Below are 115,343 nucleotides of genomic sequence, written 5' to 3' on the forward strand. Positions count from 1 at the left end.
GATGTCCGTGCCGGCGCCGAGCCTCGACAGGAGCACGGCCAGCGCCGCCTGCAAAAGCATGAACACCGTCACGCCCTCACGACGAGCCACCTCCACCAACGCCTCATGCACGTCCGCTGGAACCGAGAACTCCACGGCGTGGCCAGTGTGCGACGCCACCGCCGGACGAGGACGATCGAAAACCAGGTTCAGCTCCGGCGGGACGCCCTCCAGCACCCTGCGCCAGAACTCCACCTGGACCGACACCACAGATGCCGGGTCGGACTCCTCCCCCAGCAATGCTCGCTGCCACATCGCGAAGTCCGCGTACTGCACCGGTAGCGGCGCCCATGCGGGCGCTTCACCGGCGAGCCGCGCCGAATACGCCGACGACAGGTCCCGGCTCAGCGGTCCCCGCGACCACCCGTCCGCCGCCGCGTGATGGACCACCACCACCAGGACATGACGATCCGGGGCCACCTGGAAGAGGCGGGCACGAAGCGGAAGGTCGGCACCGATGTCGAAGGGCCGCGTCATGTAGTGCCGGATGACCGTCGGCAGGTCGCCTTCGGCGACGTTCTCCCGGGCGAGCGACCAGTCCGGGGCCGGCCGTACCTGTGGACGAGGCTCGCCGTCCTCGGCCGGGATCACGGTGCGGAGCACCTCGTGCCGGTCGAGCACGTCCCGGAAGGCAACCTCGAGTGCGGCAACGTCGAGGGCACCGTCGAGCCGCAGGACGAGCGGAATGTTGTAGACGGCACCGGGTCCTTCGAGCTGGTCGAGGAACCACAGCCGACGCTGCCCGAACGACAACGGCAGGTCTTCTGGACGGGCCAGCGGTTTCAACGGCGGACGGGCTGTGGGCGCCGAACTCGCAGCGGCCAGCTTCGCCGGGGTCGGCATCTCGAACAGCGAGCGCACGCTCACCTCGATGCCGAGCACCGAACTGATGCGCGAGGTGAGGCGGGTGGCGAGGAGAGAGTGGCCGCCGAGGGCGAAGAAGTCGTCGTCCGGTCCCACCGTGTCGCGCTCAAGGACGTCGGCGAACAGGTGCGCGAGGATCTCCTCGCGGGCGCCCGCCTGCCAGGGGCGGGTCCGGGCAGTGACCTCAGGGGCGGGCAGGGCAGCGCGATCGACCTTGCCGTGTGCGCTGAGGGGGAGCTCGGGCAGCATCACGATGGCGGCGGGCAGCATGTAGTCCGGCAGATGCCGTCCGGCATATTCGCGGACCGCCTGCCCGAGAGCGACCGCCGCGTCGCCGGACCCTTCGTCCGGCTCCACCGGCACCAGGTACGCGACCAGCCGCAGGGCACCCGGCCCGTCGGCTCGCGCCACGACCGCCGCGGCCGCGATCCGCGGGTGCGCGGACAGCACGGACTGGACCTCGCCCGGTTCGATCCGGAAACCACGGATCTTGACCTGGTCGTCGCCCCGGCCCTCGAAGACCAAGTCGCCGGCCGGCGTCCAATGGGCGCGGTCACCTGTCGCATACATCCGCTGGCCGGCGCCCTCGCCCGGATCGGCGAACGGGAGGGCCACGAACCGCGACGCCGTCAGCCAGGGCCGGCCGAGGTATCCGCGCGCGAGCTGGACGCCGGCGACGTAGAGGTCGCCGGTCACACCCGCTGGGACCGGTCGAAGCCGCGAGTCCAGTACGAACACCCGGAGGTTCGCGACCGGGCGTCCAATGGGCGCGGAGCCGGTCAGCCCGGCCGTAAGGGGTGCCGAAATCGAGGCGCAGACGGTGGTCTCGGTGGGGCCGTAGGCATTGACCAGGCGACGCCCGGGTGCCCATCGCCGCGCAAGGTCCGCGGTCAGGTTCTCGCCGGCCGACACCAGGGTCGCGACTGACTCCAGGTCGCCCGGGTCGAGCACGCTCAGAACGGACGGCGGAAGCGTCGCGTGGGTCACGTGGTGCCGACGAGCCAGCTCGGCCACTCCGGCGGCGCTCAACCCTCCACCCGCGGTACGGCCGTCCGGCGGCTCGGTTCCCTCCGGCCCCGGCAGCACGAGCGTCGCCCCCGAACACAGGGCCATGAGCCATTCCCAGGTGGCCGCGTCGAAGCCGGGAGACGCGAACTGCAGTACCCGGTCACCCGGGCGAACGGCCAAGGCGTCCGCCTGCGCGACCGCCAGGTTCAGCGCACCGGCCTGGGTCAGCGCCACGCCCTTCGGCCTCCCGGTCGAACCCGAGGTGTAGATCACGTAGGCCAGGCTGCCGGGCGGTCCTTCGGCGATCGATGCGACGTTCGAGAGGGCTCTGACCCGTGCGATGGTGTCGTCGTCGTCAACGGCGACCGTGAGGCAGGAGCGCGACGACACCTGCTCGATCAGGTCGGACTCCCCGATCAGGACCGACGTCTTGCTGTCGGCGATCATGAAGTCGATGCGCTCGGCCGGGTAGGCCGGATCGATCGGGAGGTAGGCCCCACCGGCCCGGACGACCGCCAGCAAGGTGACCATCAGGTCGATACCTCGGTGCATCAGGACGGCGACGACCGTCTCCGAGCCGACGCCCGTACGGGCCAGGTGGTTCGCCAGCTGCGACGAGCGCCGGTCCAGCTCCGCGTAGGAGATCTCGACGTCACCGCTGGCCAGCGCGACTGCGGTGGGGTGGTCGCGGGCCTGCCGCTTGAAGCGGCCGGCCACCGACCGGTCGTCCGCCAAGTCCGGGACCGTGCGGGTCCCCATGCCAGCGGCGAGTCGGGCTCGGTGATCCGGCCGCAACGTGTCGACCTGCCCGAGGGTGACCACAGGGCCGTCGCCCAGGGCCGTCTCCAGCGCCTCCACCAGGTGCTCGGCCGTGACGTGCAGGAGGTCGCCGACGGCCCGAGGGTCCGCGGGTGCGACCGCGTCAACGGTGATGGCGAACGCCTGACTGGCCATCTCGTCGACCGACACGGTCAGCGGGTAGTTGTTCCGGTCCCAGGTGCGGAGAACGCGGACGCCTTCCAGCCCGCTGGCGGTCTCGTTCTCCTGGTCGGCCGGAAGGCTGTGCCGGTAGTTGAGGAGGGAGGTGAAGAGCGGCACGTCCGGGGCGAGGGCACTGGAGCGCTGGGCGAGCGCGAGCGGTGCGTGTTCGTGCTCGAGCAGGTCGGCGAGCTGTGCCTGCATGGCGTTGACGGCGTCCAGGACACCGACGCCCTCGACCGGCACCCGGACGGGGAGCGTGTTCATGAACAGCCCCAGGGCACGGTCGGCGCCCAGGCCTGCGTTCATCCGGCCGAAGAGCACGGTGCCGAAGACGACCTCATTCCGCCCGCTGAGCGTGGCGAGCAGGCGGGCCCAGGCAACGTGCCAGACGGTGGCCGGGCTGACTCCCAGGTTCCGGGCCAGCACACGGAGACGGTCGTTGAGCGATGTCGTCACCGGCAGCCGGACGCGCGCGGCGCCGCTTCCGTCGCGGTGGGCGTCGAGAAGGCCGAACGGTGCGGTCGGCTCGTCGACATCGCCGAGAAGGCCGGCGAAGTACTGTTCGTGGGCCGCCGTGGTGGTGCTTCCTCCTCGCGACTCCACGACGAAGTCCCGGAACGGCAGGGACGGTGGCAGGTCGTTCCCCTTGCCGGTGAGGAAAGCCCGCACCTCCGCGAGCAGCATCTCCTTGCCGGTGTGATCCTGCGTGAAGTGGTGCCGGCGGATGAGCGCGACCCAGGTTTCGGGCCCCCCGTTCGGCGCCGCCATCGGTGCGACATGGACGTCGATGAGCGGGGCGCGGCCAAGGTCCATGGTGAGACCGACGTGGTGCATGAGGTCCGCGACTGGGTCCGCAGCGTCGATGTCCAGATGCACTGATGTGACGGGCACCTGCGCTTCCCGCCAGACGACCTGCACGGGCTCCCTGACATCGCGCCAGGCGACGGCGGTCCGGAGGATGTCGTGTCGGGCCACCACCTGCTGCAGGGCGGCCAGGAAGGTGTCCAGCTGCTCCCGGGAGTCGAACTCCAGCGCGGCCGGCGACACGTAAGGGTCCGCGGACTCGTCGGCGAGCAGGGAGTGGAAGAGAATGCCCTCCTGCAGTGGTGCCAGCGGGTAGATGTCGGCGACGTTGGCGGCCCCGCCGTCCACGCCCGCCACGATGTCGGCGATCTCGTCCTGGGTGAGGTCGGCCAGGGGCAGCATGGCCGGCGTGATCTCGATTGCATCGGCCGGGATGAGATTGGACGGAACCGCGGCCGGTTCGGGAGCGGTCGCCGCCGCGAGCCCGGCGGCCGTCGGGGTCCCGAAGATCGCCCGGACCGAGACGGCGATGCCTGCCGTGCGGAGTCTCTCGACAAGCGAAATGGCCAGCAGGGAGTGACCGCCGAGGGCGAAGAAGTCGTCGTCCGGGCCGACCGAGGGCAGGCCGAGGGTTTCGGCGAGAGCCCGGCAGATGACCTCCTCGCGATGGTCAGCCGGACCGCGTGCCCGGCGCCCGCCGCCCGCGCGGTCCGGGACGGGGAGCGCCGTACGGTCGAGCTTTCCGTTGCCCGTCAGGGGCAGCCGGTCGAGCACCACGACCGCGGAGGGCACGAGGTGGGCCGGTAGCCGCCGCCCGGCGAAGGCGGTCAGTTCCCCGGCCAGCTCGGCGCACACGTCCTCATCGACGACAAGCTCGGCCTCATATGGGACGGCGTAGGCGACGAGACGGAGGTCACCGTGCCCGTCGTCCCTCGCCACCACGGCGACGCCGGCCAAGGCCGGGTGCCCGGCCAGCACGGCCTGGACCTCACCCGGCTCCACGCGGTACCCGCGGATCTTGACCTGGTCGTCGACGCGGCCGTGGAAACGGAGCCTGCCGTCGGCACCCCAGCGGGCCAGGTCACCCGTCCGGTACATGCGCTCACCGGCATCCCCACCGGCGTAGGGGCAGGCGACGAACCTCTCGGCGGTGGACGTGGGCCGGTGGAGGTAGCCGCGAGCCAGCCCCTCACCGGCGAGATACAACTCGCCGACGACCCCGGGCGGGACCGGCCGAAGCCGATGGTCGAGCACGAAGGCACGAAGGTTTCCGATCGGGCGGCCGATCGGGGGGTCGGTGTCGGCGCCGGGCCGGCCGTTCAGCCGTTCGACGACGGCGCCCACGGTGGTCTCGGTGGGGCCGTAGTGGTTGAACACCTTGACCTGGGCCTGCTCGGCCGCGGGAAGAAGCCGGGACAGGAACGCGGGCGCGGCCGCCTCTCCCCCCAGCACCAGTGACCCGGACGGCAGAACGGCGGCTGTTCCGCCCGGCCCTCCGGCGAGCGCTTGCAGATGCGACGGCACGGCCTTGAGATGCCGGATCCTGTGGGTCTTCAGGTAGCTGCCGAAGATCGCCGGGTCGGTCACCGCCTCGTCGTCGAGCACATGGAGGACGCCCCCCGTGGTGAGGCTGCTGAGGAGCATGGTGTTGCCGAGGTCGGTGACCTGTGGCTGGAGAAGAGCGTAGGTCTCCCCGGCGCGGCCGAGGCCGAGCCGTTCTCTGGTGGCGGCGACGTAGTTGGCGAGCGAGGCGTGGCTGACGGCGACGCCCTTGGGACGTCCGGTCGAGCCGGAGGTGTAGATCACGTAGGCGAGGTGGCTGCGGTAGGTGTCGCGGGCCGGCCGATCCGAGGGCTGGTTCGCGATCTGCGCGGACATCGCCGGATCGTCAACCGACAGCACGGGGACGCGTCCTGCGGGCAGGTCTTCGAGCACTTCCTCGATGGTCACGAGCAGGGCCGCGCGCGAGTCGTTGATCTGATGGGCGATCCGCTCCGGCGGATGGGTGGGGTCGAGCGGCAGGTAGGCCGCGCCGGCCTTCCATACCGCCAAGATCGCGGTGATCATGTCGCCGCCGCGAGGCAGAGCCAGACCGACGACGGACTCCGGGCCCACTCCCAGATGCAGCAGCTGGTGGGCCAGCCGGTTGGCCCTGCCGTCCAGCTCCTGATAATCGGCCGTGCCGGCCGAGGTGACGACGGCGATCGCCTCGGGGTGCGCGGCCGCCGCAGCCTCGAAGGCGTCCGGGACCAAGGCGGCCTCGGGCGAGTCAGTGGCGTTCCACTCGGTGATGACGGCCTGGCGCTCCAGCGGCCGGAGCACCTCGATGTCGTGCACCCGGAGCGACGGATCGGCGAGAACGGCGTCCAGGAGCCGGGAGAACCGGTCGGCGAGGTCGACCGCGCTCGCCTCGTCGAAGAGGTCGGCGGCAACGGTGAGTGCGCCGCGGATCCCGGCCGGTGCACGGCTCGCGTCGAAGGTCTCGCCGATCAGCACGTCGAGATCGAACTTCACGCCGGGCCGGGGCAGCTGTACAAGCTCAGTCCGCACCTCCGGAAGATCCAGGTCGCCGTCGGTCGTGGTGAGCATCGTCAGGACGACCTGGAACAGCGGGTGCCGGGCCAGCGACCGGGCGGGAGCCAGTTCCTCCACCAGTCGTTCGAAGGGAACGTCTTGGTGCGCGTAGGCGTCGAGGTCGGCCGATCGGACCCGGGCGAGGACCTCCGCGAAGGTCGGGTCACCGGCCAGGTCGGTCCGCAGGACAAGCGTGTTCACGAAGAAGCCCACGAGGTCGTTCAGGGCCTCGTCCGTGCGCCCGGCCACCGCCGAACCGATCGGTATGTCGTCGCCCGCGCCGAGACGAGACAGCAGAGTGGCCAGGGCGGCCTGCATGACCATGAAGACGGTGACGCCGTGGTCGCGGGCGAGCTCCACGATCCGCCGGTGGCAGGTGGCCGTCAACCGGAGGTCCACCGTGTGACCGCGGTGCGATGCGGCGGTCGGCCGCCGCCGGTCGACCGGCAGGGCCAGCTCCTCCGGTACGTCCCTGAGTGCCTCGCGCCAGAAGGCGATCTGACGGCTCAATCGCGACTTGGGATCTCCGTCCGCGCCGAGCAGTTCACGCTGCCAGAGGGCGTAGTCGGCGTACTGGATCGGCAGCGCGGACCAGGCGGGCCCATGCCCGGCGACCCGGGCCCGGTAGGCCGCCGACAGATCACGCCCGAGGGGTGCCCACGACCAGCCGTCGCCCGCGACGTGGTGCACGACCAGGAGCAGCAGGTGCTGGTCGGCGCCCAAGTGAAAGAGGCTCGCCCGGATGGGCACATCGCGAGCGAGGTCGAACGGCGACCGTGCGGCCCGTTCGAGCGTCGGCATCAGATCCGCCTCGGCGACATCCTCGACGGCGAGGGTCCAGTCGAGCTCCGCCATCGGCCGGATCGACTGATGGGGCTCGCCGTCCGGAGCCGGGAAGCTCGTGCGGAGCACCTCGTGCCGCTCGAGGACGTCGCGCAACGCAGCCTCGAGTGCACCGACGTCAAGTCCTCCGGTGATGCGGACGGCGATCGGAGTGGTGTAGGTGGTGTCGTCGTCCTCGAGCTGGGCGAGGAACCACAGCCGGCGTTGTCCGAACGACAGCGGGATCATGAGGATTCCTCCGGTGGACGCATGCGCCGCAACGTGGGCCGGGCCGTGTCGGCCTCGTCGAGCGCGACCGCGAGGGCGGCAACGGTCGGGGTTCGGAACACGGTGCGGATCTCCAGCTCGAGGCCGAGCAGGACCCGAATCCGGGAAACGAGCCGTGTCGCGAGCAGAGAATGCCCGCCGAGGGCGAAGAAGTCGTCGTCCACGCCTACGGTGTCGAGACCGAGCACCTCGGCGAAGGCTCGGCACAGCGCTTCCTCTCGCGGGTCGCCCGGCGGGCGGGCCGCGACTCGTTGGGGCGGTCGCTGCGCCAGCAGTGCGGCCCGGTCGAGCTTGCCGTTGCCGGTGAGCGGGAGTTGGTCGAGGACGGTGAAGACCGAGGGGACAAGGTGGCCGGGCAGCCGTTCGACGGCGTGGTCGCGCACGAGCGTCGTCAGGTGCTCGACTGTCTCGTCCGCGCTTCCGGGGGCCGGCACGAGGTATGCCTCCAGGCGAAGGTCACCGGCCGGGTCCGGCCGGGCCGTGACGACGCTGCGGGCGACCGCCGGATGCATCGATAGAACGGCTTCGACCTCTCCCGGTTCCACACGGTGCCCGCGGATCTTGATCTGGTCGTCGGCTCGGCCGGCGAAGACGAGGTTCCCGTCCGGCGTCCAGCGGACCCTGTCACCGGTGCGGTACATCCGTTCCCCGGCGGCGCCGTCCGGTCCGGCGAAGGGACAGGCGACGAAGCGCTCGGCCGTCGCCCCCGGCCGACCGGCGTATCCTCGGGCGAGTCCGGCGCCGACCGTGTACAGCTCGCCGGTGACCCCGGCGGGAACCGGATTCAGATAGTCGTCCAGCACGTAGGCCGCCAGCCCGTCGAGCGGGGTACCGATGGGCGCCGCCCCGCCGGGCAGCCATTCGGTCGTGAGCCGACCGGCGACCGTGCCGATCGTCGTCTCGGTGGGTCCGTAGTGGTTGTGGACGGCGACGCCGCGCTCCGCCGCCGCGGCCAGGAGGCCGCGGAGCCAGGGCACCGACGCCGCCTCGCCGCCGAGGACCAACGATCGGCCCGGCAGCACGGACGCGGGGCCGGCGGCGGCGCTGAGGGCGGCCAGATGGGACGGAACGGCCTTGAGATGGTCGATTCCGTGGTCACGCACGTAGCCGGTGACCGCGGCCGGATCGGCCGCGCGGTCGGCCGGCATGATGTGCAGTACTCCCCCCGTGGCCAGGCTCCCGAACAGGGTCGTGTTCCCGAGGTCGGTCGCCGGGGGCTGCAGGAGCAGATGACGGGCGCCGGAACCGCCGAAACCAAGGCGAGCGGGTGCGGCGGCCAGATAGTTCGCGAGACCGCCATGGGTCACGATCACGCCCTTCGGCCGCCCGGTCGACCCCGACGTGTAGATGAGGTAGGCGGCGGCATCCGGCGCCGGTAGGCGTTCGGGCGGCGAGTCCGGGGCTGCGGCGATCGCGGCCCGCACCCTGGCTTCGGCGAAGTCCAGCATCGGCAGGTGCCCCGCAGGCAGGTTGTCGACGACATCGCCGTCACCCAGCAACAGGAGCGCACGAGAATCCGCCAGCTGGAGGGCGATCCGATCCACCGGGTGCGCCGGATCGACGGCCATGTAGGCGGCGCCCGCCTTCAGCACGGCCAGCAGGGCGACGATCAGGTCGAGCCCGCGCCCCATGGCGAGCGCGACCACGCTCTCCGCACCGACGCCCTGCGACATGAGGTACCGGGCACAACGATTCGCCCGCGAGTCGAGCTCCGCGTAGGTCACACGATCGCTGCCGGCCACCACCGCGATTCGGGTCGGGCCGGCGGCGACCTGCTGCGCGAAGCGCTCGACGATCGACTCCCGCCCCCGGGCGGCCGGCCCGGCCGCCCCGCTCCAGCGGTTCAGACGGCCCTGCTCCTCGTCGTCGACGACGGGAAGCGCGCTCACCCGAAGATCGGGGTCCGCGACCACCTGCTCGAGCACCCGGGTCAACCGGGCGGTCATCACCGAGGCGGCCTCCTCGTCGAAGAGGTCCGCCGCCAGGCTGATCGTGCCCCGCAGTCCGGCCGGCCAGCCTTCGTCGTCGAAGACCTCGCCGACCATGACGTCGACGTCGAACTTCGCGCTCGGACGGACCAGCATCAGCGGTTCGCAGTCGAGCCCGGGCAGCCGAAGCGGCGCATCGAGCGTGTTCTGCATGGTCAGCACCACTTGGAACAGGGGATGGCGAGCCGGGGTCCGCACCGGGGCGAGCTCCTCCACCAGGCGCTCGAACGGCACGTCCTGGTGGGCGTAGGCGTCCAGGTCGGTCTCCCGGACCCGGCCGAGGAGCTCGCCGAACGTCGGATCGCCGGACAGGTCGATGCGCAGCACGAGGGTGTTCACGAAGAACCCGATCAGCTCGTCCAGCGCGGCGTCCGCACGACCTATGACGGCCGATCCGATGGGGACGTCGGTACCGGCTCCCAGGCGGGTGAGCAACGCGGCGAGGGCGGCCTGAAGGATCATGAAGACGGTGACGCCCCGGGCCTTCGCCAGGAGAACGACCTGCTCGTGCACGGCGGCAGGGAGCTCGAACCCGGCCGTGTGTCCCGCGTGCGTCGCCGTCTCGCCGCGAACCCGGTCGGCAGGGAGCGCCAGTTCGTCGGGTGCACCGGCCAGCGCCCGCCGCCAGTAGTCCAGCTGACGGGCCCCGAGTGCGCCCGGATCGTCGTCGTCACCGACCAGCGCCCGCTGCCAGAGGGCGAAGTCCGCGTACTGCAGAGGTAGCGGCGACCACGGCGGAGCCGTGCCCCCTTGACGGGCCTCGTAGGCGACGGCGAGGTCGGCCATCAGCGGGGCTCTCGACCAGCCGTCGCCGGCGATGTGATGCACGACGAGCACGAGGACGTGCTCGTGCTCGGAGAGACGGAAGAGCCACGCTCGCATGGGAATCTCGGCGACGAGATCGAACGAGTGCCAGGCTGCTCCCTGCACGGCGGAGTCGAGGTCCGACGGCTGGACGGTCTCGACTGTGAGCCGGGAGCCGACGTCCTCGGGCGCGAGCACCTGTTGCCAGGGCTCCCCGTCGGTGGCCGGGAACACGGTTCGCAGCACCTCGTGGCGGGTGATGACGTCGCTCAGTGCGAGGTCGAGAGCCCGCTCGTCCAGGACACCGGTCAGCCGGACGACCAGGGGGCTGTTGTAGGTGGGTCCTGCGCCTTCGAATTGAGTCAGGAACCACAGCCTGCGCTGGCCGAAGGACAGCGGGACCCGCGCCGGCCGTGGAGCGGCGCTCAGTCCGGGCCGCGCGAGTTCGCCCGCGCTCAGACCGGCCGAACGCGAGCCTCCTGGCAGGCGCGCCACCAGCCCGGCGACGGTCGGCGTTTCGAACAGCGCCCGGATGCCCACTTCGACCCCCAGCACCGACCGGAGCCGGGAGATCACGCGGATGGCGAGCAGTGAGTGCCCACCGAGCGCGAAAAAGTCGTCGTCACGATCGACGAAGTCACGGCCGAGGACGTCGGCGAAGATCCGGGAGAGGATCTCCTCCCGCGGGTCGGCGGCTTCCCGGTGCGGGCCGCGGAAGGAGCGGGCCCTCGGCGAGGGAAGCGCCTTGCGGTCCAGCTTGCCGCTGACAGTCAGGGGAAGTTCGGAGAGCTCCACGAAGGCCGTGGGCACCAGCGGGCCGGGAAGCCCTGCGACCGCGAAGGCTCGCAGATCACCGCACAGGTCGGTCTCCGGCTGGGCCTGTGCGTCGCCGGGAACGACGTAGGCCACCAGTTCGGGCCCGACACCCTCATCGTCTCGGGCCACGACGGCCACGCGACCGACACCCGGATGCGTCGCGAGGAGTGCCTCGGCCTCGGCCGGCTCGACCCGGAACCCTCGGATCTTGACCTGGTCGTCGGCTCGGCCCGCGAACAGCAGCCGACCGTCGCGGGACCAGCGACCCCGGTCGCCCGTGCGGTACATGCGCCGGCCTGCTTCCACACCGTACGGGTCGGCGACGAATCGCTCGGCGGTCAGCGCGCTCTGCCGGACGTAACCCCTGGCGAGACCCGCACCGGCGAGATAGATCTCGCCGTCGACGCCCGGCGGCACGGGAGTGAGGGCGTCGTCCAGCACATAGGCGCGCAGGCCTGGGATCGGCGTCCCGATCGGTGCGGTTTCGTCGACCAGCCCCGCCGGGGTGAGCGGGCCGGTGACCGCCCCGATGGTGGCCTCGGTCGGTCCGTAGTGGTCGAACACGTCGACGCCGTGCTCGGCGGCGGCCGCGAGCAGGGACCCCAGGAAGGACCGGGCCGGCGCCTCGCCCCCCAGCACGAGAGACCCGGCGGGGAGCACTGCGGCGGGGTCGCCCGAGCCGTCGGCGAGCGCGGCCAGATGCGACGGCACCGCCTTCACGTGGTCGATCCGGTGTCCGGAGAGATAGCCGGCCACGAAGGCCGGGTCGGTGACCTCCTCGGCCGGCAGCACGTACAGCGTGCCTCCCGTGGCCAGGCTGGTGAAGACGGTGGTGTTGCCGAGGTCGGTGGTCTGTGGCTGGAGCAGCGCGTACCGGGAACCCGGGCGGCCCCACCCGACCCGGTCCGGAACCGCGGCAACGTAGTTGGCAAGCGCGGACTGGGTGACGATGACGCCCTTGGGCCGACCCGTCGACCCGGATGTGTAGATGACGTAGGCGGCGTTCTCAGGGCGTGCTCGGGCGTCCTCCAGACGAGTGGTCGGCCTGCGCCGGAGAGCTGCCTCGATGAGAGGGTCGTCCAGTTCCAGCGCCGGGAGCCGACCGGCGGGCAGGTCGTCGAGGAGAACCCCCGACGTCACTACCAGAAGAGCGCCCGAGTCGCCGAACTGATGAGCGATGCGTTGGACGGGCTGGAAGCCGTCGACCGGCAGGTAGGCGCCGCCGGCCTTCCAGACGGCGAGGATCGCGGTGATCGTATCCACCCCGGATGGCAGGCAGAGCGCGACGACCGACTCGGCGGTCACGCCCTGCGCCGCCAAGTGATGGGCCAGCCGGTTCGCCCGCTCGTCGAGTTCCCGGTAGGTCCAGCGGTCCGTGCCCGAGACGAGCGCGATCGCATCGGGTGCACGATCGGCCGCCTCCTCGAACCGGCGGATGACGCTCAGGGCACCGGCGGGCGCCGGGGTCCCGTTCCAGGTCTCCAGGACCTGTTCACGTTCCCCGGGGTCGAGGATCTCGATCTCACTCAACGTTGCCGCCGGTGAACTCGCTACCGCCGTCAGAACCCTGACCAGCCGTGAGGCGAGGGCGGCGGCAGCGGGCTCGTCGAACAGATCGGCGGCCACGGTCACGGTCCCCCGGATGCCGAGGGGCCGGCCGGATTCGTCGCTCTCCTTGCCCAGGAGGACGTCGAGGTCGAACTTCACGCCCGGGCGCTGGGGCGGCATCGGCTCGACCACGAGGCCGGGGAAGGACCGGGCGATCCCGGCGGCGTCGACGGTCTCCAGGTCGACCATGGTGAGCACGACCTGGAACAAGGGATGCCGGGCGAGCGACCGGGCCGGTGCGAGCTCCTCCACCAGACGCTCGAAAGGCAGGTCCTGGTGGGCGTACGCGTCGAGGTCGACGGCCCGGACCCGCGCGAGCAGTTCGGTGAACGTGGGGTCGCCGGAGACGTCGGTCCGCAGGACCAGGGTGTTGACGAAGAACCCGACCAGATCGTCCAGCGTCTGGTCGTGGCGTCCGGCCACTGCGGTGCCGATCGGAATGTCCGGGCCTGCGCCGAGCCGAGTGAGCAGGGTCGCGAGCGCTGCCTGGAGCACCATGAAGACCGTGACGCCCTCGGCCCTGGCCAGGGCGACGATACGCTCGTGCACGTCCGTCGGCACTCTGACCTCGGCGGTGTGTCCGCGGTGGGAGGCGACTTTGGGACGTACCCGGTCGGTCGGCAGGGCCAGTTGCTCGGGGACCTCGGCCAGCCTCTCGCGCCAGTAGGCGAGCTGACGTGCCGCGACCGAGGCGTCGTCGGTGGCTGCCGCGAGCAGTTCCTGTTGCCACAGGGCATAGTCGGCGTACTGAAGCGGCAGCGGCGCCCAGCCGGGTGCCCGGCCGGAACACCGGGCGGTGTAGGCGGTCGACAGATCCCTCAGGAGCCGCTCCATCGACCATCCGTCGCCGGCGATGTGGTGCAGGACCACCACCAGTACCGCGTCCTCTGGGTGGACCCGCAGAAGTGCGACGCGGACGGGGAGGTCCGACGTCAGGTCGAAGGGCTGCTCCACGATGTTCGTGATCGTGGAGGGAAGGATGTCCTCATCGACCTGTTGGACGCCCAGGACCGTTCCCACGGCCGGCAGGTCCTGAACGCGCTGGAAGGGCTCGCCGTTGTCGGCGGCGAACACGGTGCGCAGTACCGCGTGGCGTTCCACGACGTCGTCCACGGCGCTGCTGAGGGCGTCCACGTCGATCAGACCCTTCAGCCGCAGCGCGAGGGGGCCGTGATAGGTCGGCGTCGCGTTTTCCAGCCCGGCGAGGAACCAGAGCCTGCGCTGGCCGGAGGACAGGGGCAGCGGACCGGGATGCCGGTTGGGCAAGAGCGGCGGGCGGGCCTGCGGATCGTGCGGGCCTGGTGTGGCCCACTGGTCGAGCTTCCCGTGGAGAGCGGTGACGGTCGGCGCGTCGAAGAGCGCCCGCACCGGAATCTCGACGCCGAGGGTGTCGCGAATGCGAGCGGTAAGGCGGGTGGCGAGGAGGGAGTGGCCGCCCAAGGCGAAGAAGTCGTCGAAGTCACCGATGCCCGGTCTGCCGAGGACTTCGGCGAACAGATGGCGGAGGATCTCCTGTCGTGGCTCGACCAGAGGCTGGGGGCCGGTGCCCGACGCTGACACCGGTGCCGGCAGCGCCCGTCGGTCGATCTTGCCGTTGACGGTCAACGGTACGGTGGCCAGGACCACGATCACGCCGGGGACCAAGGCTTCTGGCAGCAAGCGGGCCGCGTGCGACCGGAGGGTGGCCGGCAGACCGCTCTCATCGTCTGGCCCGGGAGCCGCCACGACGTAGCCCACCAGCCTGCGCTCCCCCGGAACGTCTTCACGTAGGGTCACCACGGCTTGGGCGACCGAGGGGTGGGCGGTGAGGACGGCCTCGACCTCACCGGGCTCGATCCGCACGCCACGGAGCTTGACCTGGTCGTCGGCCCTGCCATCGAAGACCAGGTCGCCCTCGGCCGTCCAGTGGGCCCGGTCACCTGTGCGGTACATCCGCTCTCCGCCGCCGGTGGAGTACGGGCAGGCCACGAAGCGCTCGGCCGTCGTCGCGGGTTGCCCGAGGTAACCGCGGGCCAGCTGCGGACCGGCGACGTACAGGTCGCCCACCTCGCCCGGCGCGACGGGCCGCAGAACGTCGTCCAGCACGTAGGTGCGCAGGTCGGGCAGCGGGCGGCCGATGGGCACGGCGCCTCCGCCCGCCGCCGTGGCATCGAGCGGAGCGGAAATCGTGGCGCAGACCGTCGTCTCGGTCGGACCGTAGGCATTGAACATCCGGCGGCCGCGTGCTCCGGCGTGGACCAGGGACGCCGGCAGTTCTTCACCGGCGCAGACCAGCGTCTTCAGGCGCGGCAGCTCTTCCACGTCGAGGAGCGCGAGGACGGCCGGTGGGAGGGTGGCGTGGGTGATGCCGGACAGCACCCGGGTGAGTGCCGGGCCCGGGTTCAGCGCGTCGGCCGGGGCGAGTACGAGCGTGGCCCCGGCCGTGAGGGCCATCACCCACTCCCAGGTGGCCGCGTCGAAGCCGATCGAGGCGAACTGCAGCACCCGATCCCCCGGGCCGACCGCGAAGTGTTCGGCCTGGGCCGCCGCGAGGTGAGCGACACCGCGGTGGGTGAGCCCGACGGCCTTGGGCCGACCCGTTGAGCCTGAGGTGTGGATGACATACGCCAAGCTGCCCGGGGCGATCGTGACGTCGACGGGGCCGGGGGCGAGGGCGGCCACAGCTCGCGCGGTGGCGGGGGCGTCGAGCGCGATCGCGGCGATGCCGCGCAGCGGCAGTTCGTCCGCCAGGTCGGCCGTCGTGAGCACCAGCGGCGATCGGCTGTCGCCCAGGAGGGCGGCGATCCGCTCGGCCGGGGTGCCGGCGTCCACGGGCAGGTAGGCGGCCCCGGCCTTCAGCACCGCGAGCAGCGCCACGACCAGGTCTGGGCCGCGTTCCAGGACGACCCCGACGAGAGTCTCGGGCCGGGCGCCCCTGTTCCGGAGGTGGCGGGCCAGACGGTTGGCCCGCGCGTCCAGGTCCGCGTAGGTGATGTCGGCGTCGCCGAAGGTCAGGGCCGCGGCGGTGGGTGTCAGCGTGACCTGGCGTTCGAACCGGGCGACGACCGACATCGCCTTTTCGCCGTCGGGCGAGAACGTGTCGTTCCAGGCCTCGACGACCAGCTGCCGCTCGGTCGCATCGAGCAGATCCGCGCGGGCGACGGCCGTCTCCGCGTCCGCGGTCGCGACCCAGTCCAGAACCCGCTGGAACGTCACCAGGAGTCTCTCGGCCGAGGCGGCGTCGCCATGGTCCTCGTGAACGTCGACGTCGAGCTGCAGACCCGCACCGTCCATCCGGTCGTAGATGTCGATACGGCTCGCTCCCATCCAGCCGTTGGCCAGGTTGTGAGCGCTCACTCGGCACGCGCCGAACTGTCCTGCGTAGTCGAAACGCATGACATTGACGACGATGTCGTACAGCGACCGGCCACCGGGAAGCTCGAGATCGCGGACCATGTCCTCGTAGCGATAACGCTGATGGCGCAATATCTCCCGCAGTCCCGCCGCCACCTGGCGGGCAAGGTCACCCACCGTCGTTCCTGGTCGGACCTCGACCCGCAGCGGCAGGACGTTGGACGTCATCCCGGGCACGGCGACTGGTCCGGCCCCCACCTTGCCCGGCACGGGCACTCCCAGGACGATGTCCCGTGAGCCCCGGCGGCGGAACTCGTGAACGGCGGCCGCGGTGATCGCCACGACCGCCAGCGGCATGCGCAGCTGCCGGCCGGTCTTCCGCAACCTCTCGGTGCGTTCACCGTCAAGGGTCCGACGCGCCCGGTGCAGGCGGCCGTGTCCTGATCCGATGCGGCGGCGGTCGCCCTCATCGAGCCCAGCGAGCCGCGTGGTCCAGAACTCCCGGTCGGCCGGGAACACCTCGCCGGCGCGATAGTCCCGGTCCGCGGAAAGCAGCTCCGTGACCGGGGGGAAGGCGCGCCCCGAACCGGGCTCGCCCGTCGCGGCCGCCGAGTACAGCGCGGCCACGCGAGACACGATGCGGGCACCCCCCTGCCCGTCGAGCACCAGGTGGTGGGCCCGGTGGTACCAGCGGTGGTGATCGTCACCGAGATGGAGAAGCGCACCGACGTACAGCGGGCCGTCCACCGGGTCCATCGGCTGCTTCAGGTCGGCTCCCATCCAGGCGTCCGCGGCCGCCGGAGGATCGGAGGCGTCGCTGAGGTCCACGAGACGGAACCAGGACGGGTCCGCGTCGGCCGGATAGGTGAGGTGCTGCCGGGGACCGTCCGGCGTCTCGGCGAAACGAAGCCACAGCGACTCCGCCTCTCCAGCGGCCTGAGCGACCGCGGCGGTGAACGCCTTCACGTCCAGGGCGCCGCGGAGCTCGACGTACTCCGCGATGTTGAACATCGGGTGACCCGGCTCAAGTCGCTGCGCGTTCCAGATGCCGAGCTGACCCGCCATCAGCTCCCAGGAGTCGCCCACCGGGCTACTTCCGCTCCATGGCCTCGATCAGGCTCTTCGGCCGCAGGTCGGTCCAGTTGGCCTCGACATAGTCGAGGCACTCCTGCCGTCCCGCCTCGCCGAAGACGGTCGTCCAGCCGGCCGGCACGTCGGCGAAAACCGGCCAGAGCGAGTGTTGACCCTCCTCGTTCACGAGAACGAGGTAACTGGCGTCGGGATCTTCAAACGGGTTGGGCATGAAAGGACCTCTTCCGATGAATGTCCGGTGAATGTCCAGGGCAACGAAGCCAGGCAGACAGAATGGTTTTCGATTCGATCGAAAGCTTGTCTCCCGTGCCTCAGCCGGGTCCATCCTCGGCGCGGGTGGCTGGGACGTCAACGGACCGTCCACGTGCCCGACCGCACATCGTCCACACGTCGTCAGGCGCTCGACGCGGCGGTCCACAACCGGTGTTCAACCTATGCCGGCACCTCAGTTGGACGCAGAGAATGAGCATCGCTCGCAGCATGGCGAGGAGATTGCGGCGGGCCAACGCGAGCAATTGATGTAGAGCACCGGCGATGTTAAGTTTCGGCTGGCGCGCAGGGCTGGTCTCCACCCCATCTATCTTCGTCTGGTCGCAGCGTATTCCTCGCGCGAATCGTGCCGCCGATCAGCGGAGCCGATAAAGATGCCTCAGATAGAAACGAACGGCATAAAGCTTGAGTACCAGCGATCCGGGAGCGGGCTCGGCGTCCTACTGATCATGGGGTCGGGCGCCTCCGGCCGGGTCTGGACCATGCACCAGACACCGGCCCTCAACGCCGCCGGCTACGAGTCGATCACCTTCGACAACCGTGGCATCGCACCGTCGGCCTGCCCTCAGGGGCCTTACGCTCTGGAGGACCTCGTCGCCGACACGGCCGGGCTGATCACCGCCCTCGACCTCGCGCCCTGCCGCATCGTCGGCAGCTCGCTGGGGGCGAGCATCGCCCAGATCCTGGCGGCCACCCGCCCGGAACTGGTCCGATGCGCCGTGCTGATGGCCACACGCGCCCGCTCGGACGTCCTTCGCCGGGCTCAGTCCTCCGCCGATCGAGCCCTGATCGAGGCCGGGATCACTCTGCCATCGGCGTATCGCGCCATCGTCAGCGTGCACGACATGCTCTCCCCCACCACGCTGAACGACGACCGTGCGGTCTCGACCTGGCTCGAGCTCTTCGAGCTGTCCGGCGCATCGGCCGGGAGCTCGTCCGGCCAGGCATGGATCGATCTCGACTCCGACCGGCGCGGTCACCTGGCCGGGATCCTCGCGCCCTGCCGAGTGATCGCGTTCGAGGACGATCTGATCTGCCCGCCGCACTTGGCCGCCGAGGTCGCCGACGCCATCCCGGACTGCGATCTCGTGAAGATCTCAGACTGCGGGCATCTCGGCAATCTCGAACGCCCCGAGGAGGTCAACGCCGCGGTGATCGACTTCCTCGACCGCACCTGACGCACCCGCTCACCGAGGGGGTCCAGAATCCGGCACGAAGGAGTCACTTGACATGGCAGTCGGCCGCCCGAACCTGTCCCCCAGTCTGGACGATCCAGAAGCGGACGACGGCCGGGCGGTCCGTCCCGGCACGGTCCGCCGCATCCTGCCCTATGCCCGCCGCTTTCGCGGGCTCATCGCGCTGGTCCTGCTCGCGACCGTGACCGACGCGGTGATCACCGCGACGAGTCCTCTCATTCTCAAGGCCTTGATCGACGAAGGAATTCGCCCCGGCCGCCTGTCGGTCGTGGTCGCGCTCGCGTTGACGATCGCGGGGCTCGCCCTGCTGGACGCCCTCATCGTGTTCGCCCAGTCATGGTTCTCAGGCCGCGTAGGCGAAGGTCTCGTCTTCGACCTGCGGACCTCGGTCTTCGACCACGTGCAGAGTCAGCCGCTCGCGTTCTTCATGCGCGCTCAGACCGGAGCCATCGTCAGCCGGCTCAACCTGGACATCATCGGCGCACAGCAGGCAGTGACGACGATCCTCTCCCAGACCGTCTCCACCGTGCTCACCCTTGTGATCGTGCTGATAGCGATGTTCTACCTGTCCTGGCAGATCTCGATCGCGGCACTGATCATGATCCCGCTGTTCCTGTACCCGGCCAAGGTCTTCGGCAAGAAGATGCAGGGCCTGGTCCGCCAGGAGATGCAGTACGACTCCGACATGAACTCCATGATGACCGAGCGGTTCAACGTCGCCGGCGCCATGCTCGCCAAGCTCTACGGGCGCCCGGCCGAGGAGTCGGCGACCTTCGCCGACCGGGCCGGCAGGATGCGCGACATCGGCATCCAGACCACGGTCTACAGCCGGATCTTCTTCATCCTGGCCACCCTCCTCACCTCCCTGACGACCGCCCTGGTGTACGGGATCGGCGGAAAGCTGGCGGTCGACGGAACCCTGGGCATCGGCACCCTTGTCGCGATGGTCACGCTCCTGATGCGCCTTTATGGTCCGGTGAACCAGCTCTCTGGAGTCCAGAGCAGTCTGATGACCGCCCTCGTGAGCTTCGACCGGGTCTTCGAGGTTCTGGACCTGCGCCCCCTTGTGGTCGACGAGCCCGGTGCCCGAGCCATGCCGGTCGACGGCCCCCGCGAACTCACCGTGCAGTTCGACCGGGTCTGCTTCAACTACCCCCGGCGGGAACAGGTGTCCATCGCGTCACTCGAGCCGGAGGTCGGTCACGGGACCGAGGGGGCCGACACCGGATGGACTCTCGAGAACGTGAGCTTCACCGTTCCCTCCGGCACCCTCACCGCCCTGGTCGGACCTTCGGGCGCCGGAAAGACGACCATCACCCAGCTCGTCCCACGGCTGTACGACGCCGACGAGGGCAGCGTCCGCATCGGCGGGTGCGACGTCCGTGCACTCACGCTCCGCTCGCTGCGGGAGAACATCGGCGTCGTCACCCAGGACGCCCACCTCTTCCATGACACCATCCGAGCCAACCTGGTCTTCGCTCGCCCCTCCGCGACCGACGCCGACCTCGCCGAAGCGTGCAGAGCGGCCAGGATCTGGGAGACCATCACCGACCTGCCCGACGGCCTCGAAACGGTCGTCGGCGAGCAGGGTTATCGGCTGTCCGGTGGCGAGAAGCAGCGTCTCGCCCTGGCACGCCTCTTGCTGAAGTCGCCGCCGGTCGTCGTGCTGGACGAGGCGACGGCGCACCTCGATTCTGAAGCCGAGGCCGCCATCCAGGCCGCTCTGGACACGGCCCTGGCCGGTCGCACCTCGATCGTCATCGCCCACCGGCTTTCGACTGTCCGGCACGCCGACCAGATCCTGGTGGTCGATCAGGGCCGGATCGTCGAGCGCGGCACTCACGAAAGCCTTCTGGCCGACGACGGCCTGTACGCCCAGCTCTACCTCACGCAGTTCGCCGCCCACGCCAGTGCCGACAGCGCCGCGGAGCTGGACGGTGTGGCATCCGGGGAGGCTGTCGACACCACCGCGGCTGATCCCGCCTGAGCGTAGGTTCCGGCAGAGTTTTACCTCGGACTTCCTCCAGGGAGTCTCGCCTCCAACATCGCCCATGCTGGGCGCACAACGGCGCACACACGCAAGCGGCCCGGGACTCTCGCCCCGGGCCGCTCCGCTACGCGCTCAACTACTTCATCGCCAGCGCCATTCCTGCTGCCCGAAGAGATGGCCGGCGGGGATGTTCCGGTCCTTGCACCATTCGAGGAACTCATCGATCTGCTTCAGCTGATAGGTGTCCTCGTTGTACGTCGTGGCCATGACGTGGCCGAGCCAGGGCTCCTCGCCCATCGCGTAGATGTAGGCCTCCGCCGCACCCAGCTCGGTCATGATGGCGGCGGCCTGTTCGGCGTTCGAGCCGGACAGTTTCCGGGAGTTGCTCATCTTCTTGGTCACGGGCTTGGTGAGCAGCGCCTGGTAGAGCCAGGTGAGCGGGGCACCGTCGCACTCCATGCCCAGGAAGGCGTAGTCGGCGGTGCCGAGATGGCCACGCACGAAGCGGTACAGCTGGGGGTCGATCCCCGAGGAGTCGGCTCCGACGAACACCTTCTTGCCCGCGAGTTCCACCCAGTAGGTCGACTTTCCGCGGATATCGAGGTCGCAGTGCTCGCCCAGGAACGGCGTCGCGACGATCTTTCCGCCGGGAATGGGAACCTCGTCGAAGATGTCGACCTCGGTAACGGAGAAACCGAACTGGCGCAGGAGCAGCCCCATCGCTGGATCCTCCAGGTTTCCGCGCGACGAGCGCGGCACGACGACCGTGCCGATCCGGCCGCGAAGCTGCAACAACGTCTCCAACACGATGTGGTCCTGGTGAGCATGGGTGATCACCACGACATCGATGAAGTCGGGCAGGTCGTCAAGGGTGTAACGGTCCCCCGCGTCGCTGTCGGCGCTGATGAACGGGTCGGTGACAACAGACGCTTCCGGCGACTGCAGCACCAGGCAGGCGTGGCCGAAGTAGCGGATGCGCCCGCCGGCGTCGATGTGACGATCGGCGGCCATGCTGGGGCGTTCGGAGAGCAGGCCGAGCAAATGGCGGAACTGCGCGTCGTCGGAGATCTCCAGGGCCTCGCGTAGAGATCCCGGAGTCGTCGGCCGGATGCGCGCCAGGAACAGCTGTTCCAACCCGGAATGACGGAACGGGATGTCCAGTTCAAGGACGTCCGCGGAGGCCAGGCGCGGCGTGCTGAGGATGAAGGGGCGCTCGACACCGGGCTCCAAGGACAGCTGGACCGACTGCCGGGACTCGTCGTAGATCGGGCTCTTGTAGACGACCGGCTCCATGAACCTCATCGAGGGCTGGTTCTCGGTGTCGTACACCAGTTCCACCAAGCCGTTGAGTTCCGTCGGCAGCTTGGGGTAGAGAGGTGTGAGATCGAAGCCGGTCGCACTGGAGCGGAGGAGCTCCTGCCCCTCGGCGACGGCGGCCGCGAAGCGGAGCATGTCCGCACGGTCGCGCTTGATGCCGTTCAGAAGGTCCTGGATCCGGGACGCCTTGTCTTCCGCGATGTTCACGAAGTAGCCACCACGCAGTTCAGGATTGCTGCTGGCGGAGACGTGCAGTTGCGGCGCCTGTATATACGACTCGAGCATCGGGACCTGCAGAAAAGCGAGATTCATGGCGCCCTGCACGGGCGCCACAGTGTGGGGCCACGCATAGAACCGGTCCACCAGCGGTTCCACGATCGCCTTCGACCGCAGATACATGGGCGTTTCAGTCATGGCGAATTCCCTTTCGTCCAGGGTCGAGGGAACGAAAATCTTCCGCGACGGCGCGGCGATGACGGGAATAGCGTGTTGCATGCCACAGAAGATTCCCCGCGCGGAAACGTGTTCTCGATGTACAGTATCCGTGGCAGCCTGGGATAAATACAAATAAATATAGGTGACCAAAGTCGATACAAAAGTGTCAGCCTCGACCGCGGTCAAGGTCGCGGACGTCAACTGCCGGGCACGTGTTCCGGCCGAGTCCGCTCGTCGAGTTCCTCGGCGAAGCCGTGCCACATATCGGAGTACTGGCGGGCGAGTTCGGCCACCGCCGTCCCCCAGTGGGCCGGGACGGCCTCGAGCAGGTTCGTCCATTTGGAGAGGTCCAGAGTGTTCTGCCGCAGGAGCCGCAGCAGCTGCCGCCCCTCCTCCTTCTGGCGGATCGAAGGGTCACGCCAGAGCTTCTCGAGGACCATGGTGGGATCGACGGCCTCAATCCGACCGCTCGGCTTCAAGCGTGCGTGAGGCAGTTCCTCTGCCCCGTATTCCCGCTCGTCGTCGGAGAGCAGGTCGTCGGCCGGGTCCATTTTCCGGCCGGCGGGCGAGCCCGGCTCCGGAGGGTCCGCCGGAGGGGGCGGAGTCGCCGCGGAGACCGGCTTGCGGTTGGGGAGCACCGCGGACTCGCCGGCGGCCAGCCGTTTGCGGACGTCACTGACGGTCGCGGGCGAGATTCCAGCGATCCGGGCCACTTCCCTGAGCGACGCGTCAGGACGCTGCGTCAGCACCTCGACGGCCCGCAGCCGGCCCTCGTCGCCATTGACCGGCCGGACCCGTCCGTCACGACCGACCCGCGCGTTCAACTGCTGTCCGGCCTCCGTTGAACGGCGGATCTTCGCGATGGAACGCGTCCCCATTCCGACGGCCAGAGCGATCGCCCGGTCCGACATGTGCGGGTGCGAGTCAATGATCTTCTCGGCCGCGGCCAGGCGGTCGGCCGCGCTCAGGGGAAGCCCGTGGACGGCGTTCGCCTCCACCGCCCGCAGGAAGGCGTCCTCCGGCTTCCCGTCGAAGAACTCCACCGCGATCGTCGACTGACCGCGCAGCAGAGCGGCCAGCAGTCGGTGAGTTCCGTCAACGACTCGCATCGTGCGCCGGTCGACGAGGATCGGCGGCAGCGGTGTGCTCAACTCGGCGAGCCGCGTGACGTGGGCGCTGTCGATGCCGCCCGAGCGCGGCGACTCACCCTTGTGGAGCTCGTCGATGGCGACCATGGTCACCTCACGGTCCGGCTTCTCGCCCACCCTCTCGATCTGACGCGAGCGCGGATCCGCGGGCCGCACCCTCGGCTCCCCCTCGACCGAGGAGAACTCAGCGTTCTTTCCCATCGTTCATGCGCCTCCGAAAGCCGAATCGAACAAATCCACCCTCCTGAGACTCTGTTGGGCTCGTCCGCGCAGCTGCTGCGACGTGCTCTCACCAAATCCTCATGTAGTACGCGTTCCCGTCTGTCAAGTCATCGGCTCGACGGCAAGCGACTTCAGGCGACCTTCCCCCGATCGTTCAGAACGAGAGAAGCCATGAAGACGTGCCGAGCGACCGCGCCCAACGAAGATCCCACAATTCCACAAGTTATGGTTCAATCACATTTGTGTCTAGAGTTACGATTTGTAAGCTTGCGTGTACAAATCCCACCCCGGGTGCGCTCCCGCCCCCGCCGTCCAACTGACGTCGCCTTTCTGGACCTCGGCGGAGTAATGGCCGAGAATCCCGTGGGGCGCCGTTCGTGATCGACTGGGTCTGTTGCCTATCCTGACAGCGGCGTTAAAGGATGACCTGGGCTGCCATCCCTTCGCATGCTGCCCCTCGAAGGCGACCTCCAGGGTTACTGCCTGATTCGACCATGCCGCTGCGAAGAAGGTGCCATGAGCATTGATCTGACCTCTTTCTCCTCTCTGGTGGCCGCGGTCCGCGATCAGGTCCACACACAGCCGGACGGCACGGCGCTCACTTTCCTGCATGATCCTGATCGGCCACGTGATGGAGGCACCACGGACTGGTCGTATGCGCGCCTCGATCAGGAGGCTCGGGCTAGGGCGGCCTGGCTTCAGGACCGGCTGGCTCCGGGCTCACGCGTCCTGCTGCTGCACCCCAACGGCACCGAGTTCGCGGCCGCCTTCTACGGCTGCCTCTATGCGAACATGATCGCCGTCCCGGCCCCGTTGCCCGGGCGCCACCGCGGTCGGGAGCGCGTCGCGCGGATCTCGGGCCAATGCGAGGCCAGTGCGGCCCTGACCACGGCGGCGAATCTCGGGAGCCTGCGCGCGTGGGCCGTCGAGACCGGGATCGACATCCCGATCGTGGCCGGCGACGCGGAGCCGCTGGCCGACCCGGCCGACTGGCGCCCGATCGACACCGACCGGTCGGCGATCGCTTTCCTGCAGTACACGTCAGGTTCGACCGGCGACCCCAAGGGGGTGAAGGTCAGCCACGAGAATGCCCTGTGGAACGGCCAGGCGACCGCGCGGTCGGTCGGATGGCCGGACTGGATGCGTATGGGCGGCTGGCTTCCGCTTTACCACGACATGGGGCTGGTCCAGCTGCTCTATTCGACTGCCCTCGGTGGCGGTTGCGCCCTGATGGAGCCCTCGGCGTTCATCGGCAGGCCGGCACGCTGGCTCCAGGCCATCGACGCACTCGACATCCACGTCGGCTTCTCTCCCAGCTTCGGCTATGACCTGTGCGTACGGAAGGTCGCCGACGAGGAGGTGTCCGGCCTGGACCTGTCCCGCTGGCACGTGGCCGGCAACGGATCGGAACCCGTGGATCCGGCGGTCATGCGGGCGTTCAGCAAGAAGTTCGCCCCCGCGGGATTCAGGCCGGAGAACTTCGCACCCGTCTACGGCCTTGCCGAATGCACGGTGTACGTCTCCGGACGGCGCGACCGGCCTCCAGTGGTGCGAACGCTCGATCTGGACGCGCTGACGCAGGGCGAATTCGTCCCGGCCGAGAACGATCGCCCGGGTCGGGAGGCGGTCAGTGTCGGACCACCCACCGACGCGTGCGAAGTCCTCATCGTGGAGCCCGAAACATGTGAGGTGCTGCCCGAGGGGCGGCTGGGTGAGATCTGGTTGCGCGGGACGAGCGTGAGTCTCGGCTACTGGCAGCGCCCCGACCCGGAGGGGCGGGTGTTCGGGGCCACCACGGCGGACGGCCGGACGGGCTTCCTGCGGACCGGCGACCTCGGCGCGCTCCAGCAGGACGAGCTGTTCGTCCAGGGACGGATCAAGGACCTGCTGATCGTCCGCGGGCGGAACGTGTTTCCTTCTGACATCGAGCACGAACTGCGCGCCCGCTTCTCGGATCTAGGCCGCGTAGGGGCGGTGTTCGCAGCGATACACGAGGATGATCCAAGCGCGGACGACGCAGGCTCGATCGTCGTCACGCATGAGGTCGACGGCATCCCGCCCGACCGGCTGCCCAAGCTGGCCGCCGAGTTGCGGCACTTCGTGATCCGAGAGTTCGGCGTGGACGTCGCCTCCATCCTTCTGCTACCGGCCGGCACGGTCGCCCGTACCACCAGCGGAAAGGTGCGGCGCTCGGAGATGCGGGAGCGCTTCCGCGAGGGCCGGCTCCAGGCGCTGTACCCGCCGACGCCGGCCGCCTGAATGGTCCGTCCGATGATTCGAGAGCACGAGGTGCCGTCCATGACCGCCCTGCCGACCACCAGTCAGACCGACATCGAGACCTGGATGGCCGACTTCCTGGCCGATCGGCTGGGGCTGCCCGCCGCCGAAGTCGACCGGCATGCACTGATGACCGACTATGGGATGGATTCAGTGACCGCCATCAGCATGCTGGAGGAGCTGACGGCCGTCGTCGGTCTCGAGATCGACCCCGACGTCATCTGGGACTTTCCGACCATTTCAGCCCTGGCCGGGTACGCCCATGAGAGATCGTCTCAGACCTCCGAGCCCGGCGTCATGAGACCCACCTCGTAGGCCAGGACGATCGCCTGGGCACGGTCGCGCAGATCCAGCTTGCCCAGAATTCGGGTGACGTGCGTCTTCACGGTGGTTTCGCTGAGCTGAAGGGTCTGTGCGATCTCGGCGTTGTTCTGGCCCCGGGCCAGGACCGTCAAGACCTCCAGTTCCCGGGCCGTCAGCGCGGACAGGTCGTCGGGGAGGGGAAAGGACCGGCGATCCCGGCGGGCATAGCGCTGGATGAGCCTGCGGGTGATCGCCGGTGCGAGCAGGGCGTCGCCGGTCCGCACCAGTCGCACCGCCGCGACCAGTTGTTCCGGTGAGACGTCCTTGAGGAGGAACCCGCTCGCGCCCGCGGCGATCGCGGCGTAGACGTACTGGTCGAGGTCGAAGGTCGTCAGGATGACGATGCGCGGGGCCGGGCCGGCACGGCCAAGGATCTGCCGGGTCGCCTCCAGCCCGTCCAGCCGCGGCATCCGGATGTCCATCAGCACCACGTCCGGGTTCGTTCGGCGAACGAGTTCGACCGCTTCCTGGCCGTCGGCGGCCTGGCCGACGACCTCGATGCCGTCGGCGGCCAGGATCATGGTGAACCCGGTTCGTGCCAGTGCCTGGTCGTCGGCGATGACGACTCGGAGGGCGTCGCTCATTCGGCGTCCGTCGGGATCCGCGCCTCCAGGCAATAGCCGCCGCTTGGCGGGTGTTCGGTCTCCAAGGTTCCTCCGTAGATCCCGATGCGTTCTCGGAGTCCGACGAGGCCGCGCCCGCTTTCCATGCCGTCCACGCTGGTGCGCTGGATGTCCTCGGTGCCGTTGGTGTTGGTGATGCGGAGCCGGATCGCTTGGGAGAGGTATTCGACAAGCACGGTGACCTGGGAGCCCGGGGCGTGCTTCAGGGTGTTGGTGAGCGCCTCCTGCACCACCCGGTAGGCCGCGAGGTCGACCCCCGGCGGTAGCGGAGTAACGGTCCCGGTGACCTGCAGTTCTATGGACGCGCCCGCGTCGCGGACCCGGCCGATCATGTCTGCGACCTGGTCGATGCCCGGCCGTGGTGCGAGCATGATCTTCCCCCCGTCGTCCCTGTCGTCCCTGTCGTCCGGGGCTGTGTCGGGCGGCTCGATCTGGGCTTTTCCGTCGTCCATCGTGAGCAGCCCCATGACGTGCCGTAGTTCGGTCATGGCGGCCCGGCCACCGCTCTCGACGGCGAGCAGCGCCTCGCGGGCCAGTTCGGGTTGGCTGTCCATGACTTTACGGGCGGCGCCGGCCTGTATGACGATCACGCTGACGTTGTGGGTGACGACGTCGTGGAGGTCGCGGGCGATGCGCGACCTTTCTTCCTCGGCGGCGCGCCGGGTGGCGAGTTGCTGCTGGAGTTCCAGGGCGCGGATCTGCTGTCTCCAGGTGTGGATGGCGACCGTCGCGAGCACTACCGGTACCAGGAATCCGACCATGAGTATGCCGGGACGTACCGAGGTCAGGTTGGACCGGTAGTCGGCCAGCAGTGCCACGGCGCCGAGCAGGATGCTGCCGATCGCCGGCAGCTGGTACCGGCTGTGCATCGCGGCGCTGTAGGCCGCGATCACCGTGGCCACCACCAGGAATGTCGGGTCCACGCCCGGGGTGTGGCGGCTGAAGTGAACCACGAGCAGGACCAGCCAGAACGTGGTCAGCGGCACCCGGCGCCGGAACACCAGGGGTACCGCGGCCGCGAGACCGATCACGATCCCCCACGCCCGCCTGGAGCTGGCAAGAGTCGCCGTGGAATCGGCCACCTCGCCGTGCACACCCGCGCGAGCGGCGATCAGGACCGCGACCAGCAACGCCAGCCCACCGTCCAGCAACAGCACACGACGCGTCACTGGCTTGGCGGGACCACCCGGACGCCCCAAAGCGGCGATACCCGCGCTCCATCGACCAAGGACTCGGTGCACGATGACAGTGTCGCAGGGGCACCCGCCGGCACGCATCGCCCGCCGTGACCAGGCCGCCGGTCAAAGCGATGTACATCTTAAGGATGACCTCGGACCTGGTTCCACATCGCGGACGACGCGGCGGCCGATGATCCGCTCCTAGCGTCGAAGCATGGAGAAGACGACCAGCTCGGGGGCTGGCCCCCTCATTTCGATCAGTCATCTGACAAAGCGCTATGAGGCAGGGGATCCGGCGCTGAGCGACCTCACCGTGGAGGTTCGGCGAGGCGAGGCGCTGGCCGTGCTGGGGCCTTCTGGCAGTGGCAAGTCGACCCTGCTCAACATGATCGCGGGACTCGACCGGCCCGATGAGGGCACGGTGACCGTGGACGGCGTCCGGGTCGACCAGCTCGGTGAGGCCGGCTCTGCCAAGTACCGGCGGGCCACGATCGGCATGGTCTTCCAGTTCTTCAACCTCCTGGACGACCTGACCGTCCAGGACAACGTGCTGCTGCCGGCGCAACTGGCGGGCATGCCCCGCGCCAAGGCCCACGAACGCACCCTCGAACTACTGGCCGACCTCGGCATCGAGCAGTACCGGGGCACCTTCCCGGGGCGCCTGTCCGGCGGTGAGCGCCAGCGCGTCGCTCTGGCCCGTGCGCTCATGAACCGCCCGCCCCTGATCCTCGCCGACGAGCCGACCGGTGCGCTTGATCGTGCATCGGCCGGCAGCGTCGTCCGGCTCATCCGCGAGCTCAACGAACGCGGTCAGACCATCCTGTTGGTCACTCACGACACCGGCCTGGCGGCGAGCTGCGCCACGCGCACGATCGAACTGGTGGACGGCCGGATCGCCCGAGACGACGCGGCGGTCACCAGATGACCGGGGGCCTCGGCACCATCGTGCGCGCGGGCGTCGGGCGCCGACGCGTCCAGACCGTGGTCATGGCCCTCACGACCACCCTCGCAGTCACCGCGTCCGTACTGGCCGCCGGCCTGATCGTCGCTTCCCAGGGCCCCTTCGACCATGCGTTCAACCAGAAGCACGGAGCCCACCTGGCGGCGCGCTTCGACTCGGCGCGGATCACCTCAGCCCAGGTGTCCGCCACCGCGCGAGCCCGCCAGATCACGGCCGCGGCCGGCCCCTACCCGATGGTGTCGGTCAAGCCGACCCCGGTGGACACCGACGGGGGCCTGCCGCCGGGCATCCAGCTGACGGACCTGACGGTCGTGGGTCGTCAACCCGGCGGCCCCGTCGACGACCTGACCCTCACCAAGGGGCGCTGGGCCGCCAGGCCGGGCGAGATCGTGATGAGCGCCCACAACGAGCCCTTCGTCCTGGGCAACACCATGCGCTTCCCGGGAGTGCCGGGCGACCCCCTGTTCAAGGTCGTCGGCATCGCCCGTTCGGCCAGCGAGACAGCAGACGCCTGGGTTCCGCAGACGACGATTCCCTCGCTCACGGCCTCCGGCAGCCGGCCGCACTACCAGATGCTCTACCGGTTCAAGAAGGCTTCGACCAACGCCCAGCTGGACGCGGACCGGACCGCAGTCAACGCCCTGGCACCCGACAAATCGCTGGTCGGAGTGCAGTCCTGGCTCAAGGTACGGCTCGCCGCGACCCGTGTCGCGGCGACGTTCGCGCCCTTCATCGTGGCGTTCGGCATCCTCGGTCTCGTGATGTCGGTCCTGGTCATCGGGATCGTCGTGGGCGGCGCGGTGGCGGCCGGCACGCGTCGCATCGGGATCCTCAAGTCGCTCGGGTTCACACCCGGTCAGGTGGTGCGGGCCTACCTGGGGCAGGCTCTCATCCCCGGTGGTGGGGGAATCCTGCTCGGTCTGATCCTCGGAAACCTCGTGGCGATCCCGGTGATGGGCGACACGGCAGAGGTGTACGGCGTCGGCCGAGTCGGCATCGCCCCCTGGGTGGACGTTCTCGTCGCGGCGGTGGCCCTTCTCGCCATCGCCGCCAGTGCCTGGGCTCCGGCTCGCCGAGCAGGGAACCTGCGCACCGTCGAGGCCATCGCCGTGGGTCGGACGCCGAGTGGTGACCGGGGTCGTGTGGCCCGGCGGTTGCTCGGGCGGCTTCCTCTCCCCCGCCCGCTGACGCTCGGCCTCGCGACACCGTTCGCGCGCCCCGGTCGCTCGGCGACGATGGCGGTCGCCGTGGCGATCGGAACGATCGGCGCCACGTTCGGAATCGGGCTGGCGCTCTCCCTCAACGGCATCCAGAGCGGCATCAACCTCCGAGCTCCTGGTGACGTGGTGGTCAGCGACCTGACCTCGCCCGTGAACACCGAGAAGGTCGACGCCGCGATCACGCGGCAGTCGGGCACCGCACGGTGGTTCAACAGCGCCGAGGCGAATCTCGGGGTGGCCGGTCTGGCCGGCTCGACCACGGTGATCTCCTACCAGGGTGATTCCTCCTGGGCGTCATGGCAGATGATCCGAGGACGCTGGTTCCACGGGCCGGGCGAGGTAGTCGTAGCGTCAGGTTTCCTGCATGCGACCGGCACCCGCATCGGCGACAGCATCACGCTCATCAACGGATCCCAGTCGTCGGTCGTCAAGATCGTGGGAGAAGCCCTGGACGTCCGCCAGGAGGGCATGCTCATCGTGCTCGACCGGACGTCGATCTCCGCACTGCAACCGCAGATAGACCCTCTCTCGTACCGGTTCAATGTCCGCCTGAAGCCGGGGGTGAACCGTGACGACTACATCCAGGCGGTGAACCGGGACCTGGAACCGTTCGGCGTCTCGGCAGCCCGGAACAGCAACAAGCTCAGCGACACGGTGGTCTCCATGGACGCCCTGGCCGGCGCCCTCACCGTTCTCCTGCTCTCCGTCGCCGGTCTCGGGGTGCTCAACACCGCGGTCCTCGACACCCGCGAACGAGTACACGATCTCGGTGTTCTCAAGGCGCTCGGCATGTCACCGCGGCAGACGATAGCCATGATCATCACGTCCGTGGGCGGTGTCGGTCTCATCGCCGGCGTGGTCGGCGTTCCCATCGGCGTCGCCGTCCACGGTGTCGTCCTCCCGATCATGGGCCGCGCCGCGGGAACCGACATTCCGGCCGTCGACGCGGCGGTCTACGACCCGCCGCTCGTGATCCCGCTGCTCCTGGGCGGACTGGTGATCGCAACCGCGGGCGCTCTGCTACCCGCCGGGTGGGCGGCTCGCACCCGGACCGCCGTCGCCCTCCGCACGGAGTAACCGCCTCAGTCCATTCGATCCGTCTGGGGGTCTGATGAGCATCCGGAACGTGAATCACACCGACATCGAACCAGCGCTCCGTCCAGACCAGGCAGCTGACCGCGGCCAGCTTAAGCGCGGGCCAAGAAAGGTACCGGACATGCTGGACTTCAGTCTGCTCTTCTTCGCCAACCGGGAGTCGGAGGATCCCTCTGACGAATACGGACTCCTGCTCGACTCGGGTCAGTTCGCCGATGCCAGCGGGTTCCGCGCCCTGTGGTTGCCCGAGCGGCATTTCCACCCCTTCGGCGGCTCCTTCCCGAGCCCGGCGCTGGCCGCGGCCGCGCTGGCGGTGGCTACGCGCAATGTCCGGCTCCGCGCCGGCAGCGTGGTACTGCCGCTCCAGGACCCGCTCAGGGTCGCGGAGGACTGGGCCTTTGTCGACAATCTGTCGGGTGGCCGGGTCGACGTGGCCATCGCCACCGGCTGGAACGCCAACGATTTCGTCCTCGCACCCGAGCGCTATGAGAACCGGCGGCAATGGACCTTCGAGACCATCGATCTCCTCAAGTCGCTGTGGTCGGGCAACTCGGTGGTCCGGTTGAACGGAAAGGGAGAGCGTGTCGAGATCAAGACCTATCCCCGGCCGGTGCAGCGTGAGCTCGACCTGTGGATGACCTGCTCCTCCGATCCGCGGACCTTCGTGGAGGCCGGTATCCGGGGGATGAACGTCCTCACCGCACTGCTGTTCCAGAGTGTCGACGATCTTGCACCGAGGATCGAGGCCTACCGGGAGGCTCGGGCCCAGGGCGGCTTCGATCCCGACACCGGGACCGTCACCGTCATGGTGCATACATTCGTGGGCAAGTCGGACGACGAGGTCCGCGAGATCATCCACGAACCGTTCGTGGAGTACCTCCGCAGTTCGGTCGACCTCTGGCGCACCAAGTGGGCCGACCTCGGCAGCGTCCCACACGACAAACTGCTGAAGTACGCCTTCGAACGGTACTTCCGGACGTCGGCGCTCTTCGGATCGGTCGAGCGATGTGTCGCCTTCGCAGACCGGCTGCGCTCGATCGGTGTCAACGAGCTCGCCTGCTTGATCGACTTCGGCGCGGGAACGAACGAGACATTGGACGCGCTACCTCATCTCGCCGAGGTTCGCCGCCGCACCCAAGGACACTCGGCGTGAAACGCTGGGGCCGCCCTGGGCCGCGCGCAGACCGACGCAGGCCGGAGGCCCGATGATCCGGAGACCCGATGAGGCGGTTGCCTCCGCTGCCCACGAGGATTGCAGCGGCGTCCTTGGGGCTGAGGATCTTCACTAGAAGCGCAGGCCACAGTAGCGGCAGATCTGGGTCAGACCGCTCGCCGGATTGCCGGAACTCGATTCCACGATGACGGAAATTGCCGAGGACTCTGGACCCCAAAATTGGGCGTAAGTCGACCCAACTCGATCAGCAGTGCGTACCCCAGCGCGCAAAGAACATCTGTCACCGTCTGGTCCGCCACGGCACCCTCCACTCGGAGCGGTTAGTGGGGGGCACAGCACGTGGAAGCGTTGGGCAAGGCCACGCTCTGGTGGCTCAGTTGGTCAGCCCGGCGTCAGTTGACCATGCTCGTGGAACTTCCCGTATACGCTGCCGGCGTGGACGGAGTTGGTTGGAGGCCTCAGCCCCATCGATCCCTGGTTCTCATCTGTGAGGGCGGCTTTCACGCGTCCTACCTGATTTCTTCCTGGCTTCGACGCTTGCCCGGTGCATCGGTCCTCATTCGAGACGATCCCGATCGGACGCCCGAGTACGAAAAGCGCTGGAGCGCTCATCGCACACACGCCGGTCGACCGGCCACCAGTCGCGTGGTCGCGCACCTAGACGAGGTGTACTGCGGCATGAGTCGGACCGAGCTCGAAATGGCGAAGACGTACGGAATCCCGGAGCTGCCGGCACGGATGCCCGCAGACGTCCAGCTGGTAGGCGCCGACCTGAACAGTAACGACTGTCGGCAATGGCTGGTGAACACCGTCTCCGAGAGCGATCCAGCGATCTTCGTCTTTCTGGACCAGCTCTTGCACGACTGGTGGATTTCGTTGGCCAGAGGGCAGATCATCAACGCACATTCGGCCGTTCTCCCCCACGCGCGTGGCATGTTCGCGATCGAGCAGGTTGCGGCGAGCCAGGACTTCTCTCGATTCGTTCGGGCGGCGGGCGCTACCGCTCACTATGTCGACAACGGGGTGGATACCGGACCGGTCATCCTCGCCCGCCGCTTGGCCGCTCCGTTCAGTCATGAATCGATCTGGTCGTGCAAAGGCCAGTCCTTCCTTACGGCCTTCGATCTGATTTTGCAGTTGGCAGAGTCGCTGCGAGACGACCCTGAGAGCCTGCCCGTCGGCCACCGCCTCGATGCACGCGACGCGCCGGTCTTCAGTCGCCGTGAATTCACGCCAAGCGTCCGAGCCGCCGCGGAGCAAGGGTTCCTGGCCATGAAATCGCGGGACGCTATGTCAAGCGCGAACGCTTCAGCTTCGGTGGCTCAATCAAGATGAAGGCTGCGGTCGCCATGGGGGTCCCCTTCACCTGCGTGACCAACCGGCGGCGCGGATCGTGATTCACCGACCTCGGCGATATCTCGCCGCGCCGCTGGATCGCAAGACGGGCTCCTGATGGCGCCCGTGTACCCGCGGCAGGGCTGCGATCACTGAGGAGAAGAGCGCCAGATGGTTCCCAAGTCCAAGGACGATGCCTCCGCCGCTGCCGGCGATGCGCTCCCCGTCGCCCCACGGGTCATCGCCGTGCAGTCGGAAGGCGGCACTGCCTGGGTCGCCGCACACCGGGACATGGTGGAAGCGGCTGTCCACAAGGACGGCGCGGTAGTGCTGCGCGGCCTCGGCGTCGCCTCCACCGCGGATGTCGCGAAGGTCGCTGACGCGCTCGGTATCGGCCGGATGGCCGAGCCGGAGCGATTCGCCTCCCGCACGTACCACCCGGACGGTGTCCGCTCCTCCTCCCAGTGGCCCGCCGACGAGCCGATGTGTATGCACCACGAGTTGAGCTACGCCGACGAAATACCGGGCCGCACTCTGTTCGGCTGCCTCACTGCTCCGGCAGAGGGCGGCGATACCGCCGTCGCCGATTCGCGGACCGTCCTCGCATCTCTGCCGGCCAGGCTGGTCGGCCGGTTCGAGCGTGAGGGCTGGCTGCTCACGCGTATGTACGACGAAGTGGGCGTGTCGTGGACTGAGGTGTTCGGCACCAAGGACCGCGCCGTGGTCGAGGCGTATTGCGCCGCAGCACTCATCGAACATGAGTGGTTGCCCGGTTCCCGGCTACTCACTCGGCAGCGCCGCGCGGCCATCGTGCGCCACCCTCGGACGGGTGACCGGGTTTGGTTCAACCAGGTCGCGTTTCTCAATGAGCGGACTCTCGACCCGATCATCCGCCATCGCCTCATCGAGATATACGGGTCGTCGGGGCTGCCTTTCAACACCGCGTTCGGGGACGGGGGCGCACTGTCCGACGACGATGTCGAGGCGATCAACCTGGCGTATCGGGAAGCGTCCGTTGCGAGGCCCTGGCAGGACGGCGACGTGCTGCTCGTCGACAACCTGCGCATGGCGCACGCGCGCGACCCGTATGACGGATATCGCGAGGTGGTGGTGGTCCTCGGCGACCCTGTGCGGCTACCCGAACACGTCCTTCCCTGCCCCTCGCCCCGGGGCGAGGGGCTCGGCTTGGCGGTCCCGGCGCGGGGGGCCTGATGCCGATCATCTCGGCGGCGCACGAGTTCAACGAAGACGACCTCTACGTCGACCTGACGCGGACCCTCGGAATCCCGCTGTACCTCAAGTGCGAGGGCTTCAACTTCTCTGGGTCGATCAAGCAGAAGGCGGCGCTGGAAATGGTCGAGGCGGCCGAGCGTTCAGGGCTGCTTGGCTTTGACACGATCCTGGTGGAGTCCTCCTCGGGCAACCTCGGTGTCGCGCTGAGCGTCATTGCGGCGAGCAAGGGCCTGCGGTTCGTCTGCGTCACCGATGCGCGCTGCAACCAGGCCACCCGCCAGGTGATGGAGGCCCTCGGCGCGGAGGTGCACGTGGTCACCGAGCCGGACCAGAAGGGCGGGCTGCTCGGCGCGCGTCTGGCCCACGTTCGCAGGCTCTGCGCGAGCGATCCCCGCTATCTGTGGCTCAATCAGTACCTCAGCGACGACAACTGGCGTGCCCACCATCGCTTGACGGCGCCACACATCGCCGCGCAGTTCCCCGATATCGGCGTGCTGTTCGTCGCTACGGGCACCGCGGGCACGCTGATGGGTTGCGCCCGATGGTTCGCCAAGCACCGCCCGAAGGTGAGGATCGTCGCCGTCGACAGCGTGGGGTCGGTCACGTTCGGCGGCCCGGCTCAGACCCGCTATATCCCTGGAATCGGGTCGGGTGTGCGCCCGCCGTTGCTGGACGAGTCGCTGGTCGATGAGGTGATCATGGTGCCGGAAGCCGACACCATGCGGGCCTGCCACCGGCTGGTGAGCCACGGCCTGCTGTTCGGCGGGTCCACCGGCACGGTCCTTGCGGGCGCCGAGCGCTGGCTCGCCGAGCGCGCTCCCGACGATGCGACGATTGCTGTGGCGATCGCCCCGGACCTGGGCGAACGCTATCTGGACACGCTGTACCAGCCGGACTGGATACACCGCCATTTCGGCCCCACTGAACTGCGCCGCCCTGCCGCGGCGCCGGACGCTTTGACTGCAAGGAGGAACGCGTGACTACCGAGGACCGGCGGCGGACGGCTGCGGCTCAATGGGCTGCTCGTCCCTGGCTAACCCGCGTGCCGTCGTCTGGACGCGCTGGGGGCGGATCCGCCCCCGTGGTCGGGGGGAGGTGGAGTCTCCTCCTGTCGGGCGATCTGGACTCCGGCGTATCCGAGTTCTCGCAGCACCGCCTCCGCATGGCGTGGGACCACCAGGTCGTAGGCCACCAGCCCTCCCGGGATCGCATGGATCTTGATCCTCAGCGGAAACGACCGCCGCGGCGCCCATCCCCGCAGCACCGCCGGACGCGCCCTCTGCCACGCGGATGCGACTTTCCGGATGTCCTCCAGGCACGGATCGAACGCCTCGGTCGGCACCAACCGCGACACCACCCGATTCCTCAGCGCCCGCGAGCTGAGCTGCCCGCGCACCGCGGAGACCGCGAGCCAAGCGGCCATGAGCACCACAGCGGCCACCGCCACTCCAGGAGGGACAGCTACCACGCTCTCCCCGAGGTGAGGCTCCTGCGGCCAGGATCGACCTGACGGGCGTATCTCCCCGATCGAGCTCCACAGCGGAAGTAGTGCCTTTGACTTGAGGCGGAACCTCACACCAGCAAGTACTTGTCGGCCTCTCACCAAGTCACCGAATCGCCGTGCAGCACGGCGATCGAGGCCCTTAGCCCCACTCCTCTGAACGAAGAAGTGCGCGAAGAAGTGTGCGCGGAAGTGCACGAAGAAGTGCGCGAAAGCAAGGCCACGCGTTGCACCGACCATCGCCGCCGACCAGCACGAACGATTCACCATGCCCCCCAATGCCGTACGTCTCAACGAGATACGGCCTGGGGATGCCCAAGTGTGGTTACGGACCGGTTCCTCAGCTGGCTAAGAAGGCATACGAGGCTGAGGCTGCTCTGCGAGTACGGCGTCCAGGTACGCCCGTACCCGCTGGGCCTTCGGCTGCCCGATGCTCAGCGCGGCACGGATCGCACGAATGCTGGGACAACGCCCCGCCGCCAGGTCGCCTCTGAATACGTCTTCAGCCCGTGCCAGCAGAGGATCGAACGGTTCCAACGAATCCGAGTCATCTTCCGTACCCGACTCGATAGGTACATCGCCCGCCCCGGATACCGTTTCGAGTACGCCGTATCCCCGCGTACCCACGCCCGGAAGCCGGACGGGACGCGCCACAGCCGTCAAAAGCAGTTCGAAGACCAGGATCAAAGCCACTGCCGGCCAGCCAGCGACCAAGGCCCCTGCCAGCCCGTGGCCAAGACCATGCGACACATTGGCCGTAATGCTCGCTGCCATCCCCAGACCCAACGCCAGCCGAGCCAGAACCGGCGTCTTACCCCCGCGCCGCGCCGTCTCGAGGGCCGTGAGCGAAGCCGCAAAGATCAACCCATCCACCGTCAACGGAACAAGCGCCGCCGCCGTCGGCTCCTCACCGTTGGCCCGGACGAACTCGTAGGCATGCCGGTACGACACATAGCCAGCCACCACGGCCACACCCACAACGACGCACGCAGTGCCTATGAGGTGTGCCGGGTTCGGTGACGTTTGATGTGCCCCGGCTTTGGTGGTGTTGGGTTGCTGGAATCCTCGTGCTGCTCGGAGCGAACAACGCCGGTAAGTCCACGATCTGCGACGCCATCCACCTCGGCCATAAGCTGCAGTTCCCCCGCCTGCCAGCCCCATCGGCGGCCACACTCGGGTCCGGTGGCCGCAGCATCGCCACTGAATTAGGGCCGGTAAGCGAGGCCCCCCTTTTTAGGGCGGATGGCGGCGGCATCCACGATCGCAACTGCTCCAGTCGACATCCCCAGCGCGCCGAGCTCATCCAGCACGACCTGGTGCAGCCGCGGCCAAAGCCCTGCTCGGCCCAGAAGGCGAACCTGCGATGCGCCGTCGAGGACGACACCCCGAACTCGGTCGGCAGATGCCGCCACGCACAACCGCTGATCAGCACGTACACGATCGCGGTGAACACTGCCGATCATCCAGCGGAGCCGTCCCGCCGTCCTGGCTACGCGCCGGACACGCCGGAACCAGCGGCCCCACACCTCCCACAGATCATCCGGCACCAACCGCAACACAACGGTTGATATCAACACAGTCAACGATTATCACCGCAGATCGCCCTAAAACTACGTAGGACACGGCCTTAAACACGGTCCCCGTGCGCCGCTATTCGGGCGGCGGGAGCTGCTTGAAGAGCTTGGTCAACTCGCCCAGTTGTCCAGCGGAGGGGTAGTACTCGGTCTCCTCGAGAACGTCCCAGCTGCCGTCGGGCTTATGTGTGATCTTCTTTGTGGTCTTCTTCTTGCCCTTGGTGACAGCGAGGTACATGCCGTAGAGGGCGACGGCTGCGATCACTGAGACCTCGACGACCGGCAGCCGATCCTTGGCTCCGGCGACGGCCTCGCGGACTAGCGGCTGGGTGTCAGGGTCCGACCAGAGCCAGGCCAGCAGCATCAGATCCGTGTCGAGAAGGAGGGCCCCGTCCCAGCTCAGCGACGACAGGGCCCCACCGACCGAGGTGGCGTCCGCGGCAGACTCCAGCTCCGCGACCATGTCCTCGGGCGGCAGGTAGTCGGCCAGCCGGGTCACCGCATAACGGACAGCGTGCTGGACCGTCACCTGGTCCGCCCGTTGCTCGTTGAGAAAGTCCGCCAGGGTCATCGACCGTCTCCTTCGGTTGCGAGGCACGTTCTGCGCCAGCGGGGCAGATCCGTGTTCGATGCCGTCCTCTTCAGAGCTGTCGCTACCGGGATTCTTTCAGTCAGCCAGGCGTCCACCGTCGCGGCGAGCAACACCGTGGCGTCGGCTGGAACCAGATCCCACAGCGGGGCGACAGTGCTGCGGGTCCCGCGCAGGCGCAGTGCGCTGTGGAAACCCAGCCGCTCGCCCATCCCCGCGAGATGGCTGGTGCCCGAGGAGCAGGCGGCGAACAGCACGAGCCCGGGAGCCTTACGCAGCTTGACGGCATCCCGCCAGGACCAGCGGTGCCGCTGCCCGGTGGGGGAATCCGCCGCAGTCGCATGGCTCGTCGGCAGTCGCCCACCGCATCCAACCATCAGGGCGACCTCATGGTCGTCGGGTGCGACGTAGCCATGACAGAGCACGACAGCCACGTCGACCGAAGACATCAACGTGCTGATCGCAGCATGGTCGGCCTCGGCTCCCACGAGGGAGGAGACTGCCAGCCCATGCCGTTCGGCCAGCTTCTCAACGGCCAAGGCGGCGCGTTCAAGCTCCTCGACCGTCACCGGGTCGTCCTCGGCCGTTGGCACCAGCACGATGCCGAGGGAGTTGGGTGGCGCGCTCGGCTGGGCACACGCTGCCAGCAACGACGACCAGCTCGCGGCGTAGGAGAGGGTCCAGGGTGCCAGAGTCACAGCGTGCCAGGGGATCCCGGCGTGCTGCGGATGCTCGATGATCACTACGTGGTCCTCGGGGCCTGCGTCCGGGAACTGGTCGAGAAACCAGCGCTCAAGCTCCCGCCAGGGCGCATAGTCGAACGGGTCGCCTTGCTGCTCGGGCAGCCAGGCGTTCAGCCGGGTGCGCAGCCTGCGTGCCACCTCCAACGGAACCACGCCGTCCGGCAGTGACAGCTGCCCGGTGTCGCACGGGCCGTCCGCCGGGATCGTCGTGCGGATTAGACCTGGGACCGAAATGAACAGGTCGATCCACTCCAGGACATGTAGTCGTCCGCGGGTCGGCCGGAGGGCCTCCAATGTGGTGTCGCTCAGCCCGTCCGAGAGCAGGGCTGCCTCCCCACCGGCCTGCCGGATCTGCTGGGCGCGCCCGGCGGGGTCGCGCTGGAGCTCCGCCAGCAACCTGAGGAGATCCGGTTGAACGGGGCGATCCGTCAGGATCTCCGCCGTGAGCCGCAGAAGCATCTGCATGATGTGCGTCGCTTGGATACCCAGGCTGGCATCGGAGATCCCGCCCAGTTCGCTGCTGAACGCACGGGGCACCCGCAACAGCAAGGCCCGGCATTCCGCGTCGCCAATGTCGTCCTCCCGCGCCGCGGCATATCGGGCGACGCCAACTAGGGGGAGAGCGTCCATGTCTCCGGACTCGTCCAGCAGCGCGAGCTCGGCACGCCAGTGCCCCTCAGCCGCCGGGTTTCCCGTCAGCTCCGCCAACATGGCGGCCAGGCGGTGGAATTTCCTGCTCAACAGGCGGTCATTGCGTAGGCGGGCTTCCCCGGCCTCATCGCCCAGCCTCGTGACGATCCCCTCGAGCAGCTCCTGTTCCGCACGTCGCGACTCCGGGGAGGCGTTCGACCACGCCATGGCCACGCCGAGGAGAACCTCCGGGTCCTGCGGTATACCGAGCTCAGCCAGCTCCCCGAGCAGATCCGCAGAGCCTCCCGCGCCCTGGAGCTCCAAGCCGATCCGGACTGTCTTGATATAGGCCTGTTGGGGCCGCCACGGTCCGATCGCCAGAGACTCCGCCTCCTTGAGGAGGGAGATCGCCCGTCTTGTGTTCCCGATGGCACCGAGCGAGGCCGATAGGGAACGCAACAGGTTGAGCCGATCGGCGCCGGCAGCGTCGGGCAACAGCTCTTCGAGTAGGGCCACGGACATGTCCGGATGCCCCAGAGTGCGGAGCAGGATGGCCCGGTTCATGGACAGGAGCCGCCGGTCCTTGTCGAGATCGGCGATCGGGACGAGGTCATCGAGGATGTCCAGGGCCTGCTGTGTGTGGCCGGTCAGCCGGAGCGCATTCGAACGCTCAACGCCGAGCGACAACCGCACATAGGTCGTCAGCTGATCCTCGCCCGGCAACGGGCTCGTTCCAGCGCGGGCCAGGTACAGGTCAGGAGACCTGGCGTCCTTGCAGATCCTGCCGAAGTCCGCCAACAGGCGCATCGAGGTCTCGGCCTCATGTTCCCCCATCAGCAGGTCGAGGATCTCGCACAGTTCGGTGAGGCGACCTTCGTCGGCCAGCGCCCAGCCTAGGTGGGAGAAGGCCTCTGGCACATCCTCTACCTGGCGCAGCACTTCGACGAACTCCTGAACCGAGCTTCCGTTGGTACGTGTCGCGCGGAGCCCGTGCTGGAAGATCTGTTGCCACACGTGTTCATGGCCGAGCTCGGTCACCAGGTCGTGCAGTTGCCCCTGCAGCTTCATGTCGAGGAGGCCGTCGGTGGTCAGCCTTCTGCTCAGCGCCTGCCAGAGCCCACGGAAGCCGATGGTCGGCCCCGCGGCCTCCGGCGGGATCGCCAGCAGTTCCATGCCGGGAAAAGGTGACGTTCGCCGATGAAGTTCGAAGCGGACGTAGTCCTCCGCCCACTGCTCGGCGTGCTCATTGTCCACATTCGCCGCAGCGCAGACGAAGGCATTCACCGCGTGGAGGACATAACGGTCGAGGTCATGGCCCCAACTTTCGATGGCCTTGAGAGCCGCGCTGAAGTACTCGGGAGTGGACTCGGAAATCATCCCGACCGGCAGAATTCTGACGATTTCTTGATACAGACCCAATTTAGGGTCTTTGAGGATTCGCTGAGCCAGTGTGAAGGAGACCAGGAACTGGAGATATGTGGTCTCGCGAGCAAAGAGCTCGTTCGCCGCGGCCTGGTCGATCGGTGAGGTCGAGCCGACGACGGCCGCCCGGATACCGGGCAGGCGCCCTGCGGTCAGCAGCGCGAGACACGTCATCAGCGGGGCATTGAACAGGGCGAAGTTGGCGGCGACCCAGTCCGCCTTTCGATCGAGATCGCATTGGAAGAAGGTTTCCAGCCGGGTGAGCTGTGGCTTGAACCGGGCGACCACCACCTCGTGCAGCTCGTCCCTGGAAGCCACCAATCTGACGTTCGCCGCACGCGGCCCCAGCACCCGCTGGAGGTCCTCAAGCTCCATGCCTGTTCCGAGCAGGACGTTCGCTGGTTCCTCCGGGTCGTTGGCGTCCACTACGACGTACGTGTAGTGATAGTCGAGGAGTACCCCGCAGGACTCGCACCGGGCCCGCCCGGTCTGGTGGAACATCAACGACAGGGACCACGAGTTCCAGATGTTGACCAGCATGGCCCGTCCCGGCGCGACCAGCTCGGCCACGTCAGCGCCGCAATGCGGGCAGTTCTCGGCCGCTCTCGCACCATCGACATCCACACCAGTGTGACGCTCCATATGTCCTTGACGTTCCAGGCGGTAACGGGGCTTGGCATCGATCGAAAGGGATCCCGGTCAGGTCGGCGAGAATCTTGTTCGCTTGCCGCTGTGCGGCCCCAGACCCTGGATTGATTTCGAGGAGCGACTGGATGCCTCCCGCAGCGAGGTCGTCGGCGACGACCTCGTCCTCCTCCTCAGTCTGAGGAGGAGCCCGCCGTCAGCCGGGGACCGTACCCGGCCCCGGCGCTGGCTGGTGTCGATGCATCCACGATCGCGCTGCTCCAGTCGACCTCACTGTAGGCGCCGAACTCGCCCAGCACCGCCTGATGCGGCCTCGGCCACAATCCCTCGTGCGTCCAGAACATGAACCGGCTGTGCGCGGTGGACGGCGACACCCGGAACTCACCCGGCAGATGCCGCCGGGCACACCCGCTGATCAGCACGTACACGATCGCGGTGAACACAGGTCCCCAGCTCGTCCAGGACCAACCGCAACGCAAGCGTGCACATCAGCACGATTCACCAGTATCCGCCACAACACCGATAACCGCCTAGGACAGGGTCTGAGCGAAATGACACACGCTAATCGGCATGAGCGGACCTCACGAGGAGCCCATCTACCAGCCGACAGAGCCAAGGGCGCACGCACTGACTATCTCGGACCGTTACAGATCTAGCTGCCCTACCAGAGGTCACGGCCTCCAAGATCTGGAGAGAAGCGGGAGATCATCTCTGCGTTGAAGGGCACTCAACGGCGTTCAACGGACCTGAACGGAGGCGTGTGAGCTGCACAGATGCCTCACAGCGCAGGTCAGCAATGATCGCGGATTACCTTGACACAGTAGAGGTCGCCCAACTGACTGGTGGTCGCTGCCCGCTCGTTCAACGAGGTCGCTAGAGTCACGATGGAGCCCGGCCTTCGGCGTCAATCCGTTTCTACCTTGAGCAGATTGCATTCGAACGGCGATGGCCGGGCTCGGCCCGAATGTGCCATCAGGCTGCTGACCGTCAAGTCCTCGTTTGGCCAAGAGCCGTGGCGCCAACCGCCGATCCCAGCAGGCGCAGCTGTCTCGCTGGCTGGCTATTGGGATCCGAGGCCGACTTGGTGTCGGTGCATCGCCTCGCCTTCACCGAGCTCCTCAACGACAGGCTCGGTATGCGGCCAGGAGGGCAACCAAGACGACCAGGGAGAGCGCAGCCTTCCCAGTGGCATCTCTAGCCGTCAGCACGGCGCAGGCAGTGGAACAGATGGCCATGAGGACCAGTGTGAGGGCCCGCAGTGGTGCACGTGGGTCAACCTGGCTGCCGGTGTTTTGCCTGGTTGTCGCGTGGTGGCCGACGAAGCTGTCGTTCATAGAGGTCACGGTAGGAGCTGCCTCTGACAGAACGATCTCATTGCTGCTCATCGGCGAGTGCAGGTGACTTCAGAGGAGCCGGATGTGGTCTTGAGCGTCTCTGGCAGTTCCTCACTGCCGGAGCCGCGTCGCCGAGCGTTTGAGTCGAGAAGCTCGACGCAGGGATGCGGATCAGTTGAGGTTTCTGGCTGAGGTGAGTTGTGGTTGGAGGTCGAGGAAGGTTTGGTGGAGGAGGGCTCGGGCGCGGGTGAAGGAGCCGGGGACCAGGTGGCCGTAGATGCGGTAGGTGATTTCGATGCTGCGGTGGCCGAGCCAGCGGGAGACGTCGGTGATGGGGATGCCTGCGGCCAGGGCGGTGGAGGCGAAGCAATGGCGCAGGGAATGGGGGACGAAGCTCTCGGGGAGGCCCGCGCGGGTGATCCAGCGGCGGAAGTTCTCTTGGTAGGTCCTGCGGACGATGAGTTTCTGGCGGCGGCCCTGGAACAGGTAGCCGTCGGAGGTGGTGCCGTGGGCGGTGAGGTGGGATTGGAGGGCATCGTGGACGTAGAGCGGCAGGGGGATGTCGCGGTAGTCGCCCTTCTTGCGGAACTTCAAGGGGATGAGTTGGGCTGTCGGGTTGACCTGCTCGGTGACGCGCAAAATGTGGCCGTTGGCGCGTAGGCACCGGGTGTTGACGGCGAGGGCTTCGCCGATACGCAAGCCGCAGCCGTACATCAGCCAGACGGTGAGGGCCCAGTCCGCCGGGAGCTTGGCGGTCAGGTAACACAGTTGCACGTAGGCCGGCAGGACGAAGTCTGTCTCGGTGATGACGTCGGGGAGCTCGATGTCCAGGCAGGGCGACTCGGCGATCAGGCGGTCGCGCCTGGCCTCGTTGAAGACGGCCGCGACGACCAGGTGGGCTTCGTTGATGCGGCTGGCACCCAGTCCCTTGCTGCCCATCGAAATCAGGAGTTGTTTGATGTCCCGGCGGCGGATCGCGTTGAGCGGGCGGCGGCCGAAGGCAGGGTTGAGGTGGTTGCGCAAGAGTGAGTCGTAGACCAGGCGGGTGCCGTCGGCGATGTAGCGGCCGGCCAGCCAGGTCTCGGCATAGTCCTGGAACGCGATCCGGCCCTCGTTGGGATCGATGAAGACTTGCGCCCTCTTGTCGTGCTCGACCTTGAGCGCGAAGTCCGCCGCCACCTTCAGATTGGTGCTGAAGGAACGTTCACGCTGGCGGCCGCCCTCGGCGCGGTACCGGACGACCCAAGCGTCAGGGCAGTCCGGCCAGGACTCCTCGGAGCATCGGCAACGCTTCAGGATCGAGGCCATCGGTCCCCACCCGTCGACGCCGGGACCTCGCGCCCCTCCAGCCACGCGTCAAGTTCCCGCTCACGGAACCTGAGGTGACGGCCCACCTTGTAGCCGCGCAGTCCCCACACCCGCCAGCACGAGTACACGGTCCGCTTCGGCACGCCAAGGAGCCGGGCCACCTCCTCGGCGTTCAGCAACCGGTTCGAACCGCCAAGCCGATGCCCGACCTCCACCTGCTGACTGACCATCTCTTCTCCCCGCACCGAACCTTGAACTGCTCGCGTTCAGATACGGCCCCAACCGACTCGACCAAGCGATGCGGTAGCACCGCTGCAGCAACCCGATGACATGTAGAGTTATTATAACTATACACTATCGGCCATGCACGCCTGGATCGGCCCAGCCGGGAGGGCTAAATACCCTTACCCGGTAGCGGGTGGGTCAGCAAAAACTCAGCACGGGGTCCATAAAAGACCGGATCTCGCAGGTATTTACGGACATCCAATGCTTGCCCAATGCTCGAGCGAGGATGGCACTCCGGGTCGGATGACCGGGAGGCTTCGGTGGACGTGAAAGTGCCCCTGACCAGGCACTTGGCCAGGGGCACGTCTCTCTGAGGGCTACCGAACGGGGAGGCCCGTTAGGGTTCGGCCGATGACCAGGCGCTGGATTTCGGAGGTGCCCTCGAAGATGGTGAAGATCTTGGAGTCGCGGTGCATGCGCTCTACGGGGTATTCGCGGGTGTAGCCGTTGCCGCCGAGGATCTGGATGGCCTCTTCGGTGACGCGGACTGCGGCTTCGCTGGCCATGAGCTTGGCCATGGAGCCCTCGGCGTTGGTGAAGTCCTTGCCGGTGCGGGCCATCCAGGCGGCGCGCCAGACCATGAGGCGGGCGGCGTCGATCTGGCACTTCATGTCGGCGAGCTTGAAGGCGATGGCCTGGAAGTCGCCGATCTTCTTGCCGAACTGCTCGCGGTCCTTGGCGTACTCCAGGGCGTAGTCGTAGGCGGCCCGGGCGACGCCGAGGGCCATCGCGCCGACGGTGGGGCGGGTGGTCTCGAAGGTCTTCATCGCGGCCTGGCCCTTGGCGCTCTTGCCCTCGCGGACGCGGGCGATGCGAGCGTCGAACTTCTCCTTGCCGCCGACGATGAGGTGGCTGGGGATCCGGACGTTGTCCAGGATCACCTCGGCGGTGTGGGAGGCGCGGATGCCGTGCTTCTTGAACTTCTGGCCCTGCTTCAGGCCCGGGGTGTGCGGCGGGACGATGAAGCTGGCCTGGCCGCGGCTGCCGAGGTCGGGGTGGACGGAGGCGACGACGACGTGGATGTCGGCGATGCCGCCGTTGGTGGCCCACGTCTTGGTGCCGTTGATCACCCACTCGTCCTTGGCCTCGTCGAAGGTGGCGCGGGTGCGGATGGAGCCCACGTCGCTGCCCGCGTCGGGCTCGGAGGCGCAGAACGCGCCGAGCTTCACGTCGTCGGGGGTGCCGAACATCTGCGGGACCCACTCGGCGATCTGCTCGGGCAGGCCCACGGCGGCGATGGAGGCCGCGGCGAGGCCGGTGCCGACGATGGAAAGGGCGATGCCGGCGTCACCCCAGAACAGCTCCTCGAAAGCGACCGGAATGCCCAGGCCGGTCGGCTCGAGCCACTGGGTGGCGAAGAAGTCCAGCGAGTAGAGGCCTACCTTGGAGGCCTCCTGGATGAGCGGCCAAGGGGTCTCCTCACGCTCATCCCACTCCTCGGCGGCGGGACGTACGACGTCCTTGGCGAAGTCGTGGACCCACTGCCGAACTTCGCTGACGTCCTCGCTGAGCTCCAGCGAGAACGGCGTCGCCTCGGTGCTCGTCATCGTTATTGACCCTCTCTCCAATATCGTCTGTTACCAACGGTAGCATTCGTTGGGGTTACCGGTGGTAACACCGTGGCCAGAGTCACAGGCACGGTGATGGAGAGGGTTCGGTCGTTGTAGTCAGGAGAGCAAGGAGCGGCGGGAGGCGGCGTACTCGGTTATCTCGGCCATCGGGGGGCGCTCCCCCACGCCGATGTCGCTGACACGTATGTCGTGGCCGTCGGAGACCCGCCGGAACTGCGTCAAAGCGGTCGCCGGCTCTTCCAGGGGCATCATGCGGCCGTGCTGCTCCAGGCGGGACCAGGCGGTCAGCATGATCTGGCTGGACATCGCGCCCAGGGCCTCGGTGGTCTGGTGGGAGTGAACGCGGCGCCCGAGGTCCACCTGGGCGATCGCGTCCAGGCCCGCCAGGCGGAAGACGTCCAGGAGAAGGCCCAGCTCGACGCCGTAGCCGGTCACGAACGGGAGCTGCTCCAGGAGTTCGCGGCGGCCCGCGTACTCCCCGCCGAGCGGCTGCATGACCCCGGCGAGCATCGGCCAGTGCAGGTTGATCAGCGGGCGCGCGACCAGCTCGGTGACCCGGCCGCCGCCGCCCTCGACCCGGGTCTCGCCGTTGATCAGCGGCCGGTCGTAACAGCCCTTGACGTAGGCGATCTGGGGGTCTGCGAGCAGCGGGCCCAGCAGACCGGTGATGTAGGAGGAGGTGAAGCCGCGCAGGTCGGCGTCGATGAAGACGATCAAGTCCCCGGTGGTGACGGCGAGGGACTTCCACAGGGCCTCGCCCTTGCCCGACATGCGGCCCTCGGCGGGCAGGACGTCGTCCTGGCAGACCACCTCGGCGCCCGCCTCGGCGGCCACGGCGGCGGTCCGGTCGCTCGAACGGGAGTCGACCACGACGATCTCGTCCACCAGCGGGGCCTGTTCGACCAGCTCCCGTTGGATCACGCCGACGATCGTGCCGACCGTCGCCTCCTCGTCGCGGGCGGGCAGAACGACGCTGATCCGGGTGTCGCCCTTGGCGGCCAGCAGGGTCTGCAGGGGCCAGTCCGCCGCCGCGCTGGTACGGCGGCGCAACCATTTCGCGACCTCAGGCAGCACTCGCTCTCCCTCTCCCGCGGACCCTCTTGCGGACTTCCCTGCCGATCATTCTCGCGTCTCCACACGGAACGTCTCCTCTAAGGAAACACCGCGTCACCGCAGATCATTCACCGGTGGAACGCGCCAGGGCGGATCGACCCCAAGAGTTAACAACGCCACAACACGCCGGTTATGCGGCGGCGTGCCGGTCCAGGCGCACCCGTTATCCGGCGGCGTGCCGGTCCAGGAAGGCGTAGACGTCGGCCTCGTCGACCCCCGGGAAGGCCCCGGGCGGCAGCACCGACAGCACGTGCGAGTGGGCGCGGGCCGACGGCCAGGCCATGCCCTCCCACCGTTCGGCGAGCTCCTTAGGCGGCCGCTGGCAGCAGTCGCCGTCGGGGCAGCCGGACTTGACCCGGTTGGTGGTCTCGCGGCCCCGGAACCACCGTGAATCCTCGAACTTCACCCCCAGGGTGATCGCGAAGTCCCTCTCGTGGGAGGGGTCGATGTGGGAGAGGCACCAGTAGGTGCCCTTGGAGGTGTCGGTGTACTGGTAGTAGACCGAGAACCGGTCCGCGGCGCCGAAGACGTGGCGTCCCGCCCATTCCCGGCACATCCGCTGGCCCTCGATGGCACCGTCCTCGTCCTGCGGGAAGAGCAGGCCGTCGTTGGCGTAGGCCTTGTAGATGGTGCCGTTCTCGTCGTTCTTGGTGAAGTGCAGGTGCAGGTCCAGGTGGTGGGTCGCGACGTTGGTGAAGCGGTGGGCGGCCATCTCGTACGAGACCGAGAAGACGTCGGCGAGGTCCTCCACCGACAGCTCGCGGGCCTGCTTGGCCTCCTGGAGGTACGGCACGACGGCCCGTTCGGGCATCAGCATCGCGGCGCCGAAGTAGTTGGCCTCGACCCGCTGCCGCAGGAAGTCGGCGAAGTCGCGCGGAACGTCGTGGTCCAGGGCGATGTGGCCGAGCGTCTGGAGCAGGATCGTGCGCGGCGTGTGCATGCCGAGCTGCTCGCGCTCCAGGTAGATCCGGCGGTGCCGCTGGTCGGTGATCGACCGGACCGAACGCGGCAGGTCCTGGACGTACTGGAGATCGAATCCGAAGTGGTGGACCAGCTGCATCAGCATGCCCTGCGACACCGCGCCGCCGCGGTAGCCGATCGCGTCCAGCGTCTGGGCGGCCACCTGCTCGATCTCGCCGAAGTAGTTGCCGCGCTCGTGCATCTGCTGCCGCAGCGCCGCGTTGGCCTTGCGGGCCTCCTCGGGGCTCGCGGTCGGCTTGGTACGGCTGCGCCGCAGCTCCCCGTAGAGGGCGAGGATGTGCTCGATGACCTCGTTCGGCATCCGCTTGCTGACCTTGAGGTGCGACAGGCCCAGCGTCTTGTAGAGGGGGTCGCGCTGCGCCTCCTCCAGGGAGATCTCCAGCTGGGCGCGGCGGCTCGGCGGCTGGCGGCGCAGAAGTTCTTCCACCGGAACGTCCAGCGCGTGCGCGAGGGACTGCAGCAGCGAGAGCTTGGGCTCGCGCCGCCCGTTCTCCAGCAGGGACAGCTGGGACGGTGCCCGGCCGACGCGTTCCCCCAGGTCGGAGAGCGTCATGCTCCGGTTCCGCCGCAGATGGCGCAGGCGCTGCCCAAAGGTGACGAGATCTACGTCACTCGTCAAGTTGAGGGGTTCTTCTGGCCGCAAGGTCGTCACGGCTTCATGATAGCGGAAATTTCGCAGTTCTTCTGTTACTCACGAGTTCATTTGGGGCTTGCGGCCGGGGCAGGATCGTGGCCAAGCACCCAGGGGACGACACAGAAGGGCAAGACAATGAGCGAAAGTCGCCTCAAGGGCGCAGCCGACGAGCTGCGGCAGCAGTGGGCCACCGACGAGCGCTGGAAGGGCATCGAGCGGACCTACTCCGCCGAGGATGTCGTGCGGCTGCGCGGTTCGGTCCAGGAGGAGTTCACCCTCGCCCGCCTCGGTGCGGAGCGCCTGTGGAAGCTGCTGCACGAGGAGGACTACGTCCACTCCCTCGGCGCGCTCACCGGCCTCCAGGCCGTCCAGCAGGTGAAGGCCGGCCTCAAGGCCATCTACCTGTCGGGCTGGCAGGTCGCCGCCGACGCCAACCTGGCCGGCCAGACCTACCCCGACCAGAGCATCTACCCGGCCAACTCGGTGCCGCAGGTCGTCCGCCGCATCAACAACGCCCTGATGCGCGCCGACCAGGTCCAGTGGTCCGAGGGTGAGGGCGACACGCACTTCCTCGCCCCGATCGTCGCCGACGCCGAGGCCGGCTTCGGCGGTGTGCTGAACGCCTTCGAGCTGATGAAGGGCATGATCGCCGCGGGTGCGGCGGGCGTGCACTGGGAGGACCAGCTCGCCTCCGAGAAGAAGTGCGGCCACCTGGGCGGCAAGGTCCTCATCCCGACCTCGCACCACATCAAGACGCTGAACACCGCCCGCCTCGCCGCGGACATCTCGAACACGCCCTCCCTGATCATCGCGCGGACCGACGCCGAGGCCGCGACCCTGATCACCACGGACGTGGACGAGCGCGACCGCGCGTTCATCACCGGCGAGCGCACCGCCGAGGGCTTCTACCGGGTCACCAACGGCATCGAGCCCTGCATCGCCCGCGCCAAGGCCTACGCGCCCTACTCCGACCTCATCTGGATGGAGACCGGCACCCCGGACCTGGAGCAGGCCCGCAAGTTCGCCGAGGCCGTCAAGGCCGAGTACCCGGACCAGATGCTGGCCTACAACTGCTCGCCTTCCTTCAACTGGAAGAAGCACCTGGACGACGCGACCATCGCCAAGTTCCAGCGCGAGCTCGGCCACATGGGCTTCAAGTTCCAGTTCATCACGCTGGCCGGCTTCCACTCGCTGAACAGCGGCATGTTCGACCTGGCCTACGGCTACGCCCGCGAGGGCATGACCGCCTACGTCGAGCTGCAGGAGCGCGAGTTCGCCGCTGCCGAGCGCGGCTTCACCGCGGTCAAGCACCAGCGCGAGGCCGGCACCGGCTACTTCGACCAGGTCAGCACCGCGATCGCCCCGGACTCGTCCACCACGGCGCTCAAGGGCTCCACCGAAGAGGGCCAGTTCCACTAAGGCGTCTCTGAGCTCAGCTGATCTGAGCTCACCTGAGCCATAGAGCACGAGAAGGCCCCACGGGTTCCTACACCCCCGTGGGGCCTTCTTGTATGCGCTGGTACTTCTTGTGCGCGTTGGTATGCCCTTGTATGCGCAGCACGGCCGGATCCGGCAGGCCATACGGCCACATTCGGAACGACTATCGACATTGCATACCCAACCAGGCAATGTAGGCACGCTGTTCGATCACTCAAGGGAGAGGACCGACCATGGCGTTGCGCTCATCCGCGCGCATCCCTCAACGCCGTACCCCGGCGCTGCGCACCCTTTCACTGGCCGCCGCCGCGGTCACCGCCGCCTCGCTGGCCGCCGCTCCGGCGGCGTCGGCGAACGTCGCCGGCCACGGGCACGGACACGGCCCGTACACCCCGGGGGCGCCCGGCATCAACGACCCGTATTTCCCGCTCGAAGGCAACGGCGGGTACGACGTCAAGCACTATGGCATCAACTTCTCCTACGACCCTGCGACCAAGCAGCTGGACAGCACGGCGACCATCACCTCCCGTGCGACCCAGAACCTGTCCAGCTTCGACCTGGACCTGCAGCAGCTCGACGTCTCCAGCGTGACCGTGGACGGCAAGAAGGCCGACTTCACGCGGAACGGCCAGGAACTGGTCATCACGCCCAAGCACAAGCTCAAGGAGGGCTCGTACTTCGTCACGGCCGTCAAGTACGGCGGCGTGCCGAAGACGATCGTCGGCTCGCCCGTGGTGTTCGGGTCGCCGTACGGCTTCGTGCACACCGACGACGGCGCGTTCATGGGCGACGAGCCCGACGCCTCCTCGACGTGGTTCCCCTCCAACGACCACCCGAGCGACAAGGCGGCCTTCACCTTCAAGGTGACGGTGCCCGAGGGCCTGTCGGTCATGTCCAACGGCCGGCTGGTCTCCCAGCGGACCAGGAACGGCAAGTCCACCTTCGTGTGGGACGAGAAGACGCCGATCTCGACCTACCTGGCCACCGCCGACGTCGGCAAGTGGATCATGAAGTCGGGCAAGACGCCGGGCGGCGTGCCGATGACCATCGGCGTTGACCCGAAGCTCGTCGGCCGTGACCCGAACAACCCCGACCCGGTGAAGTTCTTCTGGGACACCACCGGTGAGGCCACCGACCTGTGGGTGAAGACCTACGGCAAGTGGCCGTTCGACTCGACCGGAGCCATCGCCGACCTGGCGACCTACAACGGCCAGACGATCGGGTTCTCGCTGGAGACGGCGACCCGGCCGCTCTACTCCGACGTGCGCAGCACCACCACGATCGCGCACGAGCTCGCCCACCAGTACTTCGGCGACTCGGTGTCGGTGCGCGACTGGTCGAACATCTGGCTGAACGAGAGCTTCGCCACCTGGAACCACCTGTGGTGGAACGAGCTGCACGGCGGGGCCACGGTCCACGACGCGGTGCGCACGGTCTACAACACCCGGCCGGCGAGCTGGTGGGACGTCGAGATCGGCAACCCCAAGCACGACACGATGTTCCACGACCGCGTGTACAACGGCGGCGCCATGGTGCTGCAGTTCCTGCGCGAGAAGGTCGGCGCCGACACGTTCAACAAGATCCTGCGTACCTGGTACGCGGAGCACAAGAACAGCACCGGCACGACCGACCAGTTCAACGCGACGGCGAACCGCGTGAGCGGCCAGAACCTCGACGCGTTCTTCGACAAGTGGATCCACTCGACCGGCAAGCCGCCGCTCGACTAGGACCACGCGTCCAGCACAACAATCCGTAGAACCACCGCGCGGCAAGACCGGGCCCTCCCCTCAGGCCCGGTCTTGCTCGTGTAAGGAGTTGCGCTCCGTTAGTGGCTTTTTACATGGATCTGCCCCGTGTCCGTCCATATGCTCTAGGCGGGTGGGGGTCTTTCCTTGGGTCGCTTGGTACGGGTTCCGTAGATACACCGCTTATCCGCTCAGCTCCGCGGCCGAGGCCGTAACCAACACCGTCTTCGGCTTCATGCGCGCCTACGTGCTCATCGCCCTGTGGCACGCACGCCCGGCGCTCGGCGGCTACGACGTGGCGGACGCGGTCACGTTCTGCTTCATCACGCAGGCGATGATCGGGCCGGTCCAGCTCTTCCGCGGGCTGGAGCTGTCCGAACGGATCCGCAGCGGCGACGTCGCGATCGATCTGTACCGGCCGGTGGGGCTCCAGGGCTGGTGGCTGGCCGACGACATCGGGCGGGCGAGCGCGGAGATGCTGCTGCGCAGCGCGCTGCCGCTGGTGGCGGGCGCGGTGGTCTTCGATCTGAACGTGCCGTCCGCGCCGGGCCTCGCCGCGTTCGCGCTGTCGGCGATGCTGGGCGTGCTGGTCAGCTTCGCGATCCGCTACCTGGTCGCGCTCGCGGTGTTCTGGCTGCACGACGACCGGGGATTGCAGTCGATCGCGCTGGTGATGTCGCTGTTCTTCTCCGGGATGATCCTGCCGCTGGTCGTCTTTCCCGGCTGGCTGGCCTCGATCGCCCAGGCGATGCCGTGGGCGGCGCTCGTGCAGGTCCCGGCGGACGTTTTCCTCGGCAAGCACACCGGGACGGATCTGCTCGGCGCACTCGGTTTCCAGGCGGGCTGGGCCGTCGCGCTGCTGGCCGCCGGCGCAGCGCTCACCGCCGCCGCGCGACGGAAGCTGGTGATTCACGGTGGGTAGCATCCGCGCGTACGGGCTGCTGGCGTGGACATGGACGCGCGCGGCCGCGCAGTACCCGGTGTCGATGGTCCTGCTGAGCCTCAGCACGGCGGTGGTGAGCGCGCTCGACCTCGCGGCGATCCTGGTGATGTTCACGCGCGCCCCGCGGATCGCGGGCTTCTCCGCGCCCGAGGTGCTGTTCTTGTACGGCACCTCGACGCTGGCGTTCGCGGTCGCCGACCTGCTGCTGGGAACCACCGAACGGCTGGGGAGGCACATCCGGGAGGGCAGCCTCGACTCCATGCTGGTCCGCCCGGTGAGCCCACTGATCCAGATCGCCACCGAGGACTTCTCGCCCCGCCGGGCGGGCAAGGTGATCCCCGGCGTCGCCGTGCTCGGGCTGGCGCTCCCCCGGCTCGACGTCGGCTGGACGCCGGGACGGGTCGCGATGGTCCCGGTGATGGTGGTGACGGGAACGGTCATCTTCGCCGGGCTGTGGGTGCTGACGGCCGCGCTGCAGTTCGTCCTGATCGACGGGCACGGCGCGACCAAGTCGGTCACCTACGGTGGAGCGTTCCTGACGCAGTATCCGATGAACATGTTCGCCCGCGACTTCGTCCGCGGCGTGACGTTCGCCGTCCCGCTGGCGTTCGTCAACTGGCAGCCCGCGCTGTACGTGCTGGACCGGCCCGACCCGCTGGGGCTGCCTCCCCTCACCCGCTTCGCCGCGCCCGCGGTGGCCGTGCTGGTCTGCGCGCTCGCCTCGGTCGCCTGGCGGGCGGGGCTGCGCCACTACCGATCGACCGGAAGCTGAGAAGCATGATCGAGGTCGCCTCCGTCACCAAGTCGTTCACCGTCCGCGCGCGCTCGGGGCGGATCCGCCGGACGCGGACGACCGTGCGCGCCGTGGACGAGGTGTCGTTCACCGTCGCGCCCGGCGAGTTCGTCGGCTACCTCGGCCCGAACGGGGCGGGCAAGTCGACGACGATCAAGATGCTGACCGGCATCCTCACGCCGTCGTCGGGCGACGTGCGGGTCCTCGGGATGGACCCGTCCCGGCAGCGCACCACGCTCGCCCGCCGGATCGGCGTGGTGTTCGGGCAGCGCACGACGCTGTGGTGGGACCTGCCGCTGCGCGACAGCCTCGCGCTGCTGCGCCACCTGTACCGGGTCGACACGGCCGCGCACCGGGAGCGGCTGGCCGAGCTGACCGGGCTGCTGGAGCTCGGCCCGTTCCTCGACACGCCCGTACGGCAGCTGAGCCTCGGGCAGCGGATGCGCGGCGACCTGGCGGCGGCGCTGCTGCACGATCCGCAGGTGCTGGTGCTGGACGAGCCGACGATCGGGCTGGACGTGGTCAGCAAGGCGACCGTGCGGGAGTTCCTCCAGGTGCTCAACACCGAGCGCGGCACGACGATCCTGCTCACCACGCACGACCTGGGCGACATCGAGCGGCTCTGCCGGCGAGTGATGATCATCGATCACGGGCGGCTCGCCTATGACGGCGGCCTGGACCGGCTGCGCGAAACCGTCGGCGCGGAACGGGTCCTGGTCGTGGAGCTCGCCGACTCCGGACCGCCGATCGAGCTGCCGGACGTGCCGGACGTCATTGTCGAACGGGTGGAGGGGCCGCGGCAGTGGCTGCGGCTGCCCCGCACGGCGAACCCGGCGACGGTGGTGGCCGCCCTCGCTCAGCGGCACGAGGTCCGCGACATCGCCGTCCGCGAGACCGACATCGAGGACGTGCTGGCCCGGCTCTACCGCGGCGACCAGGCGTACTGGTGCTCGGGCCGCCCGGTGGCGCCGTAGCGCAGGCTCACCTTGACCTTCCCCGACTCGCCGAGCGCGGCCAGGTAGCGCTGGGCGGTGGCGCGGGAGACGCCGACCTCCTCGGCGACCTCGGCCGCCGATCGGGGCTCGGGCGCGCGCCGCAGCGCCTCGGAGATCAGCCGCGAGGTCACCGGCGACTGTCCCTTGGGCGCGGGCGGCTCAGCGTTCACCGGCGCGTGCAGGGCGGCCACCGCACCGTCGACGGCCGCCTGGGTCAGTTCGTCCCCGCACTCCAGGGCCCGCCGGTAGCGCGCGTACGCCGACAGCCGCGTGCCGAGGACGGCGGCCGTGAACGGCTTGATCAGGTAGTGCAGGGCGCCGTGCCGGAACGCGGCGCGCACCGAGTCCGGGTCGGCCGCCGCGGTCGCCATGATCACGTCGGCGTCCAGGTCGGGCAGCAGCGTGAGGCCCGAGGCGTCGGGGAGGTAGACGTCCAAAAGGACCAGCTCGGGGGCGAGCTCGGCCGCCATCGAGCGCGCCTGGCCCGCGGTGTGCGCGAGGCCCGCGATCTCGAAGCCGGGCACGGCGGTCACGAAGCCCGCGTGCACCTGCGCCACCCGGAAGTCGTCGTCGACGACGAGCACCCTGATCATCCTGCGACCTCCGTTCCGAGCACCCCGGGGAGCCGCGCCACCGCGACCGCCCCGCCACCGCCACCGCCCTCGTCCGCGGGTTCGGCGAACGTCACGTCGCCGCCCAGGGAACGCGCCGTACGGCGGGCCAGCCCGAGGCCGAGCCCGCGCGTCCGCCCGTCGTCGGCATGCCGGGTGGACACCCCGTCGCGGAACACGTCCTCGACCATGCCCGCGAGCACGCCGTCGCCGGAGTCGGCGACGGTGACGTGCAGGTCCCGGTCGTCGCCGAGCAGCTCCACCTCGACGCGGGCCGGGCGCCGCTCCCCCGATCTGGCGGCCTCGATCGCGTTGTCGACCAGGTTGCCGACCACGGTTGTGACCACGAGCGGTTCGGCGACCCGGCCGAGGACCATGCTGCCCTCGCCGACGTCGAGCCGTACGCCCTTCTCCGCCGCGACGGCCCGCTTGGCGGCCAGGAACGCCTGCAGGAACGGGTCGGCCAGCGGGTGCGCCCCGGTCGTCGTCGCGATCGGCCCGGTGTCGCTCACCAGCGTCTCCATGTAGGACCCGGCCTCCTCGTGGTGGCCGAGCTGGAGCAGCCCGGACAGGGTATGGAGCCGGTTGGCGTACTCGTGGCGCTGGGCCCGCAGGGCGTCCAGCAGCGTGTGGACCGAGTCCAGCTCGCGGGCCAGGGTCTCCAGGTCGGTACGGTCCCGCAGGGTGATCACCGCGCCGAGGTGGCGGCCACCGCGCCGGACCTCGCGGCGGTTCACGACCAGGACCCGCTCGCCGGCGGTCACGAAGAGGTTGTCGGCCTCCCGCCGCCCGGCCAGCACGTCGCGCAGCGCCCCGTCCTCGGCCAGCTCCTCGGCGGGCGCGCCGCGTTCAGGCGTCGCGCCGAGCAGCCGTCCCGCCTCGACGTTGCCGACCGCCACCCGCCCGGCGGGATCGACGGCGACGACGCCCTCGCCGACCCCGTGCAGGACCGCCTCGCGCTCCTGGACCAGCTCCACCAGCTCGTAGGGCTCCAGCCCGAGCGTCTGCCGCTTCAGCCGCCGGCCGATCGCCGCCGAGGCGAGTATGCCGAGCATCGCCGCGCCCGCCACGAACAGCCCGAGGACCTCCAGGTTGTCGTGCAGCTCGTGGTCGATGGCGGCGGCGTCGAACCCGACGCTGACCTCCCCCACGATCGCGCCCGTACCGTCGTGGAGCGGGACCTTGCCGCGGGCCGAGAGCCCCAGCGTGCCGCGTTCGATGTTCCAGACCTCCCGGCCCGCCAGCGGCCCGGACGGGTCGGTGCTGACGCGGGCGCCGATCTGGTCGGGGTTGGGGTGCGCGAGCCGGGTGCCGTTGCGGTCGGTGACCACGACGAACAGCGCGCCCGTACGGCGCCGGACGGCCTCGGCGCGGGCCTGGACGCGGGGCTGGTCGTTGACGCGGACGCCCTCCCCGATGTCGGGGTCGGCGGCGACGCTGCGGGCCAGGGTCAGGGCGCGCTGGCCGTACTGGCCGCGCAGCTCGGAGTCGAGCCGCCAGGCCACCAGCGCGTACCCCAGGCACGCGACGACCAGCACCACGCCGACCTGCAGGGCGAGCACCTGCCGGGCGAAGGGGATGCGGGGGCGGAGCGACATGAGGAGTCACCGTAACCGATCGCTGATGGTAGTTCCGCACGTTCTGAGCAGAACGCGCAAAACTCTTGGCTATGCACAAAACCCCTGGTTATGCGGCTTGTAAGCACATAGTTCCCAAATCTTCCTGTGACTGGCAACACATTCGTACGGTCACTGCATGCCACAGCAAGCACACTCTGACGGCCCCGTGATCGAACTGCACGGGGCGACCAAGCGCTTCCGCGCGGCCACGGGCGGCGTCCACACCGCCGTCCGCGACCTGGACCTGACCGTGGCGGCCGGCGAGTTCGTGGCCGTGGTCGGCCCGACCGGCTGCGGCAAGTCGACCACCCTCTCGCTGGTCTCCGGCCTGGAGCCGCCCTCGGACGGCCGGGCCCTGGTCCACGGCAAGCCCGTGGACGGGATCCCGGACGGGGTCGGCTACATGTTCCAGTCCGACGCCGTTCTGCCCTGGCGGACCGTCCTGGACAACGTCGCCACCGGCCCGCGCTACCGGGGGCTGTCCAAGCGGGACGCCCGCGAGCGCGCCCGCGACTGGGTGACGCGGGTCGGGCTGGAGGGGTTCGAGGGCTACTACCCCCACCAGCTGTCGGGCGGCATGCGCAAGCGCGTGTCCCTGGCCCAGACCCTGGTGAACGAGCCCTCGGTGCTCCTGATGGACGAACCGTTCTCCGCGCTGGACGTGCAGACGCGCGGGCTCATGCAGGACGAGCTGCTGCGCCTGTGGTCGGGGTCCAAGGCGGCGGTCGTCTTCGTCACCCACGACCTGGAGGAGGCGCTGGTGCTCGCCGACCGCGTCGTCGTGATGACCGCGGGCCCGGCCACGATCAAGGGCTCCTTCCCCGTGCCGCTGGAGCGGCCGCGGGACGCCGAGGAGATCCGTCTGACCCCCGAGTTCCTCGAGATCTACCGCGAGGTCTGGGAGTCCCTGCGCGAGGAAGTCCAGATCACGCGAGAGAGGGGAACCGGCCGTGCCGCGTAACTCCACCGAGGCCGTCGAGACCCTGAGCTCGGCGGACGACAAGGCCATCGAAGCGCCCGCGTTCACGGGCGGGAAGTTCACGGGCGGGAAGTTCATGGGCGGGAAGTTCATGGGCGGCAAGTCGCCCGAGGCGCAGATGCGGGCCGCGGGCCTGCGCCACCTGCTGAGCATCAACGGCGTACGGGTGCTGCTGGTCGTCGTCTGGCTCGGCGCCTGGGAGCTGGCCGCCTCCAACTGGATCGACCCGTTCTACTACTCCAAACCCTCGGCCATCTGGGGCCGGCTGGTCGACTGGTTCACCGACGGCACCTCGCAGGGCTCGATCTGGGAGCAGATCTCCTACACCCTGCAGGAGGCGGTGGCGGGCTTCGTGCTCGGCGCCCTCGGCGGCGTGGTGCTCGGCATCGTGCTCGGCCGCAGCCGGTTCCTGTCGGACGTGTGCGCGCCGTTCATCAAGGCGGCCAACGCCATCCCGCGCATCATCCTGGCCTCGCTGTTCGTGATCTGGTTCGGGCTCGGCATGCAGTCCAAGATCGCGACCGCGTTCGTGCTGGTGTTCTTCGCGGTGTTCTTCAACGCCTTCCAGGGCGCCCGCGAGGTGGACCGCAACCTGGTCAACAACGCGCGGATCCTCGGCGCCGGGCGGCTGCAGGTGCTCACCACGATCGTGGTGCCGAGCGCGACCTCCTGGATCCTGGCCTCCCTGCACTCGGCGTTCGGCTTCGCCATCATCGGCGCGATCGTCGGCGAGTACAGCGGCGCCGACAAGGGCCTCGGCCTGCTGATCAACCACTCCCAGGGCACTTTCGACTCGGCCGGGATCTACGCCGGAATGATCATCATCACCGTGCTGGCCCTGCTCGCCGAGTGGCTCCTCACCCTCGTGGAGAACCGGCTGCTGCGCTGGCGGCCGCCCTCGGCCGGCGACCGCGCCGCCCAGATCTGACCCCCCTCTTTCCCCTCCCAAGGAGAACCACCCCATGCGTACCAAGACCCGGGTCACGGCCGCCGTGCTCGCCGCCACCACGGCACTGTCCCTGTCGGCCTGCCGCGACTCCCGTTCCGGCGGGAGCGGCGGCGGCAAGGACGGCGGCCAGGTGACGATCATGGTCGGCGGCATCGACAAGGTCATCTACCTGCCCGCCAAGCTCACCGAGCAGCTCGGCTACTTCAAGGAGCAGGGCGTGAACGTCAAGCTGCTCACCGAGCCCGCCGGCGCCCAGGCCGAGAACGTGCTGATCTCCGGTGACGTGCAGGGCGTGGTCGGCTTCTACGACCACACCGTCGACCTGCAGACCAAGGGCAAGTGCATCCAGAGCGTCGTGCAGTTCGCCGACGTGCCGGGCGAGGCGGAGATGGTCGCCACCGGCAAGGCCGGGGACGTCGCCTCCCCCGCCGCGTTCAAGGGCAAGAAGCTCGGCGTCACCAGCCCCGGCTCCTCGACCGACTTCCTGACCCGGGCCCTCGCCGTACGGAACGGGGTGAAGACCTCCGACTACACGACGGTGAAGGCGGGCGCGGGCCCCACGTTCATCTCCACATTGGAGAACGGCGGCATCGACGCCGGCATGACCACCGACCCGACCATCGCCAAGCTGACCACGACCGGCAAGGCCAAGATCATGGTCGACATGCGGACCGAGGAGGGCACCAGGAAGGCGCTCGGCGGCCTCTACCCGGCCAGCTCCCTCTACATGGACTGCGCGTACGTGAAGGCCCACACCGAGACCGTGCAGAAGCTGGCGAACGCCTTCGTCAAGACGCTCGGGTGGATCAAGGCGCACCAGCCCGCCGAGATCGCGGCGAAGATGCCCGCCGACTACAACGGCGGCGACGCCAAGCTCTACGAGAAGTCGATCGGCGACTCGATCAGCATGTTCACCGAGGACGGCGTCATGCCCGCCGAGGGAGCCAAGAACGTGCTGGAGGTGCTCGCCCAGTTCTCGCCGAACGTGCAGGGCAAGAAGGACACCGTCGACCTGTCCAAGACCTACACGACCGAGTTCGTCACCAAGGCCAAGCAGTAGCGGTCACACCGCGGTCCCCGGCTCTGGCCCTTTCGGCTGGGGCCGGGGATCGCGCGATCGCGGGCGGATCAGCGCTGGACGGCCGAGAAGTACTCCTCCGACTCCTCGTCGTCGCTGCGCCGCGAACTCCAGCGGTGCGGCGTCCAGGCCGGCGCCAGCAGGGCGAAGCCCAGGACCCCGTAAATGCCCGAGCCGAGCAGCAGGCGCAGGCCCGAGTCCAGGTCGCCGCCCGGCGGGACCTTTCCGGGCAGGTCCAGGAGCCGGTTCGGGTCCACCAGGAAGGCGATCGATATTCCGATCAGGAACAGCGCCGGGACCAGCGAGACCAGCGGCGAGGCCCACCGGGCGACGACGATCACGCCGATCACCAGGCCCACGGCCGCCAGGACCGCGAACGCCCCGTACATCTTCGTACGGTCGGTGATGTCCTGGCCCGCCACGTCGAACGACTTGGTCGCCTGGACGAATCCCCAGGCAGCCCCGTACAGCAGAGCCGGGGCCAGCAGGACTCCGAGAATGAAGCCGAACGCGTGGCGCACCGCACATCACATCCCATCCGTACAAAGTCCGTGCGCGCCCAAGCCCTGACACGCCGGGGCGGCCGAACCCGTACGTCATAGCACTACGAACAGGGGGGCCGCATTAAATCTGGACTTATGCACAAAGTCGCCTTGGACGGGCAGGCAGAGGACAGATCGGCCTTGGACTCCTAATATTGTGAACTCCGGTCGCACTGGTGCCGTCCATTGCGCCAAGATCTCCTGTACACAGTGGGAACGTGCGCCCGCACGCCGTTCCGCCGGTCCCCCCCAAGTCCCCTCCGGCGGTCCGCGGCCGAATCGGGCGTACTTGGGGACGGGAACGACTCCGTTGATCGAGTTGAACGACCGCGCGGACGACCGTGCGGACGACCCGGCGAGCGGCCGGGACGACGAGCCGGTGAACGAGCGGGAGACCGCGGCGGGCGAGGCGTCGCCGCGGCGGCCGGCCTGGACCACGCGCGCGCTGGATCGCGGCACCGACCTGGCGCTGCTGGCGTTCGCCGCCTGGACCGTGATCTACCACCTCGGCCTGCTGCTGCGGCCGCCGACGTGGATCCTGCTGGACTTCTGGTTCGCCGCCATGGTGGTGATCCTCGCCCTCTACGTCTGGCGGCGCGTGACCGGAGCGCGGTCGGCCCCGCTCTGGACCGACCGGCCGAGCCTGTGGCGGGCCAGGGCGCCCTGGCCGTTCGCCCTGATCGCCGTCGCGGCGGGCCTCGGCGCGGCCTGGTCGGGCTCGCAGCACAAGTACGGCACGCCGTGGGTCTACACCTGGTCGCTCGGGCTGGTGAGCGTCGGCGCGACCGTGATCTGCGTCTGCTGGGGCGGGATAGCCGCCCGCCGGACCGGCGAGGGCGAGCGGGAGCCCGCTGAGAGCGACCGGGGACCCGCCGTCACCGAGGGCGACCGGTGGGGCGAGGGCTACTGGGGCTCGCTCGTCGGGCTGCTCACCTCGGCCGGGTTCGCGGCCGCGTCGCTGTTCATCGTCAACACCGACGCCGACGACGCGTTCTTCGTGTCCCGGTCGGTCGCGACGGCGGCGGAGGGGCGGATCCCGTTCCACGACGTGATCTTCTCCAGCGGCGACTTCGGGCCGGTCGCGGGCGAGCCACCGGTCTCCTCGGTCGAGGTCCTGTCGGGCGCGATGGCGCGGTTCACCGGGCTGGCGGCGCCCTCGTTCCTCTGGTTCGTGACCCTGCCCGTCATCACGTTCATCGCGGTCTGGTCGATGTGGCGGCTCGTGCGGGCCTGGGCGCCGCGCCGGGTGATCCTGTGCTTCGTGACCGCCGCGGTGTTCCTGCTCTGGACGGGCGGCAGCGGCGCCTCGATCGGCGCGTTCCACCTGCTGCGCATGTGGCAGGGCAAGGCGATGCTGGTGTCGGCCCTGATCCCGCTGCTGTACGTCTATTTCACGCGGCTGGCGGAGCGGCGTACGGCGACGTCGCTGCTGATGGTGTTCGCGGCCGGGATCGTCGCCACCGGCATGACCTCGACGGCCGCGTTCGTGCTGCCGCTGGTCACCGCCGCTGCCGTCGCGCCGCTGGTCCTCACCGGCCGGATCCGTACCGGCGCCGCCGCCTGCCTGGCGATGGCCTACCCGCTGGGCGCGGGCGTGCTGGTGAAGGTGTTCCACGACAACACCGAGGTGATCGGCAAGACCCGTGACGCGCCGTCGAGTTTCGGGATGGTGCTGCTCGCGGGCGTTCCGGCCCTGGCGGCGGGATGCGGGCTGTGGCTGGCGCCCTGGCTGGCCCGGCGGGGCGTGCCCGCGCTCTTCGTCACCGGGATCGCCGTCCTGCTGTCGGTGCTGTTCGTCGGGGACGTCCTGAAGTCCATCGGCGAGACCATGCACACCGGCCAGGTGATGTGGCGGGCGATCTGGATCGCGCCCGTCCCGGTGCTGGTCGGACTCCTCGCCGCCGTGCCGCTGCCGCTGAAGTGGATGCGGCCCGTCTGGGTACGGGCCTCGTTCGGGATCGTGCCGGCGGCCGCACTGTGCACGACGATGATCATCGGCGGCATCCCGCTGTGGTCGTCGCGCTCCGGATCGTCGGTCGAGAGCGCCCCTTCGTGGAAGGCCGATCCGGACGAGCTCAAGACCTCGCAGGAGGTCGTGCGGATGGCCGAGGCCAGGGGCGGCCGGTTCGTGCTCATGCCGTTCCTCTACATGCGGACCGTGCCGCAGTTCTCGGCGCGCGTGCACGCGGTCAACCCCAACGACCACTACCTGGAGATGCTGCCCGCGCCCAGGCAGTACATCGACGACCGGCTGCTGCTGACGCGCCTGGCCAGGGGCGCCCCGAAGCCGACCAAGCCCGAGTCCCGCGACACTCTCCAGCGGGTCGGCGTCACGGTCGCCTGCGTGTTCCCCGCCGACGCGGCCGGGCTGCGGCGGCTGAAGTACGCGGGCTACACCGGTAACACCAATGTCGGGCTTCTCGTCTGCGCGTTCCCGGGCGGCCTTCACGGGCGGCCGATCACGCCCTGACGCACGACCGAAAAGCTTTCTCCGTTTTGAAGGCGATTGTCGGGGCATCGGCGGTGGGTCCGTCCACAGACCTACGGAGGCTGACATGCCGACCGCCATCATGGTCGTCATCGCCGTCGTGATCGTCGCGATCCTCGTCGCCGTCGGCTACCTGGCCTGGAACCAGGTCCGCAGCCAGCGGCTGCGGAGCCGTTTCGGCCCCGAATACGATCGCGCCGTCGAGCGGCACGGCGGCCGGGGCGCCGCCGAGAAGGAACTTCGCTCGCGCGAGCAGCGGCACCAGGAGCTGGACCTGCACGACCTGCCGGACGAGCAGCGCGAGCTCTACCGCGAGCAGTGGGTGCACGTTCAGGAGCGGTTCGTAGACACCCCGGAGGGCGCGCTGGAGGAGGCCGACCGGCTCGTCCTGGTGGTGATGGGCCAGCGCGGCTACCCGACCGGGGGGTTCGAGGAACGCGCCGCGCACCTGTCGGTCGAGCACGGCCGCACGCTCGACCACTACCGGCGGGGGCACGACATCAGTTCTCGTGCCGCGGGCAAGGAGGCCTCGACCGAGGACATGCGGCAGGCCATGGTGCACTACCGCGCGCTCTTCGAGGACCTCCTCGCCGTTCCCGTCGAAGACCGGAACCCGAGGAGCTGACCTGGGATGAAGAACCAGAACAACGAGGACGTGCGCGTCGCGGGCCCCGAGCCCGAAGCCGCGCCCGCACCCGCTGCTGAAGCCATGCCCGCGTCTGAAGCCGGGCCTGAACGGGAAGCCGCTCCTGAAACCGTGCCTGAGCCTAAGACCATGCCCGCACCCGCGTCTGAAGCCCCGCTTGAAGCCGTCCCTGAGCCGGAGCTTGAACGCGAGCCGGGGCTTGAGCCCGAGCACGAGTCCGAGGTGGCGACCGGCTTCCCGCCCGCCTCGCCGTATGCGGCCGCGGACACCCAGCCCGATTTCGAGCCGTTCGAGCAGCTCATCGCGAGCGCCGACGCCGACCGGCTGCGCAGGCGGTGGAGCGAGGTCCAGGCCGGGTTCATCGACGATCCGGCGGGCTCGGTCCAGCGGGCCGACGAGCTCGCCGGCGAGATCGTGAACGCGCTCGGCCAGGCCATCGCCGAGCGCAAGCGTTCGCTGGACGACCACGGGCGGGACGACACCGAGCAGCTGCGGCTGACGCTGCGCGCCTACCGCGAGTTCGTCGACCGGATGCTGGCCGCCTAGCTCCCGGACCCCGGGGCTCCCCGCCGCCTCGCCTCCCGTGGCGGCGTCCGCCCGCCGGTTCCTCGAAACCGGCGGGCGGATCCCTCTGTCAGACGTCGGCCGTCAGCCGTTCAGGAACTTGATGACGGCGTCGCGGCCTTGGTGGCCGAGCTCGCGGTTCTGGATCGAGTGCGAGGCGCCCTTGACGACGACCAGCTGACCGCGCGGGGTGTAGCCCAGCTCTTCCTTGGCCCACTCGAGCGGCGTCGACAGGTCGCGGTCACCGTTCACCAGCAGCGTCGGGACGGCGGGCAGCCGCTCGGGCGGCTCGGCGGAATGCTGCGAACGCGGCCAGCTGAGGCACTCGGTCATGAACCCGTTCCCGACCGCGGTCTTCGTGGTGAACGGCCAGGTCGCCTTGGCCGGGAGCTTCCGGAGAACCCGGTCGACGGCAGGCCAGCGCTTCGCCACCGGGGATTCCGAGGTGCCCCAGGGGAACTGCCCGTCGCCGCAGATGGTCGCGATGTGCAGGCCCGAGCTGTAGCCGGTGACCGGGTCGCCGCCGGAGTCGAGCAGCTTGAGCATCTGGTCGAGCCTGGTCGGGTCGCCTCCGCGTGCCGCGTGGATCGCGCCGACCGGGTCGCCCGAGCCCGCGGGCAGGCCGGCCGGGTTCGGGTTGCGGTAGGTCGGGTCGAGGAACTCGTACGAGACCAGCATGTCCCAGACCAGCACGCTGTCGGTGCGGTGGCGGGCGATCCAGGCCAGGTCCTGTGCCGGGTCGAAGCCGCACGCGGGCGCGGTCTTGCACGCGTCTCGCAGTACGCGCGCGGTGGCGCGGAGCCCGGTGAGGTAGAGCATGTCGTCGTTCTGCGGGTCGGTGTGCGGGAGCACGGAGTCGAGCACGAGCTTGTCGGTGTTGCCCGGGTGCGCCGCGGCGTAGCGGGCGGCGGTGAACGTGCCGTAGGAGACGCCGTCCAGCGTCCACTTGTGCACGCCGAGCGCCTGCCGGAACATGTCCAGGTCACCGGTGGTCTGCTCGCTGGTGAAGTAGTTGCGCTTGTCGCCGAGGATGTTCGCGCACTCGGCGATGGCGTCCTTGCTCGGCGGCTCGATGTCGGAGCTGCCGACCTCGGCCTGCAACTTCGGGCAGTTCAGCGCGCCGAACTCGCCGGTGCCGCGCTGGTCGATCACCACGAACCGGTAGTTCTTCGCCAGCTCGGGCAGCCGCTGGGTCGCGATGCGGGTGGCGAACGGGACGCCGGGCTGGCCGGGACCGCCGGTCAGGAACACCAGGGTGCCCTTGGGCGCGGACGCGTTGTCGGCCGTGGCGACCTGCAGCTTGAGCTCCCCCTTGCCGTGGCCGCGGTGGTCGAGCGGCACGGTGAGGAAGGAGCAGGTGAAGCCCGGCTGACCGGCACAGGGGTGCGAGTCGGTGAGCGTGGGCGGTGGCTTGACCGAAGGCGCCGTGGGAGCCGCGGCCGCAGCCGCCCCGCCGGATGAGGCGAGAGCGAGGGTGAGCGCGAATACCGCTGTGAGACGTGGTCGCATGGAGCAGATCATTCATGGCCGGGCCGCTTTCGTCCGCCCGAACCGCCGGTTTCGGCCACGGCCCGGTCCGGCCGTGACGCCTTTCGACGGCGCCGGCCTCGGCCACGCCCGATGCGAAGCGTGAACACGGCGTCGCGGAAGGCTAGCGTTCATAGGCCGTTCACAGGCGGCACGATCGGGGGGATCACATGCGCAGCTTCGCCGTTCCGTCCGGTGTCATCGCACCGGCCGTTCTCATCACACCGGGCGTTCTGGTCGCCACGGGCCTGGCCACCGCGCCGGACACGCTCGTCGCGCCGGCCGCCGCGGTCGCCGCACCGGCCTTCGCACCGGTCGCCGCACGGGCCTCCGCACCGGCGGCCGCTGTCGCCGCGGCCGGTCCGAAATTCGACGAGGAGCTGGCGATCACGGGGCGGGCCAATCACCGGCGTCCCGTTCCGGGCGAGACGCAGACCGTGCGGTGGGTCCTGCACAACCTCGGCTCGCACACCATCGAACGCGCGCGGCTGGACACCGCCGTGCCGCGCGGCTGGGTGCTGAAGGACGCGAACGGCTGCGAGGCGGAGGGCCGGGTGCTGCACTGCTCGCGCGGGCCGCTGCGTTCGGGGGCGCGGGCGACGATCCGGGTGCGGATGAACGTTCCCCGGCATCCGAGGCTCGGGCGCGTGTGGGTGTGGGCGTCGACCAGGTTCCAGGCGGGCGGCCCTGACCGGCGCGGACCCGACGCGGCGCTGCGGCTGGTCGTCGTCCGGCATCGCTGAGGTCGCTTCGGGACCGGCCCGGGAGGCCCCCGGGGTGGTCCCGCGACGCCTCCGGGGTGAATACTGAATCTCGTTCGGTATGCGCTGCGAAGTGGAGGCTCAACGGTGACCGACTTCACGATGACCATCGACGGACAGGCCGTCCAGACGACGGGCACGTTCGGCGTGGTCAACCCCGCGACCGGTGAGGTGGCCGAGCAGGCGCCCGACGCCTCCCGCGAACAGCTCGACCAGGCGATGGCCGCCGCCGCGGCGGCGCTGCCCGAGTGGCGCCGCGACGAGCCCGCCCGCCGCAAGGCGCTGCAGGCCGCCGCCGACCTGATGTTCGCCCGGTCCGAGGAGATCGGCCGGATCCTGACTCTCGAACAGGGCAAGCCGCTCGGCGACGCGACGATGGAGGTCATCGGCGCCGGCGTCTGGCTCAAGTACTTCGCCGACCTGGAGCTGCCCCGCGAGGTCATCCAGGACGACGACGCCGCGTTCGTCGAGGTGGTGCGGCGGCCGATGGGCGTCGTCGCGGCCATCACGCCGTGGAACTACCCGCTGCTGCTGGCCATCTGGAAGCTCGCCCCGGCGCTGCTGGCGGGCAACACCATGGTCCTCAAGCCCTCCCCGTTCACCCCGCTGTCCAGCCTGAAGCTCGGCGAGGTGCTGCGCGAGGTGCTGCCTCCGGGCGTGCTGAACGTGGTCACCGGCGGCGACGGCCTCGGCGCCTGGATGACCTCCCACGACGTACCGCGCAAGATCAGCTTCACCGGCAGCGTCGCGACCGGCAAGCGCGTCGCCGCGGCCGCCGCGCCGGACCTGAAGCGCGTGACGCTGGAGCTCGGCGGCAACGACCCGGCGATCCTGCTCGACGACGCCGACCCCGCCGCGGTCGCCGACAAGCTGTTCGGCGCCGCATTCATGAACAACGGGCAGGTCTGCTCGGCGATCAAGCGCGTGTACGTGCCCGAGTCGCTCTACGGCGACGTGGTGGAGGCGCTGGCGGCCAAGGCGAGCGCGGCCAAGGTCGGCGACGGCTTCGCCGAGGGCGTGCAGTTCGGGCCGGTCAACAACAAGCCGCAGTACGAGCGCGTCTCGGAGCTGGTCGCCGACGCGCTGGCCGGAGGCGCCCGTGCCGCCGCGGGCGGCAAGCCGATCGACGGGCCCGGCTATTTCTTCGAGCCGACGATCCTCGCCGACATCTCCGACGGCGCGCGCATCGTGGACGAGGAGCAGTTCGGCCCGGCGCTGCCCATCGTGAAGTACAACGACCTTGAGGAGGCGATCTCCCGCGCCAACGGCACCCACTTCGGCCTGTCCGGCTCGGTGTGGGGCACCGACGCCGAGCGCGCGAGCGAGGTCGCCGCGCGCCTGGAGTGCGGCACCGCCTGGGTCAACACCCACCTCGCCCTCGCGCCGCACCAGCCGTTCGGCGGCTTCAAGTGGAGCGGCGTCGGCGTGGAGAACGGCCCGTGGGGCCTGTACGGCTTCACCGAGCTGCAGGTGGTCCACCGCTCCAAGGCCTGACCGCGTACGGCGAAAGGCCCCGGCGAGTGCCTGCCGGGGCCTTTCGGCCTGTTCCAGGCCCTTTCGCTGAACGAAAGGTCACGACTTCGAGTCCGGAAAGTGACATGTCAACTACTGGTCGTCGGGCGGATGGTGGGAGACTCTCTCCGCGGGGACGTTGAGACGCACATTCGCGACCGTGGAGGGGCCGGATGGAGACGTGGGACGTCATGCGCCAGGACGACCATGGCAACGAGTTCCACCTGTCGGCGCACGAGTCACGGATCTCTGCCCTGGCACAGATCCTGGTGATGGAGAGCGGCGTCGTGCACAAGCAGATGTACTGGGTCGCCGGTCCGCCCGGCCCGTTCCTGCGTACCAACCGGGATCTCTACCTGCACTTCCTGCAACTGGGCCAGGAGGCGCGCGCGGCGTCGTGGTCGCTGTCGGCGTTCCTGCGGTCGCTGTGGAAGGTGAGCGGCCCGCTGCGAGATCAGGACACGCTGGAGCCGGACGACGTCGCGGCGATGTTCTCGGCCGCCTCGACCACTCCGCCCGTCGAGTTCGACCCGGACTGGAGCGTCCGTGATCTGTCGCTGCCCGGTGAGGAGCCGGAGGGCTACGGCGACTGGGAACGGGTCGTCCTGTCCCAGCTCGCCGACCTTGAGGACTTCCTGAACTCGCCGCCCGGCCCGCAGGCCCGCTTCGGCGTGGACGCCCCGCGCCCGGCGGGATCGGGCCGCCGCGCCACTCCCCCGCGCTGGTACAACTTCGACCCGGCGACCTACCTGGAGTGCGCGGTGGCGGGGAGCCTGGGCGGCTGGGACGCGGCCGACGGCGCCCGGGTACCGCTGCCCACGGGCACCTCCGATCCGGCGCCCGCACGGTCGTACGTGCGCAGCCTCGCCACCATGACCTGGGCCGATCTGGCCAAGATCGCGGTATGCGGGCAGATGTACGAATAGGCGGTTTGTCGGCCCCTGATGTAAGACTGGCCTTGTGACGGCCGTGACGCTGGAGAACAGGGGCGGCTGGGTGCGGGCGAGCCGCCCGCCCCATCCCGCGCTGCGTCCCTTCCTGGCCTCCTACGAGGGCTACCTGGAGAGCGGCGTGGTCCCCAGCCGCATGCGCACCCTGCCCACCCGCCACACCGTCGTGATCATCAGCCTCGGCCCGCCGCTGCGCCTGGCGGTCCCCGACCCCGGCGTCGCCACGACCGACTACGACTCGTTCATCGCGGGCATGCACGACGGGCACGGCATGTACACCCATCCTGGCGGGCAGCGGGGCATCCAGCTGGACATCACCCCGCTCGGCTCGTACTCGCTGTTCGGCGTCCCCATGGGAAACCTGGCCAACCAGGCCGTCGAGCTCGGCACGCTCCTCGGCCCGAGCGCCGACGCGTTCGTCGCCCGGCTGGCCGACACCCCCGACTGGGCCGACCGCTTCGACCTGCTCGACGACCTCCTGCTGAGCCGCCTGGAGATCGGCCCCGAGCCCGCGCCCGAGGTCACCCGGGCCTGGCGGCTGCTCTACCGCAGCGGCGGCCGGATGAACGTCGGCGAGCTGGCCGACGAGGTGGGCTGGAGCCGCAAGCACCTCAACAACCGCTTCCGTGCGCAGGCCGGCCTGTCCCCCAAGGTCATGGCGCGGGTGTTCCGCTTCACCCGGGCCGTCGACCTGATGACGCACGACCTGCCGAGCTGGGTCGACATCGCCCTGGCCTGCGGCTACTACGACCAGGCCCACTTCAACCGCGAGTTCAAGGCGATGTCGGGCTGCACGCCCACCGAACTGCACGCCGAGCGAAACGCCGACCTGACCGTCATCCCCGCACCTGCGCCGTCCTGAGGGGGCCGGTAGGCGGTCGATCCGGCTGTTAGAAGCGGTGGCCGAGGAGTTCGGCCAGGTAGCGCAGGGTCCAGACGTGGTAGTCGAGACTCTCCGCGCGCAGGGCACCGTTCACGACGATCAGCAACTCGCCGCCGCGCAGGCTCCAGGGCGGGATCTGGCCGGACAGCTGAGCCTGGATCAGGGCGGGTGAAAGGTATTCGCGAGCGCCCCACGGGTCGGCGGCGGCCATCGTGAAGCGGCGGTCGAACTCGGCGTACCCGGTCTCCAGCTGCTGCGCCTTGCCCAGCGCGCGGGCCATCCTGGAGCCCAGCCCACGCTCGGCCAGGGCCATGTCGGGCCGCACGCCGGTCAGCTGGACGGTGAGGACCACGATGGGGTGGACGACCGTGGTCGTCTGGGATTGACCGTTGGCGTCGGTGGTGCTCCGCTGGGTCTCGTACGTGCAGTCGCTGATCGAGGCGCGAAGACCGCCGATGTCCCCGTTCAGCAGCCGCTGGATGCGGAACCGGCGATATTCCACCCGGTCGCGCCACGGAACCTGGGCATCGCCGTGGGACAGGTACCAGCGATGCCAGGCGGCCCAGGCCTGTACCCCCTCGACCCGCTGCCGCTCGGCCTTCGCCGACTGGACCCCCACCACCACGAGCAGCACGATGAAACCGACGAAGAGCAACCCCAGCAGAAGCATGGCAATGACGATCACCGAAGCCATGATCTGCCCCCTTCCGCGGACGGCTGCCAGCTCGTCCTCGTGTGACGGCAGGCCGCCTGAGCTGGTTCCCACTGGACGCGGGGCGGTATCTGGAGAGACGATCGAAGGGTGCCGCGTTTGATTCTGCTTGGTATCGGTTCGGCCGGATCGTCGCTTTTCGCCCCGGCCGGCCTGTTGATCGAGTACGGCCACACGCGGGTCGGGCTCGACGGCGGGCCGGGTTCGGAGCCGCCGGAGAACGTGGACGCCTGGCTGGTGACCGACGAGCACGGATCGCTCCAGCCCGGGCGCCGGCGGATCGCCCAGCGGGAGGGCATGGCCGATCCGGCGGTGGCGCCGTTCCAGCACGGCCCGCTGCACGTCGATCCCGTTCCGGTGGCGCATCCCGACGCGGCGGTCTACGGCTACCGGATCAAGGCGGGGCACCACACGGCGATCTGGGCGCCGGAGTTCGCGAAACTGCCCGACTGGGGCGAGCACGCCGACCTGATGTTCGCCGGCGCGGCGGACGTCGAGGAGACCGCGGCCGCCGCCGAACGGTTCGGAGTTCGGCGCCTGGTGTTCGTCTGCCTGGGAGAACAGGCCCATCCGGAGATTGGTCCGCCGTTCGGTGAATGGGGAGAGGAAGGCGGGCAATACCGGATGTGACCTCCCTCCCCGGATGGTGACCATGGTCTGGTTCGGTCTCGTGCTCGTCCTCGCCGGCGCGGTGTCGGCCTTCGCGTTCGACGACAACGCCCTCGTCGTGGCCGGCGCGGCCGCGATGGCGGTCGGCGCGCTGCTCCTCATCGTCGGCATCCTGCGGCTGCGCCGCGCCGCACGGCGCGAGGGACCCGCCGCCGTACGCCAGTACCGGACCAGCACCGGCAAGATCATCGCGATGATCGCGGCCGTGGTCTACATCGTGTCGCCGATCGACATCATCCCCGACCCGCTGCTCCCGGTCGGGATCGTCGACGACGCGACCGCCCTCGCCTGGCTGGTCTTCGCGTTCGGCCAGGAACGCCACCGCCACCGCCGAGTCAGAAGCAGCTGAGCCGCCCGGCCGCCGCGTCAGGAGTGGCTGACGCCGCCGCCGAGGTTCATCACGATCACGCCGATCACCACGATGACCGCGCCGACGATGGTGAGGGGCCTGATCGGCTCGTCGAAGAGCAGCACGCCGCCGATGAACGCGCCGACCGTGCCGAGCGCCGACCAGATCGCGTAGACCGGGCCCACGTTCAGCCACGTCAGCGCCTTGGCCATCAGCAGGAAGGAGACCAGGTACCCGACCACGACGATAGAGGACGGGCCGAACTTGGACAGGCCTTCCGAGGCGCGCAGCGACAGCGTCGCGGTCACCTCGAAGACGATCGCCAGCCCGAGCAGAACGTACGGCATCGCTCTCCCATCGGTCCTCGGCCGTGGCGGCCTCCCCCATCCTGCCAGGGAGATCAAATTTCAAGCTCGGGATCGTCAGGACCCTGTCGCGCGGACCGGCACCGTGATAGATCCAGGAGCCATGTCGAAGCTCCGTGCCCTCACCGCGTCCGCATTGACGATCGTGGCCCTCGGCGCCGTCGCCCCCGCCGCCTCGGCGGCCCCCGCGGCGCACGCCTCCCCCGCCAAGCCCAAGCACGAGCCGAAGGCGCCCAAGGAGTTCGTCGCGCTGCGCGACGTCGACCCGACGATCATCCAGGAGATCCGCTACCAGACCCCGCACAACTTCGTCGGCGTCCCGATCGACGGCTATCAGCAGCCGATCTGCATCCTCACGCGCCCGGCGGCGGTGGCCCTGCACAAGGCGCAGCGCCAGCTGCTGCGCAAGGGCTACACCCTCAAGGTGTACGACTGCTACCGGCCGCAGCGCGCGGTCGACCACTTCGTCCGCTGGGCCAAGGACCTCAAGGACCAGAAGATGAAGCGGGAGTTCTACCCGAAGGTCGACAAGACCCGCCTCTTCGAGGACGGCTACATCGCCGAGAAGTCCGGGCACAGCCGCGGCAGCACCATGGACCTCACCATCGTGAAGCTGCCCGCCCGCCACACCCGCAAGTACAAGCCCGGCGAACGCCTGGTCCCCTGCTACGCGCCGAAGGCCGCGCGCTTCCCGGACAACTCCATCGACATGGGCACCGGCTACGACTGCTTCGACACTCTGGCGCACACCCTCGACCCGCGCATCAAGGGCCGCCAGCACGCCAACCGCCTGCTGCTGAAGAACACCATGGAGCACCTCGGCTTCGTCAACCTGGCCGAAGAGTGGTGGCACTACACCTTCAAGCCGGAGCCGTTCCCCAGCACGTACTTCAACTTCCCGATCAACCGGCGTTCGCTCCGCCACTGACCTTGCCTTTATGAGGTCTGCGGATCCTCGGCGGCGATGGCCTCAACGACCTTCGGGTCGGCGGCCCAGTCGCCGCCGGGGCGGGGCCAGTGCACGGCGATGTCGGTGATGCCCAGCTCGGCGTAGCGTCCGGCCAGGTCGCGGAACGCCTCGATCGACTCCATCCAGGGCTCGCCGGTGAAGCCGGCGAGGAAGAGGCGGCGGACGGTCGAGGAGTCGCGTCCCTCGGCGGCGCAGGCCTCGTGCAGGGTCTCGAGCTGGGCGCGTACGGCGTCGTAGGGGCCATCGCCCGTCTTGGAACGGCCGGTGGTGACCCAGGTGTCGCCCTGGCGGGCGGCGAGCCGCATGCCGCGCGGGCCGTTCGCCGCGATGCCGAACGGGACGCGGGGGCGCTGGACGCAGCCGGGCTCGGTGACCACCTCGCGGGCCGTGTAGTACGTGCCCTCGAACGTGACCTCGGGGCCGCGGAGCAGCTTGTCGAGCAGGTCCACCCATTCCGCGAACCGTTCGGCGCGCTCGCGAGAGGACCAGTCGTCGCCGCCGAGGATGCCGGCGTCGGAGTTGCGATGAGTGCCACCGGAGCCGATCGCGATGGTGACCCGGCCCTGCGAGATCAGGTCGATCGTCTTGATCGCGTGCGCGGTCGGCACGGGGTGGCGGAAGTTGGCGGAGGTGACCAGCGTGCCCACCCGGATGCGCGAGGTCACCGCGGCGGCGGCCGCGAGCGTGGTGTACGCGTCGTACCAGGGCGTGGTGCCCTTCCACGCGATGTGGTCGTACACCCAGGCGGTGTGGAACCCGAGCTCCTCGGCCCGCCGCCACTCCTCCCCCGCCTCCGGCCACGGCTTGATGGGCCACATGACCGTGCTGATGCGCGGTGCCGTCACTGCTCGTCTCCCCCTCTGGAACGCCCACCATTGGACGCCCCGTCTTCGGCACGCCCGTCTTGGGACGCCCGTCGTTCTCTATGACATCACCCCGGTCCGGCGGATGGATCACCGGCCGAGCCATGTGCGGAGGGCCCACCACCACTGGGCCGCTCGGGTGACCGCGTCGGCCTCGGCCGGGGAGGTGCCGGTGATCTCCTTGAGGCGACGGAGGCGGTATTTCACCGTGTTGCCGTGAACGTGGAGGGCTCCGGCCGTGTGCTCGATGCGGCCGCCGTTGTCCAGGTAGGCCAACGCGGTCTCGGCCAGTTCATGGTGGAACGGGTCGTCGGGGCTGAGGGCCGCGAGCAGATCGTTGGCCAGCAACCGGCCGAGCTCGGGCTCGGTGCTCGTGGCGGTGAGCAGGGCCAGGTCGGTCAACGGCCTCAACCCGGTCAGCCCGGCCTTCTCACCGGCGCGAAGGGCTCGCCGCCCCAGCTCGTACAGGGGCGCCACCTCGGCCGGCGGCACCGGGGGCGCGGCCACGAGCAGCGGTACGTCGGCGGGCAGCGTGGGGAGCCGGGCCACCAGCGCGGCCAGTCGCCCGTCGACCAGCCCGGACAGGCCTGGCCCGGCCGCGACCAGCGAGCCCTCCAGCAGGCCCGCGACGGCGGGGTCGCTCACATCGGAGACCACGCAGTGGTAGGCCACCGCCGGATCGAGCGGGGCCAGCACGGGCGCCACCTCGCCGTGCAGGAGCTGGCGCAGCATCTGCACCTGGCCGTCACGGGTGGTGCGGGCCATCTCCAGTTCGGCCACCCGATGGGCGTGCACCATCCGGTGTACGACCGCCGTCGTTATCTGGTCGATCCGGGTGACCCCATCGAGAAGTACGTCGGCGGGCACCCCGTCCCGGCGTCCTTCGTCAATGAGTAAAGCCACGAGATGCGACCGGCCCGCCTGAAATCCATCAAGGAAGGCCGCGACGGGAACGCCTTGCCTGGCACGGTCCGAGCCCAGGCGTTCAGCGGCCTGCAGAACGTCCTCACCGGGCTCGCCGCCATTGGCCAGCGCGCCGAGAACCCCGCTCAGCAAGGCCCTGGTGTGCCGCCGGGTCTCCTCCTCCGGCAGGGCCGCGACCAGGTCGGACTTGGTCCGGGCGGCCTGAACGGTCTGTTCGAGCAGCGTGGGGCTGCCCGCCCGTTCCATCACCAGCCGCAGGAACCGGTCCGCCTCCATTGTCCCCTCCGGACAATCAATGCCGCTCACCTTGGATCATCCCAGCCTAGGCGACCCGTATCCGGATGGTGTTTGGTGGTGGGAGACAATCGAAGGAGTGTGCCGTGTCCGACGAGAACCTGCTCGACAAGCTGCCGACCGACCTGATCTTCCGGCTGCCGCCGTCCTTCGAGACGGTCGAGGAGGAGCGGCAGCACCGCAAGGAGCGGCTGACCGCGGCCCTGCGGATCTTCGGCAAGTTCGGCTTCGAGGAGGGCGTGGCCGGGCACATCACCGCGCGCGACCCCGAGCTCACCGACCACTTCTGGGTCAACCCGTTCGGCATGTCGTTCAAGCACATCAAGGTCAGCGACCTGATCCTGGTCAACCACGAGGGCAAGGTCGTCGAGGGCCGCTATCCGGTGAACGAGGCCGCGTTCGCGATCCACTCGCAGGTCCACCAGGCCCGCCCGGACGTGGTCGCCGCCGCCCACAGCCACTCCACGCACGGCCGCGCCATCGCCGCCCTCGGCCAGACGCTGGAGCCGATCACCCAGGACGTCTGCGCGTTCTACCAGGACCACGGCCTCTTCGACGACTACACCGGCGTCGTCACCGACCTTGAAGAGGGCAAGCGCATCGCCGCCGCCCTCGGCGACCACAAGGCCGTCATCCTGCGCAACCACGGCCTCCTCACCGTCGGCACCACGGTCGACGCCGCCGCCTGGTGGTTCGTGACCATGGAGCGTTCGTGCCAGGTCCAGCTTCTCGCCAAGGCCGCCGGCACCCCGGTGCCCATCGAGCCCGAGAACGCCGCCCTGACCCACCAGCAGATCGGCAACGACATCGCGGGCTGGGTCAACTACCAGCCGCTCTACGACCAGATCACCCGCGAGCAGCCAGACCTTTTCGAGTAGTCCCATCCCTCCTCCGGGAAAGGAAGGCCCGGCCACGGCACCCGCCGAGGCCGGGCCTTCCTCATCCACGCCGCGCAAACCCCGTACACGCGGCGCGAACCTCATGCACGTGGCGCGGACCTCATGCACGTGGCGCGGACCTCATGCACGTGGCGCGGACCTCATGCACGTGGCATGCACGCGGGGTGGAGCTCATCCAGGCGACGCGGGGGTGTCGGCGGCGGGGGTGAAGGGGGCGGCGGGGTCGTGGTGGGCTAGGAGGCGGCGTAGCTGATCTTCGAAGGCGCGGCGTTCGGGCTCGGTCAGGGGGGTGAGCAGGGCGCCGTCCGCCTGGGCGGCCTCCTGGGACAGCTGGTCCAGGCGCGTACGGCCCGCCGGGGTGAGGGCCACGACATGGCGGCGGCGGTCGGCGGGGTCACGCTCCCGTACGACCAGACCGGCGTCCTCCAGCACGCCGAGCACATCCACCAGGTCGCTGGGGTCGATCTTGAGGCGGGCGCCCAGCTCGCGCTGCGAGGTGTGCGCGGCGTCGTCGAGGGCCGTCAGCACGGCGAAATGCCAGTGCGCGAGGCCATGCCCAGCGAACACCCGGCCCATCTCGGCCCGGCCGATGCGGCCCAGGCGGGCCAGCACGAACGTGGTCACGTCCAGCAGGCGCGGTGGCAGCGGCCTCGGGGTTTCGTTCATGACGCTATCGTAGGTGCATACCAATCGTTGGTGATGACCCATGAATCGGAGAATCGCTATGGACGCCCTCTATCCGCGCCTTCTGGTGAACGACTTCGACGCCTGCGTCCGCTTCTATGAGGCCGCGTTCAAGGAGCTTCTCGGCATCGACCCCGTCAAGGTCGTTCCGGAGGCCTCGTACGCCAACTGGGACCTGGGCGGCGAGGCGGCGCTGTCCCTCTTCAGCCGCAAGGCGATCGCCGATGTCGTCGGCACCGGCGTTCTTCCCGATGCCCCCGGGCAGGACCGGGCCATGCTGGCCCTTCGCGTGGAGAACGTGGATGCGGCCGCCGAACGTTTGGTGAGCCTGGGCGCCACTCAGGTAGCCGCCCCCCAGGACCGTCCCACGTGGGGCCCGAACCTCCGCACCGCCCACCTGCGCGACCCCGACGGCAACCTGCTCGAACTCCAGTCCTACTGATGGAGAGTGCAGCGCGATCCGGGCCGCGGGGGCGTGGGCCCGGATCGCGCTGGACGGTGTGAGCCCGTCCATTTGAGAGAACCACAGCGGGCTGATGGGGGGCTTGTAGCTCACGCTCAGAATCCGCCTGATGCCTGTTGGGTGACCGACAATTCGGTTGGATCAGGCCTTGTTAGGGCCTGGAAGCCCCTGAACGTCGATGAAACGCTCTTGGCATGGCCTACGACATCGAACAGCCGTACGGACCCCTCATCGAGACCACCGTGCGGGTGGCCACCTGGAACGTGTGGGGCAGGTTCGGCCCGTGGCGCGAGCGCGAGCCGGCCATTCTGGCGGAGCTGAAGGCCGCCTCGCCTGATCTGCTGGTGGTGACCGAGGCGTGGGAGAACGACGAGGACTCGCAGGCCGACCGGCTGGGCGAGGTGCTCGGACTCCCCCACAGCACCTTCTCCGGGGTGCCGGACGCGGATTCGACCGACGGCTCGATGGACGGACTCGCCATCCTGTCGCGCTGGCCGCTGACGCAGACGGGCGAGCAGCGTCTCGGGGACCAGGACGGCTGGGATTCGGGCCGGGCGATCTTCGCCAGGGCGGACGGGCCGCGCGGGCCGATCCAGGTGTTCGGTGTCGGGCTGGGCTGGAAGATGGGGCACAGCGCGCAGCGGCAGGGCCAGGTGCGCGATCTGGGGGCGTACGTGCGGAAGATCGGCGACACCTCGGCGCCCGTGATCGTGTGCGGCGACTTCAACGCCCCGCCCGACAGCGATGAGATCCGCATGCTCACCGGCCGTACGGCCGTGGCCGCCCCCGGGCTGGTCTTCTACGACGCGTGGGAGGTCGCGGGCGACGGAACGCCCGGCTATACGTTCGCCACCGGCAATCCCTGGGCCCGGCCGGTGCTCTGGCCCGACCGCAGGATCGACTACGTCTTCTCGGCCTGGCCGCGGGCGGGCGGCGCGGGCCATCCGGTGCACTGCGGGCTGCTGGGCACCCGGGAGGTCGGCGGGATCGTCCCGTCCGATCATTACGGGGTCGTCGCCGACCTGCGCTACTGAGCCGAGGGCACCATGCCGACCCGCGTCGCTGAGCCGGGAGCGCACCATGCCGACCTGCCTTACTGAGCCGGGAGCACCATCTCGACGACCTGGCCGTCGGCGGACGAACGCAGCGCGGCCTCGATGATCTCCAGGCCGAGGATGGCGTCGTTCAGCGGTACGGGGGGCGGTGCCTCCCCACGGACCGTGCGCGCGACGCCCGCGTAAAAGTCCTGGTAGGCGCCGAGCTCGGTCTGCTGGATCCGCTCGTCGCCGGGCGTTCCGAGCCGCCCGTAGTACTCGGGATCGGTCGCGCCCCAGCCCGGGTCGAGCGGGGTCTTGCCGGCGCGCAGCGCGTCCTCCTGCCCGTCCAGCCCGTCGACGACGTAGGCGGCACGCTCGCCGAGCACCCGGAAACGCGGGGCGAGCTCGGAGGCGACCGCGCTCATCCACAGGTGCGAGCGGACCCCGTGCGCGTGGGCGAGGGCCACGAAGACGTCGTCGGCCGACTGGGCGTCCGCGCGGCGCACGTCGATCTCCGCGTACACCTGCGTCGGGCGGCCGAACAGGTGGATCGCCTGGTCGATGAGGTGCGGGCCCAGGTCGTAGAGGATCCCGCCCGCGTCGCGCGGATCGGTGCTCTCCTTCCAGCTGTCCTTGACCTGCGGGCGCCACCGCTCGAAGCGCGACTCGAAGCGGGTCACGCCGCCCAGCACCTCCCGGCCGATCAGGTCGCGTACCGTGCGGAAGTCGCCGTCCCAGCGCCGGTTGTGGAACGGGATGACGGGCAGCCCGCGCACCGCGCTGAGCGCCGCGAGGGAGCGGGCGTCGGCCGCCGAGGCGGCCACCGGCTTGTCCACCACGACGGGAAGGCCCGAGGTCAGCGCCTCGCGGGCCAGCGGGACGTGCTGCCGGTTGGGCGCGGTGACCACGACCAGGTCGTACGCGCTGGCGTTGCCCCAGAGCCGGTCGGCGCTGTCGAGCACCTCGGCCTCGGGATAGCGCTCCTGCACGGCCGCCTGGCGGCCAGGGTTGGAGGTGACCACAGCGGCCAGGTGCAGGCCGTTCACCGAGGAGATCAGCGGCGCGTGGAACACCGAGCCCCCGGTGCCGTACCCGATCAGTGCGACGCGCAGATCCATGCTCTGATCATCGCTGATGCCGTTCCCCGCCGCACAAGCGGGTCCCGCCCGGCCGCCGCCCCTGCGCGCACGGCCTCCCCGCGGGCGAAGCGCCGCTCGGCGTGGGCGGGCTCGGTGTGGACGGGCTCCGGGTGGGCGCCGCGGTGGGCCGAATCGTTGTTCACGCAGGGTGATCGGGGTGGGACCAGGCGGGATGGTACGGGTCGGGGCTCCGCGATCGGGCCGGTCCGACGTAGGCTTTGGGCGGAAACGCCGAGAGCTGTGCCATGTCCGTGCCGAGCCGGTGTCTTTTCTCAGGGGAGCCTGCCGTTGTCCAAGCCCGTGCTGCTGACCGTCGACGACGATCCGGGCGTGTCCCGGGCCGTGGCGCGGGATCTGCGCCGCCGGTACGCCGAGTCCTACCGGATCGTGCGCGCCGAGTCGGGCCCGCAGGCCCTGGAATCGCTGCGTGAGCTGCGGTTGCGGGGCGACGACACCGCGCTGATGCTGGCCGACCACCGGATGCCCGAGATGACCGGGGTGGAGTTCCTGGAGCAGGCGATGGACCTGTTCCCGTACGCCCGGCGGGTGCTGCTCACCGCCTACGCCGACACCGATGCCGCCATAAGAGCCATCAACGTCGTCGATCTCGACCACTACATGCTGAAGCCCTGGAACCCGCCGGACGAGAAGTTCTACCCGGTGATCGACACGCAGCTGGACGCGTGGCGGCGCACCGACCGTACTCCGCCCGGGGAGCTGCGCGTGGTCGGGCACCGCTGGTCGGCCCGTTCCTACCAGGTACGCGACTTCCTGGCGCGCAACCAGGTCCCCTACACCTGGCTGCTGGACACCTCGCCGGAGGCCGCCGAGCTGCTCAAGGCGGCGGGCGACCCGGAGCTGCCGCTGGTCGTCACCTCCGACGGTACGACCCTGGTGGCGCCGACGGACGCCCAGCTGGCCGCCGCGGTCGGGCTTTCCACGGCTCCTGAGGCCGACTTCTACGACCTGATCGTGGTCGGTGGAGGCCCCGCCGGGCTGGGCGCGGCGGTCTACGGGGCGTCCGAGGGTCTGAAGACCGTCCTGATCGAACGGCATGCGTCCGGCGGCCAGGCGGGCCAGAGCTCGCGGATCGAGAACTACCTCGGCTTCCCCGATGGCGTCTCCGGCGCCCAGCTGGCCGACCGCGCCCGCCGCCAGGCCGAGCGCTTCGGCGCCGAGCTGATCACCACGGGCAAGGTCGTCGGGCTGGAGGCGCGCGGCCAGGCCCGCGTGATCAAGCAGGCGGACGGCACCGAGATCGCCGCGCACGCCGTCATCCTCGCCACCGGGGTCTCGTACCGGCGGCTGGAGGCGACCGGCGTGGAGAACCTCACCGGCATCGGCGTCTTCTACGGCGCCGCGATGGCCGAGACGCCCAACTGCGCCGACGCCGAGGTCTACGTCGTCGGCGGCGCCAACTCCGCCGGGCAGGCCGCCGTCAACCTGGCGAAGGTCGCCAAGAAGGTGCACATCCTCGTACGGGCCGACGGCCTGGAGCGGTCGATGTCGCACTACCTGATCCAGCAGATCGCCGGGATCTCCAACATCGAGGTGCACACCGGCACCGTGATCACCGCGGGCGAGGGCACCGGCCACCTGGAGCGCCTCACCTTGTCCGGGCCGGAGGGCGAGCGCATCGTCGACACCCAGTGGCTGTTCGTCTTCATCGGCGCCGAGCCGCGCACCGAATGGCTGGAGGGCGTGGTCGAACGCGACGCCCGCGGCTACCTGGTGACCGGGCCCGACCTGGTCGCCGACGGTGAACGGCCCGCCGACTGGCCCGTTCACCGCCAGCCCTACCACCTGGAGACCAGCCTGCCGGGGGTCTTCGCCGCCGGCGACGTCCGGGCCGACTCGATGAAGCGGGTCGCCTCGGCGGTCGGCGACGGCGCCATGGCCGTCGCCCTCGTTCACCGCTACCTGGAGCAGTCATGACGACGGTGTCACCCGAGGAACTGCAGAAGCTGTTCCTCTTCGAGGCCCTCGACGACGAGCAGCTCACCTGGCTGTCCAAGGTCGGCTCGGCGCGCGAGTACGCCGCCGACGACATGGTCTGCATGCAGGGCGAGCCCGCCGAGTTCCTGTACGTGCTGCTGGACGGCGAGATCTCGCTGACCCAGGTCGTGCACGGCAACCAGGTCGAGATGCACCGCGCGGACACGCCGGGCGTCTATGGCGGCGCGGTGATGGCCTACCTCGACAGCCGGATCGAGCAGCGGTACGCCCACTCCCTGCGCGCGACGCGGCCGAGCCGGATGTTCGCGCTGCCCGCGCGCAAGTTCGCCAAGGTCGTACGGGACTGGTTCCCGATGGCGACGCACCTGCTCGAGGGCATCTTCTACGGGATGAACAACGCCCGCCGCATCATCGACCAGCGCGAGCGCCTCACCGCCCTCGGCACGATCACCGCGGGCCTCACCCACGAGCTCAACAACCCGGCCGCCGCCGCTTCCCGGGCCAGCGCCGAGCTCGGCGACCACCTGGTCTCGGCCCAGAAGCGCCTGGCCGAGCTCGCCTCCGCCGGGGTCGACTGCGAACGCCTGGGCAAGCTCGTCTCGCTCCGCCAGCACCTGCGCGAGCCCCTCGTGAACCGTACGCCGCGTTCCCCCATGGAGATCAGCGACGCCGAGGACGAGCTGGGCGACTGGCTCGAGGACCACGACGTCGAGGACGGCTGGGACCTGGCGCCCGGCCTGGTCGCCGCGGGCCTGGGCGTCCCCGAGGCCGAGGAGGTCGCCGAGGTCACCGGCCCCGAGCAGCTCCCCGCCGCGATGCGCTGGCTGGGCGAGGTCATGGAGGTCGCCCAGCTCCAGGCGGAGATCTCCGACGCCACCGGCCGCATCACCACCCTGCTCGACTCGGCCCGCCAGTACTCCCAGCTCGACCGCGCCCCGTACCAGCGCGTCGACCTGCGCCAGCTCCTGGACAGCACGCTGACCATGCTCAAGCGCAAGATCGGCGAGAACGTCGAGGTGGTCACCGACTACGGCGAGCTGCCCGAGGTCCCGGTCTACGCCGCCGAGCTCAACCAGGTGTGGACCAACCTGATCGTGAACGCCCTCTACGCGATGCGCGGCAAGGGAACGCTCACCATCCGCACCGAACGCGAGAACGACCACGCCCTGGTCGAGATCGCCGACACCGGCGGGGGCATCCCCGAGGACGACCTGCAGCGGATCTTCACCCCGTTCTTCACCACCAAGCCCGTCGGCGAGGGCACCGGCCTCGGCCTGGACATCTCCTGGCGCATCGTCGTGGACCGCCACCACGGCGACATCCGCGTGGAGTCCCAGCCCGGCGACACCCGCTTCCAGGTCCTCCTGCCCCTCACCGAGCCGCCGGCCGAGGACTGACAGGTCAGCCCCTCCCTGTCGCCAGGTCGTACCCCGGCCCGGAGGCCCGGTAGACGTCGCCCCTGCCCCACTCCAGCACCTGGAACCGCACCTCGATCGCGTGCTCCCGGCTCCCTGTGAGGTCGGCCATCATCGCCTCCGACAGGTCGATGATGGCCGGAATCTCATGCTGCGCGATCGCCCAGTCCGCAGGCCCGAAGTCCTGCACCACACCCACCACCGACCGCCCCCGGTAGGAGATCTGCACCCGCGTACCCAGGGGCCAGTAGGGGCTGGCGACCGTCGCGTAGGACATCCGGGCGCCCCTGGCCGTCGCCGGATCCCAGAATGACGTAGCCGTCGCCACCCCTCCGGGCAAAGTGGACCGTTCCCGCGTAACCCCAAGAAAGGCCCCGCGGCTCCTCCTCGTCGCCACCCCGAACGCCGCCAGCGGGCTGAGCGCATCCGTAGTAGGCCGAGGCCGAGCCTTCCGCACGGTCTCCAGCGGCTGCGCGTAATACGAAACCGCCGCACCCCCCAGCACCACACTGGTGAACGGCCCCACGATCAAAGCCGCCCGCTTCCTCCCAGCCCGAGGCCGAGGCCCACAAGCCGCCGCGACAACCCCGACCTCAGCATTCAGCCCCTTCCCCTTCCGAGCCGGCAAAGAAAGCCGCCGCCCCCGCCGCCCACCCGCCTCCCCCGCAGCCGCCAAGTCAGAAGCAGCGGCCACCTCGCCCGAGGACTCCGCAACCACCCCACCCAAAACACCCGCCTCTGGCGCGGCCACCCCACGCTCAGGCGCCACCTCACCCACGGACGCCACCTCACCTGCGTCCGCCGTCTCACGCTCCCGCGCCGTTCCCGACGCAGCGCCTGCTTCCAGCCCGCGCCTGCGCACGATCTCGCGCAAAGCGGCCGCCTCAAGCGCCGCCGCCGCACGCACGGGCGCCGCCTCACGCCCGACCCCAGCGTCCTCGCTCGAGTGCCCGCCCATCCCTGGCTTGTGCAGGCCGTTCTTAGAGGCGGACGTCTTCACCCGGCTGGCCGCGATGATGATCGAGTCGAAAGCGCCGACTGCGGGCTCCGTCTCTGGAACGAGCGTCGCCCCACGCGCGGAGTCCCTCTCACCAGCGGACCCCTCGCCCGCTGGCCCCGCCTCGGGTGCGGCAGCCATCTCATGCATGAGGGGTGCCCGGGGTACGGTGACCTCCTCGCCTGTCGGCAGCGTTCCCGCTGGGGAGGCCGCCTCGCCACGGATGCCCGCCTCACGTACGAGCGCCACCTCCCCCTCGGAGGCCGCCGCACCCCTGGACGCCGTCTCAGGATCAGCGGCCGCCTCACTCGTGAGAGGCGGCCGACGCCCGGGGGCCGCCTCGCCTTCCGGCAGCGTCTCCACTGCGGGCACCACTTGACGTGGGGTGGCCGCCACGCTCTCTGAGCCAGCATCCCGTACGCGCGTCTCGTGCGCGGCAGCCATCTCACATGTGGAGGTCGCCCGAGGCGCGGGGACTGCCCCACCTGCCGGCAGCGTCCCCGATGCGGTACCCGCCTCCCCCGACGTGATCACCTCACGCGGAGTGGCCACGCCACGCCCGGAGTCCTCCTCGCGTACGAGCGCAGCCCCACACGCGGAGGCCGCCGCGCCCACAGACGGCGCCTCGCGCGTAGAGGCCTTCTCGTTCATGGGCGCCGTCGCAGACTCAACAGCCGCTTCACGTGTGCGAGGCGTCTGACGCGCGTGAGCTGCCCCACCTATCGGCAGCGTCCCCGCCACGGAAGCCATCTCACGCGGCGTGACCGCCTCACGCCCGGAGTCCTCCTCGCGTACGAGCGCAGCCTCACGCGCGGAGGCCGCCGCGCCCACAGACGGCGCCTCGCCCTCTAGCGCCGTCCCCGACTCAGCGGCTACATCAAGCCCGCGCGCCGCTTCGCGGACGGCCATCAGCCCAAGTGCTGATACGGGGACCTCAGCGCCTGCGGGCTCAGAGGGCGTCTCGTGCGCGGACTGCGCCTCGCCTGCTGGCCCTGGCTCGGCCGCATCCTGCGCGGGCGGCGTCTTGTCAGCTTGTGGCCTTGATGTGGGCGCCAGCTCACTCGGGGTGACCGTCTGGTGGCCTGGGCTCGCCTCGCGTGCGTGCGAGGAGGTCGGCTCAGGCGCCGGCGCCGTTTCGGGAGCGCACGCTGCCTCGATCAGGCGGGCTGCTTCGCGGGTGCGGGTGGGGTTGGGATGGGTCAGGGGGCCGGCGAGGGTGGAGATGTCTTGGGCGGTTACGCCGGGGTGGGGGCTTGGGGCCTTGGGGAGCTCGAAGTCGCGGAGGATGGCTTGGACGTGGTGTTCTACCGCGCGTTCGGGGAGGTCCAGGACGGCGGCGAGGTGGTGGTTGAGGCGGCCTCGGACGATGAGGCCCAGGACCTGTTGCTCACGGGCTGTGAGCTCGGCGCCGTTGTGGCGGAGGACGCGGCGGCCGGTGGGGCCGGGGCCCGGGTCGTCCCATGGGGCGGGTGGATCGTCGTCGCGGACGATCAGGCGAGTGAGCCGGACCAGCTGGTCGGCCGCATCGCGTGCAGGCGTCATCACCGCGCAGTTCACCACCCTAATCACCGGGTACTCCCCAGCATCCGGTGATTTCGTCGTCCACCCCCGGCCGCTTACCCAGATTTTACGGAGGGTAATCAACGGCCAACGGCGTGGAGTCTAGGGTCTGCGTTCGGTCAAGGGCAGGCGTTCACAAGACAAAGGAGGTCACCGGCAACGAGCTACGGAGGCGTCAGAGGACCGACACGTGGACGTGATCGAAGTGGTTGGCGGTGATGCTGCCGCGGTCCTCCATCGGCTTCCACGCGCCGCTGCCGCGCATGTCGTAAATGCGCTGGCGCCAGATCACGTACTTGATGCCCAGGCGGGACGCGTTGGAGATCACGTACTGCGCCACCGAGTCGCCGTGGGCCTTGGCTCCGGCGCTGGGCATCTTGCCGCCGCTGCTCTCCATGAAGTCGCAGGCGGTGCCTGTGCCGTGGTCCTGCGGGTCGCCCGGCCTGCTGCAGCCGATCGCGGGGAACGGGCCGAACTTGCCGTCGATCTCCAGGAGCACCTTGCGCATCCGGGCCGTCATCGAGTTGCCGATGATCGGGGATTTGGTGCCGTGGACGCCGTCGGGCTTGCCGCCGTTCGGGACCTCGGGCTTGTACTTGGCCAGGAGCTTCTTGACGCGCGCCCGCTGGCTCTCAAGGTCGTCGATCTCGCGGCGGACGTCGGACAGCTTGGCGTCGGCTGCCTGCTGTGAACGTGTCGCTTCCTGGGACAACTTGTCCAGATTCTGGATGCGGCGGCCGCTGTTGCGGGCCAGGGCCTCGACCGTGCTCATATCGCGGATCGCCCTGCTCGGGTCACCGTCGCCGGTGACCGGCATCATGTCGAGGCTGCCGCGCATGTACGAGGAGGCCGCGAGCCGGCTGACGTCGGCGCGGGCGGCGTTGAACTCGCGGGTCAGGCGGTCGGCGTCCTTCTCGGCCTTCTCCGCCGCGCCCTTGGCCTGGTCAAGGGAGACCAGCTCGCCGCGGTACTCCTTGCTGAGCGCGTCGGCGCGCTTCTTCAGCTTGGCGTACTCCTGCTTGGTGTCCTTGGGCTCCATCGGGGCACCGGCCGCCGCGCCGGTCGACTCCGGCAGCAACGCCGACACCGTCAGGACCACGGCTATGGCCGCACAGCGCCGCCGCACGGAACGCCGCTTCCGGCCGAGGGGGTCGAGGGCCGCCACTGATCTCTCTCCTCGGAATGATGCAGAAGATTGGCGGCACGCTACCACAATCGACCATTTAGCCTCGCAGGCATCTAAAACCACATAGAGTCACCCGCGCGCTACCGAAGAGGACTCCACAGATTTACGGGAGGATCGGACCGTTCCCGGCCCGATCCCCCGTCAGAGGCCGACCAGCTCCTCCCAGCGCGGGATCCGCAGCTCCAGCTTGAGCTTCATCCCCGCCTCGTCCGGCGTCTTGCTTCCCTTGCGGTTGTTGCACTTGCCACAGCACAGGACGGTGTTCTCCCAGGTGTCACCTCCACCACGCGACTGCGGGAAGACGTGGTCTATCGTGTGACCGCGCCTGCCGCAGTAGCCGCACAGGCCCTTGTCGCGCAGGTAGATTCCACGCTTGCTCCACGGCGGCCGCCTGCCGTGCCTCCACCGCATGGCGACGTACCTGACCAGCCTCAGCACCCGCGGCACGGGAAAGTGGCCGATGTTCCGGCCCTCCTCCGCCTCCTCGACGACGGCCACTCCGCGCACCAGCATGCGGATGGCGTGCCGCAGGTCCACCTTCTGTAACGGCTCGTACGAAGCGTTCAGGACGAGCACGTTCATAGGTCACCTCCCTGCCGTGCTGTGTCCGCTCCCCCGCCAGGATTCGAACCTGGATATCCGCATTAACAGTGCGGCATTCTGCCCTTGAACTACGGAGGAATGACCAGCTAATTCCTGACGCCGGTTTTCCGGCGCCATCATTAGAGTGCCGACCCCGCCAGGGCCCGGCAACGGATTTTCGGTCCGGGCAGGGGACAAGGGGGGAGCCTCGGAAACCCCTGCCCGGTGACCGATTCGGCCTTACTCAGGTGGTGCCGTCACGAGCTTCGGCATCACCTCCCCGGCCTCGTCGCTCCACCAGCGCGGGTCACCCCGCGCCGGAAGCACCTCGAACGTGATCCCGCGTTCCGACCGTTCACCGGACCGGACCAGCCGCACCGCGAGCACGCCCGCCCCCACCGGCGCCGCGCCCCAGAACCGCAGCAGGTCATCGCAATCCAGCTCCCATTCCGAAGGCACATCCCGCACGACACGCCCCCAGCCCGATCCACCCCCAGTGAACGAACCAAACCCCCTTCCCGTGCCGCCGACCTGCCCCTCCGCCATTCCCCCACCCGGCTCACGCTCCCGCCGGTCCCCCGCGGGCGTCTCGTCCAATGCCCGCAGCCAGGCTCGCTGCGAGGGAGTAGGACGCCCACCGGGCACGGCCCCACCAGACTCAGGCCGTGGCCCGCCTGTCACAGGCCCGCCGGATCCACTGCCCGCACCTGCGTCACGACCGCGTTCGGTGTCCTCACCTTCTGGCTGCCCCGGGCCGATGAGCGGCCCGTAGTCGCCGAGCTCGTTCGAGCGTTCATCAGGTGGACGAGCCGGTCCGGTCGGATCAGATGCAGCACCGCTGTCCGCTAGCTGTGCGACGTCCTCACTGGGCGCGGTGTTACCGGACGCGACGCGCAGCCCGGGGCGCTCGGGTGCGTACGGACGCCGTTCAGATGGGGTGGGTGGCACCGGCGCGCGTGACCCGATCGACGGCGGGCGCCCAGGCGCGTCCGGGCGCGCGGGGGTGGGGGTGCCGGGCTCGGCTGCGCCGGCTTCGGGGCCGGGCACATCATCGGCGGGATGCCCCGGAACCACACGCGGTCTGAGCGTGGCGGGCTTGTCCGAACGTTCATCAGGTGGAACGGGCGGGCCGGTCGGGTCAGAAGCGGCACCGCCCTCTGTCGTCTGCGCGGCGTCCTCGCTGGGGGCTGTGTAGCTGGACGCGACGCGGAGCCTGGGGCGCTCGGATATGTCCGTGCGCCCTTCGGATATGTCCGGGCGCCCTTCGGATGTGTCCGGGCGCCCTTCGGATGTGTCCGGACGCCGCTCGGATGTGTCCGGACGCCGCTCGGATGTGTCCGGACGCCGCTTGGACGTGTCCGGACGCCGTTCAGGGGTGGTGGGCGGCGCGGGCGGGCGTGATCCGCCTGTGGAGCGATGAACGGGCAAGTTCGGGGGTGCGACTCGCTCACCGCCTGCGTCGCGGTTGGGCGCATTGGTGGCCGGCTGGTCCGGGGCGAGGCGCGGTGTTGTGGGCGCGGGTGGGTCGCCTGGGGGCAGATGGCCGGGTGGGGCTGGGGGTTTGTGGTCTTGGAGGGTTGGGGCCGGCAGGGGTGCTAGGGGTTCTATGTGGTCGGTGTAGAGGCGGTAGGCGACGGCTCTTAGGAGGTTGGCCGCTGTGAGCATGTGGTCGTGGGGGACGGCTCGGGTGGTGAGTTCGGGGAGGCCGAAGCGGTGGAGGCCGGCGGTACCCACGATGACGCGGTCGGTGGTTTGGGGGTCAAGGGAGACGAAGACGCCTATCCAGTCGTCGCCCAGGCGGAAGTGGGGTGGTTCGGGGGCGGCGGAGAGGATCTGGTCTGAGGCCAGGTCTACTAGGTGGCCGGTTAGGGCGGTGGTGAGGGTGCGGGCTATTAGGCGGGTGGCTTGGGATTGGTAGGGGTGGGGGGTTGTTGTAGAGGTGACCACCAAGTGGCGGGTGGCGGACAGGACGTGGTGGAGGTCTTCTGCGGCGCCGCCTAGGCGGTTGAGGTGGGCGGTCCAGCCGGTGGGGACGGGCCAGCTTCCGTGGACGCTCAGGCGAGGTGTTTCCAGGAGTTCGCGGGCTGCATGGCCTAATGCGGTGACTGGAAGGGCGTCGCGGATATGGCGGGTGTCGGGGGTGTGAGTTTCGTTGGTGGCGACCAGAAAACGGGTGGTGACGAATTCGGGGATGGCTAGCAGCATGACGACCCTTTCTGCCGGGCCCCTTTGTGAGGCCTCATGCAGACAAGGGTCGTCGGGTGGGCGGGGTCAACGCATCAGAATCAGGTTCTGTGGATAACTTCTTGTGATGGGTTGATTCCGTTGAGTATGACGGCGAGGTCGTCGGGGATCGGCATGACCGTGTTGATGCCGACTCCCGTTCGGCCGGTGTTGCCTCGGGGCGCGCGACCCATCAGGGAGCCTGGGCCGCCGACCAGGAGGCGGATGACCTGGCCGAACGCCTCTGTGCGATCGCGGCATCGGACCGCGAGGACCAGCATGTGCCAGTGGGCGCGGGTGTGCGGCCAGGCCCAGGACTGGGACAGGATGTGGGCGCGTTCCAGGGCACGCCACATCGCTTCCGGGTCGGTGGAGGTGCGGGCCTTGCGGAGTTCGTCCTCGAAGGCTGTGCGGACTTGGGGCGGCATCTGGGACATGGCTCCAGCGTGATGTGCCGGGGCTCTAGGGGCTTGAACGAACCTGCTCGAACTTCGACGGTGAGATGCCGAACATCCGCTTGCAGATGCGACTGAAGTGCGCGCCGTCTGCGAAGCCGGCGCCGTGGGCGGCATCGGTGACGGAGGCTCCCTCGGTGAGCAGGTCGGCGGCCCTGTGCAGGCGGAGCCATTGAACGTAGGGGCGGACCGGCAGGCCGACCTCGTCGCGGAACAGGTGCGCCAGGCGGCTTTCGGACAGGCCTACGGCCTGAGCCAGGTCGGGGAGGCGGATGGGGCCGTCCAGGCGGTCGGGGAGACTGCGGAGCGTGCTGGCAACGGCCGGATGGCTCACCTCTAGCTCGCGGCTTGGTGGGAGCAAGGAGAGGAAGTCCTCGGGGCTGCCCAGGGCGGCTCCGGCTTGGGCCCAGGACCGTACGGAATGGGATGAGCGGGAGGAGAGTTCGCGGCCCTGCGTTGATTCGGAGTCCACATGCACCATCAGGGCGTTCTCCACGCCTTGGACCACCTCGTGCGGGACGTCGGGTGGGATGACCACGGCGCGGCAGGCGAGCCGGGCTTCGGAGTCGGCCAGAACGAACTCGCCTTGCCGGGCGAAGAAGACCTGGACGGAATGGTGCGCGTGCCGGGCGGCGGTGCCTGCCGTTCCGGCGTAGACGAGGAGGCCCGGGCGCACCGTCATGGCGCCGCTCCAGATGCTCACACGCGCCAGGCTACGCCCTACGGGAGAACGGACGCGGACGCCTGGTATTCGCGGGTCTCGCGCTGGCGGCGGTAGCCCAGCTCCTCGTTGACGGCGAGCATGTGGACGTTGTCGCCCGCGTTGTCGGTCTCGATCTCGCGGACCTCGGGGCGTTCGCGGGACAGCCAGTCGAGCATGGCGGCCTTGACCCAGATGCCCAGGCGGCGGCCGCGGTGCTCGGGGACGACGGCGGTGTCGTACTGGGCGGCGCGGTAGGGGTCGTCGGCGGAGACGACGACCTCGGTGAAGCCCGCGACGGTGGTGCCCTGGACGGCGGCCACGGTGTAGAGGGCGTCGCCGCGCTTGTTGACCATCTCGGCCATCTCGCGCACGCGGTCGGCGTCCCACGGGACTCCCTCGTAGGCCTGCATGTCGGCCATCGCGTGCTTGGCGCGTGCCAGCGCGAGCGCGTACTCGTCCGGTACGGCGCCCTGCCAGTGGACCAGGTCGTAGCCGACCGGGCCCGCGGCGATGAGCTCCTTGACGCGGCCCGGCGGAACGTCGGACAGATGCAGGAGGAGGCCCTTGAGAGTGAGGACGCACTCGAAGCCGTGCGACTCCAGGAACGGGACGGCGGGCGTCGCGGCGGACACCTGGGCGATCACGCTGGAACGGCGGTCGGCGCGCAGGCCCTCGGCGGCGTGATGGAGAAGGGCAGAGCCGAGGCCGTGGCGGCGGCGGTCGGGGCGGACCTGGATGTCGATCTCGGCGGGGCGGTCCGCGCCGGGCGCGCCGGGCAGGCGGAGCGCGGCGACGGCGGTCATCTCGCCGTCCTCCAGCGCCGCCCACAGGCGCTGCCGCGAACCCTGCTCGGCGCCCAGCAGCCGGGCCGCGGTCTGTTCGGGCTCGGGCACGGGGTCGTCGGCGGGGTCGTCCGCGTGCACGGCGAGCAGCACGGAGTGCCACTGCCGGATCTGTGCGTCCGTGGGATCATCGACCGCGATGACGTCCATCAGACTGTTGTAGCGGATTCTGAGCCGCCATGACCCTCACCCGGCTTAACCCATGTCCAGGAGTGCGTTTCAAGATTGCCGGGTGAACGCCGCCAGGATGCGTTCCGCGGCCAGCGCGGGGGTGAGCTTCCCCTCCGCGACCTGCGATTCAAGGTCGGGAGCGAGTTCTCGTACGGCCGGATGCTCGCGCAGTTCGGTCAGTAGACGATCTCGGACCATCGCCCACGTCCAGCCGACCTGCTGGCGGCGGCGGCGCTCCTCCAGTTCGCCGGAAGCCTTCAGCTCCTCCTGATGGTCCACCAGTTGCTGCCAGACCTTGTCCAGGCCGGTGTTCTCCTTGGCGCTGCAGGTGAGAACGGGGATCGCGCGGGTTCGTTCATCACTGCGCAGGAGCCGGAGCGCCCCGGCGAGCTCTCGCGCGGCCTTCTTGGCGTCCATCGCGTGAGGGCCGTCTGCCTTGTTGACGGCGATGACGTCCGCCAGCTCCAGAACGCCCTTCTTGATGCCCTGCAACTGGTCGCCCGTGCGGGCCAAAGTCAGGAAGAGGAACGAGTCGACCATCTCGGCAACGGTCGTCTCTGACTGCCCCACGCCGACCGTCTCCACGAGAACGACGTCGTAGCCCGCCGCCTCCATGACGACCATCGCCTCGCGGGTCGCCTTGGCGACGCCACCGAGAGTCCCTGCCGTGGGAGAGGGGCGGATGAACGCGTTGGGATCGGTGGCGAGCCGCCCCATCCGGGTCTTGTCGCCCAGGATGCTGCCGCCCGTGCGCGTCGAGGACGGGTCGACGGCGAGCACCGCCACCTTGTGCCCGGCGGCGGTCAGGTCGGTGCCGAGGGCGTCGATGAACGTGGACTTGCCCACGCCCGGCACGCCCGTGATCCCGACCCGCAGCGCCCCGCCCGTGAACGGGGTGAGCTCGACCAGCAGCCGCTGCGCCAGCTCCCGGTGGTCGGCCCGGGTGGACTCCACGAGCGTGATCGAACGGGCGATCCACGCCCTGGAGCTCTCCCGTACGCCGGTGACGTAGTCCTCGAGGCCCGGCTTCACTCGGCGTCCTCCAAACCGGACTTCCCGCGGGCGCCCTCCGCGCCTGGCCTCACGGCCTCCTCTGTGCCCGGCCTCACGAGGCGTCCTCCAAGCACGGCCTCACGCGGCCTGGTGTCCCAGTTTGGCCGACAGTTCCTCCAGCAGGTCGAGCGCGGCGTCGGCGAGGACGGTGCCGGGCGGGAAGATCGCCGAGGCGCCCGCGGCGCGCAGCTCGTCGAAGTCCTGCGGCGGGATGACGCCGCCGACGACGATCATGATGTCCTCGCGGCCCAGCTCGGCCAGCTCGGCGCGCAGCGCCGGGACGAGGGTGAGGTGCCCGGCGGCGAGGGAGTTGACGCCGACGATGTGCACGTCCGCCTCGACCGCCTGCCGCGCGACCTCGCCCGGGGTCTGGAACAGCGGGCCCACGTCCACGTCGAAGCCGAGGTCGGCGAAGCCGGTGGCGATCACCTTCTGGCCGCGGTCGTGGCCGTCCTGGCCCATCTTGGCGACCAGGATGCGCGGCCGGCGGCCCTCGGCGTCCTCGAACGCGGCGGTCGCCGCCCGCGCCTTCTCGATGGCGCTCACCTTCCCTGCCTCCTCGCGGTACACGCCGGAGATCGTACGGATCTGCGCGGCGTGCCGCCCGTACACACGCTCCAGCGCGTCGGAGATCTCGCCGACGGTCGCCTTGGCGCGGGCGGCGCCGATGGCCAGGTGGAGCAGGTTGTGCTCCAGGTCGGCGGGCCGGGTGCCGTTCTCGGCGGCCTCGGCGGCGTTGGACAGTGCGGCGAGCGCGGCCTGCGTCTCGGTCTCCGAACGTTCCTCGCGCAGCCGCCGCAGCTTGTCGATCTGCTGGGCCCGTACGGAGGCGTTGTCGACCTTGAGGACCTCGATGCTCTCCTCGACGTCGGGCCGGTACTTGTTGACGCCGATGACCGGCTGCCGCCCCGAGTCGATGCGCGCCTGTGTACGCGCCGCGGCCTCCTCGATGCGCAGCTTGGGAAGTCCCTCGTCGATGGCCTTGGCCATGCCTCCGGCGGCCTCGACCTCCTCGATGTGGCCCCAGGCCCTGCGCGCCAGGTCGTAGGTCAGCCGTTCAACGTAAGCGCTGCCGCCCCAGGGGTCGATCGTGCGCGTCGTGCCCGACTCCTGCTGGAGCAGCAGCTGGGTGTTGCGCGCGATGCGAGCCGAGAAGTCGGTAGGCAGGGCGAGTGCCTCGTCCAGGGCGTTGGTGTGCAGCGACTGGGTGTGGCCCTGGGTGGCGGCCATCGCCTCGATGCACGTACGGGCGACGTTGTTGAAGACGTCCTGCGCGGTCAGCGACCAGCCGGAGGTCTGCGAGTGCGTCCGCAGGCTGAGCGACTTGGCGTTCTTGGGGTCGAACTGCTTCACCAGCTTGGCCCACAGCAGCCGCGCGGCCCGCAGCTTGGCGACCTCCATGAAGAAGTTCATCCCGATCGCCCAGAAGAACGACAGCCGCGGCGCGAACGAGTCGATCTCCAGCCCGGCCTCGCGGCCCGCCCGGATGTACTCGACGCCGTCGGCCAGCGTGTAGGCCAGCTCCAGGTCGGCCGTGGCCCCGGCCTCCTGGATGTGGTAGCCGGAGATCGAGATCGAGTTGTACTTCGGCATCCGCTGCGAGGTGTACGCGAAGATGTCGGAGATGATCCGCATCGACGGCGACGGCGGGTAGATGTAGGTGTTGCGGACCATGAACTCCTTGAGGATGTCGTTCTGGATGGTCCCCGCGAGGGCCTCCGGCGCCACCCCCTGCTCCCCGGCCGCCGCGATGTAGAGCGCCAGCACGGGCAGCACCGCGCCGTTCATGGTCATCGACACGCTCATCTTGTCCAGCGGGATGCCGTCGAAGAGCTGCCGCATGTCGTAGATCGAGTCGATCGCGACGCCCGCCATGCCGACGTCGCCCGCGACGCGCGGGTGGTCGGAGTCGTAGCCGCGGTGGGTGGCCAGGTCGAACGCGACGGACAGGCCCTTCTGCCCGGCCGCCAGGTTGCGGCGGTAGAACGCGTTGGACTCCTCGGCCGTCGAGAACCCCGCGTACTGGCGGATCGTCCACGGCTGGGTGGCGTACATCGCCGGGTAGGGCCCGCGCAGGTAGGGGGCGATGCCGGGCAGGGTGTCCAGGAAGTCCAGCCCGGTCAGGTCCTCGGCGGTGTAGAGCGGCTTGACGCCGATGCCCTCCGGGGTGTCCCAGGTCTGGGTGTCGACGTCCTTGCCGGTCGCCTCGGCGACGGCCGCGCGCCAGCGCTTGGCGGCCTCGTCGGAGGAGCCCGGCGCGCCGAGCTCGATCTCGGTGAAATCGGGGATCATCGGTTCACTCCCAGATCGTCGAGGGTGGTCTCGAGCACGTCGACCGCGTCGCAGCCGGCGAACACATTGGCGTCCACCCCGTCATAGGACCCCGTACCCGCGAGCAACACCCTTATGGCTCCCGCGTCCTTCAGCGCCCGCGCGGTGGCCGCCGCCTCGTCGGCGTACACCCGGTCGCTGGAGCAGACGCACGCCACGGCGGCGCCGCTGCCCGCGAAGTCTTCAATGCTCCCGCTGACGGTCTCGATGCCGCCCGCCTGGAACAGGTTGGCGGCGAACGTCGCCCGCGCGGTGTGCACCGCGATCGGCCCCAGCGTCGCCAGGAAGACCTTCGGACGGTCACCCGAGGCGTCCGCGTGCGCGTCGGAACGGTCGCGCAGCGCCTCGAAGTCCTGCCCGTACCGTACGACCGGCAGCCCGCCGCCGGGCCGCTCGGGCGCCGGTGCGCGCTCGGGCAGCGTCTCGGTCAGGTTGGGGAACTCGCTGACGCCCGTGAGCGGGGCCTTGCGCCGGGCGAGGTCCTTGCGGCGCCGTGCCCAGGTGGCGGCGAGCCGGTCCGCGACCAGGCCCGAGTCCAGCGCGGCGGCCAGTCCCCCGGCCTTCTCGATCTCGGTGAACCACGTCCAGGCGGCTTGCGCGAGGTCCTCGGTGAGCCGCTCCACGTACCAGGAGCCGCCCGCCGGGTCGATCACCCGCGACAGGCTCGACTCCTCCAGCAGCAGCGTCTGGGTGTTGCGCGCGATGCGGCGCGCGAAGTCGTCGGGCAGGCCGAGCCGGCTGTCGAACGGCAGCACGGTCACCGCGTCGGCGCCGCCGACGCCCGCCGCGAACGTGGCCACGGTCGTGCGGAGCATGTTCACCCACGGGTCGCGGCGGGTCATCATCGCCGCCGAGGTCACCGCGTGGATGCGCGCGGCCGTTCCCTCCCCGGCGCCGCTGACCTCGGCGACCCGCTGCCACAGGCGCCGCGCGGCGCGCAGCTTGGCGATCGACAGGAACTGGTCGGCGTTCACCGCCAGCCGGAACTCCAGCTGCCCGAACGCCTCGTCGACGGTCAGCCCGGCGTCGGTCAGTGCCCTGAGATAGGCGACCCCGCCCGCGACGGCCGCGCCCAGTTCCTCGGCGTCGCTGCCGCCCGCTTCGTGGTAGACGGTCGCGTCCACGGTGATGGCACGCAGCTTGGGGAATTCCCGTACGCACCTGACGGCGGCCTCTGCCGCGCCGCCCAATTCGGCACCGGCACCCGTCCGGGCCTTCAGTCCCAGGGGGTCGATGCCCAGGCTCCCGGACGCCTCGGAGGCGTTCCCACGTTCGTTCACCAGTGCGAGAAAGGCCTCGGCGGCCTCAGCCGCGTCCGCACCCGCGTCCAGAACCACCGGCGCCAGGTCGAGGAGCACGCCGCGCAGGGCCTCCCCCAGCCCGCCAACGGGCAGGCCGCCCTCCCCCAGCGTCAGCCATACCGAGGTGGTGCCGCTCTCCAGGTCGGCGAGGATCGCCTCCCGCGTCACCGCAGGGTCCGGGTGAACGTGGCGCTGGCGTACGTCCCAGCCCGCCAGGCTGTCAGGCTCGGGGCTCACCTCGCGCACGTAGGGGGCGAGCCCGGGACGGCCGGGCGCCGAGTCGTCCTTGGTATAGAGCGCGGCGATCGGCACGCCGTCGTACGACTCGCGGGTCAGCAGTCCCTCGATCTCATCGAGGGGCGTCTCGTCCGTCGCTGCGCCGGACTTGCGCAGGACGCCCTTCACCATCTCCCGCCACCGGTCACGTTCGGCCGGGGGGAAGGCGGCGGCCAGTTCGAGTTCTTCGGGCGGCACCGTCATGCCAGGGATGGTAAGCGAGCGTGTACATGCCATTCCGCAGCGGGTCCCCCTGATTTGCCCCCCATGGCGGATCCACACCCCGTGTTGGGCTCCTCTTGGGGTCTCCTGGGGGCCCAGTGCCCTCAGAACGCCCCCGAAGCGCCCGCGCGGGCGGCCGTTGCTAGGGTTTCCGGCGGCAGAGGTTCCTTCAGAGGCTCTAGGTAAGAGGTAACACGCATGTCGAGTGGCAGCCACGCGGGACGCGCGAAGTCCTGGGTCGCCGTAACCGTGATCTTCATCGGTTTCGCCGTGGGCGGCGTGGCGCTGTGCGTCGGTCCGAACTGGCCCATGTTCTGGGGCGGCGCGGCCGTGGTCCTGCTCGGCGGCGTGGTGGCCTTCCTGGCCGACATCATGACCGACGTCGTGATCGACGAGCCGCGCCAGCAGGTCGTTCCCGCCCCCTCGCGAACCTCCTCCGCCTCCTGAGTCACGTCCCGGACCGGGCCGCCGAGGCTCGGAGTGGGAATCCCGCCCGCCACCACGTACCGTCAAGGGTGCTCGGCCGTCTAGGACGACCCCGGCACAAGGTGGTGGGATGGCCCTTCGATTCGGTGTCGAAGAGGAGTACTTCGTCGTCGATCCAGGTTCCAGGATGGTCGTCCCCCGGGCCGCTTCCGTGGTGGAACGCGCGTCCAGTGAGCTGGGCGAACGCGCCTCGACGGAGCTGATCGCCTTCCTCGCCGAGGCCAAGACCTCGCCGTGCGACGACCTGGGCAAGCTCGAGGACCAGATCCGGTCGATGCGGGCCATGATGGCCGCCGCGGCGGCCGAGGACGACCTGGTCCTGGCGGCGACCGGGACGCCCGTCCTCGGCGAGCCGCTGCCGCCGCCGATCAGCGCGGGCGCCCGCTACGCCGACGGCCTGGCCGTCTACCGGGCGCTGAACGACGACCAGTGCATCTGCTCCTGCCACGTCCACGTCGGGATCACCGACCGGGCGCTGGCCGTCCAGGTGAGCAACCACCTGCGGCCGTGGCTGCCGACGCTGCTGGCGCTCGCCGCCAACTCCCCCTACTGGGCGGGCCGCGACACCGGGCACGCGTGCTGGCGGGTGATGTCGTGGACGCGCTGGCCGGTGGCCGGGCCGCCGCCGTTCCTGGAGTCCCTCCAGCACTTCGAGGACCTGATCGGCACGCTGCTGGACTGCGGCGCCCTGCTCGACCCGGGCACGCTCTTCTGGGACGTACGGCCCTCGTCACGGCTGCCGACCATCGAGGTCAGGCTGGGCGACGTCCCCCTCACCGTGGATCATTCGGTGCTGTTCGCGGCGCTGATCAGGGGCCTGGTGCAGACCGCGCTCGACGCCATCGACGCCGGTGAGCCGCCGCCCAACCCGTCTCCGGAGATCCTGCGGGCGGCCTACTGGCTGGCCTCGCGCGACGGGATGGCGGGCCACGGGATCGACGCGTTCACCGGCCGCCGCGTGCCGTCGCGCCGCCTCGCCGAGACGCTGCTCGACCACGTACGGACCGCGTTGATCGAGAACGGCGACCTCGATCGCGTGACGGGCGTGCTCCGCCGCGTCCTGGACCGCGGCACCGGGGCGGAGCACCAGCGCGCCGCCTTCCGCGAGCGCGACCGCCTGACCGACGTCGTCGACGCCACACTCCTGTCACCCTGCTGGCCGTCAGTCGCCGACTGAACGCCGGATCCCGGCCAATGCCTCGGCCAGCAACCGTTCCCGGCCCTCATCGGCCGCATAGGCGGCCAGCACCGAGCAGATGAAGATCGCCAGCGTCCGCGCCGCGACAGCGGACGGTTCGGATCCGTACTCGGCCAGCAGCGTCGCCCGCGCCCGGCCGCTGAAGCCCGCGTAGGCGAGCGAGAGATCGACCGCCGGATCGGCCACGCACAGGTCGCCCCAGTCGATCACCCCCGACGCGCGGCCCGCCTCGTCCACGAGCAGGTGGCGAACGTGAAGATCGCCGTGACTCACCACGCCCGGACCGCCGGGAGCAGCGGCGTTCGCCGCCTCGGCCAGGAAACGCTCGACGCCAGGATCACGAGACCAGACACCGGCCTTGGCCAGCCCGTCCAGCCGTTCCAGGGCCATGGGCGCGCGCACGGCGGGCTCGCCGCGCCGCAGCGGGTCGTACGGGAGATCCGCGCCGACCTCCGCGACCAGAGCCGGGTCGTGCAGCGCCCGCAGGAACGCCCCGATCCCCCGACCAGCCGCCTCGCGCTCGTCCTCCCCGAGCCTCGACTCCGCCAGCTCGCGCCCCGGGACCAGCCGCCCACCCCAGAATGGCCATGGAAACGTTTCCATCCCCTCGGGGGCGGCCAGCGAGGGCACAGGGATGGGCAGCGGCAGCCGGGGAGCCAGCCGAGGCAGTACGGCGATCTCGCGGGTGACGCCGGGCACGGCGATCTGCCGCCGTGGAAAGCGGAAGATCCAGTCGTCGCCGACCCGCATCACCGTGTTGTCCCAGCCCGTGGCCAGCCGCCGCGCCACTGCTCCGCGCAGCTGCGGGAAGCGCTCTCCCACGAGGGCCGCCGCCTCGTCCTCGGTCACGACCCGTTCCGGCGCCCAGTCGGGCCCGCTCCCACCACTCACGGTCACCGAAGGTACCCGCCTTACTCGCCAGTAGCTTGATGCCCTAACCTGCTGCCCCGAGATCGCTGAGCTCCCCAGCACCGAGGTGGTTCCGTTGCGCAAGACCAAGAACATCGCAGGCCAGGTCGTCGTCGTCACCGGAGCCGCCCGCGGGCTCGGCGCCCTGCTGGCCAAGGGAACGGCCCTGCGCGGCGCCCGCGTGGCCCTCCTCGGCCTCGAACCGGAGGAACTGGCAGCCGCGGCCGAGATCTGCGGCCCGGACGCCCGCTGGTGGGAGGCCGACGTCACCGACGACGCCGCGCTCGCCCGCGTCGCCGCCGAGATCCTCGACCACTACGGGCGCGTTGACATCGTGATCGCCAACGCCGGGATCGCGACCGGCGGCCCGGTGGAGTACTCCGACCCGAAGACGTTCAGCCGCGTCATCGAGGTGAACCTGCTCGGCAGCGTCGCCACCGCCCGAGCGTTCCTGCCCGCCCTGCGCGACAGCCGCGGCTACTTCTTCCAGGTGGCCTCGCTCGCCTCGATCTGCGCGGCCCCGATGATGGCCGCGTACTCCGCCAGCAAGGCGGGCGTGGAGGCGTTCGCGCACTCGCTGCGCGCCGAGACCGTGCACCACGGCGTGGGCGTCGGCGTCGGCTACCTCAGCTGGACCGACACCGACATGGTGCGCGGCGCCGACGAGAACGAGGCCCTGCGGGAGATGCGGGCGGGGCTGCCGTTCCCCGCCAACCGCACCTATCCCCTAGGCCCGACGGTGGAACGCATGATCGACGGTATCTCCGACCGCAGGCCGCACGTCTACGGCCAGGCGTGGCTGCCCGCCATGCAGGCCGTCCGCGGCATCGTCCCCGCGTTCATCACCCGGCACGCGCGCAAGGTCATGGCCCGTCACGAGGCCCACTGGCTCGCCTCCGGGGGCGACAACGACCTTGTCGGCGCGGGCGGTGCCGCCAACTCGCGGACCACGGCCGACACCGCGACCGGTTGACGCCGCTTCGGGTGAACGGGAACGGTCGCGGGCCTTGCGGCCGGTGAGCCAGACGGCGAGCACGACCAGCACGCACCCTCCCACCTGCCACAGGCTCGGGTGCTCGCTGAGGACCAGGGCCCCGACGCCGACCGCGAGGATCGGCTGGAGGAGCAGCAGCGTGCCGCCGACCTCGGCCCGCAGCCGCGTCATGCCCGCTCCGATGAACAGCCAGCCGAACACCTGCCCGGTCATGGCGAGCGAGGCGAGCCACCCCATCGCGGTCCACCCGGGGGTGAGGTCCAGGCCGTGCCAGGGAAGGTCAACGATCGCAGCGGCCATCGCGGCGGCGATGGTGGCGAACATGAGCGACTGAAAGCGGTGCCCCGAGCCCGTCCCCCCGGACCGCGAAAGGAAGAGGAATCCCGCGTAGGCGACACCGGCGCCGCCCGCGTAGAGCACGCCCAGCCGGGGATCGCCGCCGATCGCGTGACCGTCCAGCAGGCCGCCCGCCAGCGCGACCCCGCCGAGCATCACCGGTACGGCCGCCGCGAACCGCCGGGTCGGGCGTTCGCCGAACGCCGCCCAGGTCAGCAACGGGACGACGACCACCTGCACGTTCACCAGGATGGTCGAGATGCCCGCGCCGACCTCGTTGATCGCGGCGCCCCACAGCAGCAGGTCGACGCCCAGGAACGCGCCCGCCATCAGGTCGGTCCGGCGCCGCGCGGACGGCCCGAGCCGCCGCCACTCCATCACCGCCAGCGGAACCAGCACGGGCAGCGCCAGCAGGCATCGGTAGAAGCCGGCTGTCCCGGCCGAGGCGCCCGAGAGCTTGACGAACATGGCGGAGACCGAGATGCACACGGCACCCGCGATCACCAGGATCCGGGGGTCGATCTTCTGCATACGTCCCACGGTGCCGTGCGGTACCAGTAAGCACAAGCGAATGTTTCTTCATGCCATTCGGTAGCATTACTACCGTGTTCAATCTCGACCGTCTCCGCGCCCTGCACGCCGTGTCGGTCCACGGGACCGTGGCCGCCGCGGCGGAATCCCTGCATGTGACGCCATCCGGTGTATCCCAGCAGCTGGCCAAGCTCGAACGTGAGACAGGCCATCAGCTCCTGGAGCCGCAGGGCCGAGGGGTCCGGCTCACTCGCGCCGGTCAGGTCCTCGCCGGTCACGCCGGACGCATCCTCGCCCTGGCGGCGGAGGCCCAGGCCGAATTGGACGGGCTGGGCGGCGAGGCCGTCGGGCCGGTGCGGATCGGCTCGTTCATCACCGCCGCCCGCTCCATTCTCATCAGCGCGCTGGGGGTCCTGCGCGAACGGCATCCCCGGCTGTCCCCCACCCTCGACGAGGGCGAGGCCGAACGGCTGCTGCCCGAGCTCGTGCGCGGAGACCTGGACATCGCCGTGATCGAGAGCTGGGACAGCCTGCCGACGACGGTGCCCGCCTCGGTCACGCTCACCTCGCTGTTCCGCGACGTCATCGATGTCGCGCTGCCCGCCTCGCACCCGCTCGCGCGCCGCCGCGTCATCGACCTCTGCGAGCTGAACGACCTGCCGTGGGCGAGCTGGACCGCGGGCAGCACCTGCCAGATGCAGATCGTCCAGACGCTCCGCGAGAACAACATCGACCCGCACATCGCCTGCAAGGTAGCCGACTACAGCACGCAGCTGGCGTTCGTCGCCGCCGGCAACGCCGCCGCGCTCATCCCCCGCCTCGGCCGCGACCCGATCCCCGACGGCGTCCGCATCGTCGCGACGCGCAAGCCCGTGCACCGGCAGGTGCTGGCGGTCTGGCGCACCGGCGCGGAGAGCCCGGTGATCGCCGCGTGCCTGGAGGCGCTCCAGGCCGTGAGCCCTCGGCCGGAATCGAACCGGCGGCCTTCCCTTTACGAGAGGGATGCTCTGACCAACTGAGCCACGAAGGCATTCGCGCCATTCGAGTGAAGCCCGACACGCCGCGGAACGGCAAATGAATTTCGCAGTTCCACCCCGACCACCGCTAGTGACAGTCCCTGCTCAGAGCTAGCTTGGAAGAGGAAGTACGACGTGGGGTCGAGGAACAGATGCCGTACGACAGCCGGGACCGGGCCTGGTTTCACAGTCAGTTCATGTCGTTGTCGGTCCGCAAGACCGGCTTCGAATGGCAGGACTTCGTCAACGATCTCATGCACGCCGTTCATCCCGGCGAGTTCATCGCGGTCGATCCCTCCGGCCGTGGCGACAAGGGATGCGACGGCTGGGTCGGCGGTCTCATGCTCGCCTGCTACGGCGCGACGACGCCCAACCAGCGCCGCGTGGCCCAGAAGGTGCAGAGCGACTTCGCCACCGCGCTGCGCTACTGGGGCGAGCACATGGAGCGCTGGGCGTTCGTGCACAACAACGCCAACGGGCTCCCGGAGATGGCGGCGCGCGCGGTCATGGACCTGCGCAGGCGGCACGGCGACTCGGTCAAGATCGAGGTCTGGCCACCGCAGGTGCTCTGGAACCACTGCGCGTTCCTGCCCCGCGAGAGCCTGGCCACCGTCATCGGCTCGCCGCCGTCCGACCATCCGGCCGGGATGACCTATGTGGCGCGGTGCGTCGAGTCGCTGGCGCGCACCCGGCTGCCGCCCGACACCGGCCCGGTCTGGGAGGTCGCGTTCGGCAAGATCGAGCACAACGGCTTCGGCACCGAGGTCACCGATCTGATCAAGCGCTTCCAGGCGCACACCGGTCATGTCCGCTACTACTTCACCTTCGCCTCCCCGGGCGAGCAGGCCCAGGTCAAGGAGAACCTGCTCGGCCGCTTCGCCGGCCACCGCGCCGCCCTGGAGTCCTCGGACGCGGTGTTCCACGCCCTCTGCGACGACCTGGTCGACGAGGCGTTCGGAACGACGGGCGGCTCAAGCACTACGGGCTGCTCGAACAGTCCGGGCGCGCATCTGCCCGACAAGGCCCAGCAGCGCAGCGCAGCGCTGATGGTCGTCACCCATTTCTTCGAGTCATGCGAGATCTTCGAGTCGCCGCAGGAGGAGCGCCGTGCTGCTTCCTTCTAAGGCCATCGCCACCGACCAGGCACTGCTGGCGGTCGGCGCCCAGATTCTGGTCCAGCTGGAACGCCCCCACAGCGTGAGCGTGACCTGGGACCGGCTGCTGGCATGGCGGTCGGTCTGCGGCATGCAGTCGGCGCTGCCGTTCTGGTGGTTCTCCCTGGCCCTCGACGTCCTCTTCGCGCTCGGCCTGGTCGAGTTGCGCGACGGGGAGCTGATGAGGAAGACCATTGCTTCACGAGCTGACGAGTGACCTGTCCGACTTCCCCCCGCTCCACCTCGACGACGGCCTCAACATCGCCCCGGCCCGCATCGGCGGCGCCGGGACCGGCCTCACGCGCCTGCTGGACTTCCTGCTGGGCGCGGAGGTCAGAATCGGTCACCCGCTGCGCCGCCCCGAGCTGACGCACTCCCGGTTCCGGCTGACGCTGGATCTGTCGCGCCGCCCGCGCCGGGTCACGCGCAGCGCGGACGAGCTCGCCAAGGTGCGGGTGGACGAGGAGGAGCTGCGGCTCCAGCAGTTCCGCGGCTACCTCGGCGAGGAGCTGTTCGCCCTGACCGGCGAGGGCAACGAGCCCTCGTTCCGGTCCGTGGTGGCCTACTACGTCAGGGACGCCACGGTCGGCGGATTCGTGTCCCCGACCGAGACCTACCGCAAGCAGCGCACGATGGACAGCCAGCCCGCGCTCGCCCACCTGTTCGCGCTGGACGTGGACCTGGTGGCGAAGGTGCGGGAGGTCACCGAGACCGACCGCGACCTGCGCGAGCTCCGCCGGGCCGCCAAGGATTCTGTGATGGGCATGGCCCTCGGCCGCGGCAACGACCTCGACGCGCAGATCCGCTCCGTTCAGGAGCATCGCGACGCGATCGCGGCTGAGCTGGCCGGGTTCCGGATGGCCGGCGCCTACGCGCGCCATCGCGAACGGGCCGACGAGCTCAGCCGCGCCATCCGCAAGATCAACGACCATCTGGCCGTCATCGAGCGGCAGGCACGCGACCTGGAGGCGACCATGTCGGGCGACTCCGCCGAGCAGCCCGACCGCTCCTACCTGGACGAGGTCTACCGGCAGCTGGGCGTGGTCCTGCCCGGGCAGGTGATTCGCCGCTTCGACGAGGTGGAGGCGTTCCACCATTCGGTCGTCGCCAACCGGCGCCGGTACCTGGAGGCCGAGCTCGCCCGGCTGCGCCGCGACGTGGCGCGCGAGGAGAGCGAGCTGGCGCGGCTCGACGAGGAACGCGCCGACCTGATGCGGCTGCTGGAGGCCGACGGCGCGCTGGACTCCTACGCCGAGCTGCAGCGGCAGATCTCGCTGCTGGACGGCCGGCTCAGCGAGCTGATCGAACGGCGGGCGATCGTGGACCGCTGGGGCAACGCGGGCCGCCACCTGCGGCTGCGCTCGACCGAGCTGGAGATGCAGGTCAGCGCCGACCTGCACGACCGGCGGTCGCGCATCGCGGAGATCTCGGGCCGGTACGCCTCGTACGCGCGCCGCCTCTACGGCGAGGACCGGCCGGCCGGGCTGACGATCGAGGCCCGGCGGTCGGGCTACAAGTTCGTGCCGGTGATCGAGGGCGAGACCACCGAGGCGGGCCGGGCGATGGCGCTGCTCTGCTTCGACCTGTGCATGGCGGTGACCGCCAAGCGTTCGGGGCACGGGCCCGACTTCCTGGTCCACGACGGGCGGCTGTTCAACCCGGTGAGCGCGCCCGAGATGGTCTCGGCGCTGCGGCTGGCCGAGCACGTGTGCCGGTCCGAGGGCCTGCAGTACGTCGCGGCGCTCACCCCCGGCCAGCTGAACGAGGCGTCCGCCGCCGGCTTCCCGGTGCGCGGATGAACGGACTGAGCATCAATCGCGCGGCTGGGCGATCATCCGCTTGAACGCGCGGGTGGTCACGACCGGGACGCCGTAGATGCGCGCCCGGCGCGCCTTCTGCGACATCGTGTCCGGGTCGGCGGCGACCAGCAGCCTGACCTCCTTGGTCACGCGCGGATGCGGGACGTAGCCCGCCTGCCGCGCCCGCGACTCCCAGACCTCGCGCGGGACCTCGGCCTCGCCGGTGAACGCGACCAGGTCGCCGGGCTGCAGCCGGTAGCGCCGTACCTCCCGTTCGGCACCCGCGGCGGCACGGTCGAGCGCCTCGTCGACCGCGTCCGGCGGCAGATCCAGCAGCCCCGCGACCCGCGCCAGTTCATCGCGTTCGCGCGCGTCCACCGCGCCCTCGGCGATCGCGGAACGGGCGAGCGCGGCGAGGTAGTCGCGGTGCAGGCGGTGCAGGTCGCCCCAGCTCAGCCCTATCCCGTTGGCGAACTCGGCGAGCGCGTCACCGGCCGTCGGCGAGATGTCACGGTCGAGCAGCACCCGGTCGAGCAGGTCGAGGTAGGTGTCGGCGCCTGCGGGCTCGGCGACCCTGGGCAGGGTGTCCAGGACGCGCGCGAGGAAGTGCGCGTCGCGGTCGGCCGAGACGCCGCGCCGCACGGCCTGCGCGGTCGACGCGGGCAGGTCCGGCCACGACCGCTGCGCCGCGAGCACGTCCGCCCACGGAAGGTCCGCGCCCGCCGCGTTGCCGAGCCGGATGTAGTGGCGCAGCAGCCCCGCGGCGGCACGGGTGTCGACCAGCGCGTCGTGGTGGCCTTCGAGCGGGACCTCGGCGACCGCGCAGCATCCGGCGAGGTTGCGCGGCGCCTCGGGGATGAAGTGCGGCGCCCACGTCATCGTGCAGACGCCGGACCGGACGGCGAGCGGGGCCGCCACGCCCATCCGGGTGAACTCGCTCGCCAGGAACATCGCGTCGAACCGCAGGTTGTGCGCGACGACGACGCGCCCCCGCAGCAGCCCGGCGATCGTTCCGGCGAGGGCCTCGAACGGCGGCGCGTGCCGTACGTCGGCGGCCGTGATGCGGTGGATGCGCTGGGGCCCGAGGTCGCGCCCCGGGTTGACCAGCGATCCCCATTCGCCGGTGATCTCACCGGCCGTGTCGGTCTGGACGATGCCCACCTCGATCACGCGATCGTGGTGGGCAGGCCTCAGCCCGGTGGTCTCGACGTCGACCACCGCGTAACCACTCGGACCCATATGGTCATGGTCCCGCAGAAACCGTCACCTCACACCACCATCCAGTCCAGGACCGGCGTGGACTGCAGCCAGACCAGCACGCACATCACGACCAGCAGCAGGACGCTCCAGCCGAACACTCGCCGGAACAGCGTGCCCTCCTGGCCGACGAGCCCGACCGCGGCGGTGCCGATCGCCAGGTTCTGCGGCGAGATCATCTTGGCCATCACGCCGCCCGAGCCGTTCGCGGCACCGAAGAGGATCGGCGACTCCCCCACCTGTTTGGCGGCGGTGACCTGCAGGTTGGCGAACAGCGCGTTCGCTCCCGCGTCGGTGCCGGTGACCGCGACGCCGAGCCAGCCGACGACCGGCGACAGCAGCGCGAACCAGGTGCCCGCCTTGGCCAGCCACAGGCCGAGCGTGGAGATCTGGCCGGACAGGTTCATCACGTACGAGAGCGCGAAGACGCACAGGATCGTGATGATGGCCCAGCCGAACTGCCGGATCGTCTCCGCGTAGGTCCGCGCCGCCGACAGCACGCCGATCCGCAGCACGATCAGCGTGAGCAGCCCGGACAGGAACAGCAGCGACCCCGTGGCGCCCAGATAGTTGAGCGTGTAGACGGTGTTGGCGGCCTTGCCCGACGGCGTCTGGATGTGCAGGCCCGGCCAGTCGAACGTCCACACGCCGTGATCGGTGAGCCAGTTCTTCACCGCGTCGATCTGCGCGATCGAGAAGACCACCACGATGATGGCGTACGGCGCGAAGGCCTTGATGACGTCGGCCCGCGAGTCGCCCTGCGGATCGCCGACGCGGCGGGTGAACGCGGGGTCCTCGACGGCGCCGCCCGCGATCACCGGCGGCGCGGCGGGCCCCGCCGCTCCCGGCGCTCCGGCCGCGGCGGGCTTCCAGACGCGGTTGAGCAGGACGATGGCGACGGCCGAGGCGATCGCCGCGAAGATGTCGGTCAGCTTGTACGACCAGTAGTTGGCGAAGGCGAACTGGCAGACCGAGAAGGTCAGCCCGGCGGTGAGCGCGGCGGGCCAGGTCTCGCGGACGCCGCGCCACCCGCCGACGATGCCGACCAGGATGAACGGCACGAAGACGGCCAGGAGCGGCGTCTGGCGGCCCGCCATCGCGCCGTAGTCGTCGGGCGACAGGCCCGTGACGGTGCCGAGGATCGTGATCGGGTTGCCGAGCCCGCCGAAGGCGACCGGCGCGGTGTCGGCGACGAGCGCGACGGCCGCCGCGCGCATCGGGTCCAGGCCGAGCGCGACCAGCATGACCGCGCAGATCGCCACCGGCGAGCCGCCGCCCGCGAGCGCCTCGATCAGCGCGCCGAAGGAGAAGGCGATGACGATCGCCTGCACGCGCTGGTCGTCGCTGATGGCGGCGAACGATCGGCGCAGCACGGCGAAGTGCCCGGTCTTGACGGTCAGGTTGTAGATCCAGATGGCGTTGAAGGTGATCCACAGGACCAGCAGCACGCTCAGCGCGGCGCCGAACGCGGCGGAGTCCAGCGCCTGCCGCAGCGGCATGCCGTAGGTGAACAGGGCGACGCCCAGCGCGGCGACGAGCCCGGCGAGCCCGGCCCACTGCGCCTTCCAGCGCAGCCCGCCGAGCAGCACGAGCAGCACCACGATGGGCACCGCCGCCAGCAGTGCGGACGCGGTCAGGGACCCGGTCGGGTCAAGGTCTTGGCGGTACAACGCGCACCTCCCACGGTGAACGACCCCGAGGCGTAGCGTTCTGTCTTACGGAACGCTATTCTGTGACGCGGACCTCATCGTGGCATCAAGACGCGACCCTGGGAAGGGGCTCCGGCAGATGAAAAACCTGGAGATCAGGCACGCGACCCACCCCGATCAGCTCCCCGGCCTGGACACCGAGGGGTTGCGCGGGCACTACCTGGTCGAGGGGCTCTTCCCGCCGGGCGAGGTCCGCGCGGTCTACTCCCACCACGACCGGACGGTGATCGGCGGCGTCTCGCCGCGTACCCCGGTCGCGCTGCCCGCGTTCGACCCGCTGCGCTCGGAGTACTTCTGCGAACGCCGCGAGCTGGGGATCGTCAACGTCGGCGGGCCCGGGATCGTCCGGGTCGACGGCACCGAGTACGAGCTCGCGCACCGCGACTGCCTCTACGCCGGCCGCGGCTCCCGCGACATCGTCTTCGAGTCGTCCGGCCCCGACGGCGACCCGGCGCGCTTCTACCTGATGTCCACCCCGGCGCACGCCGGGCACCCCACCCGGCTGGCCCGCCACAAGGACACGATGGGCGTACGGCTGGGCTCGGCGGAGGGCTCCAACGACCGGACGCTCTACAAGTACATCCACGCGGACGGGATCCGCAGCTGCCAGCTCGTCCTCGGCGTGACCGTGCTGGAGCCGGGCTCGATGTGGAACACGATGCCGTGCCACACCCACGACCGGCGCACCGAGGCCTACCTGTACTTCGACCTGCCGCCCGAGCACCGGATCGTGCACCTGATGGGCCGCCCAGACCAGACGCGCAACATCATCGTGGCGAACGAGCAGGCCGTGATCTCGCCGAGCTGGTCGGTCCACTTCGGCTTCGGGACGGCCGGCTATGCGTTCGTGTGGGCGATGGCCGGGGAGAACCAGGCGTTCGACGACATGAACCACGTCGCCATCCCGGAGCTCCGATGAGCGATGCGGGCGCGGGCGACTCGAGCGCAGACGCGGACGGCGCGGGCGACGCGCTCTTCCGGCTCGACGGCCGTACGGCCCTGGTCACCGGGGCACGCGGCGGGATCGGCCGGGCGATCGCCGTCGCGCTCGCCCGCGCGGGCGCCGACCTGATCCTGCTCGGCCGTACGGACGACATGACCGCCACCGCCGAGCTCGTCAGGGACGCGGGCCGCGACGCCGAGACCGTGGCGCTGGACCTCAGCTCTCCGCCCGAGACCATCACGGCCGCGGCCGCGGAGATCCTGGGCCGCCGCCGGGTCGACATCCTGGTCAACAACGCGGGCGTGATCCATCGCGGCGCGGCCGAGGACCTGGACTTCGCCGCGTGGCGCGGCGTGCTGTCGGTCGATCTGGACGCGGTGTTCCTGCTGTCACAGGCGTTCGGGCGGGCCATGGCCGAACGCGGGCACGGCAAGATCATCTCGATCGCGTCGCTGCTGTCGTTCCAGGGCGGGGTCCGGGTCGCCGCCTACGCCGCCGCCAAGCACGGCGTCGCCGGGCTCACCCGTGCGCTCTGCAACGAGTGGGCGGGCCGGGGCGTCCAGGTGAACGCGATCGCCCCCGGGTACGTCGCGACTGACAACACGCGCCCGCTCCGGGAGGATGGGGACCGGTCGGCGGCGATCGAGGCACGGATCCCGGCCGGACGCTGGGGCACCCCGGACGATCTGGCGGGGGCGGCCGTGTTCCTCGCCGCACCGGCCTCCGGCTACGTCAACGGGCACGTGCTCGTCGTGGACGGGGGCTGGATGGCGCGATGAACCAGGAGGGGGCCGAGTGAAGTCCAGGCCGGGCGGCGGCAACGCCACCGAGAAGATCCTCGCCGTGCTGCAGGCGCTGGCCGAGCACGAGCGGATCGTGGACATCGCCAAGGCCACCGACCTGCCCAAGTCCACCGTGCACCGCATCCTGCAGTCGCTGGTGGAGCACGAGTTCGCGCTGAACGCCGGGGACGGCCGCTACCTCGGCGGGCCGCGGATCCTCACGCTCGCGGGCAGGCTCATGAGCAGCTTCGACCCGGCCCAGCACGCCGACGGGACGCTCCGGACGCTCCGCGAGGAGACCGGCTACACCGTGCACTTCGGCCTGCTGGCCGGGGACGAGGCGGTCTACGCGGCCAAGGTCGAGGGCAAGAAGCCGTACCACATGCCCTCCCGAGTCGGGATGAGCATCCGGCTGCACACGACCGCCATCGGCAAGGCGATCATGGCGGCGATGCCCGACGACGCCGTGCGCGCGCTTCTGGACCGCACCGGCATGGAGGGCCGCACGCCCAAGTCGATCACCGACCCCGAGGGGCTGCTGGCCGACCTCGCCGCGATCCGGGCGCGCGGCTACTCGATCGACGACGAGGAGAACGAGCCGGGCATCCGCTGCGTCGGCGCCGTGGTCTTCGACCACACCGGGCGGCCGTCGGGCGCGGTCAGCTTGTCCACGCTGTCGATGGAGCCCTGGCAGTCGCCGCTGGACGAGCTGGGCGGCCAGGTGCGCCGCGCCGCCGCGGAGATCTCGGCCTCGCTCGGGGCTCCCCGCGACGCCCCCCACGACGCTCCCGTCACCTGATCAAGCGCCGTCCCGGATCATCTCGATCGCCTTCTCGATCCGGCGCTGCCGGGTCTCGGGCTTCTTCGCGCCCTCGACGGCCATCACGTGCTGGCGCCGGTGGCTGAAGGCCAGCCGGTCGTAGGCGGCCCGTACGGCCGGGTCGGCGTCGAGCGCCGCGGCGAAGTCGGCGGGCTCCTCCACCACCCGCGGCTCCTCGTCCAGCTCCACGTCGACCTCGACCTGGTCACCGGCCTCGATCCCGCTTCCGGCGCGGTGCGCAGCGCTGATCCCGATGAGGATCTGGCCGCGCATGAGCGCGATGCGGCTGCGCCAGGTGTGCCCGTTGATCGTGATGACGACGGGCGGGCGCCTGCCCCCGCCGAGTGCCTCGACGACCTCGGCGGGGACCTCCACGCCCGTGGCGTTGCCGGACGGGATGACGGTGGCGGTGAATCTCATGCCGGGTTCTGCGCCAGGCCGATGACGTTGCCGTCGGCGTCCTTCAGCGTCGCGATCAGCTTGCCGCCGCCCACGTCGCGGGGCTCGTCGATGGTCTGCGCGCCCGCGTCCACCAGGGTCTTGACGGTCCCGGCGATGTCGTCGACGTCGTGGTAGGCGATCGGGCCGGTCATCCCCTTCTTGTGCCCGTTCGGGTCCAGGCCGATGTCCTGGGCGCCGAGCTTGTAGCCGACGTAGTAGACCTCGTCGGCGTAGGGCTCCACCCCGACCAGGGCGCCGTAGACGGCCTTGGCCGCGTCCAGGTCCTTGACCGGGTAGATGATCGTGTTAACGCCGTTGTTCATGAGAACTCCCTGCTAGAAGGTGGTTTCCGGTCCGTCTGGCGGCCGTGGTCCCACGTTATGAGGAATGCCTCGCCGGAGGCTTCTCCATTCCTGATCGGTGGGCTCATTTCCGCCGGGCCTTCAAGATCACGAACTTGGGGTTGGAGGCCACGGTGGCGCAGTTGCCGAAGATCCTGCGCAGCTTCACGTGGTAGCCCAGGTGGCGGTTGCCGACGACCCACAGCTCCCCGCCCGGTGCCAGCGCGTGCCGGGCGCCGGTGAACATGCGCCAGGCGGTGGCGTCCGTGGTCGCCTGGTGGGAGTGGAACGGGGGGTTGTTCAGCACCAGGTCCGCCGAGCCGGCGGCCCGTGCGGACAGCCCGTCCCCGGTGCCGAACTCCGCCTTCCCATCGACGTTCGCCGCGTAGGTGGCCTCCGCCGACGCCACCGCCTGGAACGACTCGTCGGTGAACAGCACCTCGGCCCGCGGATGGGCCAGCGCCGCGGCCATGCCGACCACGCCGTTGCCGCAGCCCAGGTCGACGATGCGCTCGAAGTCGCGGCCGTCGGGGAGGTTCTGCAGGAAGAACCGGGTCCCGATGTCCAGCCGGTCGGCGCAGAAGATCCCCGCGTGGTTGACCACCGTGCGCCCGGAGGCGATCCCCACCCCGTCCGGCAGGTCGTACGAGAGGGGCCACGGGCTCGGCGCCCTGGCGATCTCCGGGTCGGGCGCGCAGAAGATCAGCCGGGCCTTCCGTACCGCCGGCGACGTCCGCGTCGGCCCGATGATCGTCTCGAACAGCCGCAGGGTGGAGGTGTGGATCTCCTTGGCCATGCCCGTTCCGACGACGACCGTCCCGGCGTGGACGGCGGGCGCCAGCCGGTGCAGCTGATCCTCCAGCAGCGCCAGGCTCTTGGGCACCCGCACCAGCAGCACGTCGATCCGGCCGGGCGGAGTGTCCCGCGTGGTCAGGAGCCGTACGGCGTCCGTGCCCGCCATGCCCGCCCCGGCGCGCTCGAGGTTCTTGCGCGTGGCGGCCTGGCCGAGCCAGGAGTCGGTGATCTGTGTGGGACGGCATCCGGCGAGCGCCGTCGTCAGGGCGCCCCACCGGTCGCCGAGGACGACCACGGCCCCCTCGAGGGCCACCTGCGCCTCGTCGAGGTGGCGCAGCAGATATTCGTCCGCGGCGTCCCAGGCACGCAGCCGCGGATCATCGGGAAAGCGGGTGAGGTCGAATTCACCCCGCGTCGTCACCAGCCGTTCCATCGCCTGGTCAGGCTATCGGTCACGCCCTCACCCACCGCCCGGTGGCCCGGACCACAGCGACATGTCCGCATAGATCGCTATTTGGGGGGCAGGCGGCTCGACGTACGACCTATCTCGTACACGGGAAGGAGGACCTCATGGGGTTCTTCGACAAGTTCAAGAACAAGGCTCAGAAGGCCAAGGGACGTCAGAAGGAGGCGGCCGGCCGCAAGTCGGGCGACCCCTACCTCGAGGCGGAGGGCACCAAGGACCGCCTCGCCGGCGGCGCCAAGCAGGTCGGCGAGCAGGCCAAGGACGCCGTCAAGGAAGCCCGCAAGTCCCAGCGGTGATCGGGGATGGTGAGCGAGCCGCGGCAGGCCCGGGCCTGCCGCGGCTCGTCCCGTGAAGGCGTCCCGTGAAGGGGATGGACGGAAGGAGACGATTCGGCGTGACCACCCATGTCGAGGTGGAGCGAAAGTTCGAGACCGACCAGCGGTTCACGCTCCCGGACCTGCGCGAGGTGCCGGGGCTGGCCGAGGTCGCCGACACCCGGCGGTTCACGCTTCTGGCGCGCTATTACGACACCGAGGACCTGCGGCTCGCGCGGCACGGGATCACGCTGCGGCGGCGTACCGGCGGCCACGACGACGGCTGGCACCTGAAGCTGCCCCGCGGCACCCAGGGCGAACGCCAGGAGCTCCGGCGGCCCGCCGGGGATCCCGAGGAGGCCGAGGAGACCGTGCCGCTCGACCTGGCCGAGCTGGTCCTGGCCTACACACGCGGGGCCGTGCTGGTCCCGGTGGCCGAGCTCCGCACCGACCGTACCGAGCGGGCCCTGCTCGGGGACGGCGGAACGGTGCTCGGCAGGCTCGCCGACGACCGCGTCACCGGGCTCCGGCTGGACCAGCTCGGCGACGGCGTCACCTCCTGGCGCGAGCTGGAGGTCGAGCTGGCGGACGGGACGCCTGAGCTGCTGGCGGCGGTCGGTGACCACCTGATCGGCTCCGGGGCGCGCTCCAGCGACGCGCCGACCAAGCTCTCCGTCGTCCTGGGCGACGACGCCGCGAACGGCGAACGGCCGCGAAGGTCTCGTACGGCCGCAGAGGCCATGACCCGCTACCTGCGGTCGCGGACCGACCGGATGCTGTCCTATGACCCGCTGGTCCGGCTGGCCGACCACGACGACGACTCGGTGCACAAGATGCGCACGTCGATCCGCCGCCTCCGCAGCATCCTGCGCACCCACCGGCGGCTGCTGGAGGGCGAGAAGCCCGCGGTCCTGGACTCCGAGCTGAAGTGGCTGGCCGACGGCCTGGGCGAGGTACGCGACCTGGAGGTGCTGCAGGCCAGGTTCCACCGTCAGCTCGACGAGCTCGGCGGGCCCGACGAGGTCGGCAGAGGCCCGGCCCAGCCCGAGCCCGGCTGGCTGTCGGACCTGGCGCTCGAGGAACGGGCCGCACGGGCGCGGCTGCGCGACCAGCTCCGCACCGCTCGCTACATGGCGTTGCTCGACCGCCTCGACGCGTTCCTGGCCGACCCGCCCGTCACCGAACGGGCTCGCCGGTCGGCGCGCAAGCAGGAGCGCAAGCAGGAGCGCAAGCAGGAGCGCAAGACGATCGCGCGTGCCCGCCGCAAGATGATGCGCAAGCACAAGAAGGCCGAGGCCCTGCCGCCCGGGCCGGAACGCGACGCCGAACTGCACGGCACGCGCAAGGCCGCCAAGCGCCTGCGCTACACCGCCGAGGCCGCCGTCCCGGTGCTCGGCAAGCCCGCCCGCCGCGTCGCGCGCCGGGCCAAGAAGGTGCAGGACGTTCTCGGTGCGCACCAGGACGGGATCGTCGCGTCCCAGCACCTCAAGGAGATCGCGGGCGACCCGCAGATCAGTACCGCCGACGCCTTCACGCTCGGCACTCTGGTCACCCTCCAGAAGTACTCCGACCGGCTCGACGAGCTGCCTCGCGTCTGGGCCAAGGCCTCCGACAAGAAGCTCCTCAAGCGCCTATGAGCGTCGGAGGGCGCGGCCCAGGTAGACATGGGCCGCCCTCGACGCGAAGGCGCCGATGAAGAGGGCCACCGCGGCTGCGGCGTCTTCGCGGTGGCCCTCAGCTCTGAGTGACCGCAGCTGGTGCGAGAAGTCTCGCGGGCGGACGGTCAGCGGCCCGGTGAGCAGCGGCGTCCGGGCGGGCAGGCTGTGGATGCGGCTGTAGAGGGTCGTCGTCTCGCGCCAGATGGTGAGGGGCGACGGCGAGCGGCGCTCGGCCAGCCTCTTGACGCCTTCCAGGACGTACGTGTGCTCCGGGTGGTGCGCGGCGGCGAACTCGATCTCGTAGTGCATGCGCCCTTCGGCCGTGATCAGCTCGACGGAGCCG

The 115,343-nt window shown here is 69.8% G+C and carries 90 protein-coding genes, 2 tRNA genes and 2 pseudogenes (1 of these 94 running past the window's edge); 47 read left to right on the forward strand and 47 right to left on the reverse strand.

Annotated features, from left to right (window positions below):
• The 3 genes from J4573_RS39700 to J4573_RS39710 form a co-directional block, all read right to left on the reverse strand.
• On the reverse strand, nucleotides 1–7,341 hold a 7,341-nt coding region (locus J4573_RS39700), incomplete at its 3' end, for a non-ribosomal peptide synthetase (RefSeq protein WP_208261306.1).
• Nucleotides 7,338–17,015: a non-ribosomal peptide synthetase gene (locus J4573_RS39705; RefSeq protein ID WP_208261307.1), complete on the reverse strand. Its 9,678-nt coding sequence runs from the start codon at nucleotides 17,013–17,015 to the stop codon at nucleotides 7,338–7,340. The genes J4573_RS39705 and J4573_RS39700, both read right to left, overlap by 4 nt.
• A 4-nt stretch (nucleotides 17,016–17,019) precedes the next feature.
• Nucleotides 17,020–17,232, reverse strand: coding sequence for an MbtH family protein (locus J4573_RS39710; protein ID WP_208261308.1), 213 nt, complete (start codon nucleotides 17,230–17,232; stop codon nucleotides 17,020–17,022).
• Between the two features lie 433 nt (nucleotides 17,233–17,665).
• On the opposite strand from J4573_RS39710, the gene J4573_RS39715 reads away from it, so the two are divergent.
• Together J4573_RS39715 and J4573_RS39720 are read left to right on the forward strand one after the other, a co-directional pair.
• A complete protein-coding gene (locus J4573_RS39715; protein ID WP_208261309.1) occupies nucleotides 17,666–18,469 on the forward strand; it encodes an alpha/beta fold hydrolase in 804 nt (267 codons plus the stop codon).
• Nucleotides 18,470–18,521: 52 nt separating this feature from the next.
• Nucleotides 18,522–20,474 carry an ABC transporter ATP-binding protein gene (locus tag J4573_RS39720; protein ID WP_208261310.1) on the forward strand — a complete coding sequence of 651 codons (1,953 nt, stop codon included), beginning with the start codon at nucleotides 18,522–18,524 and terminating at the stop codon, nucleotides 20,472–20,474.
• A 144-nt stretch (nucleotides 20,475–20,618) separates the two neighbouring features.
• Here the strand turns inward: J4573_RS39720 and J4573_RS39725 are convergent, their stop codons facing one another.
• Together J4573_RS39725 and J4573_RS39730 are read right to left on the reverse strand one after the other, a co-directional pair.
• Nucleotides 20,619–22,289, reverse strand: a complete 1,671-nt coding sequence (locus J4573_RS39725; protein ID WP_243774337.1) for an MBL fold metallo-hydrolase — start codon at nucleotides 22,287–22,289, stop codon at nucleotides 20,619–20,621.
• A gap of 137 nt (nucleotides 22,290–22,426) precedes the next feature.
• Nucleotides 22,427–23,494 (reverse strand): ParB-like nuclease domain-containing protein, encoded by a 1,068-nt coding sequence (locus J4573_RS39730; protein WP_208261311.1) that lies wholly within the window; start codon nucleotides 23,492–23,494, stop codon nucleotides 22,427–22,429.
• A gap of 552 nt (nucleotides 23,495–24,046) precedes the next feature.
• Between J4573_RS39730 and J4573_RS39735 the strand changes: the two genes are divergently transcribed.
• Nucleotides 24,047–25,858 (forward strand): fatty acyl-AMP ligase, encoded by a 1,812-nt coding sequence (locus J4573_RS39735; RefSeq protein ID WP_208261312.1) that lies wholly within the window; start codon nucleotides 24,047–24,049, stop codon nucleotides 25,856–25,858.
• 39 nt (nucleotides 25,859–25,897) lie between these two features.
• Nucleotides 25,898–26,191: an acyl carrier protein gene (locus J4573_RS39740; RefSeq protein WP_208261313.1), complete on the forward strand. Its 294-nt coding sequence runs from the start codon at nucleotides 25,898–25,900 to the stop codon at nucleotides 26,189–26,191.
• On the opposite strand, the gene J4573_RS39745 is transcribed toward J4573_RS39740, so the two are convergent.
• Both J4573_RS39745 and J4573_RS39750 read right to left on the reverse strand, forming a co-directional pair.
• Complete coding sequence (locus J4573_RS39745; RefSeq protein ID WP_208261314.1) at nucleotides 26,152–26,823, reverse strand: response regulator; 672 nt, start codon at nucleotides 26,821–26,823, stop codon at nucleotides 26,152–26,154. The genes J4573_RS39740 and J4573_RS39745 overlap by 40 nt on opposite strands.
• Nucleotides 26,820–28,031 (reverse strand): sensor histidine kinase, encoded by a 1,212-nt coding sequence (locus tag J4573_RS39750; protein ID WP_307797278.1) that lies wholly within the window; start codon nucleotides 28,029–28,031, stop codon nucleotides 26,820–26,822. The genes J4573_RS39745 and J4573_RS39750 overlap by 4 nt, the downstream gene beginning before the upstream one ends.
• Nucleotides 28,032–28,254: 223 nt before the next feature.
• Here J4573_RS39750 and J4573_RS39755 point away from each other — a divergent pair, with 223 nt between their 5' ends.
• From J4573_RS39755 to sbnA, 6 genes are all read left to right on the forward strand, one after another.
• A complete protein-coding gene (locus J4573_RS39755; RefSeq protein ID WP_208261316.1) occupies nucleotides 28,255–28,965 on the forward strand; it encodes an ABC transporter ATP-binding protein in 711 nt (236 codons plus the stop codon).
• Complete coding sequence (locus J4573_RS39760) at nucleotides 28,962–31,298, forward strand: ABC transporter permease (RefSeq protein ID WP_208261317.1); 2,337 nt, start codon at nucleotides 28,962–28,964, stop codon at nucleotides 31,296–31,298. Before J4573_RS39755 ends, J4573_RS39760 begins: the two co-directional genes overlap by 4 nt.
• A gap of 49 nt (nucleotides 31,299–31,347) precedes the next feature.
• The gene (locus J4573_RS39765; protein ID WP_208261318.1) at nucleotides 31,348–32,469 is read left to right on the forward strand and encodes a MupA/Atu3671 family FMN-dependent luciferase-like monooxygenase; all 1,122 of its coding nucleotides are present in this window, start codon (nucleotides 31,348–31,350) and stop codon (nucleotides 32,467–32,469) included.
• A gap of 699 nt (nucleotides 32,470–33,168) precedes the next feature.
• The gene (locus J4573_RS39770) at nucleotides 33,169–33,825 is read left to right on the forward strand and encodes a formyltransferase family protein (RefSeq protein ID WP_208261319.1); all 657 of its coding nucleotides are present in this window, start codon (nucleotides 33,169–33,171) and stop codon (nucleotides 33,823–33,825) included.
• Nucleotides 33,826–33,996: 171 nt separating this feature from the next.
• Nucleotides 33,997–35,037 (forward strand): TauD/TfdA family dioxygenase, encoded by a 1,041-nt coding sequence (locus tag J4573_RS39775; RefSeq protein WP_208261320.1) that lies wholly within the window; start codon nucleotides 33,997–33,999, stop codon nucleotides 35,035–35,037.
• Nucleotides 35,037–36,038 carry a 2,3-diaminopropionate biosynthesis protein SbnA gene (gene sbnA / locus J4573_RS39780; RefSeq protein WP_208261321.1) on the forward strand — a complete coding sequence of 334 codons (1,002 nt, stop codon included), beginning with the start codon at nucleotides 35,037–35,039 and terminating at the stop codon, nucleotides 36,036–36,038. Before J4573_RS39775 ends, sbnA begins: the two co-directional genes overlap by 1 nt.
• Nucleotides 36,039–36,907: 869 nt before the next feature.
• On the opposite strand, the gene J4573_RS39785 is transcribed toward sbnA, so the two are convergent.
• The 10 genes from J4573_RS39785 to J4573_RS39830 form a co-directional block, all read right to left on the reverse strand.
• Nucleotides 36,908–37,558 (reverse strand): DUF2637 domain-containing protein, encoded by a 651-nt coding sequence (locus J4573_RS39785; protein WP_372442987.1) that lies wholly within the window; start codon nucleotides 37,556–37,558, stop codon nucleotides 36,908–36,910.
• Entirely contained in the window at nucleotides 37,467–38,012 is a 546-nt protein-coding gene (locus tag J4573_RS56800) for a transposase (RefSeq protein WP_208261323.1), read from the reverse strand. The genes J4573_RS39785 and J4573_RS56800 overlap by 92 nt, the downstream gene beginning before the upstream one ends.
• Nucleotides 38,013–38,209: 197 nt before the next feature.
• Nucleotides 38,210–38,704 carry a hypothetical protein gene (locus J4573_RS39795; protein ID WP_208261324.1) on the reverse strand — a complete coding sequence of 165 codons (495 nt, stop codon included), beginning with the start codon at nucleotides 38,702–38,704 and terminating at the stop codon, nucleotides 38,210–38,212.
• Nucleotides 38,701–42,087, reverse strand: coding sequence for a CHAT domain-containing protein (locus J4573_RS39800; RefSeq protein WP_208261325.1), 3,387 nt, complete (start codon nucleotides 42,085–42,087; stop codon nucleotides 38,701–38,703). Before J4573_RS39800 ends, J4573_RS39795 begins: the two co-directional genes overlap by 4 nt.
• A gap of 248 nt (nucleotides 42,088–42,335) precedes the next feature.
• Nucleotides 42,336–42,605, reverse strand: a complete 270-nt coding sequence (locus tag J4573_RS39805) for a transposase (RefSeq protein WP_208261326.1) — start codon at nucleotides 42,603–42,605, stop codon at nucleotides 42,336–42,338.
• 1,062 nt (nucleotides 42,606–43,667) lie between these two features.
• Complete coding sequence (locus tag J4573_RS39810; RefSeq protein WP_208261327.1) at nucleotides 43,668–44,804, reverse strand: tyrosine-type recombinase/integrase; 1,137 nt, start codon at nucleotides 44,802–44,804, stop codon at nucleotides 43,668–43,670.
• The gene (locus tag J4573_RS39815) at nucleotides 44,789–45,034 is read right to left on the reverse strand and encodes a helix-turn-helix domain-containing protein (protein WP_208261328.1); all 246 of its coding nucleotides are present in this window, start codon (nucleotides 45,032–45,034) and stop codon (nucleotides 44,789–44,791) included. Before J4573_RS39815 ends, J4573_RS39810 begins: the two co-directional genes overlap by 16 nt.
• 372 nt (nucleotides 45,035–45,406) lie before the next feature.
• Entirely contained in the window at nucleotides 45,407–46,636 is a 1,230-nt protein-coding gene (locus J4573_RS39820) for an acyl-CoA dehydrogenase family protein (protein WP_208261329.1), read from the reverse strand.
• 120 nt (nucleotides 46,637–46,756) lie between these two features.
• Nucleotides 46,757–47,734: a glucosyl-3-phosphoglycerate synthase gene (locus tag J4573_RS39825; RefSeq protein WP_208261330.1), complete on the reverse strand. Its 978-nt coding sequence runs from the start codon at nucleotides 47,732–47,734 to the stop codon at nucleotides 46,757–46,759.
• A 202-nt stretch (nucleotides 47,735–47,936) separates the two neighbouring features.
• A complete protein-coding gene (locus J4573_RS39830) occupies nucleotides 47,937–49,373 on the reverse strand; it encodes a helix-turn-helix domain-containing protein (RefSeq protein ID WP_208261331.1) in 1,437 nt (478 codons plus the stop codon).
• 150 nt (nucleotides 49,374–49,523) lie between these two features.
• Between J4573_RS39830 and aceA the strand changes: the two genes are divergently transcribed.
• The 5 genes from aceA (at nucleotide 49,524) to J4573_RS39855 (ending at nucleotide 55,280) form a co-directional block, all read left to right on the forward strand.
• Entirely contained in the window at nucleotides 49,524–50,807 is a 1,284-nt protein-coding gene (aceA, locus tag J4573_RS39835; protein WP_208261332.1) for an isocitrate lyase, read from the forward strand.
• Nucleotides 50,808–51,058: 251 nt separating this feature from the next.
• Nucleotides 51,059–52,552 carry a M1 family metallopeptidase gene (locus tag J4573_RS39840; protein ID WP_208261333.1) on the forward strand — a complete coding sequence of 498 codons (1,494 nt, stop codon included), beginning with the start codon at nucleotides 51,059–51,061 and terminating at the stop codon, nucleotides 52,550–52,552.
• A gap of 151 nt (nucleotides 52,553–52,703) precedes the next feature.
• Nucleotides 52,704–53,492: an ABC transporter permease gene (locus tag J4573_RS39845; RefSeq protein WP_208261334.1), complete on the forward strand. Its 789-nt coding sequence runs from the start codon at nucleotides 52,704–52,706 to the stop codon at nucleotides 53,490–53,492.
• Nucleotides 53,485–54,285, forward strand: coding sequence for an ABC transporter permease (locus tag J4573_RS39850; protein ID WP_307797279.1), 801 nt, complete (start codon nucleotides 53,485–53,487; stop codon nucleotides 54,283–54,285). The genes J4573_RS39845 and J4573_RS39850 overlap by 8 nt, the downstream gene beginning before the upstream one ends.
• Nucleotides 54,286–54,290: 5 nt before the next feature.
• Nucleotides 54,291–55,280, forward strand: coding sequence for an ABC transporter ATP-binding protein (locus J4573_RS39855; protein ID WP_208261335.1), 990 nt, complete (start codon nucleotides 54,291–54,293; stop codon nucleotides 55,278–55,280).
• Here the strand turns inward: J4573_RS39855 and J4573_RS39860 are convergent.
• A complete protein-coding gene (locus tag J4573_RS39860; protein WP_208261336.1) occupies nucleotides 55,229–55,894 on the reverse strand; it encodes a response regulator in 666 nt (221 codons plus the stop codon). The two genes, J4573_RS39855 and J4573_RS39860, sit on opposite strands and share 52 nt — an antisense overlap.
• Nucleotides 55,891–57,510: an ATP-binding protein gene (locus J4573_RS39865; protein WP_208261337.1), complete on the reverse strand. Its 1,620-nt coding sequence runs from the start codon at nucleotides 57,508–57,510 to the stop codon at nucleotides 55,891–55,893. The genes J4573_RS39860 and J4573_RS39865 overlap by 4 nt, the downstream gene beginning before the upstream one ends.
• Nucleotides 57,511–57,667: 157 nt before the next feature.
• Between J4573_RS39865 and J4573_RS39870 the strand changes: the two genes are divergently transcribed.
• The 3 genes from J4573_RS39870 to J4573_RS39880 are packed head-to-tail and all read left to right on the forward strand — an operon-like array spanning nucleotide 57,668 to nucleotide 60,519.
• The gene (locus J4573_RS39870) at nucleotides 57,668–58,492 is read left to right on the forward strand and encodes an ABC transporter ATP-binding protein (RefSeq protein WP_208261338.1); all 825 of its coding nucleotides are present in this window, start codon (nucleotides 57,668–57,670) and stop codon (nucleotides 58,490–58,492) included.
• Nucleotides 58,482–59,438, forward strand: coding sequence for an ABC transporter permease (locus J4573_RS39875; protein ID WP_307797281.1), 957 nt, complete (start codon nucleotides 58,482–58,484; stop codon nucleotides 59,436–59,438). Before J4573_RS39870 ends, J4573_RS39875 begins: the two co-directional genes overlap by 11 nt.
• 34 nt (nucleotides 59,439–59,472) lie before the next feature.
• Nucleotides 59,473–60,519, forward strand: a complete 1,047-nt coding sequence (locus tag J4573_RS39880) for an ABC transporter substrate-binding protein (RefSeq protein WP_208261339.1) — start codon at nucleotides 59,473–59,475, stop codon at nucleotides 60,517–60,519.
• Nucleotides 60,520–60,587: 68 nt separating this feature from the next.
• Here J4573_RS39880 and J4573_RS39885 read toward each other — a convergent pair whose 3' ends face one another.
• Entirely contained in the window at nucleotides 60,588–61,058 is a 471-nt protein-coding gene (locus J4573_RS39885; protein WP_208261340.1) for a hypothetical protein, read from the reverse strand.
• Nucleotides 61,059–61,389: 331 nt separating this feature from the next.
• Here J4573_RS39885 and J4573_RS39890 point away from each other — a divergent pair, with 331 nt between their 5' ends.
• The 3 genes from J4573_RS39890 (at nucleotide 61,390) to J4573_RS39900 (ending at nucleotide 64,759) form a co-directional block, all read left to right on the forward strand.
• Entirely contained in the window at nucleotides 61,390–63,549 is a 2,160-nt protein-coding gene (locus tag J4573_RS39890) for a DUF6077 domain-containing protein (protein ID WP_208261341.1), read from the forward strand.
• 85 nt (nucleotides 63,550–63,634) lie between these two features.
• On the forward strand, nucleotides 63,635–64,192 hold the full coding sequence (locus tag J4573_RS39895) for a hypothetical protein (protein ID WP_243774339.1): 558 nt from the start codon (nucleotides 63,635–63,637) through the stop codon (nucleotides 64,190–64,192).
• A 150-nt stretch (nucleotides 64,193–64,342) separates the two neighbouring features.
• On the forward strand, nucleotides 64,343–64,759 hold the full coding sequence (locus tag J4573_RS39900; RefSeq protein WP_208261342.1) for a hypothetical protein: 417 nt from the start codon (nucleotides 64,343–64,345) through the stop codon (nucleotides 64,757–64,759).
• A 102-nt stretch (nucleotides 64,760–64,861) separates the two neighbouring features.
• On the opposite strand, the gene J4573_RS39905 is transcribed toward J4573_RS39900, so the two are convergent.
• Complete coding sequence (locus J4573_RS39905; RefSeq protein ID WP_208261343.1) at nucleotides 64,862–66,286, reverse strand: alpha/beta hydrolase; 1,425 nt, start codon at nucleotides 66,284–66,286, stop codon at nucleotides 64,862–64,864.
• Between the two features lie 188 nt (nucleotides 66,287–66,474).
• Here J4573_RS39905 and J4573_RS39910 point away from each other — a divergent pair, with 188 nt between their 5' ends.
• The 4 genes from J4573_RS39910 (at nucleotide 66,475) to J4573_RS56390 (ending at nucleotide 70,389) form a co-directional block, all read left to right on the forward strand.
• Entirely contained in the window at nucleotides 66,475–67,047 is a 573-nt protein-coding gene (locus J4573_RS39910) for a hypothetical protein (RefSeq protein ID WP_208261344.1), read from the forward strand.
• 105 nt (nucleotides 67,048–67,152) lie between these two features.
• A complete protein-coding gene (locus tag J4573_RS39915) occupies nucleotides 67,153–68,559 on the forward strand; it encodes an aldehyde dehydrogenase family protein (RefSeq protein ID WP_307797282.1) in 1,407 nt (468 codons plus the stop codon).
• 191 nt (nucleotides 68,560–68,750) lie between these two features.
• Nucleotides 68,751–69,503, forward strand: coding sequence for a hypothetical protein (locus J4573_RS39920; RefSeq protein ID WP_208261345.1), 753 nt, complete (start codon nucleotides 68,751–68,753; stop codon nucleotides 69,501–69,503).
• A gap of 34 nt (nucleotides 69,504–69,537) precedes the next feature.
• Nucleotides 69,538–70,389: a helix-turn-helix domain-containing protein gene (locus J4573_RS56390; RefSeq protein WP_208261346.1), complete on the forward strand. Its 852-nt coding sequence runs from the start codon at nucleotides 69,538–69,540 to the stop codon at nucleotides 70,387–70,389.
• Between the two features lie 28 nt (nucleotides 70,390–70,417).
• On the opposite strand, the gene J4573_RS39930 is transcribed toward J4573_RS56390, so the two are convergent.
• Nucleotides 70,418–71,104 (reverse strand): hypothetical protein, encoded by a 687-nt coding sequence (locus J4573_RS39930; RefSeq protein WP_208261347.1) that lies wholly within the window; start codon nucleotides 71,102–71,104, stop codon nucleotides 70,418–70,420.
• Nucleotides 71,105–71,212: 108 nt separating this feature from the next.
• On the opposite strand from J4573_RS39930, the gene J4573_RS39935 reads away from it, so the two are divergent.
• Together J4573_RS39935 and J4573_RS39940 are read left to right on the forward strand one after the other, a co-directional pair.
• Nucleotides 71,213–71,752: an MBL fold metallo-hydrolase gene (locus J4573_RS39935; protein WP_208261348.1), complete on the forward strand. Its 540-nt coding sequence runs from the start codon at nucleotides 71,213–71,215 to the stop codon at nucleotides 71,750–71,752.
• Nucleotides 71,753–71,774: 22 nt separating this feature from the next.
• Entirely contained in the window at nucleotides 71,775–72,140 is a 366-nt protein-coding gene (locus J4573_RS39940; RefSeq protein ID WP_208261349.1) for a YkvA family protein, read from the forward strand.
• Between the two features lie 17 nt (nucleotides 72,141–72,157).
• Here J4573_RS39940 and J4573_RS39945 read toward each other — a convergent pair whose 3' ends face one another.
• Entirely contained in the window at nucleotides 72,158–72,487 is a 330-nt protein-coding gene (locus tag J4573_RS39945) for a DMT family transporter (RefSeq protein ID WP_208261350.1), read from the reverse strand.
• Nucleotides 72,488–72,608: 121 nt separating this feature from the next.
• Between J4573_RS39945 and J4573_RS39950 the strand changes: the two genes are divergently transcribed.
• Nucleotides 72,609–73,433 carry a M15 family metallopeptidase gene (locus J4573_RS39950; protein ID WP_208261351.1) on the forward strand — a complete coding sequence of 275 codons (825 nt, stop codon included), beginning with the start codon at nucleotides 72,609–72,611 and terminating at the stop codon, nucleotides 73,431–73,433.
• A gap of 8 nt (nucleotides 73,434–73,441) precedes the next feature.
• Here J4573_RS39950 and J4573_RS39955 read toward each other — a convergent pair whose 3' ends face one another.
• Nucleotides 73,442–74,320 (reverse strand): LLM class flavin-dependent oxidoreductase, encoded by an 879-nt coding sequence (locus J4573_RS39955; RefSeq protein ID WP_208261352.1) that lies wholly within the window; start codon nucleotides 74,318–74,320, stop codon nucleotides 73,442–73,444.
• Between the two features lie 108 nt (nucleotides 74,321–74,428).
• On the reverse strand, nucleotides 74,429–75,538 hold the full coding sequence (locus J4573_RS39960; protein WP_208261353.1) for a helix-turn-helix domain-containing protein: 1,110 nt from the start codon (nucleotides 75,536–75,538) through the stop codon (nucleotides 74,429–74,431).
• A 104-nt stretch (nucleotides 75,539–75,642) separates the two neighbouring features.
• Here J4573_RS39960 and J4573_RS39965 point away from each other — a divergent pair, with 104 nt between their 5' ends.
• Nucleotides 75,643–76,434 carry a class II aldolase/adducin family protein gene (locus tag J4573_RS39965; RefSeq protein ID WP_307797283.1) on the forward strand — a complete coding sequence of 264 codons (792 nt, stop codon included), beginning with the start codon at nucleotides 75,643–75,645 and terminating at the stop codon, nucleotides 76,432–76,434.
• Between the two features lie 192 nt (nucleotides 76,435–76,626).
• Here J4573_RS39965 and J4573_RS39970 read toward each other — a convergent pair whose 3' ends face one another.
• Nucleotides 76,627–77,121, reverse strand: a complete 495-nt coding sequence (locus tag J4573_RS39970) for a MarR family winged helix-turn-helix transcriptional regulator (RefSeq protein ID WP_208261355.1) — start codon at nucleotides 77,119–77,121, stop codon at nucleotides 76,627–76,629.
• Between the two features lie 58 nt (nucleotides 77,122–77,179).
• Here J4573_RS39970 and J4573_RS39975 point away from each other — a divergent pair, with 58 nt between their 5' ends.
• Nucleotides 77,180–77,581 (forward strand): VOC family protein, encoded by a 402-nt coding sequence (locus J4573_RS39975; RefSeq protein WP_208261356.1) that lies wholly within the window; start codon nucleotides 77,180–77,182, stop codon nucleotides 77,579–77,581.
• A 215-nt stretch (nucleotides 77,582–77,796) separates the two neighbouring features.
• A complete protein-coding gene (locus J4573_RS39980; protein ID WP_208261357.1) occupies nucleotides 77,797–78,636 on the forward strand; it encodes an endonuclease/exonuclease/phosphatase family protein in 840 nt (279 codons plus the stop codon).
• Between the two features lie 59 nt (nucleotides 78,637–78,695).
• On the opposite strand, the gene J4573_RS39985 is transcribed toward J4573_RS39980, so the two are convergent.
• Nucleotides 78,696–79,757, reverse strand: a complete 1,062-nt coding sequence (locus J4573_RS39985; RefSeq protein WP_208261358.1) for a Gfo/Idh/MocA family oxidoreductase — start codon at nucleotides 79,755–79,757, stop codon at nucleotides 78,696–78,698.
• A 309-nt stretch (nucleotides 79,758–80,066) separates the two neighbouring features.
• Here J4573_RS39985 and J4573_RS39990 point away from each other — a divergent pair, with 309 nt between their 5' ends.
• Entirely contained in the window at nucleotides 80,067–81,713 is a 1,647-nt protein-coding gene (locus tag J4573_RS39990) for an NAD(P)/FAD-dependent oxidoreductase (RefSeq protein WP_208261359.1), read from the forward strand.
• Nucleotides 81,710–83,131 (forward strand): ATP-binding protein, encoded by a 1,422-nt coding sequence (locus J4573_RS39995; protein ID WP_208261360.1) that lies wholly within the window; start codon nucleotides 81,710–81,712, stop codon nucleotides 83,129–83,131. The genes J4573_RS39990 and J4573_RS39995 overlap by 4 nt, the downstream gene beginning before the upstream one ends.
• A 4-nt stretch (nucleotides 83,132–83,135) precedes the next feature.
• Here the strand turns inward: J4573_RS39995 and J4573_RS56805 are convergent, their stop codons facing one another.
• Nucleotides 83,136–85,523: a hypothetical protein gene (locus J4573_RS56805; RefSeq protein WP_372442989.1), complete on the reverse strand. Its 2,388-nt coding sequence runs from the start codon at nucleotides 85,521–85,523 to the stop codon at nucleotides 83,136–83,138.
• On the opposite strand from J4573_RS56805, the gene J4573_RS54635 reads away from it, so the two are divergent.
• Nucleotides 85,437–85,739, forward strand: a complete 303-nt coding sequence (locus J4573_RS54635; RefSeq protein WP_243774341.1) for a hypothetical protein — start codon at nucleotides 85,437–85,439, stop codon at nucleotides 85,737–85,739. The genes J4573_RS56805 and J4573_RS54635 overlap by 87 nt on opposite strands.
• Nucleotides 85,740–85,881: 142 nt before the next feature.
• On the opposite strand, the gene J4573_RS40005 is transcribed toward J4573_RS54635, so the two are convergent.
• The 4 genes from J4573_RS40005 to J4573_RS40020 form a co-directional block, all read right to left on the reverse strand.
• The gene (locus J4573_RS40005) at nucleotides 85,882–86,871 is read right to left on the reverse strand and encodes a coiled-coil domain-containing protein (RefSeq protein WP_307797284.1); all 990 of its coding nucleotides are present in this window, start codon (nucleotides 86,869–86,871) and stop codon (nucleotides 85,882–85,884) included.
• Between the two features lie 162 nt (nucleotides 86,872–87,033).
• The gene (locus J4573_RS40010) at nucleotides 87,034–87,474 is read right to left on the reverse strand and encodes an HNH endonuclease (protein WP_208261362.1); all 441 of its coding nucleotides are present in this window, start codon (nucleotides 87,472–87,474) and stop codon (nucleotides 87,034–87,036) included.
• Nucleotides 87,475–87,502: 28 nt separating this feature from the next.
• Nucleotides 87,503–87,573: transfer RNA gene (locus J4573_RS40015), tRNA-Asn, on the reverse strand.
• Between the two features lie 141 nt (nucleotides 87,574–87,714).
• Nucleotides 87,715–87,942, reverse strand: coding sequence for a hypothetical protein (locus J4573_RS40020; protein WP_208261363.1), 228 nt, complete (start codon nucleotides 87,940–87,942; stop codon nucleotides 87,715–87,717).
• Between the two features lie 1,203 nt (nucleotides 87,943–89,145).
• Between J4573_RS40020 and J4573_RS40025 the strand changes: the two genes are divergently transcribed.
• The gene (locus tag J4573_RS40025; RefSeq protein WP_208261364.1) at nucleotides 89,146–89,316 is read left to right on the forward strand and encodes a hypothetical protein; all 171 of its coding nucleotides are present in this window, start codon (nucleotides 89,146–89,148) and stop codon (nucleotides 89,314–89,316) included.
• Between the two features lie 443 nt (nucleotides 89,317–89,759).
• On the opposite strand, the gene J4573_RS40030 is transcribed toward J4573_RS40025, so the two are convergent.
• From J4573_RS40030 to J4573_RS40055, 6 genes are all read right to left on the reverse strand, one after another.
• Nucleotides 89,760–90,134 carry a DUF3703 domain-containing protein gene (locus J4573_RS40030; RefSeq protein ID WP_208261365.1) on the reverse strand — a complete coding sequence of 125 codons (375 nt, stop codon included), beginning with the start codon at nucleotides 90,132–90,134 and terminating at the stop codon, nucleotides 89,760–89,762.
• 25 nt (nucleotides 90,135–90,159) lie between these two features.
• Nucleotides 90,160–90,855, reverse strand: a complete 696-nt coding sequence (locus tag J4573_RS40035) for a helix-turn-helix transcriptional regulator (protein WP_208261366.1) — start codon at nucleotides 90,853–90,855, stop codon at nucleotides 90,160–90,162.
• Between the two features lie 17 nt (nucleotides 90,856–90,872).
• Nucleotides 90,873–91,847, reverse strand: a complete 975-nt coding sequence (locus tag J4573_RS40040; RefSeq protein ID WP_208261367.1) for a GNAT family N-acetyltransferase — start codon at nucleotides 91,845–91,847, stop codon at nucleotides 90,873–90,875.
• A 69-nt stretch (nucleotides 91,848–91,916) separates the two neighbouring features.
• Nucleotides 91,917–92,900: a methylmalonyl Co-A mutase-associated GTPase MeaB gene (gene meaB / locus J4573_RS40045; protein WP_208261368.1), complete on the reverse strand. Its 984-nt coding sequence runs from the start codon at nucleotides 92,898–92,900 to the stop codon at nucleotides 91,917–91,919.
• 99 nt (nucleotides 92,901–92,999) lie between these two features.
• Nucleotides 93,000–95,213 carry a methylmalonyl-CoA mutase gene (scpA, locus tag J4573_RS40050; RefSeq protein WP_208261369.1) on the reverse strand — a complete coding sequence of 738 codons (2,214 nt, stop codon included), beginning with the start codon at nucleotides 95,211–95,213 and terminating at the stop codon, nucleotides 93,000–93,002.
• Complete coding sequence (locus J4573_RS40055) at nucleotides 95,210–97,033, reverse strand: methylmalonyl-CoA mutase subunit beta (protein WP_208261370.1); 1,824 nt, start codon at nucleotides 97,031–97,033, stop codon at nucleotides 95,210–95,212. Before J4573_RS40055 ends, scpA begins: the two co-directional genes overlap by 4 nt.
• Before the next feature lie 216 nt (nucleotides 97,034–97,249).
• Here J4573_RS40055 and J4573_RS40060 point away from each other — a divergent pair, with 216 nt between their 5' ends.
• Both J4573_RS40060 and J4573_RS40065 read left to right on the forward strand, forming a co-directional pair.
• Nucleotides 97,250–97,498: an HGxxPAAW family protein gene (locus J4573_RS40060; protein ID WP_208261371.1), complete on the forward strand. Its 249-nt coding sequence runs from the start codon at nucleotides 97,250–97,252 to the stop codon at nucleotides 97,496–97,498.
• A 109-nt stretch (nucleotides 97,499–97,607) separates the two neighbouring features.
• Nucleotides 97,608–98,714 (forward strand): carboxylate-amine ligase, encoded by a 1,107-nt coding sequence (locus tag J4573_RS40065; protein WP_208261372.1) that lies wholly within the window; start codon nucleotides 97,608–97,610, stop codon nucleotides 98,712–98,714.
• Here J4573_RS40065 and J4573_RS40070 read toward each other — a convergent pair.
• On the reverse strand, nucleotides 98,700–99,626 hold the full coding sequence (locus tag J4573_RS40070) for a phosphotransferase (protein WP_307797285.1): 927 nt from the start codon (nucleotides 99,624–99,626) through the stop codon (nucleotides 98,700–98,702). The genes J4573_RS40065 and J4573_RS40070 overlap by 15 nt on opposite strands.
• Before the next feature lie 94 nt (nucleotides 99,627–99,720).
• Here J4573_RS40070 and J4573_RS40075 point away from each other — a divergent pair, with 94 nt between their 5' ends.
• Entirely contained in the window at nucleotides 99,721–100,617 is an 897-nt protein-coding gene (locus tag J4573_RS40075) for an SDR family oxidoreductase (protein ID WP_208261374.1), read from the forward strand.
• A gap of 54 nt (nucleotides 100,618–100,671) precedes the next feature.
• Here J4573_RS40075 and J4573_RS40080 read toward each other — a convergent pair.
• A pseudogene (locus J4573_RS40080) lies at nucleotides 100,672–101,505 on the reverse strand (DMT family transporter); the annotation flags it as partial.
• Nucleotides 101,506–101,555: 50 nt separating this feature from the next.
• On the opposite strand from J4573_RS40080, the pseudogene J4573_RS56395 reads away from it, so the two are divergent.
• Nucleotides 101,556–102,398: pseudogene (locus J4573_RS56395) on the forward strand (LysR family transcriptional regulator); the annotation flags it as partial.
• A 63-nt stretch (nucleotides 102,399–102,461) separates the two neighbouring features.
• Here J4573_RS56395 and J4573_RS40090 read toward each other — a convergent pair.
• Nucleotides 102,462–102,535 (reverse strand) — tRNA-Thr (locus J4573_RS40090).
• A 183-nt stretch (nucleotides 102,536–102,718) separates the two neighbouring features.
• On the opposite strand from J4573_RS40090, the gene J4573_RS40095 reads away from it, so the two are divergent.
• From J4573_RS40095 to J4573_RS40105, 3 genes are read left to right on the forward strand one after another with little or no spacing between them, the layout of a single operon-like run.
• A complete protein-coding gene (locus J4573_RS40095; RefSeq protein ID WP_208261375.1) occupies nucleotides 102,719–103,645 on the forward strand; it encodes an ABC-three component system protein in 927 nt (308 codons plus the stop codon).
• Nucleotides 103,629–103,892: an ABC-three component system middle component 6 gene (locus J4573_RS40100; protein WP_208261376.1), complete on the forward strand. Its 264-nt coding sequence runs from the start codon at nucleotides 103,629–103,631 to the stop codon at nucleotides 103,890–103,892. Before J4573_RS40095 ends, J4573_RS40100 begins: the two co-directional genes overlap by 17 nt.
• Nucleotides 103,870–105,474, forward strand: a complete 1,605-nt coding sequence (locus J4573_RS40105; protein ID WP_208261377.1) for an ABC-three component system protein — start codon at nucleotides 103,870–103,872, stop codon at nucleotides 105,472–105,474. The genes J4573_RS40100 and J4573_RS40105 overlap by 23 nt, the downstream gene beginning before the upstream one ends.
• Nucleotides 105,475–105,486: 12 nt before the next feature.
• Here the strand turns inward: J4573_RS40105 and J4573_RS40110 are convergent, their stop codons facing one another.
• Both J4573_RS40110 and J4573_RS40115 read right to left on the reverse strand, forming a co-directional pair.
• A complete protein-coding gene (locus tag J4573_RS40110; RefSeq protein WP_208261378.1) occupies nucleotides 105,487–106,713 on the reverse strand; it encodes an exonuclease domain-containing protein in 1,227 nt (408 codons plus the stop codon).
• 29 nt (nucleotides 106,714–106,742) lie between these two features.
• Entirely contained in the window at nucleotides 106,743–108,401 is a 1,659-nt protein-coding gene (locus J4573_RS40115) for an L-lactate permease (RefSeq protein WP_208261379.1), read from the reverse strand.
• 118 nt (nucleotides 108,402–108,519) lie between these two features.
• On the opposite strand from J4573_RS40115, the gene kduI reads away from it, so the two are divergent.
• Genes kduI through J4573_RS56400 form a run of 3 tightly spaced genes read left to right on the forward strand, consistent with a single transcriptional unit; the run spans nucleotide 108,520 to nucleotide 110,964 of the window.
• Entirely contained in the window at nucleotides 108,520–109,359 is an 840-nt protein-coding gene (gene kduI, locus J4573_RS40120; protein ID WP_208261380.1) for a 5-dehydro-4-deoxy-D-glucuronate isomerase, read from the forward strand.
• On the forward strand, nucleotides 109,356–110,162 hold the full coding sequence (locus J4573_RS40125) for an SDR family oxidoreductase (protein WP_208261381.1): 807 nt from the start codon (nucleotides 109,356–109,358) through the stop codon (nucleotides 110,160–110,162). Before kduI ends, J4573_RS40125 begins: the two co-directional genes overlap by 4 nt.
• Nucleotides 110,163–110,178: 16 nt before the next feature.
• Nucleotides 110,179–110,964: an IclR family transcriptional regulator gene (locus J4573_RS56400; protein WP_208261382.1), complete on the forward strand. Its 786-nt coding sequence runs from the start codon at nucleotides 110,179–110,181 to the stop codon at nucleotides 110,962–110,964.
• Here the strand turns inward: J4573_RS56400 and J4573_RS40135 are convergent, their stop codons facing one another.
• The 3 genes from J4573_RS40135 to J4573_RS40145 all read right to left on the reverse strand — a co-directional run bounded on the left by J4573_RS40135 (nucleotide 110,965) and on the right by J4573_RS40145 (nucleotide 112,995).
• A complete protein-coding gene (locus tag J4573_RS40135) occupies nucleotides 110,965–111,405 on the reverse strand; it encodes a YdeI/OmpD-associated family protein (protein ID WP_208261383.1) in 441 nt (146 codons plus the stop codon).
• A complete protein-coding gene (locus J4573_RS40140; RefSeq protein ID WP_208261384.1) occupies nucleotides 111,402–111,749 on the reverse strand; it encodes a VOC family protein in 348 nt (115 codons plus the stop codon). Before J4573_RS40140 ends, J4573_RS40135 begins: the two co-directional genes overlap by 4 nt.
• 103 nt (nucleotides 111,750–111,852) lie before the next feature.
• A complete protein-coding gene (locus tag J4573_RS40145; protein WP_208261385.1) occupies nucleotides 111,853–112,995 on the reverse strand; it encodes a methyltransferase in 1,143 nt (380 codons plus the stop codon).
• A gap of 137 nt (nucleotides 112,996–113,132) precedes the next feature.
• On the opposite strand from J4573_RS40145, the gene J4573_RS40150 reads away from it, so the two are divergent.
• Nucleotides 113,133–113,324, forward strand: a complete 192-nt coding sequence (locus tag J4573_RS40150) for a CsbD family protein (RefSeq protein WP_208261386.1) — start codon at nucleotides 113,133–113,135, stop codon at nucleotides 113,322–113,324.
• A 98-nt stretch (nucleotides 113,325–113,422) separates the two neighbouring features.
• Nucleotides 113,423–114,979, forward strand: coding sequence for a CYTH and CHAD domain-containing protein (locus J4573_RS40155; protein WP_208261387.1), 1,557 nt, complete (start codon nucleotides 113,423–113,425; stop codon nucleotides 114,977–114,979).
• Here the strand turns inward: J4573_RS40155 and J4573_RS40160 are convergent.
• Nucleotides 114,974–115,343: the 3' portion of a hypothetical protein gene (locus tag J4573_RS40160; protein WP_208261388.1), read on the reverse strand. It continues 215 nt past the right edge of the window; the window shows 370 of its 585 coding nt (coding positions 216–585); its start codon lies beyond the right edge, outside the window; its stop codon occupies nucleotides 114,974–114,976. The two genes, J4573_RS40155 and J4573_RS40160, sit on opposite strands and share 6 nt — an antisense overlap.

Origin of the sequence: Actinomadura barringtoniae (genome assembly GCF_017573505.1) — a bacterium.
Taxonomy (GTDB): domain Bacteria; phylum Actinomycetota; class Actinomycetes; order Streptosporangiales; family Streptosporangiaceae; genus Spirillospora; species Spirillospora barringtoniae.

Coding starts and splice junctions, on each gene's coding strand:
- J4573_RS39995 (WP_208261360.1), top strand. CDS start 81,710: ATGACGACGGTGTCACCCGAGGAACTGCAGAAGCTGTTCCTCTTCGAG.
- J4573_RS39895 (WP_243774339.1), top strand. CDS start 63,635: ATGCCGACCGCCATCATGGTCGTCATCGCCGTCGTGATCGTCGCGATC.
- J4573_RS40060 (WP_208261371.1), top strand. CDS start 97,250: ATGTCGAGTGGCAGCCACGCGGGACGCGCGAAGTCCTGGGTCGCCGTA.
- J4573_RS39810 (WP_208261327.1), bottom strand. CDS start 44,804: ATGGCCTCGATCCTGAAGCGTTGCCGATGCTCCGAGGAGTCCTGGCCG.
- J4573_RS39770 (WP_208261319.1), top strand. CDS start 33,169: ATGAGTCGGACCGAGCTCGAAATGGCGAAGACGTACGGAATCCCGGAG.
- J4573_RS39720 (WP_208261310.1), top strand. CDS start 18,522: ATGGCAGTCGGCCGCCCGAACCTGTCCCCCAGTCTGGACGATCCAGAA.
- J4573_RS39880 (WP_208261339.1), top strand. CDS start 59,473: ATGCGTACCAAGACCCGGGTCACGGCCGCCGTGCTCGCCGCCACCACG.
- J4573_RS40110 (WP_208261378.1), bottom strand. CDS start 106,713: ATGGGTCCGAGTGGTTACGCGGTGGTCGACGTCGAGACCACCGGGCTG.
- J4573_RS40140 (WP_208261384.1), bottom strand. CDS start 111,749: ATGAACAACGGCGTTAACACGATCATCTACCCGGTCAAGGACCTGGAC.
- J4573_RS39930 (WP_208261347.1), bottom strand. CDS start 71,104: ATGGCTTCGGTGATCGTCATTGCCATGCTTCTGCTGGGGTTGCTCTTC.
- J4573_RS39710 (WP_208261308.1), bottom strand. CDS start 17,232: ATGCCCAACCCGTTTGAAGATCCCGACGCCAGTTACCTCGTTCTCGTG.
- J4573_RS39860 (WP_208261336.1), bottom strand. CDS start 55,894: ATGATCAGGGTGCTCGTCGTCGACGACGACTTCCGGGTGGCGCAGGTG.
- J4573_RS39960 (WP_208261353.1), bottom strand. CDS start 75,538: ATGGAGGCGGACCGGTTCCTGCGGCTGGTGATGGAACGGGCGGGCAGC.
- J4573_RS39775 (WP_208261320.1), top strand. CDS start 33,997: ATGGTTCCCAAGTCCAAGGACGATGCCTCCGCCGCTGCCGGCGATGCG.
- J4573_RS39820 (WP_208261329.1), bottom strand. CDS start 46,636: ATGACGAGCACCGAGGCGACGCCGTTCTCGCTGGAGCTCAGCGAGGAC.
- sbnA (WP_208261321.1), top strand. CDS start 35,037: ATGCCGATCATCTCGGCGGCGCACGAGTTCAACGAAGACGACCTCTAC.
- J4573_RS39945 (WP_208261350.1), bottom strand. CDS start 72,487: ATGCCGTACGTTCTGCTCGGGCTGGCGATCGTCTTCGAGGTGACCGCG.
- J4573_RS39855 (WP_208261335.1), top strand. CDS start 54,291: ATGATCGAGGTCGCCTCCGTCACCAAGTCGTTCACCGTCCGCGCGCGC.
- J4573_RS40125 (WP_208261381.1), top strand. CDS start 109,356: ATGAGCGATGCGGGCGCGGGCGACTCGAGCGCAGACGCGGACGGCGCG.
- J4573_RS40150 (WP_208261386.1), top strand. CDS start 113,133: ATGGGGTTCTTCGACAAGTTCAAGAACAAGGCTCAGAAGGCCAAGGGA.
- J4573_RS39840 (WP_208261333.1), top strand. CDS start 51,059: ATGGCGTTGCGCTCATCCGCGCGCATCCCTCAACGCCGTACCCCGGCG.
- J4573_RS39740 (WP_208261313.1), top strand. CDS start 25,898: ATGACCGCCCTGCCGACCACCAGTCAGACCGACATCGAGACCTGGATG.
- J4573_RS39905 (WP_208261343.1), bottom strand. CDS start 66,286: ATGCGACCACGTCTCACAGCGGTATTCGCGCTCACCCTCGCTCTCGCC.
- scpA (WP_208261369.1), bottom strand. CDS start 95,213: ATGATCCCCGATTTCACCGAGATCGAGCTCGGCGCGCCGGGCTCCTCC.
- J4573_RS39795 (WP_208261324.1), bottom strand. CDS start 38,704: ATGACCCTGGCGGACTTTCTCAACGAGCAACGGGCGGACCAGGTGACG.
- J4573_RS39725 (WP_243774337.1), bottom strand. CDS start 22,289: ATGCAACACGCTATTCCCGTCATCGCCGCGCCGTCGCGGAAGATTTTC.
- J4573_RS39975 (WP_208261356.1), top strand. CDS start 77,180: ATGGACGCCCTCTATCCGCGCCTTCTGGTGAACGACTTCGACGCCTGC.
- J4573_RS40055 (WP_208261370.1), bottom strand. CDS start 97,033: ATGACGGTGCCGCCCGAAGAACTCGAACTGGCCGCCGCCTTCCCCCCG.
- J4573_RS40145 (WP_208261385.1), bottom strand. CDS start 112,995: ATGGAACGGCTGGTGACGACGCGGGGTGAATTCGACCTCACCCGCTTT.
- J4573_RS40010 (WP_208261362.1), bottom strand. CDS start 87,474: ATGAACGTGCTCGTCCTGAACGCTTCGTACGAGCCGTTACAGAAGGTG.
- J4573_RS40095 (WP_208261375.1), top strand. CDS start 102,719: ATGTCGTTGTCGGTCCGCAAGACCGGCTTCGAATGGCAGGACTTCGTC.
- J4573_RS39760 (WP_208261317.1), top strand. CDS start 28,962: ATGACCGGGGGCCTCGGCACCATCGTGCGCGCGGGCGTCGGGCGCCGA.
- J4573_RS39970 (WP_208261355.1), bottom strand. CDS start 77,121: ATGAACGAAACCCCGAGGCCGCTGCCACCGCGCCTGCTGGACGTGACC.
- J4573_RS39910 (WP_208261344.1), top strand. CDS start 66,475: ATGCGCAGCTTCGCCGTTCCGTCCGGTGTCATCGCACCGGCCGTTCTC.
- J4573_RS39900 (WP_208261342.1), top strand. CDS start 64,343: ATGCCCGCACCCGCGTCTGAAGCCCCGCTTGAAGCCGTCCCTGAGCCG.
- J4573_RS40040 (WP_208261367.1), bottom strand. CDS start 91,847: ATGGACGTCATCGCGGTCGATGATCCCACGGACGCACAGATCCGGCAG.
- J4573_RS40030 (WP_208261365.1), bottom strand. CDS start 90,134: ATGTCCCAGATGCCGCCCCAAGTCCGCACAGCCTTCGAGGACGAACTC.
- J4573_RS39735 (WP_208261312.1), top strand. CDS start 24,047: ATGCTGCCCCTCGAAGGCGACCTCCAGGGTTACTGCCTGATTCGACCA.
- J4573_RS39865 (WP_208261337.1), bottom strand. CDS start 57,510: ATGTCGCTCCGCCCCCGCATCCCCTTCGCCCGGCAGGTGCTCGCCCTG.
- J4573_RS39980 (WP_208261357.1), top strand. CDS start 77,797: ATGGCCTACGACATCGAACAGCCGTACGGACCCCTCATCGAGACCACC.
- J4573_RS39755 (WP_208261316.1), top strand. CDS start 28,255: ATGGAGAAGACGACCAGCTCGGGGGCTGGCCCCCTCATTTCGATCAGT.
- J4573_RS39715 (WP_208261309.1), top strand. CDS start 17,666: ATGCCTCAGATAGAAACGAACGGCATAAAGCTTGAGTACCAGCGATCC.
- J4573_RS39920 (WP_208261345.1), top strand. CDS start 68,751: ATGGAGACGTGGGACGTCATGCGCCAGGACGACCATGGCAACGAGTTC.
- J4573_RS39870 (WP_208261338.1), top strand. CDS start 57,668: ATGCCACAGCAAGCACACTCTGACGGCCCCGTGATCGAACTGCACGGG.
- J4573_RS39745 (WP_208261314.1), bottom strand. CDS start 26,823: ATGAGCGACGCCCTCCGAGTCGTCATCGCCGACGACCAGGCACTGGCA.
- J4573_RS39985 (WP_208261358.1), bottom strand. CDS start 79,757: ATGGATCTGCGCGTCGCACTGATCGGGTACGGCACCGGGGGCTCGGTG.
- J4573_RS39815 (WP_208261328.1), bottom strand. CDS start 45,034: ATGGTCAGTCAGCAGGTGGAGGTCGGGCATCGGCTTGGCGGTTCGAAC.
- J4573_RS40065 (WP_208261372.1), top strand. CDS start 97,608: ATGGCCCTTCGATTCGGTGTCGAAGAGGAGTACTTCGTCGTCGATCCA.
- kduI (WP_208261380.1), top strand. CDS start 108,520: ATGAAAAACCTGGAGATCAGGCACGCGACCCACCCCGATCAGCTCCCC.
- J4573_RS40135 (WP_208261383.1), bottom strand. CDS start 111,405: ATGAGATTCACCGCCACCGTCATCCCGTCCGGCAACGCCACGGGCGTG.
- J4573_RS39940 (WP_208261349.1), top strand. CDS start 71,775: ATGGTCTGGTTCGGTCTCGTGCTCGTCCTCGCCGGCGCGGTGTCGGCC.
- J4573_RS39950 (WP_208261351.1), top strand. CDS start 72,609: ATGTCGAAGCTCCGTGCCCTCACCGCGTCCGCATTGACGATCGTGGCC.
- aceA (WP_208261332.1), top strand. CDS start 49,524: ATGAGCGAAAGTCGCCTCAAGGGCGCAGCCGACGAGCTGCGGCAGCAG.